The 108102-nt window shown below is 62.5% G+C and carries 128 protein-coding genes, 1 tRNA gene and 3 pseudogenes (1 of these 132 cut by a window edge); 45 read left to right on the top strand and 87 right to left on the bottom strand.

The annotated features are described in order from the left end of the window. Positions 1-468, bottom strand: partial view of a septal ring lytic transglycosylase RlpA family protein gene (locus NTH_RS19765; protein ID WP_338531617.1) — the beginning only. Its footprint begins 690 nt before the window's first position; only the first 468 of its 1158 coding nucleotides appear in the window; the start codon lies at positions 466-468; its stop codon lies off the left edge, out of view. Positions 469-1049: 581 nt separating this feature from the next. Between NTH_RS19765 and NTH_RS19770 the strand changes: the two genes are divergently transcribed. Further along, entirely contained in the window at positions 1050-1871 is an 822-nt protein-coding gene (locus NTH_RS19770) for a three-Cys-motif partner protein TcmP (RefSeq protein ID WP_338531618.1), read from the top strand. On the opposite strand, the gene NTH_RS19775 is transcribed toward NTH_RS19770, so the two are convergent. After that, complete coding sequence (locus NTH_RS19775) at positions 1868-2611, bottom strand: DUF5131 family protein (protein WP_338531619.1); 744 nt, start codon at positions 2609-2611, stop codon at positions 1868-1870. The genes NTH_RS19770 and NTH_RS19775 overlap by 4 nt on opposite strands. A 26-nt stretch (positions 2612-2637) precedes the next feature. Next, complete coding sequence (locus NTH_RS19780) at positions 2638-2934, bottom strand: hypothetical protein (RefSeq protein ID WP_338531620.1); 297 nt, start codon at positions 2932-2934, stop codon at positions 2638-2640. 416 nt (positions 2935-3350) lie between these two features. Between NTH_RS19780 and NTH_RS19785 the strand changes: the two genes are divergently transcribed. The 4 genes from NTH_RS19785 to NTH_RS19800 all read left to right on the top strand — a co-directional run bounded on the left by NTH_RS19785 (position 3351) and on the right by NTH_RS19800 (position 5086). Then, positions 3351-3551 carry a helix-turn-helix domain-containing protein gene (locus NTH_RS19785; protein WP_338531621.1) on the top strand — a complete coding sequence of 67 codons (201 nt, stop codon included), beginning with the start codon at positions 3351-3353 and terminating at the stop codon, positions 3549-3551. A 229-nt stretch (positions 3552-3780) separates the two neighbouring features. Beyond that, complete coding sequence (locus NTH_RS19790; RefSeq protein ID WP_338531622.1) at positions 3781-3954, top strand: hypothetical protein; 174 nt, start codon at positions 3781-3783, stop codon at positions 3952-3954. A gap of 96 nt (positions 3955-4050) precedes the next feature. After that, positions 4051-4560, top strand: a complete 510-nt coding sequence (locus NTH_RS19795; protein ID WP_338531623.1) for a hypothetical protein — start codon at positions 4051-4053, stop codon at positions 4558-4560. Between the two features lie 34 nt (positions 4561-4594). Beyond that, entirely contained in the window at positions 4595-5086 is a 492-nt protein-coding gene (locus NTH_RS19800) for a hypothetical protein (protein ID WP_338531624.1), read from the top strand. Between the two features lie 54 nt (positions 5087-5140). Here the strand turns inward: NTH_RS19800 and NTH_RS19805 are convergent, their stop codons facing one another. Further along, complete coding sequence (locus tag NTH_RS19805; RefSeq protein ID WP_338531625.1) at positions 5141-5338, bottom strand: hypothetical protein; 198 nt, start codon at positions 5336-5338, stop codon at positions 5141-5143. Further along, positions 5335-6060 carry a hypothetical protein gene (locus NTH_RS19810; protein ID WP_338531626.1) on the bottom strand — a complete coding sequence of 242 codons (726 nt, stop codon included), beginning with the start codon at positions 6058-6060 and terminating at the stop codon, positions 5335-5337. The genes NTH_RS19805 and NTH_RS19810 overlap by 4 nt, the downstream gene beginning before the upstream one ends. Positions 6061-6242: 182 nt before the next feature. Here NTH_RS19810 and NTH_RS19815 point away from each other — a divergent pair, with 182 nt between their 5' ends. The 5 genes from NTH_RS19815 (at position 6243) to NTH_RS19835 (ending at position 8224) form a co-directional block, all read left to right on the top strand. After that, the gene (locus NTH_RS19815; RefSeq protein ID WP_338531627.1) at positions 6243-6476 is read left to right on the top strand and encodes a hypothetical protein; all 234 of its coding nucleotides are present in this window, start codon (positions 6243-6245) and stop codon (positions 6474-6476) included. Further along, positions 6473-6760 carry a hypothetical protein gene (locus NTH_RS19820; protein ID WP_338531628.1) on the top strand — a complete coding sequence of 96 codons (288 nt, stop codon included), beginning with the start codon at positions 6473-6475 and terminating at the stop codon, positions 6758-6760. Before NTH_RS19815 ends, NTH_RS19820 begins: the two co-directional genes overlap by 4 nt. An 83-nt stretch (positions 6761-6843) precedes the next feature. Then, the gene (locus NTH_RS19825) at positions 6844-7221 is read left to right on the top strand and encodes a helix-turn-helix domain-containing protein (RefSeq protein WP_338531629.1); all 378 of its coding nucleotides are present in this window, start codon (positions 6844-6846) and stop codon (positions 7219-7221) included. Between the two features lie 35 nt (positions 7222-7256). Beyond that, positions 7257-7991 (top strand): SOS response-associated peptidase, encoded by a 735-nt coding sequence (locus tag NTH_RS19830; RefSeq protein WP_338531630.1) that lies wholly within the window; start codon positions 7257-7259, stop codon positions 7989-7991. Further along, complete coding sequence (locus NTH_RS19835) at positions 7988-8224, top strand: hypothetical protein (protein WP_338531631.1); 237 nt, start codon at positions 7988-7990, stop codon at positions 8222-8224. The genes NTH_RS19830 and NTH_RS19835 overlap by 4 nt, the downstream gene beginning before the upstream one ends. A 72-nt stretch (positions 8225-8296) precedes the next feature. On the opposite strand, the gene NTH_RS19840 is transcribed toward NTH_RS19835, so the two are convergent. From NTH_RS19840 to NTH_RS19865, 5 genes are all read right to left on the bottom strand, one after another. Continuing rightward, positions 8297-8659, bottom strand: coding sequence for a hypothetical protein (locus tag NTH_RS19840; RefSeq protein ID WP_338531632.1), 363 nt, complete (start codon positions 8657-8659; stop codon positions 8297-8299). A 200-nt stretch (positions 8660-8859) separates the two neighbouring features. Continuing rightward, positions 8860-9108: a hypothetical protein gene (locus NTH_RS19850; RefSeq protein ID WP_338531634.1), complete on the bottom strand. Its 249-nt coding sequence runs from the start codon at positions 9106-9108 to the stop codon at positions 8860-8862. Next, positions 9108-9266, bottom strand: a complete 159-nt coding sequence (locus NTH_RS19855) for a hypothetical protein (protein WP_338531635.1) — start codon at positions 9264-9266, stop codon at positions 9108-9110. The genes NTH_RS19850 and NTH_RS19855 overlap by 1 nt, the downstream gene beginning before the upstream one ends. Continuing rightward, positions 9263-9451 (bottom strand): hypothetical protein, encoded by a 189-nt coding sequence (locus NTH_RS19860; protein WP_338531636.1) that lies wholly within the window; start codon positions 9449-9451, stop codon positions 9263-9265. Before NTH_RS19860 ends, NTH_RS19855 begins: the two co-directional genes overlap by 4 nt. After that, positions 9448-10533 (bottom strand): N-acetylmuramidase domain-containing protein, encoded by a 1086-nt coding sequence (locus NTH_RS19865; protein ID WP_338531637.1) that lies wholly within the window; start codon positions 10531-10533, stop codon positions 9448-9450. The genes NTH_RS19860 and NTH_RS19865 overlap by 4 nt, the downstream gene beginning before the upstream one ends. Before the next feature lie 276 nt (positions 10534-10809). Here NTH_RS19865 and NTH_RS19870 point away from each other — a divergent pair, with 276 nt between their 5' ends. Both NTH_RS19870 and NTH_RS19875 read left to right on the top strand, forming a co-directional pair. Further along, complete coding sequence (locus tag NTH_RS19870) at positions 10810-11049, top strand: hypothetical protein (protein ID WP_338531638.1); 240 nt, start codon at positions 10810-10812, stop codon at positions 11047-11049. Positions 11050-11131: 82 nt separating this feature from the next. Beyond that, positions 11132-11323 carry a hypothetical protein gene (locus NTH_RS19875; protein WP_338531639.1) on the top strand — a complete coding sequence of 64 codons (192 nt, stop codon included), beginning with the start codon at positions 11132-11134 and terminating at the stop codon, positions 11321-11323. A 26-nt stretch (positions 11324-11349) separates the two neighbouring features. Here the strand turns inward: NTH_RS19875 and NTH_RS19880 are convergent. From NTH_RS19880 to NTH_RS19985, 22 genes and pseudogenes are all read right to left on the bottom strand, one after another. Then, a pseudogene (locus NTH_RS19880) lies at positions 11350-11613 on the bottom strand (hypothetical protein); the annotation flags it as partial. A gap of 216 nt (positions 11614-11829) precedes the next feature. Next, positions 11830-13059, bottom strand: coding sequence for a hypothetical protein (locus tag NTH_RS19885; RefSeq protein WP_338531640.1), 1230 nt, complete (start codon positions 13057-13059; stop codon positions 11830-11832). Next, positions 13059-13625: a hypothetical protein gene (locus NTH_RS19890; protein ID WP_338531641.1), complete on the bottom strand. Its 567-nt coding sequence runs from the start codon at positions 13623-13625 to the stop codon at positions 13059-13061. The genes NTH_RS19885 and NTH_RS19890 overlap by 1 nt, the downstream gene beginning before the upstream one ends. Before the next feature lie 15 nt (positions 13626-13640). Then, on the bottom strand, positions 13641-14189 hold the full coding sequence (locus NTH_RS19895; protein ID WP_338531642.1) for a hypothetical protein: 549 nt from the start codon (positions 14187-14189) through the stop codon (positions 13641-13643). A 1-nt stretch (position 14190) separates the two neighbouring features. Continuing rightward, complete coding sequence (locus NTH_RS19900; RefSeq protein WP_338531643.1) at positions 14191-14634, bottom strand: hypothetical protein; 444 nt, start codon at positions 14632-14634, stop codon at positions 14191-14193. An 18-nt stretch (positions 14635-14652) separates the two neighbouring features. Further along, positions 14653-15474, bottom strand: a complete 822-nt coding sequence (locus NTH_RS19905) for a hypothetical protein (RefSeq protein ID WP_338531644.1) — start codon at positions 15472-15474, stop codon at positions 14653-14655. A gap of 11 nt (positions 15475-15485) precedes the next feature. Then, a complete protein-coding gene (locus tag NTH_RS19910) occupies positions 15486-17033 on the bottom strand; it encodes a hypothetical protein (protein ID WP_338531645.1) in 1548 nt (515 codons plus the stop codon). Next, positions 17033-19570 (bottom strand): hypothetical protein, encoded by a 2538-nt coding sequence (locus tag NTH_RS19915; RefSeq protein WP_338531646.1) that lies wholly within the window; start codon positions 19568-19570, stop codon positions 17033-17035. The genes NTH_RS19910 and NTH_RS19915 overlap by 1 nt, the downstream gene beginning before the upstream one ends. Before the next feature lie 3 nt (positions 19571-19573). Continuing rightward, positions 19574-19981, bottom strand: a complete 408-nt coding sequence (locus NTH_RS19920; RefSeq protein WP_338531647.1) for a DUF6950 family protein — start codon at positions 19979-19981, stop codon at positions 19574-19576. Next, a complete protein-coding gene (locus NTH_RS19925; protein ID WP_338531648.1) occupies positions 19978-20550 on the bottom strand; it encodes a DUF2163 domain-containing protein in 573 nt (190 codons plus the stop codon). The genes NTH_RS19920 and NTH_RS19925 overlap by 4 nt, the downstream gene beginning before the upstream one ends. Next, complete coding sequence (locus NTH_RS19930; protein WP_338531649.1) at positions 20547-21194, bottom strand: hypothetical protein; 648 nt, start codon at positions 21192-21194, stop codon at positions 20547-20549. The genes NTH_RS19925 and NTH_RS19930 overlap by 4 nt, the downstream gene beginning before the upstream one ends. Continuing rightward, a complete protein-coding gene (locus NTH_RS19935) occupies positions 21194-22609 on the bottom strand; it encodes a hypothetical protein (RefSeq protein ID WP_338531650.1) in 1416 nt (471 codons plus the stop codon). Before NTH_RS19935 ends, NTH_RS19930 begins: the two co-directional genes overlap by 1 nt. Positions 22610-23612: 1003 nt before the next feature. Then, positions 23613-23873 carry a hypothetical protein gene (locus tag NTH_RS19940; RefSeq protein WP_338531651.1) on the bottom strand — a complete coding sequence of 87 codons (261 nt, stop codon included), beginning with the start codon at positions 23871-23873 and terminating at the stop codon, positions 23613-23615. Between the two features lie 50 nt (positions 23874-23923). After that, positions 23924-24298, bottom strand: a complete 375-nt coding sequence (locus NTH_RS19945; RefSeq protein ID WP_338531652.1) for a hypothetical protein — start codon at positions 24296-24298, stop codon at positions 23924-23926. 9 nt (positions 24299-24307) lie between these two features. Next, positions 24308-25018: a phage tail tube protein gene (locus tag NTH_RS19950; RefSeq protein ID WP_338531653.1), complete on the bottom strand. Its 711-nt coding sequence runs from the start codon at positions 25016-25018 to the stop codon at positions 24308-24310. 11 nt (positions 25019-25029) lie between these two features. Beyond that, the gene (gp17, locus tag NTH_RS19955; RefSeq protein ID WP_338531654.1) at positions 25030-25425 is read right to left on the bottom strand and encodes a tail completion protein gp17; all 396 of its coding nucleotides are present in this window, start codon (positions 25423-25425) and stop codon (positions 25030-25032) included. A 3-nt stretch (positions 25426-25428) separates the two neighbouring features. Next, positions 25429-25881, bottom strand: a complete 453-nt coding sequence (locus NTH_RS19960) for an HK97-gp10 family putative phage morphogenesis protein (protein WP_338531655.1) — start codon at positions 25879-25881, stop codon at positions 25429-25431. Beyond that, complete coding sequence (locus tag NTH_RS19965; RefSeq protein ID WP_338531656.1) at positions 25881-26219, bottom strand: phage head closure protein; 339 nt, start codon at positions 26217-26219, stop codon at positions 25881-25883. The genes NTH_RS19960 and NTH_RS19965 overlap by 1 nt, the downstream gene beginning before the upstream one ends. Beyond that, the gene (locus NTH_RS19970) at positions 26219-26803 is read right to left on the bottom strand and encodes a head-tail connector protein (protein ID WP_338531657.1); all 585 of its coding nucleotides are present in this window, start codon (positions 26801-26803) and stop codon (positions 26219-26221) included. Before NTH_RS19970 ends, NTH_RS19965 begins: the two co-directional genes overlap by 1 nt. A gap of 5 nt (positions 26804-26808) precedes the next feature. After that, positions 26809-26994, bottom strand: a complete 186-nt coding sequence (locus tag NTH_RS19975; protein WP_338531658.1) for a hypothetical protein — start codon at positions 26992-26994, stop codon at positions 26809-26811. Positions 26995-27059: 65 nt separating this feature from the next. Then, positions 27060-28334, bottom strand: a complete 1275-nt coding sequence (locus NTH_RS19980; RefSeq protein WP_338531659.1) for a phage major capsid protein — start codon at positions 28332-28334, stop codon at positions 27060-27062. Between the two features lie 46 nt (positions 28335-28380). After that, positions 28381-28854 carry an HK97 family phage prohead protease gene (locus tag NTH_RS19985; protein WP_338531971.1) on the bottom strand — a complete coding sequence of 158 codons (474 nt, stop codon included), beginning with the start codon at positions 28852-28854 and terminating at the stop codon, positions 28381-28383. On the opposite strand from NTH_RS19985, the gene NTH_RS19990 reads away from it, so the two are divergent. After that, positions 28768-28947 (top strand): hypothetical protein, encoded by a 180-nt coding sequence (locus NTH_RS19990; protein WP_338531660.1) that lies wholly within the window; start codon positions 28768-28770, stop codon positions 28945-28947. The genes NTH_RS19985 and NTH_RS19990 overlap by 87 nt on opposite strands. Positions 28948-29030: 83 nt before the next feature. On the opposite strand, the gene istB is transcribed toward NTH_RS19990, so the two are convergent. The 5 genes from istB to NTH_RS20015 form a co-directional block, all read right to left on the bottom strand. Continuing rightward, a complete protein-coding gene (gene istB / locus NTH_RS19995; RefSeq protein ID WP_422392347.1) occupies positions 29031-29768 on the bottom strand; it encodes an IS21-like element helper ATPase IstB in 738 nt (245 codons plus the stop codon). Further along, positions 29765-31264, bottom strand: coding sequence for an IS21 family transposase (istA, locus tag NTH_RS20000; RefSeq protein ID WP_338528863.1), 1500 nt, complete (start codon positions 31262-31264; stop codon positions 29765-29767). Before istA ends, istB begins: the two co-directional genes overlap by 4 nt. A 178-nt stretch (positions 31265-31442) precedes the next feature. After that, positions 31443-32588, bottom strand: a complete 1146-nt coding sequence (locus NTH_RS20005) for a phage portal protein (RefSeq protein ID WP_338531661.1) — start codon at positions 32586-32588, stop codon at positions 31443-31445. 128 nt (positions 32589-32716) lie between these two features. Further along, on the bottom strand, positions 32717-34534 hold the full coding sequence (locus NTH_RS20010; RefSeq protein WP_338531662.1) for a terminase large subunit: 1818 nt from the start codon (positions 34532-34534) through the stop codon (positions 32717-32719). Beyond that, complete coding sequence (locus tag NTH_RS20015; protein ID WP_338531663.1) at positions 34506-34940, bottom strand: P27 family phage terminase small subunit; 435 nt, start codon at positions 34938-34940, stop codon at positions 34506-34508. Before NTH_RS20015 ends, NTH_RS20010 begins: the two co-directional genes overlap by 29 nt. A gap of 207 nt (positions 34941-35147) precedes the next feature. Between NTH_RS20015 and NTH_RS20020 the strand changes: the two genes are divergently transcribed. Both NTH_RS20020 and NTH_RS20025 read left to right on the top strand, forming a co-directional pair. Beyond that, positions 35148-35462, top strand: coding sequence for a hypothetical protein (locus NTH_RS20020; RefSeq protein ID WP_338531664.1), 315 nt, complete (start codon positions 35148-35150; stop codon positions 35460-35462). Between the two features lie 9 nt (positions 35463-35471). Next, positions 35472-36149, top strand: a complete 678-nt coding sequence (locus NTH_RS20025; protein ID WP_338531665.1) for a hypothetical protein — start codon at positions 35472-35474, stop codon at positions 36147-36149. Between the two features lie 61 nt (positions 36150-36210). On the opposite strand, the gene NTH_RS20030 is transcribed toward NTH_RS20025, so the two are convergent. Continuing rightward, positions 36211-36603 carry an HNH endonuclease gene (locus NTH_RS20030; protein ID WP_338531666.1) on the bottom strand — a complete coding sequence of 131 codons (393 nt, stop codon included), beginning with the start codon at positions 36601-36603 and terminating at the stop codon, positions 36211-36213. 46 nt (positions 36604-36649) lie between these two features. Here NTH_RS20030 and NTH_RS20035 point away from each other — a divergent pair, with 46 nt between their 5' ends. Further along, positions 36650-36895, top strand: coding sequence for a hypothetical protein (locus tag NTH_RS20035; protein ID WP_338531667.1), 246 nt, complete (start codon positions 36650-36652; stop codon positions 36893-36895). A gap of 74 nt (positions 36896-36969) precedes the next feature. Next, complete coding sequence (locus tag NTH_RS20040) at positions 36970-37146, top strand: hypothetical protein (protein WP_338531668.1); 177 nt, start codon at positions 36970-36972, stop codon at positions 37144-37146. A 41-nt stretch (positions 37147-37187) separates the two neighbouring features. On the opposite strand, the gene NTH_RS20045 is transcribed toward NTH_RS20040, so the two are convergent. The 12 genes from NTH_RS20045 to NTH_RS20100 form a co-directional block, all read right to left on the bottom strand. Then, on the bottom strand, positions 37188-37835 hold the full coding sequence (locus tag NTH_RS20045) for a DUF6362 family protein (RefSeq protein WP_338531669.1): 648 nt from the start codon (positions 37833-37835) through the stop codon (positions 37188-37190). After that, positions 37807-38232 (bottom strand): hypothetical protein, encoded by a 426-nt coding sequence (locus NTH_RS20050; protein WP_338531670.1) that lies wholly within the window; start codon positions 38230-38232, stop codon positions 37807-37809. The genes NTH_RS20045 and NTH_RS20050 overlap by 29 nt, the downstream gene beginning before the upstream one ends. Beyond that, positions 38229-38546, bottom strand: coding sequence for a hypothetical protein (locus NTH_RS20055; protein WP_338531671.1), 318 nt, complete (start codon positions 38544-38546; stop codon positions 38229-38231). The genes NTH_RS20050 and NTH_RS20055 overlap by 4 nt, the downstream gene beginning before the upstream one ends. Continuing rightward, positions 38536-38880 (bottom strand): hypothetical protein, encoded by a 345-nt coding sequence (locus NTH_RS20060; protein WP_338531672.1) that lies wholly within the window; start codon positions 38878-38880, stop codon positions 38536-38538. Before NTH_RS20060 ends, NTH_RS20055 begins: the two co-directional genes overlap by 11 nt. Continuing rightward, a complete protein-coding gene (locus NTH_RS20065) occupies positions 38870-39313 on the bottom strand; it encodes a hypothetical protein (RefSeq protein ID WP_338531673.1) in 444 nt (147 codons plus the stop codon). Before NTH_RS20065 ends, NTH_RS20060 begins: the two co-directional genes overlap by 11 nt. After that, on the bottom strand, positions 39310-40257 hold the full coding sequence (locus NTH_RS20070) for a DUF7146 domain-containing protein (RefSeq protein WP_338531674.1): 948 nt from the start codon (positions 40255-40257) through the stop codon (positions 39310-39312). Before NTH_RS20070 ends, NTH_RS20065 begins: the two co-directional genes overlap by 4 nt. After that, positions 40254-40832, bottom strand: a complete 579-nt coding sequence (locus tag NTH_RS20075) for a hypothetical protein (RefSeq protein WP_338531675.1) — start codon at positions 40830-40832, stop codon at positions 40254-40256. Before NTH_RS20075 ends, NTH_RS20070 begins: the two co-directional genes overlap by 4 nt. 11 nt (positions 40833-40843) lie before the next feature. Next, on the bottom strand, positions 40844-41248 hold the full coding sequence (locus NTH_RS20080; RefSeq protein ID WP_338531676.1) for a single-stranded DNA-binding protein: 405 nt from the start codon (positions 41246-41248) through the stop codon (positions 40844-40846). Between the two features lie 190 nt (positions 41249-41438). Further along, complete coding sequence (locus NTH_RS20085) at positions 41439-41663, bottom strand: hypothetical protein (protein ID WP_338531677.1); 225 nt, start codon at positions 41661-41663, stop codon at positions 41439-41441. After that, positions 41656-41874, bottom strand: coding sequence for a hypothetical protein (locus tag NTH_RS20090; RefSeq protein WP_338531678.1), 219 nt, complete (start codon positions 41872-41874; stop codon positions 41656-41658). The genes NTH_RS20085 and NTH_RS20090 overlap by 8 nt, the downstream gene beginning before the upstream one ends. Then, a complete protein-coding gene (locus NTH_RS20095) occupies positions 41871-42314 on the bottom strand; it encodes a hypothetical protein (protein WP_338531679.1) in 444 nt (147 codons plus the stop codon). Before NTH_RS20095 ends, NTH_RS20090 begins: the two co-directional genes overlap by 4 nt. Positions 42315-42400: 86 nt before the next feature. Then, a complete protein-coding gene (locus tag NTH_RS20100) occupies positions 42401-42607 on the bottom strand; it encodes a DNA-binding protein (protein ID WP_338531680.1) in 207 nt (68 codons plus the stop codon). A gap of 120 nt (positions 42608-42727) precedes the next feature. Between NTH_RS20100 and NTH_RS20105 the strand changes: the two genes are divergently transcribed. The 3 genes from NTH_RS20105 (at position 42728) to NTH_RS20115 (ending at position 44506) form a co-directional block, all read left to right on the top strand. Beyond that, positions 42728-43186 (top strand): hypothetical protein, encoded by a 459-nt coding sequence (locus NTH_RS20105; RefSeq protein ID WP_338531681.1) that lies wholly within the window; start codon positions 42728-42730, stop codon positions 43184-43186. Continuing rightward, the gene (locus NTH_RS20110; protein WP_338531682.1) at positions 43183-44337 is read left to right on the top strand and encodes a site-specific integrase; all 1155 of its coding nucleotides are present in this window, start codon (positions 43183-43185) and stop codon (positions 44335-44337) included. Before NTH_RS20105 ends, NTH_RS20110 begins: the two co-directional genes overlap by 4 nt. Before the next feature lie 79 nt (positions 44338-44416). Further along, a tRNA-Ser gene (locus tag NTH_RS20115) sits at positions 44417-44506 on the top strand. 165 nt (positions 44507-44671) lie between these two features. On the opposite strand, the gene NTH_RS20120 is transcribed toward NTH_RS20115, so the two are convergent. The 7 genes from NTH_RS20120 to NTH_RS20150 form a co-directional block, all read right to left on the bottom strand. After that, a complete protein-coding gene (locus NTH_RS20120) occupies positions 44672-45415 on the bottom strand; it encodes a class I SAM-dependent methyltransferase (protein WP_338531683.1) in 744 nt (247 codons plus the stop codon). Beyond that, the gene (ftsH, locus tag NTH_RS20125; RefSeq protein WP_338531972.1) at positions 45336-47192 is read right to left on the bottom strand and encodes an ATP-dependent zinc metalloprotease FtsH; all 1857 of its coding nucleotides are present in this window, start codon (positions 47190-47192) and stop codon (positions 45336-45338) included. Before ftsH ends, NTH_RS20120 begins: the two co-directional genes overlap by 80 nt. A gap of 159 nt (positions 47193-47351) precedes the next feature. Next, the gene (locus NTH_RS20130) at positions 47352-47717 is read right to left on the bottom strand and encodes an SPW repeat protein (protein WP_338531684.1); all 366 of its coding nucleotides are present in this window, start codon (positions 47715-47717) and stop codon (positions 47352-47354) included. A gap of 33 nt (positions 47718-47750) precedes the next feature. After that, positions 47751-48071 carry a DNA-directed RNA polymerase subunit omega gene (locus tag NTH_RS20135; RefSeq protein WP_338531685.1) on the bottom strand — a complete coding sequence of 107 codons (321 nt, stop codon included), beginning with the start codon at positions 48069-48071 and terminating at the stop codon, positions 47751-47753. 9 nt (positions 48072-48080) lie between these two features. Next, positions 48081-48842 (bottom strand): ETC complex I subunit, encoded by a 762-nt coding sequence (locus NTH_RS20140; RefSeq protein ID WP_338531686.1) that lies wholly within the window; start codon positions 48840-48842, stop codon positions 48081-48083. Between the two features lie 75 nt (positions 48843-48917). Further along, positions 48918-49427: an Hsp20/alpha crystallin family protein gene (locus tag NTH_RS20145; protein WP_338531687.1), complete on the bottom strand. Its 510-nt coding sequence runs from the start codon at positions 49425-49427 to the stop codon at positions 48918-48920. A gap of 97 nt (positions 49428-49524) precedes the next feature. Next, on the bottom strand, positions 49525-50001 hold the full coding sequence (locus tag NTH_RS20150; protein ID WP_338531688.1) for an Hsp20 family protein: 477 nt from the start codon (positions 49999-50001) through the stop codon (positions 49525-49527). Positions 50002-50364: 363 nt separating this feature from the next. Between NTH_RS20150 and NTH_RS20155 the strand changes: the two genes are divergently transcribed. Continuing rightward, the gene (locus tag NTH_RS20155; protein WP_338531689.1) at positions 50365-50670 is read left to right on the top strand and encodes a hypothetical protein; all 306 of its coding nucleotides are present in this window, start codon (positions 50365-50367) and stop codon (positions 50668-50670) included. 42 nt (positions 50671-50712) lie between these two features. On the opposite strand, the gene NTH_RS20160 is transcribed toward NTH_RS20155, so the two are convergent. Continuing rightward, the gene (locus NTH_RS20160; protein WP_338531690.1) at positions 50713-51594 is read right to left on the bottom strand and encodes an EamA family transporter; all 882 of its coding nucleotides are present in this window, start codon (positions 51592-51594) and stop codon (positions 50713-50715) included. Positions 51595-51702: 108 nt separating this feature from the next. On the opposite strand from NTH_RS20160, the gene NTH_RS20165 reads away from it, so the two are divergent. The 3 genes from NTH_RS20165 to NTH_RS20175 all read left to right on the top strand — a co-directional run bounded on the left by NTH_RS20165 (position 51703) and on the right by NTH_RS20175 (position 53069). After that, positions 51703-52185 (top strand): Lrp/AsnC family transcriptional regulator, encoded by a 483-nt coding sequence (locus NTH_RS20165; protein WP_338531691.1) that lies wholly within the window; start codon positions 51703-51705, stop codon positions 52183-52185. Between the two features lie 49 nt (positions 52186-52234). Then, the gene (locus NTH_RS20170) at positions 52235-52501 is read left to right on the top strand and encodes a hypothetical protein (protein WP_338531973.1); all 267 of its coding nucleotides are present in this window, start codon (positions 52235-52237) and stop codon (positions 52499-52501) included. 319 nt (positions 52502-52820) lie between these two features. Further along, entirely contained in the window at positions 52821-53069 is a 249-nt protein-coding gene (locus NTH_RS20175) for a hypothetical protein (protein WP_338531692.1), read from the top strand. 67 nt (positions 53070-53136) lie between these two features. Here the strand turns inward: NTH_RS20175 and NTH_RS20180 are convergent, their stop codons facing one another. Next, on the bottom strand, positions 53137-53454 hold the full coding sequence (locus tag NTH_RS20180; RefSeq protein WP_338531693.1) for a hypothetical protein: 318 nt from the start codon (positions 53452-53454) through the stop codon (positions 53137-53139). A 192-nt stretch (positions 53455-53646) separates the two neighbouring features. Here NTH_RS20180 and speD point away from each other — a divergent pair, with 192 nt between their 5' ends. Beyond that, positions 53647-54123, top strand: a complete 477-nt coding sequence (speD, locus tag NTH_RS20185; RefSeq protein WP_338531694.1) for an adenosylmethionine decarboxylase — start codon at positions 53647-53649, stop codon at positions 54121-54123. After that, a complete protein-coding gene (gene speE, locus NTH_RS20190) occupies positions 54120-54983 on the top strand; it encodes a polyamine aminopropyltransferase (RefSeq protein ID WP_338531695.1) in 864 nt (287 codons plus the stop codon). Before speD ends, speE begins: the two co-directional genes overlap by 4 nt. A gap of 12 nt (positions 54984-54995) precedes the next feature. Here speE and NTH_RS20195 read toward each other — a convergent pair whose 3' ends face one another. The 7 genes from NTH_RS20195 to pcsA all read right to left on the bottom strand — a co-directional run bounded on the left by NTH_RS20195 (position 54996) and on the right by pcsA (position 62358). Continuing rightward, positions 54996-55646: a glutathione S-transferase family protein gene (locus NTH_RS20195; RefSeq protein ID WP_338531696.1), complete on the bottom strand. Its 651-nt coding sequence runs from the start codon at positions 55644-55646 to the stop codon at positions 54996-54998. A gap of 143 nt (positions 55647-55789) precedes the next feature. Continuing rightward, positions 55790-56866 (bottom strand): BMP family ABC transporter substrate-binding protein, encoded by a 1077-nt coding sequence (locus NTH_RS20200; RefSeq protein WP_338531697.1) that lies wholly within the window; start codon positions 56864-56866, stop codon positions 55790-55792. Between the two features lie 42 nt (positions 56867-56908). Further along, positions 56909-57823 carry an ABC transporter permease gene (locus NTH_RS20205; protein ID WP_338531698.1) on the bottom strand — a complete coding sequence of 305 codons (915 nt, stop codon included), beginning with the start codon at positions 57821-57823 and terminating at the stop codon, positions 56909-56911. After that, a complete protein-coding gene (locus NTH_RS20210; RefSeq protein WP_338531699.1) occupies positions 57816-58931 on the bottom strand; it encodes an ABC transporter permease in 1116 nt (371 codons plus the stop codon). The genes NTH_RS20205 and NTH_RS20210 overlap by 8 nt, the downstream gene beginning before the upstream one ends. Beyond that, positions 58931-60514 carry an ABC transporter ATP-binding protein gene (locus tag NTH_RS20215; protein ID WP_338531700.1) on the bottom strand — a complete coding sequence of 528 codons (1584 nt, stop codon included), beginning with the start codon at positions 60512-60514 and terminating at the stop codon, positions 58931-58933. The genes NTH_RS20210 and NTH_RS20215 overlap by 1 nt, the downstream gene beginning before the upstream one ends. Positions 60515-60664: 150 nt before the next feature. Further along, positions 60665-61633: a quinone oxidoreductase family protein gene (locus NTH_RS20220; RefSeq protein ID WP_338531701.1), complete on the bottom strand. Its 969-nt coding sequence runs from the start codon at positions 61631-61633 to the stop codon at positions 60665-60667. Between the two features lie 2 nt (positions 61634-61635). Then, positions 61636-62358 (bottom strand): phosphatidylcholine synthase, encoded by a 723-nt coding sequence (gene pcsA, locus NTH_RS20225; RefSeq protein WP_338531702.1) that lies wholly within the window; start codon positions 62356-62358, stop codon positions 61636-61638. Positions 62359-62602: 244 nt separating this feature from the next. On the opposite strand from pcsA, the gene NTH_RS20230 reads away from it, so the two are divergent. Continuing rightward, positions 62603-63811, top strand: coding sequence for a UbiH/UbiF family hydroxylase (locus NTH_RS20230; RefSeq protein ID WP_338531703.1), 1209 nt, complete (start codon positions 62603-62605; stop codon positions 63809-63811). Between the two features lie 33 nt (positions 63812-63844). Here NTH_RS20230 and NTH_RS20235 read toward each other — a convergent pair whose 3' ends face one another. Continuing rightward, positions 63845-64807 carry an AEC family transporter gene (locus tag NTH_RS20235; protein WP_338531704.1) on the bottom strand — a complete coding sequence of 321 codons (963 nt, stop codon included), beginning with the start codon at positions 64805-64807 and terminating at the stop codon, positions 63845-63847. Positions 64808-64954: 147 nt separating this feature from the next. Here NTH_RS20235 and hspQ point away from each other — a divergent pair, with 147 nt between their 5' ends. Then, entirely contained in the window at positions 64955-65287 is a 333-nt protein-coding gene (hspQ, locus tag NTH_RS20240) for a heat shock protein HspQ (protein WP_338531705.1), read from the top strand. Between the two features lie 180 nt (positions 65288-65467). Here the strand turns inward: hspQ and NTH_RS20245 are convergent, their stop codons facing one another. Continuing rightward, complete coding sequence (locus tag NTH_RS20245) at positions 65468-66094, bottom strand: invasion associated locus B family protein (protein WP_338531706.1); 627 nt, start codon at positions 66092-66094, stop codon at positions 65468-65470. Positions 66095-66451: 357 nt separating this feature from the next. Between NTH_RS20245 and NTH_RS20250 the strand changes: the two genes are divergently transcribed. Together NTH_RS20250 and NTH_RS20255 are read left to right on the top strand one after the other, a co-directional pair. Continuing rightward, positions 66452-68194, top strand: a complete 1743-nt coding sequence (locus tag NTH_RS20250; protein ID WP_422392450.1) for an extracellular solute-binding protein — start codon at positions 66452-66454, stop codon at positions 68192-68194. A 7-nt stretch (positions 68195-68201) separates the two neighbouring features. Then, on the top strand, positions 68202-68891 hold the full coding sequence (locus NTH_RS20255) for a DsbA family oxidoreductase (protein ID WP_422392451.1): 690 nt from the start codon (positions 68202-68204) through the stop codon (positions 68889-68891). Between the two features lie 13 nt (positions 68892-68904). On the opposite strand, the gene mfd is transcribed toward NTH_RS20255, so the two are convergent. Next, positions 68905-72411 (bottom strand): transcription-repair coupling factor, encoded by a 3507-nt coding sequence (gene mfd, locus NTH_RS20260; protein ID WP_338531709.1) that lies wholly within the window; start codon positions 72409-72411, stop codon positions 68905-68907. Beyond that, positions 72408-72704 (bottom strand): succinate dehydrogenase assembly factor 2, encoded by a 297-nt coding sequence (locus NTH_RS20265; RefSeq protein WP_338531710.1) that lies wholly within the window; start codon positions 72702-72704, stop codon positions 72408-72410. The genes mfd and NTH_RS20265 overlap by 4 nt, the downstream gene beginning before the upstream one ends. 115 nt (positions 72705-72819) lie before the next feature. On the opposite strand from NTH_RS20265, the gene recG reads away from it, so the two are divergent. After that, positions 72820-74928: an ATP-dependent DNA helicase RecG gene (gene recG, locus NTH_RS20270; RefSeq protein ID WP_338531711.1), complete on the top strand. Its 2109-nt coding sequence runs from the start codon at positions 72820-72822 to the stop codon at positions 74926-74928. Here the strand turns inward: recG and NTH_RS20275 are convergent. The 5 genes and pseudogenes from NTH_RS20275 to NTH_RS20295 all read right to left on the bottom strand — a co-directional run bounded on the left by NTH_RS20275 (position 74880) and on the right by NTH_RS20295 (position 82931). Further along, positions 74880-75595, bottom strand: a pseudogene (locus NTH_RS20275) (DUF502 domain-containing protein). The gene recG and the pseudogene NTH_RS20275 sit on opposite strands and share 49 nt — an antisense overlap. Positions 75596-75716: 121 nt before the next feature. Then, a complete protein-coding gene (gene glmS, locus NTH_RS20280) occupies positions 75717-77540 on the bottom strand; it encodes a glutamine--fructose-6-phosphate transaminase (isomerizing) (protein ID WP_338531713.1) in 1824 nt (607 codons plus the stop codon). A 148-nt stretch (positions 77541-77688) separates the two neighbouring features. Next, positions 77689-78820, bottom strand: a protein-coding gene (gene prfB / locus NTH_RS20285; protein WP_338531714.1) for a peptide chain release factor 2 whose coding sequence is annotated in 2 segments (ribosomal slippage) — positions 77689-78750 and positions 78752-78820 — 1131 coding nt in all. Because the reading frame shifts where the segments join, the coding sequence is not laid out codon by codon here. Between the two features lie 128 nt (positions 78821-78948). Then, positions 78949-81405: a penicillin-binding protein 1A gene (locus NTH_RS20290; protein ID WP_338531715.1), complete on the bottom strand. Its 2457-nt coding sequence runs from the start codon at positions 81403-81405 to the stop codon at positions 78949-78951. Between the two features lie 266 nt (positions 81406-81671). Beyond that, the gene (locus NTH_RS20295; protein ID WP_338531716.1) at positions 81672-82931 is read right to left on the bottom strand and encodes an N-acetylmuramoyl-L-alanine amidase; all 1260 of its coding nucleotides are present in this window, start codon (positions 82929-82931) and stop codon (positions 81672-81674) included. Positions 82932-83539: 608 nt separating this feature from the next. On the opposite strand from NTH_RS20295, the gene NTH_RS20300 reads away from it, so the two are divergent. From NTH_RS20300 to aat, 6 genes are all read left to right on the top strand, one after another. Further along, positions 83540-86194, top strand: a complete 2655-nt coding sequence (locus NTH_RS20300) for an Rne/Rng family ribonuclease (RefSeq protein ID WP_338531717.1) — start codon at positions 83540-83542, stop codon at positions 86192-86194. A gap of 198 nt (positions 86195-86392) precedes the next feature. Beyond that, a complete protein-coding gene (locus NTH_RS20305; RefSeq protein WP_338531718.1) occupies positions 86393-87742 on the top strand; it encodes a M48 family metalloprotease in 1350 nt (449 codons plus the stop codon). Between the two features lie 76 nt (positions 87743-87818). Then, complete coding sequence (locus tag NTH_RS20310) at positions 87819-88556, top strand: DsbA family protein (protein WP_338531719.1); 738 nt, start codon at positions 87819-87821, stop codon at positions 88554-88556. Between the two features lie 366 nt (positions 88557-88922). Further along, positions 88923-89390, top strand: coding sequence for an acetyl-CoA carboxylase biotin carboxyl carrier protein (accB, locus tag NTH_RS20315; protein ID WP_338531720.1), 468 nt, complete (start codon positions 88923-88925; stop codon positions 89388-89390). A gap of 19 nt (positions 89391-89409) precedes the next feature. Further along, a complete protein-coding gene (gene accC / locus NTH_RS20320; RefSeq protein ID WP_338531721.1) occupies positions 89410-90753 on the top strand; it encodes an acetyl-CoA carboxylase biotin carboxylase subunit in 1344 nt (447 codons plus the stop codon). A 15-nt stretch (positions 90754-90768) separates the two neighbouring features. After that, positions 90769-91386, top strand: coding sequence for a leucyl/phenylalanyl-tRNA--protein transferase (aat, locus tag NTH_RS20325; RefSeq protein WP_338531722.1), 618 nt, complete (start codon positions 90769-90771; stop codon positions 91384-91386). Positions 91387-91522: 136 nt separating this feature from the next. Here the strand turns inward: aat and NTH_RS20330 are convergent, their stop codons facing one another. Together NTH_RS20330 and NTH_RS20335 are read right to left on the bottom strand one after the other, a co-directional pair. Further along, positions 91523-91966 carry a DUF2155 domain-containing protein gene (locus NTH_RS20330; RefSeq protein ID WP_338531723.1) on the bottom strand — a complete coding sequence of 148 codons (444 nt, stop codon included), beginning with the start codon at positions 91964-91966 and terminating at the stop codon, positions 91523-91525. A 92-nt stretch (positions 91967-92058) separates the two neighbouring features. Further along, positions 92059-92451, bottom strand: a complete 393-nt coding sequence (locus NTH_RS20335; protein WP_338531724.1) for an NADH:ubiquinone oxidoreductase subunit NDUFA12 — start codon at positions 92449-92451, stop codon at positions 92059-92061. A gap of 572 nt (positions 92452-93023) precedes the next feature. On the opposite strand from NTH_RS20335, the gene cqsA reads away from it, so the two are divergent. Beyond that, on the top strand, positions 93024-94187 hold the full coding sequence (gene cqsA, locus NTH_RS20340; RefSeq protein ID WP_338531725.1) for an alpha-hydroxyketone-type quorum-sensing autoinducer synthase: 1164 nt from the start codon (positions 93024-93026) through the stop codon (positions 94185-94187). A gap of 223 nt (positions 94188-94410) precedes the next feature. Here cqsA and gatB read toward each other — a convergent pair whose 3' ends face one another. Beyond that, the gene (gene gatB, locus NTH_RS20345; RefSeq protein WP_338531726.1) at positions 94411-95913 is read right to left on the bottom strand and encodes an Asp-tRNA(Asn)/Glu-tRNA(Gln) amidotransferase subunit GatB; all 1503 of its coding nucleotides are present in this window, start codon (positions 95911-95913) and stop codon (positions 94411-94413) included. Positions 95914-96184: 271 nt separating this feature from the next. On the opposite strand from gatB, the gene NTH_RS20350 reads away from it, so the two are divergent. Next, complete coding sequence (locus NTH_RS20350) at positions 96185-96442, top strand: YjhX family toxin (protein ID WP_338531727.1); 258 nt, start codon at positions 96185-96187, stop codon at positions 96440-96442. A gap of 41 nt (positions 96443-96483) precedes the next feature. On the opposite strand, the gene NTH_RS20355 is transcribed toward NTH_RS20350, so the two are convergent. Continuing rightward, the gene (locus NTH_RS20355; protein WP_338531728.1) at positions 96484-96915 is read right to left on the bottom strand and encodes a CBS domain-containing protein; all 432 of its coding nucleotides are present in this window, start codon (positions 96913-96915) and stop codon (positions 96484-96486) included. An 89-nt stretch (positions 96916-97004) separates the two neighbouring features. Then, positions 97005-97745, bottom strand: coding sequence for a rhomboid family intramembrane serine protease (locus tag NTH_RS20360; protein ID WP_338531729.1), 741 nt, complete (start codon positions 97743-97745; stop codon positions 97005-97007). Positions 97746-98189: 444 nt separating this feature from the next. On the opposite strand from NTH_RS20360, the pseudogene NTH_RS20365 reads away from it, so the two are divergent. The 4 genes and pseudogenes from NTH_RS20365 to NTH_RS20380 all read left to right on the top strand — a co-directional run bounded on the left by NTH_RS20365 (position 98190) and on the right by NTH_RS20380 (position 101466). Continuing rightward, positions 98190-98815, top strand: a pseudogene (locus tag NTH_RS20365) (PAS domain-containing protein). Between the two features lie 138 nt (positions 98816-98953). Next, on the top strand, positions 98954-99562 hold the full coding sequence (locus NTH_RS20370; RefSeq protein ID WP_338531730.1) for a PilZ domain-containing protein: 609 nt from the start codon (positions 98954-98956) through the stop codon (positions 99560-99562). A 223-nt stretch (positions 99563-99785) separates the two neighbouring features. Continuing rightward, a complete protein-coding gene (locus tag NTH_RS20375; protein ID WP_338531731.1) occupies positions 99786-100631 on the top strand; it encodes a hypothetical protein in 846 nt (281 codons plus the stop codon). A 223-nt stretch (positions 100632-100854) separates the two neighbouring features. Further along, a complete protein-coding gene (locus tag NTH_RS20380; protein ID WP_338531732.1) occupies positions 100855-101466 on the top strand; it encodes a transglutaminase-like cysteine peptidase in 612 nt (203 codons plus the stop codon). 192 nt (positions 101467-101658) lie between these two features. On the opposite strand, the gene NTH_RS20385 is transcribed toward NTH_RS20380, so the two are convergent. After that, positions 101659-102180 (bottom strand): gamma carbonic anhydrase family protein, encoded by a 522-nt coding sequence (locus tag NTH_RS20385; protein ID WP_338531733.1) that lies wholly within the window; start codon positions 102178-102180, stop codon positions 101659-101661. 120 nt (positions 102181-102300) lie between these two features. On the opposite strand from NTH_RS20385, the gene NTH_RS20390 reads away from it, so the two are divergent. After that, a complete protein-coding gene (locus NTH_RS20390; RefSeq protein ID WP_338531734.1) occupies positions 102301-103035 on the top strand; it encodes a hypothetical protein in 735 nt (244 codons plus the stop codon). A 97-nt stretch (positions 103036-103132) separates the two neighbouring features. Here the strand turns inward: NTH_RS20390 and NTH_RS20395 are convergent, their stop codons facing one another. The 6 genes from NTH_RS20395 to NTH_RS20420 all read right to left on the bottom strand — a co-directional run bounded on the left by NTH_RS20395 (position 103133) and on the right by NTH_RS20420 (position 107308). Further along, on the bottom strand, positions 103133-103342 hold the full coding sequence (locus tag NTH_RS20395; protein ID WP_338531735.1) for a DUF3126 family protein: 210 nt from the start codon (positions 103340-103342) through the stop codon (positions 103133-103135). 125 nt (positions 103343-103467) lie between these two features. After that, positions 103468-104286: a serine O-acetyltransferase gene (cysE, locus tag NTH_RS20400; protein ID WP_338531736.1), complete on the bottom strand. Its 819-nt coding sequence runs from the start codon at positions 104284-104286 to the stop codon at positions 103468-103470. A 262-nt stretch (positions 104287-104548) separates the two neighbouring features. Further along, positions 104549-105418 carry an alpha/beta fold hydrolase gene (locus tag NTH_RS20405; RefSeq protein ID WP_338531737.1) on the bottom strand — a complete coding sequence of 290 codons (870 nt, stop codon included), beginning with the start codon at positions 105416-105418 and terminating at the stop codon, positions 104549-104551. After that, entirely contained in the window at positions 105415-106170 is a 756-nt protein-coding gene (locus NTH_RS20410) for an alpha/beta fold hydrolase (RefSeq protein WP_338531738.1), read from the bottom strand. The genes NTH_RS20405 and NTH_RS20410 overlap by 4 nt, the downstream gene beginning before the upstream one ends. An 11-nt stretch (positions 106171-106181) precedes the next feature. After that, the gene (locus NTH_RS20415; RefSeq protein WP_338531739.1) at positions 106182-106652 is read right to left on the bottom strand and encodes a DUF192 domain-containing protein; all 471 of its coding nucleotides are present in this window, start codon (positions 106650-106652) and stop codon (positions 106182-106184) included. A 59-nt stretch (positions 106653-106711) separates the two neighbouring features. Beyond that, on the bottom strand, positions 106712-107308 hold the full coding sequence (locus NTH_RS20420) for a cold-shock protein (RefSeq protein ID WP_338531740.1): 597 nt from the start codon (positions 107306-107308) through the stop codon (positions 106712-106714). 225 nt (positions 107309-107533) lie between these two features. Here NTH_RS20420 and NTH_RS20425 point away from each other — a divergent pair, with 225 nt between their 5' ends. Further along, on the top strand, positions 107534-107974 hold the full coding sequence (locus tag NTH_RS20425; RefSeq protein WP_338531741.1) for a VOC family protein: 441 nt from the start codon (positions 107534-107536) through the stop codon (positions 107972-107974). Positions 107975-108102: the final 128 nt, after the last annotated feature.

Here is a 108102-nt window from a genome sequence, read left to right on the forward strand (position 1 = left end):
GTGGAACGGGCCGCGATCGTTGACCCGCACGATCAGCGAGCTGTCATTGTCGAGATTGGTGACCCGCACATAGCTGGGCAGCGGCATGGTCGGATGCGCGGCCGTCAGATTGGTCATGTCGTAGATTTCGCCATTGGCGGTGAGCCGGCCGTGAAAGGCATCGCCATACCAGGAGGCGGCGCCCACTTTCACGTAATCGGGGTCTTCCTTGGGATAATACCATTTGCCGCGGATCTGATAGGGCTTGCCCACCTGGTAGCGGCCCCCGCCGCGCGGCAGGTTCGAAGCCGCCGCGGTTACCCGCGGACTGGCCTTCACGCCATATTTGGATTCTGCGAAATATTCCTTGCTGGCGCCCTTCCCTACCTTCGACTTGGGCTCCGGGCTGGCGCAGCCGGAAACGACCAGGGGAACAGCGAGAATGAGAGGCAGGGCAAGCCCGAAGCCGACACCGTTCAACCGCTTCATTGTCCCCATCTTATGCAGTTCCCCCAGGAATTCTTTTTGAAACAGAGACCCGGGAACCGCAACCGGTTCCCGGAAAGCACGTGCATGATTCAAACACTTGCAGGACCGGCCCGCGATCACAAAGACGCATCCTGCCGCACAGGCGGCGCCATTCCCGAAAACCAGCCGGACAACGCGGCGCCTGCCCCTCGACCACGCTCACCAATGTGCATGAAAACATTAGCACGAGATGAATCCTATGTCGGACAAGTGAGGCGAAAATGTGCAGACGCGCGCCTTTCGCCACAATTCCCGTTTCCCAACCCGCCAAGCTTGAAAAACCCGCGCCGCGCGCATAGAGGAAAGCGCAGGAGGGATGGCCGAGCGGTTTAAGGCACCGGTCTTGAAATTCGCTTACGGCTGTCCCTACCCTTCCCCAATCTTCCTGTCATGTCCTGGTTTTTCAACGTTTTGCATGAAAATCTTCCCGTTCTGTCACATCTGGTTTTCTTTTGTGCTACCGAATTGGGTAGCAAAATGGTAGCAGGCCGTTCTGGTGATGTTCACGCGACCTGGATGCGACATAGGAAGGGGCGCACAGCATGGGAAATCTGGTGGCGGGCGATGACGGCCTGCCGGCCGAAGAGGTCGGGAAGTGGGCAAAGGATAAGATATCGTCGCTTTGCCGTTATGTCTCAATTTCGCGCGGCGTGCGGGCCAAGTGGATCGGGGCCAATAAAGCCGGCGCCACTTACATTGATCTGTTCTGCGGGCCTGGCAGGGCAAAGATTAGGCGCACAGGCGAGTTCATCGAAGGCGGCTGTGTCGCCGCGTGGAATGAGAGTGTGCGGGCGAAGACGCCGTTCAGTTCCGTCTTTATCGCTGATGCAGATCTCCAACGGCTTGGATACGCTGCGGAACGGTTGCATCGGCTCAACGCTCCCGTCGAGACCTTTCATGGAGATGCCGTCAGCACTGCAAAGGCAATCCGTGCGAAGTTGCATCCATATGGACTGCACTTTGCCTTTATCGATCCGTACAATCTCGGCGCATTCGATTTCTCTGTTGTCGAGACACTGTCGAAGCGTAAGCGCATAGACATGCTGGTCCACATCAGCAAGATGGACCTGCAGCGCAACACATGGCTGAACGTTCAGGCCCAGGCATCGGCTTTCGACCGCTTCGTTCCTGGCTGGCGATCTGAAGTCGATCTTAATCAGCCGTTCACAGCCATCCGCCGCGCCGTTTTCGATCTCTGGAAAACAAAGGTTGAGGACCTCGGGATGGCAGCATCAACCGATATGCAGTTGATCACTGGAAGTCGAGGACAGCACCTTTACTGGCTGACTCTGGCCGCGCGGCATGAACTCGCCCTCGCATTCTGGAAGGCTGCGACCGATAGCGGCCAAGGCCAGCTGTTCTAGATCGCCGCCGGCATCTCGTCATAAGTGCGGCCGTTGAGCAGCCGACCCGCTGCCTTCTTGTTCTTCCCTCCCCACTGCTTGAAGAAGAAAGACGTTCCTGTACGCCGGCATGTCCGTTCGATCTCGTCAACCCACGACGGGTCCATGTACCGTGCCTGTGGACCGCTTTCGCCTCCGACGATCGCCCAGTGAATGTCAGTGAGATCTGCCCCCGCGACAGATCCGATCAGCGGCTCGAACGATATAAACCGAATGATTGCGGGTACATTTCGCAGTTCGTCGATGCGATGCAGAACTCGGCTATCCTCAACGCTCGTGCCAAGCCAGACATTCGGCAGCTTCGGAAGGTCAGGTACGATCTCTACCATGCGGTCGGGCCGCTTTGTCAGTATCTGATAAGTATGGCGCGGCGTGGCTTCCATCACCTTCCATACATCAGCGATGAAGTCGGGTGGCACGTCGGCGTGGAATAGATCGGACATAGAGTTGACGAATACCCGCCTCGGCTTCGACCATGTCGCCGGCGTCGATAGAGACTTCCGATCAAGAAAGATCTTCCCGGTCCACTTGGCGCGGCCGCCGCTTTTGCGTGTGAGGCCCTGGTATTTCTCGGTCCCCATCGCTTCGAGCCGCGCAGCCATCCGCATCGCATAGCAATTGGTGCAGCCGGCGGTCAGAACCGTGCAGCCAGCCACCGGATTCCATGTCGCATCTGTCCATTCAATCGATGTATCTGCCATAGGAAGATTCTCCTTCACATTCATGGTTAATATGTGGTGGTGAACATCAGGTAAAGCTGATCCAGAGCCTGGCGCGCTTGCGAGGCGCGGACTTTTGTCGGCTCCTGCTTCGCCTCGATGCATTCGTCGAGAGTGCGGCGGGTTATGCCCGGATCGGCAATCTCTGCGTCCCGGATCAAGCGCGCTTCATGGACATCTTTGTGGGTCAGGCCAATGTCGGCGACGGTAGTAAAACCTTCTGCCTTGGAAGGTTTACCCTGCCCTGCCACGTCCCCCTCTCCTGCGCCGCCTTGTCCGGCATCGCCGCATTTGTCGTTCTCCATGGATTTGCCCGCAATCCACAGGGTGTCTACGTTGCACAGCGCATCGGGAGCGGCGAACGTGCTCCGATGAAGCAAGACCGAGCCATCGACAATATCGCGGATGACGATCCCATGACGCTGGATGAAGCTTGCCAGTTGGTCTTCCGGGGCGCGATAAAGCCTGCAACGCTTCGAGCCGAGGCTGCGAGGGGAAATCTAGTGATCGAGCGCATCGGCCGCCGGGATTTCGTCACTCGATCCGGCTTGAGGGAGATGAGGGAAAGGTGCCGGGTCCGGCAGGGGCAGCCCTCGTCGGCGTCAACAAGAACGCCGGGCTATGGGTCTCCCGACCCAGATCGGGCAAAGGCGGCACTGGCTGCCGCTTTGAGGGTTGCTCAGGAATTGAAGAAGCGTACGGGGCCTGGATCGAAAAGAAGATGAACCAGGTATTCACGCCGAGAACGCTTGCCGAGCGCTGGCAATGTTCTGAGCGTCACGTCCGAAACATGATCGACCGCGGCGAACTGTCAGCCTTTCGCCTAGGCAAGCTGCTGCGCATTCGCGGGGAGACTGTCGAGGCGTTCGAAACTGTCGGCGTGAAGGCGACCGACGAACGGCCGGCGCCGCGGCACAGATGACTAGGCGCGCCGCCCGCATAACTCATGATGAGGTACGCCGTCTGATAAAGGCTGTGCTGTCCGCAGGGCTCCCGATTGAGCGGGTTTGTTTCGACGGCGAACGTGTCGAGGTATTCACGAGCGAGGCTAAGTCGATATGCCATGAGAACGACCGGGCCGAGTTTGAGACCCTCCAGGAATATCTCTGCTGGAGAGATCGAAATATCGGGTTGATCCGAGAGCCAAAGGCGTGACCCGCCGCCTTGCAGTTTCCCAGCATCAGATCACTGCGATCTGCAAAGGTGCGGCGAAAGCTGGTTTCGTTGCCGAGATTGAAGTGACCGGCGTGAAGGTGTTGTTGAGACCCGCGACCGAAGATGAGTTGCGAAAGTCTGATGTGGCGGAAGACGATATCCGCCTCTAGACCAGTTCAGTGTTGGGCACCAGGTCGTACTCCTGAAAGCCATCGGTTGCGCTCACCATTCCCTTGCGCCACGATGCGTATGGGTAGGAGGGCAACATGCAGATGAAAGTCAATCTTGGGCAAGCATTGATGGCAATGGGTGTTGCCATACTCACGCATCCGGCCGTGGCTGCAGACGCAGGTTGGGGCGTCCAGTTCCATTACGACGCCTTTGAAGATCAGATCTACCCGATGGGTGCCATGGGAGAGCTTAAAGAGCAGACAAGCATTGATCGCGCCAATCTGTTTCTTGCATGCAAGGACGGAACCGTCGGTGTGATTTTCCAACCGACGCGCTTCAGTTTCGATTCAGGGGGTGTGACGGCTCGGTTTCGAGCTGCTGAGGGCGTGCAAGAATTTCGCTTCGATGCCGTCGAATTTCCTGCGTTCGGAAAACATCGCGCCATTCATGGGCCAGATGCACAGAAGTTCCTGGAGATCTTTGCCACATCAAATGCGCCAGTCGCTTTCCAGACCGATGACATCCAGGGCAATTTCCCAGTAGCCGGATTCGCCGAAGTGCGGGCAATAATGCAGGAACACTGTAACCGGCTGCAGTCCAATTGAAGCGACGGGCCTATCGGGGATGGGCGGCGAATAAGTGGATTGGGATCCCGGTGGGTTAGGGAGGGGAACTGTGAGCATCATCAAAGCATTATTTCGAACCGTTGTCGGGATCACTTTCGGCATAGCGAGCATGCTGGCCCTCACGCCGGCCTTTGCGGCGTTTCTGGACCGCGAAACGAACACGCCCTCGCCACTCATCTGGCTGGTCGTGCTGCTGAGCGCGGTATTGGGTTTCTTCGCTCCGACGATCAGGCGGGCGTTCGGGCGCGGCTTCCTCTTGCTGGGTCTGTGCGTCCTTGCCCTGCCCATCTCGATGATGATGTTGTCCGGCCGCGTATCGAGCGACATGATGGCCGGAGCGCAGGAAGGAACCGAAGTCGGAACGGCCATCGGCTCAGGAATAGCCAGCCTCGCCATGACCGGCGTATCAGCCTTTATCGGCTTCTTCCTCGGATCGATCCTCGTCATCGTCGGACTTGTGTTGGCGCTGGGCGGAAGACGCGAAGTGATCCTTCGCGAGAGATGATCTGGCGCCAGCCTGTCCTGGCCGGCGCCATTTCGTCAGTGTCACGTGCCGACCTTATGCCTTCGCCTTTCGGCGGGCGCATTCCGCAACGACATAGAAGGGTGGGACATCTGAGGCCCAGGTCAGTTCGGCTTCCTGGTCGTGCTGCTTTTCAATTGGATCGGGCTCGAAATCGGAATCGTCATCGACATCGTCGAGCAGATCGATCAGGCGTTCGATGGCGTCTTCTAGTTGTCGGCGACTGGTCTTCATTCTTCACTCCACTCGACATGGATCTTACCGCCGAGTTCGAGGATGCCTCTGACGATCAGGTCATAGCGGATCGCCCTGCGCCGGCCTCTCCAACTCTTCTGTGTGAAGTAAGATTTGCCTCGGGTGTACTGGTCGAGGTCCACCATGTTGATGTTTTGTCGGCGGCACTCTGCGCGCAGTTCATCGAGCAACGGAATACCCGTCGGCTTGTAGGGTGATCTGGGTCGCTGAACCCCAATTCGACGAGCCATGGTGGCGAGCGACCGCTCAGGTCGCGTGGGAAACGCGGCAGCGAGTTCCGCACGCGGTGCCGTCTTGTACATCCTGCGAAGTTTCGACTGTTCTGCAGCAGTCCAGGCAGGGAGTTTCCGTTGGATGCCCAACTCTCTGCAGCGACTGCGAATAGAGTTGTAGGAGCGCCCCGGAAGGGACTTTTGGAGAGCGGCGTAGTCGGGATATAGTGAGCGGCACAGCTCGTCTTCTGCCTGCGTCCAGAGCAGATAGCCCTGGCAGGTGGTTCCTCTCCGTCGAATACGCGCACGCATTCGTTGTGCCGTTACCGCGTATTTGGTGGCGTCAGTCAGGTACATCTGCGTCCCTTTCATAGGCTGATGCCCGCCCGCGACCCGAAGGATCAGCGCGCCAACGGCTCGCCGCAAATCCGGTCGCCCGACTTCACCGATAACCTCACTTTTCCGGTGGATGTTTTGTGGAATGATCACGGCTCGATCTGAGGAGTCGGGCAAAACATCGGGAATTTTCGAAGGAAAGGCAAAACGTGATCGGATTGGTCAGCGATGCTGTCTTGACCGGCATTCAGGCCACCCAACCAGAACGAAAAAAGAACAAACGCTAGACTCCGCGATTTGGATCTGGATAGGATAAGCTTCCTATGGAGGCTTCAATGACTGTCCGCGCAGACCATCCCCTGAACACCGCACATGACATCGCCGATCCCTACGAGCCTGCGGCCGACGAGATCATCGAGGCCTGCGGCGGCGATGCACGCGAGGCGGTCAAGGCGCTGTTGGGCGCTAACGAATACCTGGAAGGCCGTGTGCGGGTCCTGGAGGCTTCCGTGAGTTGGGGCTACGTGCGCGCCAGCGTCCAAGCATCGCAGCGGAAGCGCCAGTCGTGAGGCGCAAGGGTGAGCTGTCGCCGGCAAGAGTCGACCGGGAGTATCCGCACCAGGTTGCCATAGAGACATCGGCGCTGCGTGGTGCAGATGGCTATCTGCACGCCGCGTTTCCTTCGCTCGCACCAAGAACCCGCTTCGTCATAGATGAACGAGATCGAGAGTACACCATATTGTGCTTTGCCGATCCGGCCGAAGCTGAAACATTCAGACAGCGGGCTCGTGGCTACATGTTCGATCGGCGGGACATGCAGAACCGCCACGTCTGGCGGCGCCCCAAGGAATAGGGTGTCGAGATTCTGCCGCCACATGCTAACGCGATCGAAAGAATCGCCACCACAATCTGGAAGACAGCGGCGGAGAGAAGCAGATGCGACAGGCGGATGTCAGTCATCGTGCCGTTGGATTGCGATTGAAGCAACGGCGCATGATGCAGGATATAACCCAGAAGGAGCTCGCCCGTGCCGCGGGCATAAGCTACCAGCAGATCCAGAAATACGAGAGGGGGGAAAACGGCATCAGCGCCAGCAGGCTTTCCCTGTTTGCGGAGGTGCTGGGCGTAGCGCCTTCATACTTCCTTGGCGGAGCGGAAATTGTCGGGCTGACGCATTCTGAAAGCCGGCAACCGGACCTTTTGCTAATGCGTGAACTCATCGAGTTGAACAAGCTCTTTCCGCTGATTCCGGATGAGGCGATGCGTCGGGCACTAATTCAGGTGATCGAATTGGCAGCACGCGCCGAGACATGATGGCAGTCATCCGCGTTTCGGATTAATCTGCAACCATGTGCAATCTTTATAACCTCAGCTCGGCCCAGAGAGAGATCATCGCGTTCACGCGCGCCCTGCGCGACCTGTCCGGCAACCTGGAGCCATCGATACAGGTCTATCCGGATCAGCTGGCGCCGATCGTGCGCAATGCGCCGGGCGGCGAGCGCGAGCTGGTCCGCGTCCGGTGGGGCCTGCCATCGTCCAGCCAGGCCATATTCAACGCAGCGAAGAAGCGGGCCGACAAGTTCCGGGCGAAGGGCAAGGAAGTCGACTTCGACGAGCTGCTCAAGATGGAGCCTGATCGCGGCACGACGAATGTCCGCAACACGGACAGCAGGCATTGGAAGCGGTGGTTCGGCATGGAAAACCGATGCGTCGTTCCCTTCACCAGCTTCGCCGAGCCCGATCCGGCGAACGCAAATGGCGGTCCGATTCCCAATGCCTGGTTCGCGCTGGGCGAGGATCGGCCCCTCGCCTTCTTTGCCGGCCTGTGGGTGCCCGAATGGACGGGCGTCCGCAAGGTCAAGGAAGGCAGGATCACGACCGACCTTTACGGCTTTCTCACCTGCGAGCCCAACGGCATCGTTGCACCGATCCATCCGAAGGCGATGCCGGTGATCCTCGCCACGGAAGAGGAAGTCGACACATGGCTTGCCGCTCCATGGGAAGAAGCGAAGGCGCTCCAGCGGCCGTTGCCGGATGACAAGCTGACCCTGGTGACAGCGCCACCGGTCCCGCAGGGCGGATGATCGTTCCTCCCCGCCGTTCCGACGACTACCCCGATCGCGACAGCGATTGCCAAAGCGCGCTCGAGGCGGAGTTCCAGAGCATCATGAGCCGCGCCACCGCCGCAGGATGGGCCGAAGGCGAGGTCGAGTTCGCACTGCTCTGCCTCGCGATTTCGGAAATCCGCCGGCGCCAGTGCAACGAGGAGACGGACGAGGCCATCAGGCGGGCCCTCCGAAACGTCGAAGGGCATTGAAACGAAAAAGCCCCGCCGACCAATCAGCGCCAGCGGGGCTCGTCAATTTTCTCAACCAGATTTGAGGCGAGATCAGTTCGGCGGCGCCCTGGAACTTGATTGCGCCTGCTCGATCCGTTGCACGATCTCCCGCGTCACCCGGATATCCGACGCCAGTGAATTGATCGCCGCTTCCACGGTGCGCATCGCGTCGGCCGCCTCGCTTGCCCGGCGCTCGACATTGGTGATCCTCAATTCGTGATTGTCGAGCTGGCGAGCGACCGCTTCGATAGCCGTCAGGCGCCTGTCCAGCCGATCGATATCGGCCGCGTTGGCGATCTGGCCCGAATTCACCCTCTCCCATGTCGCCCCCCATGCGGCGATGCCGGCGGCGAATCCCAGGAGAATGACGACCGTATTCAGGTTCCACGTCCACTGCCATTGTGGCGTCCGCATCGGCTTTTCCTCGCTCTGTCCCGCCAAATTCCCCGCTCCTGTCTCAGTTCCGGCTTTCGCTGCCATGCCTGGCGCATTCCGATGGCGTCCATATCGATGCGCCGCAGACACCGGCCACAGTCTCGTCGATCTTTCTCTGGTCGTCCGGAGTCTCGCCCTGCGCTCCTATGAGCGACGTGCCGACAACCTTGCGCAGGCCGTCAGTCGTCACAGGTGCCGGTTTCGAAGCTGTACAGCCCGCCACCATCAACGCAGCGACGATAGCGAGCGCGCCAGTCCTCTGCCGCTTTCCCAGCATCTTCGTTCTCCTGATTGAGTTTTGCCATGAATGCCGCCTGCTCGGCCGTGCGGCCGGCCTGATAGGCGCTGTGATGCGACCACGCCAGCCCACCCAACACGGCCAGCACCGCGCCAATGCGCAGCCATGCGCCAATGCCGAGCCCGAGCATCAGAAGAAACTCCCGACCAGATCCGCCACCAGGCGGACGATGGCGCCGGCGTCGTCGATCGTGAGGCCTCCGACGATCACACCCGCTGCAGTGACGGCGGCGATCGCCACGCCCCACACGCTCTTGCGCCGCCACAGCGGCACGGTTTCATTGCTCATGGCCAGCTCCCGAAGATCAGAGATCCTATTGCGAGGATGAAAAACAGCGGCGCGCCGATGAAACTGATGATGATCAGGACGCCGAGTGGCGATGCCGCCGGAATCGGTGGCGGTGCCAGATCGAACACAGCCACGAAGGCGAGGAGGCACAGCAGTGCCATGCCGAAGAGTTCAAGCGCCATCATGCCGGAACATCCCCCTCATCGGTTTGGCGGCTCTTCCACCAGCCGTAGAGGCCGTAGATGGCGAGCCCGGTGCCGATCAGTCCCGAGGCCGTCAGCAGGCCGTTCGCGACCATCTGCGCCGTTTCGAACTCGAGGCCGAACAGGTTGTAGGCAAGCTCGGCCACCTGGTCGCGCACGGCCACGACAACGGCCACCGGGCCGAAGCCCTTTGCGGCGTCCCGCACCTCGGGAACCTCGGTCGCCGGCAGATCGCCCGGCCGCTCCTCCGGCGTCACCTTCAGGGCTTCGAGCGCGCGCATCGTCTGCGGCCCGGCCACACCATCGACCTGAAGCCCGTTCGCGCGCTGGAACGCCCTCACGGCCTGCTTGGTGGCCGTCCCGTAGTCACCGTCGATCTTGACCGCGTGCCCGGCGCGCACGAGAAGGGCCTGGAGCTCGCGCACGCGGGCGCCCTTGGACCCCATGCGCAGCATGCCGGAGGCGGCCGAGACCGGCGAGCGGCCAGAGATCCGCGCGTAAGCCTTCGCCATCTTCTTGTGATAGCCGTAGCGGGCGAACTGCGGTCCGTTGTAGCCGCGGGCAAAGGCGGTGAAATCCTTGCGCTGCAATTCGTCGAGAAGGCCGAACTTGACGATGTATTTCACCATCAGCTCGATCTGCCCGAGGGCAGAGCGCCGGGCTTCCTCCACCAGATCGGCAACGCTGGCATAGCCGAGCCGCTGCCAGTGAGCGCCCATCACCTGCCCGACGCCATAGGAGGCGCTTTCGAATGCCGCTTGCGCATCGATCCTGGCGGCACGCTTCAGCATATCCCAGCGGGCGGCCTGGCTCCGCGGGTTCTTCACCCGCCCCGCCTTCGGATGCGCCAGCCCAAGCCGCCGCGCCTCGGCGCGCTTGGCGCCCGTCAGACGCCGGTCGAAGTAGTGCCCCTCGAAGCGGATCAATGGCTCAAGCCGGTTGCCCACCTGGGCGAAAACCTTGCCGGCGCTCTCGACCTCGATCACGGCCAGAAGCGCGGCCGCGTCGACCTTCATGCGCGCGGCAATGCGCTCGACCGCGCGAACGGTCGCTTCATCGAACATGGGGATGTCCTTTCGGTTTAGACTGGAAGTGGCGCGGAAACTCTTTCGCGCGGCGTCAGCGCGGGAGGCTCGCCCGGGAACCATGCCGGATCGCACGGCGTTTCAAGAGAGATGGGCTAGGATAGTACTGCGTTCCCTTCCTAGCATCAGACCATCGCGGCCGGCCCGGATCCATCCCCCTGGGTCGGCCAATTTGTTGCCTGTCAATCGCCAGATCTGGCCATAGACACCGACCGCCGCCGCCGGCGATCTTCCCAATCATAAGGAGCATACGCCATGGCGGTTGAGATCAAAGTCCTCGCTGAAGACGAGACCGGAGCATGGGTGACTGTGTCGGACGCGGAGGTGCCGTACAGTTTCATTGCATTCGCACGGCCAGGGCAAATTCCTGATCGGTCGGATGAGGTGGACATAGAGGTCTTTCTTGCTACACCGCCGCTCAATCGGCTGCACCTGCGGGCGCAGAGTGTCGTTCTTGAGAGGCTTGGGATTGCTGCGAAGGAAAACGGCCGCTGAACAGCACTGATTGGATTGCAAATCTCTACAGACGGCCGATAGTAGACGTCAGTGCTCTTTCACGTCGTCAGATGAGAACATCATGCTTGAAGATCTCTCCGAAACGGAATTGGCCTCCTGGCTGGAGGGCTATGCCCGCGACATTGCCGATCTAGGCGGCGACAAGGAAGCGGCCGCACGGTTGAAGCAGGCAGCAAGGCTGGTCCGTGAAACCTCACCGGCCGACACCAAACCGTTTCCGTATGTCGTCATAGCAGGCGGCAGAACGGGCTAGCCGATTTACCCAGACACCAGACAGAGCTACGATTCAGGCCACGCAAACGCCGGCAGCTCCGCAACGAAGTCCCCGATCGTCGGCACGCTCCGCTCTCCGGCCTGCACCTTGGCAAGCTCGGCCGTGGCATAGGTCCACACGGCCGACCTCCACGCAAATAGCGCATCGGCCTCGGCATCAAAGACAGGGTTCGGATCGCCGCGATAGCCGATAGCGGTGTGGATGTTGTCGTACTGCCGCTCGCGGGCTTTGGCGTCGAGGTGCGTCTGGATGGCGGCAGAGAAATCCGCGGCGGTCGGCGTGCGCGGCTGATAGGCCCCCGCCGCATCGTCGCCATTCTCTGATCGCCACGCCAACACGCCGCCGTTACCTACGTCGCTACCCCATCGGGAGAAGGCTTCGCTGTCATCACGATAGATGATCTTGACCGGGGCAGAGGGGTCGTATCCTACTGCCGGTCTTGGGGACAGGTGCTGTACCGAGCGGATATTGTGGTTATCCATCGTCTACATCCTCGCGTTTGCGGTCCAGGTGAAGTAGACCCAGTTATTGGCGGCACTAAAGAGGGCATCACTCTCGAAGCCGTTTCTTGTACCATTTGTCATTATGGAGCCCGCAGACGGGGTCTGATTGTCTCCGCTCCCGCTAGTTGTCACTCGGTTGGCAGTTCCGGAGGCGTCCCTGTAGGACATACTCGGCGAAGCTCGCATTGGGACAGGAAAGTATACGGTGTTGCCGACATAGCTTGAGTCGACGCCGCCACCAACCTGGATCCTGAGTCCTCTCTCAACCCAGTAGCGCATGCAGTCGCGGAGCACATTGGCTGGATCGGGCACTTCGAACTGCCCATAGTCGCCTGTCCCGTCGGGGTCGCGGCGTAGGCCGACATCGAAGACTTCGAAGACATTCGCGGTAGACGAGGCACCATTGGTCTGATTACCGGTCGCGAGCATCAAACCCGACTGCCAGCCGGCAACTCCCCGATAGGTAGCTCCTGCCGCTATTGTAAAGCGCAGATCCCAGCTCTTGACATCGCCAGTCGGCCACACACCCGAGGTGTCTCCGGTAAAGGAAATCTCCTTTACGACATCAGTTCCTGCCTCAGCTGCCGAGATCACGACTTCGGCTACATACGACCGATCCAGTGCCGCATTAAGGAGTGCCACACACCAGGTACCCTGGGGAAAGTTCATCCCGACACGGATGACACCCGGTCTGGCATTCGCCGTGCCGAACAAGAAGTCCGCAACCCTCGCCCCCTCGATTGGCTGGAATATCGTCAGGTGGTCGCCTGCGTCCAGGGCAGCGTCGGCCGTTGTGATTGTGGCCCGCAGGCGATCCTTGGAACCTGCCGGAGTGGTGCTCTGGACTCGCTGGATAGAGAATGCAGCAGTGGCAAAGTTGGCCCCCAGAACCCACTGATCCGCAACATAGTAGGGCGCTGAAGTCCCCGCCGTATTTTCGTTCTCCTGACTGACCTGCATGCAGGGATTGACGATGCGGTTGCGGCGAACATCGAGAAGGGAGGCGGCGTAGGAGACGACGTCGCTTTCGAAGGCGATCTTGCTCCAGGCCGACCAGATCGACGGGCTTCCGGTTCGCACTCTCTGCCAGAGGTTGCCCCCGGCCTCGGCAGGATATGCGATCTGCCACCGATCTTCCGTATCCGCGTACTGACCGACCCATGCATGATAGTCCATGTCGTCTCCGGGACCGTTGGCGTCCATCCCGTTCATCAGGCGATTCTGGATGCGCCCTGGCAGGATGTTGGTAGAGTCGTTCCAGTTGGCGACACCGTCCGGGGCCGCCTGCTGCGCCCCCGGATGGTAGCTCCGGCAATGTCCAGCTTTGTGTCCAGCGCGCTCTGCTGCGCTGTCGAGACCGGCTTGTCGGAATCTGCCGTATTGTCGGCATTCCCCAGCCCTACCTGAGCCTTCGTCACGCCGTGAGGATTGTTCGTGGCGTTCATGTGGTCGGTGATCAGGTTGATGAACTCGGCGGGCTCGATGACCCGCACCCTGCCGGCTCCTGCCAGGTTGATCTTCGACGTACCCATGACGCCGCCGATCTTGGACGAGTAGACCGCGTCGCGGGAGAGGCTTGTACCGCCGCCGCTGATCGTACCTATGCCAATCTCGATGTCGGTGCCCTCCTCGATGGCGTAGTAGACGTTGTCGCCATCGGCAGCTCCTACATCGCTGAAGGAGTAGAGATTGCTCGAGATTGCCGCACCGAGATTGACCGCGGCGGTTCCCGTCGATGCCGTCAGGACATAGACGCGATTGAAGAATTTAAGAGCCATTGTGGGCCTCTATGATTAGGAGAGAGCTGCTTGGATGCGTGGGTGACGGGCGCGAGCCGAGGCACCGTGTCGGGCGGGAACGATTTCCAAGATCTGGAGCGGAGGGACCGAGATACCGACTGCCGGCTCGATGCGTGCCCGCACCACGAAGCGCGGTCTCTCGATGACGTCTATCTCAACCAGCCCGGTTATGTGCGCCTGGGCGACGGCTCCCTGCGTGAAGACCGTCTTCTCCGTATAGATCCTCGCAGCGACGTACGGCGCAAGATCCAGCGCGCTCGCAAGAGCGATTTCCCTTGCGTCTACTGCGAGGATCACTCCCACTCGTCCGGAAACAGAAGCATCTATGGCAAGATTGACTGCGCCAAAGTTTATCCAGACGCCGATAGCGGGCTCCAAGACCGAGCCAACTGCCATCGCAGCCTCGACCGGAACTCGCTGACCGGCCACGGCAGCAGCGGGGCTCGCAAGAGATATCGCGGGCGCAGCCAAGACTGCCAGTGCGATCCGCTGCGCCTGCCCCTGTGCGACGGAGGCAACGCCAAGGGAGTCGAAGCCGAGCATGCTACGGCGCCGTGTAGGTGCCGGTCAGGAACGGTGACAGAGGAATGAGGAAATCGACCCCGTCTGCCGCTGTCAAGGCGCCGCCAAAGTCCGTGTAGATGAGAGGGGCCTTGTTGGCATCCAGATCGTCGAAGATCACGAGCGCGTAGGCTGGTCCGATATCTCCGGCTGTAGCCCTCACGCGCACCTCGTCCGCGTTGAGGGCTCCGTCGTCGGAGCCAACCGTTGCGGCGACGACGTTCGCCAAGGGTTCTCCGCCCGCCGTCCATCCGCTACCGGATACTTCCTTAGCGTTGCCGACGCCGGCAACCTGCTCGAGCGTCGTATTGGTCGGATCGAAGGCTGCCGTGCTGTCCAGCAGCATGACCTTCAGGTTCGGGAGATTCACCAACTGCCCCATGAAGAGGCGCGTGGTGTGATTGAAAAGCGTGGTTGTGAACGCCATGAGGTGGGGCTCCTAGAGTTAGCTGCGGGTGCCGGTAAGAACGCCATAGACGCCCGAGAGCGTGTCGTCGGGCGGATCAGGGGCGATGATGGTCAGGATGTCTCCTGGCTGGGCGGTGAAGCCGAGCGTGGCCAGCGTGCCGGTCATGGCGGCTGCGGCGAACGTGATCGTCCCCACCTGGACCCCATTCAGATCGACCGACCATACGGCACTGGCGGTTGCCGCCACCTTCGCGAATACAAAGGACCCTCCGAAGTTCGCGGGGTAAACCACCTCGGTCGAGTAAACCGCGCGAAAGACTTCCTCTCCGCCTGCGGGCTTGCCTGGATCCTCGAACAGCAGGTCAAATTTGTCGCCCACACCCGTCGGCCCTGCCGGACCTCTGCCGTAAAGATTAGGCCCCGCCCAGTCTCCGGGGGTGTCGGAGGCCTTGATCCAAAGCTCGAACGGGTCGGCGGAGATGTCGAGAAAGATGAATTCCTTGGGCTCCGCGTCGTATGCCGCACGTTCGGCCAGCGTTCCGGCCGCATCGAAGTTGATGAACGAGAGCGCCTGAAGACGGATGGTAATATCGGCAAGCCGGTCGTTGGCCTCTGTCGCCTTGGCCGAGTAGGCGGACTGGCGATCGACGGCATATGTCAGACCACTGCCGGTCGCTCCCGGCCAGACGTACGCGAGCTCCAGTTCCGTGTCGGATGTGACCGAGGCAATCGGTATGGCAATGCCGGCTAGAGAAAACAGCCCGCCATTGATCAGGAACAGATCCCATGCGGTGCCGCTGCCGGTCACGGTCTTGGAGCCCGACGTCACGGAGACCGTGCCGGTTGAATAGATGGTCATGGATGTTGACCCTATAGAGAGGTGGGAATGGCGAAGACGTAGTAGCGGTAGCCGTAGACCCGCATGAAGTCGTCGTGGGTCGCCTCGACATCGCCATCGCCGCTGTTTCTAGCGCCGTCGGCATTGCCGCGAGACATCCAGAACTTGACCGAGGTATCCGTCACCAGAGCACATGAGCTGCGGCTGGAAGGATAGCCCTCGGCCCACGTGACCGGCTCGGTGCGGAGCATCTCGAAGATCGGAGAGCTGATGTTGCTGCCGTCGCCGCGCATGACGTAGTACTTCAGGAACGGCCTGTAGCTGCCGTCGTTCGGGAAGTTGACGGTCAGCGAGTGCGTCCCAATCCGGGGCTCGGAGCCATCGGCCGCGAACTGTGAGTGATCGACGAAGCCCTCCGCCACGATCGGCAGATAGGCGAAGCGGGTGTCGAGCAGGATGTCCCTGCTGCTCGGGGCCGTGTCGGACGAGCCGGGCCGCTTGATCTGGATGTTGCCATCCGCAAGTCTCCTGAAGACCTGGCTGCCTCCCCCGGTCTGGGGCAGCCCGTCGTCGTGGCAGATCATGTAGCGAACCGTTATGCCGACAGGGCCGTTGTTGAAGACGCGAACCCTGTCGCCATAGATGGTGTAGTCCATCTTCAGGCGATAGTCGTCGATATACCCCGCCACTGTCGTCGCGGCCTGCGGCACGAACGCCGAACCCCCGGTCTCCCAGCACATCCAGTCCATGAAAGAATTCTCGTTCAGGGCGACCGGAGAGATCAGGTCGACCGACGAGCTGGCGGGGATATTGACGTCTCCGGCACGGACGATCTTCATCGGCACCTTGGTGCTGTCGATGATGATGCCTTCGCCGGGTCCGTCCGCGCTTGCCCCGGCCTTCGCTATCCGCACGAGCGAAGGTATGAGAATGGTGTTGCGAGACCCTGGTGCTCCGACGGGCGAAGCCGGTATCGGCGTGCTGTCGGCCGGTAGGTTCAAGATGGTGCAGAGCACTGGCTGCTGACCACTCTCATACACATCGTCGATGTAGCTGAAGTCTCCGCCGATCTTCCCGCCGATGCACGCCGGGAATTCACCTGCGGTGAACCGCCCGCTGACACGCTTCACAGCCCACATGCGGGTGGGGCCGAGGCTGACATTCTTGCCGATAACATACACGCCAGCGCTGCTTTGCACGTAACGAACCTGAGGGCCCGTGATCTGCGACCCGAGCGCCTTCTTCTCCCGATACTCGTAGACAATGGACTGGTCTCCAAGGCCGAGAATACGGCTTGGAAAGATCGCCTGGTACTGGAGCGTGGTGAACATCCCGATGTGCTTGTGGCAGTCGGCCCAGCCTGTCCCCGCGGGAAAGAAGTTGTCGGTATCCGGCGCAATGCTGCCCTCGAACCGGGCGCTCTGGAAGTAGTCGACATAGCCGACCTTGCCCGTTTCGCTGTTGAACAGGAACTTGCCGTAATCGTAGTTCGATGTGATCAGCGGGTCGTCGCCGTCGTTCCGCATCACCTTGACGACGCCGCCAACTCCGGGCTTATGACCTACGAACAGCCGCGTCATCAGTTGAATATCTCCAGCGAGGCGTTGGAGCCACTGCCCTTGAGCACCAGCTTGCCATTGCTCGACTGAAGGACGTCGAAGGTCAGCGATCCGAGGACGACGTTCTGCACCTTCAGAACGCTGCCAGCATAGACGAATGGAGATCCATTGACTGTCCCATCCGTGATGATGAATTGATCCGCTTCAAACACCCAGCGAGCGCTGTCCGGAAGCACATCCAGATAGGCACCGCCTGTACGGAACGCTCCGCCTGCGGTCGCCTTCCCCTGCAGAGAGAAGCGGGCGGAGACGCCACCAGGCGCGGCCACGGCTTCCCATTTCATCAAGCCCTGCGCCGTACCGGCATCGGCGATCGCCTGCACCGCCGTGATGTCTTGCGCCAGGGCGCTGTCAGCGTCGGCGCGCGCGTTCGATTCCTGAACAATCGCGGCAGAGTTCTGGTCCACCGACGCGCTGACTGCCGTGATGTCCTGGGCAAGGGCCTCGTCTGCCGCAACTCGAAGGACGCTCTCCTTGCGGATCGACGCCTCGGCATTGCCAATCTTGCGCTCGAAGCGCTTGCGGTCGACGATGTCTTCGACGTTGGCCGTGGCGCCGTTCGCAGCCAGGTACTCCACACGCTCGAAGATCTCTTCCGCCTCGGTCCACCTGTCCTTGAAAAAGTTGCGCATATCCTCCTGGAGGCTGGCGAGATAGACGGCGATATCGGTATAGGGCTGATCCGGCGTTGTGATGGTCGCCGGGTCCGACCACGCCACAACCCTCTGCGGGCTGGTCACCAGTCTGGTGCGAACCGAATACTCCGTCGCCGAGACGACGCCCTCGACCAGAACCGCGGACGACACGTCGTCGGAGACCCGCAGAGAGCCCTTCGATGCGGGCTGATCGGTCGGCCACCACTCAAGGTCCACGCCAACGACCGTGACATCGTCGATCGCATCCCACTGAGCGCGGATCGCCGGCATGAGCTTGTCGGCCGTGCCGGCGAGCACCGCAGCCAGTTGTAAGTTAACGACCTCTTGCAGATAGACTGGCTTGCCGGGCGGATACGGGACGATCGGCACCGGGTTCTGCACGCCGTCGTATATACCGGCATTCCGCTCCTGCAGCGAGAGAACCGCAACGCGCGGCTTGTCGCTATCGAGGGACTTCAGAACCCGGCTGACGACGATATAGGTCTTCGTGCCGTACCGGGCGCTGTTCCATGTGATCCAGTCGCCGGCCTTAAGCACCTGCCAGCGGGGGCGAAGGGTTATGTCCGCCGTCGCCTCCAGGCGGTTTTCGGCGGCATAGATTGAGGCGAGCTGTTTGGCCTGCCGCGGGCTCCGCACCGTCGGAAAGTCCATCGGAACATCACGGGTGCGGCGATCCACCACGATCGCATCGTCCAACACAATCGACTCGTAGCCGACCATGGACCAGAGCTGCTCAGGATCGGGATGGGTGCCCTGTATCGAGTTCACCAGTTCGGACATGGATCGGTATTTCTGCCAGCGCACCGGCTCGCCGACCACGAGATCATCATCTGTGATCGTCGCCACCACCGGCTGAGCCGCGCCCACCATCGGCCAGGAACCGTCCACGGCATCGATCACGACGCCGCCGCAGGACTTCATCAACGCTTCGATGTTGTCGCCATGCGTTGCGGTGCAGTCCATCATGATGGAGCAGCGATAGCGGGCTTCGCCTTCCACCGTCTCGTCGCAGACATTGGCGGCCGAGGTGAACTTGTCGAGCGGCAGATCGCTCGCATCCATCTCCATGCCGCAGAACAGATCGCCGTTCACCGACAGCCCGCGCCGGTAGTTGTAATCCATGACGATCGGGTTTTCGGTGAACTCGTGGGTGGAGACGTCATTCCACCGATGCGAGCCCGAGCCGCCTACCGTCGAGTCCTTCCGCCAGTCATAGAGGGGCGCACCCTTGACCTCGAAGAACATGTCCGGGCGGCCGAGCTGATTGTCCCGCACGAACTCGGCCGTGACGATGACATAGGCATTGCCGATACCCTTGCAATCGACGGTCCAGCGGTCGGCCGGTTTAGCGTTGGCAACAAGCGCCGCATCGGCTGCGACCTGCTTTCCATCATACCATTTGATCCAGACAACGCCGGCATAGTCGCCGGACGTCACCGGCCAGCCCTTTGCCGGGTCCGGGTTGTTGCGGTCGAATGTGACCCATTCGCCATTGATCGCGACCCGGTTCAGATCTGAGCAGAAATAGTCAGAGACCTGGTAGACGTCCTGAAGCCATTTATTGTCGCTGCCATAGGCGTTGACGTGGCACTCATGGCCGGCGATGCCGACAAGCCCCATCGCCACCTGGCGCGGGACGTCCGCTCCGTATTGGGTCTGGATCTGAACGCCGGTCGGCTCCGGCCTTTCCTGCTTTCGCCGCCGAAAATAGGCCGAAGCCAGGTTAAAGCCGATGCCGAGCGCCAGCTTGCCGAGGAACGTGCCGGCGGCGCCGACGATGAACGAGCCTACGGAGCCGATCGCACCGGCGATCGCGCCAATTGCTGCACCGATGAATGGCATGGATCAGTCCCCGACGCGGAACGCCGTTTTGATTTCGGTGATGGGCAGGATCAGCACGGACCCCTCGCCTCGAGTCACGAACCCGATATTGGTGACGACGCCCCCGGAGATCGCGCCATCACGCTCAATGACGCCCAGGTCGCCACGGCGGGCGGACAGGCGGCCAATCTCAGGTAGCCGGGCGCGGAATGCATCCTCGACCGTTTCAAAGCCGCGCTTGCGTAGCTGCCTGGCGGCGCCGGCCTCCGTCTTGTAGCGGATGCCCCTGTAGAGCTTTTCGCCCGTGATCGCCTCGAAGGCATCAGCCGGGATAATCCAGCAGTCCGAGACGCCGAACTGCGATGGCAGGTCGATGTGACGCTCGACGACCTCGTTGAGGCGCTTTTCCCAATCGGGCACGCGAACGATCATCGGTTCCGTCCCCATAGGATCTCTTCGCGCCCCGTCGTCGCGGCATTGATGTAGAAGTCATCGCCGGGCGACCGCCTTGCCTGATCCGCCATGGTGCGCTTGCGGCCATTCGTTCGGGTGTAGTCGAGCGCCCGCGTCTCACAGTCGGCGATGAGCTTGTAGCCTTCGCCCGAATCCTCCTCATGCCGGAGCTGGTCGACATAGCCGCGCCGCAGCGGTTCGACATGCAGAAGCTCGCCGGTATCGGGATGGAAGTGCGCGTCGTAGATCGTAACCGGCCGATCGCGGTAATCCTCCATCTCAATCGTCTTGAGCACATCGGGCGTGAGACCGTCGTCGGGCGATTCCGCGAGCTCGACCGTGAACTGCTGGGCGGAGGTGCCCATCGATCCGTCGAGGTCGGAAACCTTGATGACGCCGCCCGGCTGGTAGGTGAGCCCGCCCCATGCCAGCGGCGTCTGGGCTTTGATGAACCCATAGGTGCCGGTGCCGAAGGCGGACTTGATCAGGCCGCGGACATCGACCCGACCCTCGTCGAGAAGATCGAGAACAGAGCTGGGAAACGTCATGCCATCACCCGCTGCACTGCCTTGAAGGAGACCGGCGTCGGCACGAGCACGTTGCTCTCCGACCAGCTCCTCGGATCCATGATGAACTTGCACACCGGAAGCCAGAGCCGAGCCGTGGCGGCCGTGGTGAAGATCGACGTGTGCAGGAACGGGGCAACCGCCAGCGTGACGGCGCCGAAACCGTCCGCCGCGACGTCCTCCAGCACTTCGTAGTAGCCATAGTGGCCACTCTGCTCCAACCCGACCCGATCGCCAACCTTGGCCTGATATCCGGCTGGAAGACCCGACAGGCCGAGCAGGCCGGATGCCCCGACACTGGCAACCCCGGCCGTGCCGTTCCAGCCGTCCGAGATATCGCCTGGCGCCGTCGCATCGGGATAGGCAGCCGGCGGATTGCGAGATGTGTCGTAGGCGAGGAATTCGCGGAGCCCGCGAAAGCTCTTCTTCCACGCCGACCAGATGCGCTTTCTATCGGGCTCGAGGACGTTGGTCTCCATGGCCAGCTCCCATACGTCGTCGGCCACCTTCGACATGTTGATTTTTGCGCCCTTGTGAGAGGCCGCCGAAGTCACGCTGTCGGTAAGCGTGAACGTCAACTCGACCGTCTGGTAATCGGGAACATCGCGAGGGAAAACGGGAGCCATCAGTCGATTATCCCTCGCCGGCGACCTTCTTTGATGTTGCTGGCGGTGCGCTGTACGCTGCCCTTGTCGTACTGGCGCAGTATTGAGTCCGCCCGGCGGTCGGAAATCCGCTCCACCGCGGCCTGCCAGTTGCCATCCCGGTCCACCCACACGCGCACATCGGCCACACCGCCGGGACGGCCGCCGCTGTTGAGCGTCTGGCCGGGCTTCGTGATATCGACACGCTCGTTCGGCGATTTGCGGAACTGCACCAGCTGGCTGTCGATGCCCCCTGCCCCACCCGGCAAGATTGTCCCACCGTTCGCAAAGCTTGGAATGCCGGCCATGTCGGCGAACATGCCGCCCAAGCCGCCGCCACCGCCGCCAAAGCTGAACAGGGAGCGAAAGGCGCTGTTGAGCAGCATGCTGCCGAGCTGGCTCAGGACATCCGCAAGCACGTCCTTCAGCTTCTTCGAACCGTCGATCAGCCCCTGAAACGCGCTGGTGATCGTGCCGGCGATGGACTGCCCGACCTTCTCAAGTGAAAACATGTTCTTCTCGGCATCTTTCGTAGCCTTGTCGAAGGCATCTTGAGCCTGAAGAACCGCTCGGTTGTAGGTATCCTGTTTTATAGCACCGGCCGCGAGCAGTTCGCTCAGCCGTGCAATTTGCGCCTGGTATTGCTCAAGTGGTGTGCGTGTCTGTTCAATTATTCGGGCGGCCTCGCGCGCCATCGGGTCGAGCGCCTTCTTGGCGCCGCCGCTGGCGCCGTCCCCGAAATTGACGACGAAAGTTTCGCCAGCACGCTTGCCGGCATCGCCGAAGGCCTGATCAAAAGCGGTCTGATCGCCACGCAGGAGGGCGGCTTCCTGGCTGAATATCCCCTCGATATCCTTGCGGATGTTCGCGGCCATTTCGGCGGATGCATCCTGCCCGGCCTTGAAGGCTTCCCATGCCCCGCTGAAGTTGCCACTCCTAACGCGGTCGAGGGCTTCCATGATGCCGGCGAATTCCACCCGCAGGCGTGCGGCGACGATGGTAACGCTGGCGAGTTCCTGCGCCAGCCATTCGAAAATGCCGCCGACGTTCTCTACCATTCCCCTGATGTTGCCTTCTTCCTTGACGAAATCGACGAAGCGGTTGGTCAAGGCCTCCAGCGCCGGCAGGAGCTTCTCCGCCATGATGAGATAGAGGCCGTCTTTCGCCTTTCCGAGGCGGGCCAGGTTGTCGTTGAACGCCTCCGCTGCCTTGCCGGTACGTTCATTGAGGACGATTCCGAGCTGGTCCGCTTCAGCCATCATGGAGCGGATGCCATCAGCGCCCTGGTTAAGCATCGGGATAAGACTAGCGCCGGCGCGGCCGAACAGTGCCACAGCCAGAGCCGTCTTTTCCGCACTGTCCTCCATCTGAACGAACTTGCCGGCGACCTCGGTCATGATCTGGCTCGAGGTCTTCAGGGAACCGTCGGAGTTCTGAACGGATATGCCGATGGCGTCGAAAGCCCGCTTTGCCTCCTGTCCCGCGCCGGCGGCTATGTCGAACATGTTCTTCGACAGCCGCCGGATGGCGGTGGACAGGCCCTCGACGCCAACCCCGGAAAGATCGGCTGCATGCTTCAGTCGCGACAGTTCGTCAACGGGAACGCCGATGCTCTGGGCGAGCTTCGCCATATCGTCGGCTTCGTCAATGGTCCTTTTCAGGCCAACGGCGATGGCTCCGGCCATCGCAGTGGCAGAGGCGGCTGTGGCAGCGAAGGCCTTCGCTGCCGTGCGCGCAAACCTGTCGACGCGGGATTGGGCGTTCTTCAGGCCATTCTGGAACTGAGCGCTGTCGATCCCGAGGTTCACCCGGAGTGCTCCGATAACCGCATTTGCCATGCGATAGTCCTTTCCTTAGAATTTGCGCATTAGCGGGAGATCGAGGGGCGTTCTAGTGAAGCAGATATTCGCAATCGGAGCGGCTTTGATGACGATAGGATGTCAATCACACGCTCCGGATGAAACCAGAGAGCTACTGTCACGCGGCAAATCCATACAGGAGGAAGTGCGTGCAAACACGACGGCACATGGCTGGACCGTCAGATGCACCAACGATCAATTCAAGGATGAACGGCGATGCTACGCCGGAAAATTTGGCTCCGGCCCCGCTGGAAGCGGTATCCCCTTTCAGGTCTCTTTCACAAATGGACGAGGACCGCACATTCTTGCGGGGTTCGACAATTTTCCGGGACGTCATGCGACAATACGTGTCGACTCCGGCCAGGTCCTGTCAGTGAAATCGCCATCTCGCGTAGTCGAGTCCCTCAAATCGGGGAGCATTGCCTATGTCGAGTACCATGTTTGGCCACGCGGTGCTGAACGGATGACGGTCGATCTCACTGGCTTTGCCACAGCATATGAAGAACTCCGATCGATCCTGTAGAAAGCTCCGTTGGGTGCTCTATCGTTTAGACGTTGACCGCACCCAAGCCTGAGCCGCGGCGAAATCGGATTCCCAGGCGTTCTTTCGTCCGGAGGCCGCTTTCGGTTCGGCCGTCAGGTCTTTCAGTTTCCAGAACTCGCGGGATTTTGCGGGTGCGTAGGCCGTCATGAACGCCGTGTGCCAGACCATCTCCGTCCGCTGGTTGCGTTCACGTTTGCGGCGGATCACGACGCCCTTGAGGATGGTGTCGATCTCGCGCAGGGTCAGGGACCAGAACAACGCCGGGTCCTGCTCTGCATCCACCCATGACTGAAGCAGCGAGGGCCAGCTTAGGCCTTGGCCTTCGCCGCTTTCGGAGGGCGCGCCTTGGCCGCGTCATCCTCCTTGACGTCGGGCATGGACGCGGTGACGACCTTGCCGAGCAGCGCGCCGGCTTCAACCAGGCCGAGATCGCTCATGATGCTGCCCGCTTCCTCCAAGGTGATCTCGGGCTTTTGCCCGATCAGCGCCGCACGGAACAGCTTCCGGATGAAATGCATGCGGAGCTTGCCGGCCGCGAGCGTCTGATAGAACTCGTTGAGGATCTCGTCCGTGGTCTTGTCGAACTCGTCCTCAAGCATGCACCACTCATTGGTGGCAATGCGCAGAGTGTATTCGGTGCCGTCGATCTTCGCCGACACCTCCCCTTTATGACGGTTTGCCATGTATCAGCCTCAAGCCGCGATGACGGCAGCGGTCTCTATCGAGTTCGCGTCCGTGCTGAAACTGTCATTGGAACCGGTGACGGTGACGCGGATGTCGTCACCGACATCATCGGCGACGGGCACATAGGCCATGCCGGTGGCGCCCACGATATCGGCAAAGATGCCGTCGCCGGCATTGTCCTTCTGCCACTGGATGGCGAAGTCCTTGGCGCCGGCCCAGATGCCGGGATCGAGCGTAAGCGGGACGCCGACCTGGGCGGTGCCGGTGATCGACGGCGCTTCGATCGCCCGCGGAGCGGTCGCCGCCGTCTGGATCGGCTCGCCCGATACCTTAATCGTGACGGTCGCCGTCTGCTTGTCATCGGTCGGGGTCGTCTTCTCGTAGCCCTTGCGGGTACCGCGGAACAGCACCTGGACGCCGTTCGGAAACGTGATGCGGTTCCACTTGCGCTTTCCCTTGGCGGCGATCATCGCCAGGTCGGAGGCAGAGCCAGGCACATAGTTCATCTCGAACGATGCCTCGCCCGGATCGGTCAGGCCATCGATGAACTCACGGGTCTTGTTCGGCGACTGCATGTGCGTCGCGTCGATATCGTCCGTCGTGTCGGACGGCGGCGTCAGGTTGAAGACTTCGGCGATGTAGGTGAAGTCGGTCGGGGTCGCGATATCGGCGAACTCGAAGACCGAGCCATAGCCAATGGAGGCTTCAGTGTCGGGCATGGGAAGTGCTCCTATTCAGAATGATGGATGAATACGTCGATGCTGGTGCGAAACAGATGCGTGACCTCGCCGGCATCGGCGGCGGGCAGATCGCGTTCGGAATCGATGAAGATGCCTTGGATGAAAGTGCCGGCTACGGTGCCGCGAAAGCCTGAGAGGATGGCGATAACTGCGCGGGCGGTGTGTTTCGATGACGTGTATGTCTCGCCGTAGCAGTCGATCTGCACGCGGCTTTGGACGTAACCGGAAGCACCCTGCAGATGGTAGTCGTGCAGCCCGGTGATGCGCTTCAGAACGGCGTAAGGGCGTTCAACCTCACTGCCGTCAGGATTCTTCTGAGGTTTGCGGCCCCAATATCTCCGCCCCCCGGCGACGGATACCAGGAGAGAAACAAGCGCTTCTTCCATGACTTACCCCTTGGCCTTCGCCGCCTTGCGGGCCAGGCGCTTCGCCGCCTTCTCGATCTCGGCCCACATCTCGTTCTTGATGATGTCGAGAGCGCCTGACTTGTTGGCATCCCAGGCGGGGCGCATGTACGGCTGCGCCTGACCATCTTCCCAGCCGAACTCCTGCGGCACGGCCGCCGGATCGTTCGGCCCCATGAAGAGCTCGACGGCGGCCTTGTCATTCTTGAACATCTTGCGGTGAAGCTTGGCCTGACGGCGGGTCAGCTTCGTCCCGATGTTGATCGACCCCTCAAGGTGCCCTTCCTCCTTGGGAGCTTTGGCTCGGGCGTCGTCGCGCATCGGCTCCAGTGCTTTCCGGCCGGTACGGCGGAGGACGTTCTTGCCCGTCGCCTTCGGCAGCTCGGCAAGCGCCTTTTCCAGTTCCCGCAGGCCATCGACTTTGACGGTGGTTTTCATCAGTCGTTGTCCTTCACGGCGGTGATCTCGATGAACCGGCGCCGGCCCTCCTTCGTCTCCTTCACGCCATGGATGTTGTACGTGCTGCCCTCGTGCACGAGCCTATCGACAGGCGTCACGGTGCGGCTGGCAGTGGAGGACCTGATCACAAAGCGCGAGCGGAGCGACGACCCGACCTGACCGGCTGCGAACTTCTCTCCGTCCGAAACATCCTCGCGCCGAGCCCATATGTTGGGCAGGAAGTCGCTCCAGGTCTCGACGGGCTCGTTGAACTCGTTCGGGACGGAGGTGAACCGCCGGATTGTGATCTTGCGGTCGAGCTTGCCGGCGCCGGGCATCAGGCCGCAACCGTCCCGCGGCGGTACTCATCAGTGATGGCCTTGAAGCCGAGCGGGATCTCCGAGATCGAACCCTCCGCAATCGCTTCCCGGAACTCGTAGCGGTGCCCGACCAGCAGGCATACGGCATCGATCAGATCGGGCGGGACATCGGCGGCGTCCGTTTCGCCAAGAACATACTCGACCTTCACCGCACCGATGACATGCCGCGTCGAGGGCCATGCCTTCCTGTAGGCGGGCTCGATCCTGACCGGTTCGCTGTCAAAGTCGGCACGGTAATCGGCGGGGTCGACCGTCTGGCTGGCGCCGTCCACGTCGACATAGCTGATGGACGTGATGCTTTTGATCGGCGCGCCAGGCAGAAGGATGCAGTACGGAAAGCAGTCCATCGATTTGCGCCAGGTCTGCTCCATCAGCGCATAGCCGATGCCGCTCGGGCCATCGATCCGATTGACAGCGCCCTTCAGCATGGAGGCAAGCAGCACGTCGTCATCATCGTGGTCGATCCGCAGCCGCGCCTTCAGGTCAGCGACCGTGATCGGGCTGCCGTTCGGCTTGCCGGTGACGGAAACACCATGCCACATAGCAGTCACTTTCCACGGCGACGGGATTTGACCGCCTTCTCAGGCTCGACGCCGTCGTCGCGGACCGGCACTGCCTTCGGTGGCGAAGACTCGAAAAGCCGCTTGGCCTCCGCGTCCGACACATCGACGACGTCGCCGACCTTCTGGACGAACCCGGCTCCGGCGCGGGAGATCAGGAGTTTCACTTTCATCGTAGCTCTCCTTCGGTTTTGAGAGCGGGCGACCGAAGCCGCCCGCCTTGCAAAGCCGAAGCCGATTACGCGGCTGCCATGGCCATGTGCTTGACGGCCGCCGTATTCAGCAGATCGCCATCGAAACGCTTGAAGCCGATCATGCCGATCTGGAAGTTCTCGGCGTAGCGCTCGCGAAGCGTCATGACGGTGAAGCCACGGACCTTGCGCACGATGTAGCGGCTGTGATCGCCGAAGATGATCGGCTTGGCGGAAAGACCGGGAGAGGCCATCGCCTGATTGACCGAATATGGCTTCGCCAGGAGCCGATCCGGTTCGCCGGTGCGCACGTCGCCCATCTGCCACAGGTAATTGCCCTGCCCGTCCTTCAGCTTGCGGATGGCGGCAAGCGTGGTGTCGTTGAACTGCCAGCGACACTTCGGAGAGCCGCGATAGGCCGGGTCGACTGAGTGGAAGAGATCGATGATTTCGTCCGAATCCAGCGCCGTGCCCGAGGCGGCGGTCTTGCCAAGCGAGGACGCCGTGACGATGCCGTGCGGCTGGTTGGTGCCAGTGCCCGTGGTGAGGACGGTATTGGCACGGCGGCCAAGGCGTTCGCCGAACAGATCGTTCAGAAGCGCCTCCATATCGAAGGCGGAGTCCTGAAGCAGCTCGAACGGGATGCGGACGATCTTGGTATCGTACACATAGGCGTCGAACGACTTCTCGCCGAACACGACGTCACCGGAGCCGTCATCGGTCGCTGCGGCGTTCTCGGCTTTGGCTTCGCCCGTCTGAGAGGTATCGTCCACCGTCGGCCACGGCAGATGGTTGCCGGTCGAGGTGTTCAGTTCACGGACGATGGTCGCATCCCACATCGGGCCCCAGGCGGCCATGGCCTTGTCGATCTCGCCGGAGAAGCCTTCAGGCACGGTATAGCCGCCGGCGGATTCGGTCGCGGTGGACTGGGCGCGGACTTCTTCCGGCACATCCGTGCGACCGCTCAGCAGAACGCTCCGCTCCTCGCTGGTCAGTGATGCGGCACCGAAGCGAACCGCCTTCCCGAACACCTCGTCATATTCAGGCGGAGTGTCGCCACCGCCGCCACGGGCCTCGCCGTCATCACCACGAGGCCGGCGCGGGTCGCCGGCATTGGCGCGTTCCTCAGCTTCCTCCAGCTTGGACATGCGCTCGATCTTCGCGCCGAGCTTGTCGTAGTCGGCCATCATGGCATCGAATTCGCGCTCGATTTCGCTCGCACGTTCAGCCGGCGTGTCGTCTTTGATTTCATCGAATTTCGCGCGAGCGTTGGTGGCAATACGTGCCTGCTGCTCGCGCAGCTCTTTGAGCTGTACGGACATGATATTCTCCTGGATTGTTGAGGTGAATGGGCCGCAGCAGGCGCTGTCAGCCGTTCTCCCGCTCCCTAAGAGCGAGGTTCATCTTCATGCGGATACGCTTCTGCGCAGCATGAAAGTTCTGGGCCTTGCGCGCCTGATCGAGGCTGCGCAGGCCGATCTCGGTGCCCTCGTATGCGGGCGTGGTGACGATAGAGACATCAAACAGGGACGCCTTCTTGATCGTCCTGAGGGGCAGGTCTTGCGTATCGTCCCACTCCTGTACCTCGGCGCGAAAGGCGAATGACATCTTGTCCAGGTCGCCGCGCCGCATCTTGCCGATGATCGACTTCACGTCCGGGTCCTCGGCGTCGAGCATCGTTTCCATCCGCAGGCCTTTGTCATCCTCCGAAAGCTTCAGCGTCTTCGAACGCGTGCGCGCCAGCGGCAGGCCCTCATGGTTGATCAGGAACACAACGTCGTCACGGCCGATGGCCTCCCGAAAAGCGCCCGGCTTGATGACTTCCCGGAACAGGCCAGCAATGTCCGCCTCTTCATTGAAGACAGCGGCATATCCCGACTGTCAATGATCGCGGAAACGGGACCCCGTTTTTTCGTCCAAAAGGGACCCCTTTGACGGGCACGATGTGAGCGCTCGACCGGGTGGAGCTGGTCGAGTTTGCGCAGCCCGGTCGAGTGCGCCTGATTGGCCTTTCGGCTTTAGCTTTGAGAGCGGTTCTTGAAGCGCCAGCTGTCGTTGCCGGTCTCGATGATGTCGCAGTGATGGGTGAGCCGATCGAGCAGTGCCGTGGTCATCTTGGCGTCGCCGAAGACAGTCGGCCATTCGCCAAAGGTGAGATTGGTGGTGACGATCACCGATGTCTGCTCATAGAGCCGGCTGATGAGGTGGAACAGGAGCTGCCCGCCGGCCTGAGCGAAAGGCAGATAGCCAAGTTCATCGAGAATGACGAAGTCCAGGCGACACAGCCGATCGTTGAGCCGCCCCTGGCGCCCGGCCCGGGCCTCGGCCTCGAGCTGGTTGACGAGGTCGACGACGTTGAAGAAGCGGCCGCGCGCGCCGTCACGGATGCAGGCGCGGGCGATGGCGACGGCGAGATGGGTCTTGCCGGTTCCGGTGCCGCCGACGAGGACGGCGTTGCGCTGATGGGCGAGGAAGTTGCCGCCGGCCAGATCACGCACCAGCGTCTCGTTGATCGGTGTGCCGTCGAAGACGAAGTCCTCGATCTCCTTGGCCAGCGGCAGCTTGGCGATCGTCATCTGGTATTTGATCGAGCGCGCCTTCTTCTCGGATATCTCTGCATTGAGCAGGTCGGCGATGATGCGCTGCGGCTCGTGTTGGCGCTTCACGGCGGTTCGAATGATCTCGTCATAGGCCGCCTTCATGCCGAAGAGCTTCAGCGATCCCATGGTGGCGAGAATGTCGGTGCGGTCCATCATACGGCTCTCCTCAATTGATCGTATCGGCTGCAATCTGCCGTGGGTTCATGGTGAAGCTTGAGGCCGGCCGGCGTGGCCATAGTCGGTGGCCGCGCCGTCTCGCGTCGACGCGCCAGGATGTTGAGGATGACATCGGCCGAGCAGGCACCCTCACGCAACGCTTCTGCGCAGGCGGCTTCCACCGCCGGCATGCCGTCGCTCAGCACGGCCGACAGAATGCTCACCATCTGCCGGTCTCCGTCGTCAGAACGGGCAAGCTTGCGGCGTATCCGCTCCAGGCTGCTGGGCAGCATCCAGTCCTTGAAGGGCGCGCCGTTGCGCAGCGCGCCCGGCTTGCGGGCCAGAACCGGCACATAGTGCCAAGGGTCGTAGACGGTCTTGCCGCGGCCAAAGGCGCGGCGATGCTCGCCGACGATCACCCCATCCTGGCGGATCACGATCCGGTCGGCATAGGCCTGGATCTCCACCGGCCGGCCGAGCGCGCTGGCCATGACGGAGTATTTGTTGTTGTCGAAGCGCACCAGGCAGGTCTTCGACACCGAGGCCGGCACGGCGTGGAATCCATCGAAGTGGCCGGCATAGGGCACCAGGCTTGCCCGTTCAGCCTCGAAGGCTTCCCAGACCGTCTGCTCGGGCCGCTCGGAATGGCGATGCGCCTTGGCAAAGACGACGCACTGGTCGAGCAGCCAGGCGTTCAACTCCTCATAGTTCCTGAAGCGCAACCGCGGTGTGAAGAAGCGCCGGCGCACCAGCCCGACCTGGTTCTCAACCTGGCCCTTCTCCCAGCCCGAGGCCGGCGTGCAGGCGACCGGCTCGACAAGATAGTGGCTGCACATCTGCAGGAAGCGGCGGTTGAACTGGCGGTCCTTGCCGACGAAGACGGTCTCCACCGCCGTCTTCATGTTATCGTAGATGCCGCGCGTGCAGGTGCCCCGGAAGAAGGCAAACGCCCGGTCATGGGCATCGAACACCATCTCCTGCGTCTCGCGCGGATAGGCCCGCACGAACAGCATCCGACTGTGGCACAGCCGCACATGCGCAACCTTCACCGTGGTCGTCGCACCGCCCAGCACCACGATCTCGTGGCTCCAGTCGAACTGGTAGGCCTCGCCCGGTGCAAAGCTCAGCGGCACATAGGCGGCGACGGAGGTGCTGCCGCGCTTCTCTTTCCAGGCCTGCGCATGCCGCCAGACCGAACTGTAGCTGCCCTCATAGCCGAGGCCCCGAAGCTCTTCAAAAACCCGCATCAGGGTCAGCTGCTCACGCGATGGCTTCGCCGCATTGGCCGACAACAGCCGCTCCAGCTCATCCCGCCAGGCACCCATGCTTGGCATCGGCTGATGTTTGCGCTCGTAGCGAAACTCCGTCGCCTCCGAGCGCACTACCTTGCGCACCACTTTGCGCGAGACATTCAACTCGCGGCAAATCGCCTTGATGGGCTTCCCATGGACAAAATAGGCACGGCGTATCTTCGCGATCGTTTCCACAACCAACATCCAAAAACAAATGCCTCCGATGACAATCGGAGGCAGTCTGATGCCCCTGTGTCTCAGGGGTCCCTTTTGGATAAAAATTACCCCTCAAACGGGGTCCCTATTCCATGAAAAATCACATCCCGACACCCGAATCCCATCGTCGTCGGCGCGGATTTCGGCGGGGATGCCGCCACGGATTTCACGCTGCATCGTCGTTCCCTTCGTTGTCATTCAAAGGCGGCCCGCCATTGTCGCCGATACCGCGAGCCGGCTGACTGCCGAGAGGTGCGGTCGCACCCTGGATTAGAAGCTTGTCGCCTTCCGGATCATCGGGCAGATTCTCGCGACGGCGTGCCTCGTTGGGCTTGAGAATTGCGTTTTGGATGCCCTTCGCGTAACCTTCCATGCGTGCCTTGAAGTCGCCGCGAAGAAGACCGTCCACATTCATTTCGACGTATTGGCGGTTGTTCACACGGCCGAAGAGTTTCAGGTTCACTTCCTGCTCGAACTGCTGAATCCACCGCCGCATCGTGTGCTTCACGAAATGGAGGTCCTGCTGCTCTGTGTTCGAAAAGGTCCCGTGCGTGAGGTCTTGCAGGAAGGTCGGCGGCAGCGAGTAGATGCGGGCGATCTGCTCAATGATGAATCGCTGCAGTTCGACGAGCTGAGACTTCTCCGGATCGGCGCCGAGTTGCTTTATCGTGTGCCCGGCCGGCAGTGAGAGGGCCAGCCGGTTTTCCTTCGCCGCCTTCTGCACGGCGGCGGCCAGGTCTTCGGCCGAACGCTGGAGCGCACCCGCCGACTGGAACGGGCCCTCGATCGCGAACGGCGGGACACCACCGTTCTGGAAGAACTTCGATCCGTACTTCGTCACCGCCTGGGCAAGGCCGATGACATCCTTGTTGGTCAGGATCGGCGAGCGGTGACCGAGCATGTCCCGCTTCAGCATGAACGGAATGTCGATGACTTCGGAGGCCTCGTAGGTGACCTTCCTGCTGGAGCCGTCCTTGTACTCGTAGAGCTTCCGGCCCTCAAAGCGCTTGACCGTCACGCCGCATGGATCCAGCGGCCATATGTTCAAGGGCTTGCCGCCGGCGTTGCGCTCGATGAACGAGACGCCACGGCCTTCGGTGAACACCTGGCCGAACATGTACATGCGCCAGTCGAACGACGACATGCCGGGATTGACGGCATCGTGCAGGATCGTTGCGAGCCCGCCCGTCACCCGCTCGCGGCCTGCACTGGTGCGCTTGTAGAGGTGCAACGGAAGACCGGCGAGCGTGCCGGGCAGAAAGTTCACCGCAGCCCAGATCGCGGGCACGCCAAGGGCGCTGTCGATCGTCACCGTCTCGCCGGATGCCGACAGGGCGTCGAGGCCAAGAAAGGCGATGATGTTCGGCGACGAGATCGGAACGCGCGGGTCTTCGACCGAAGCCCTTTCCTCTCGTGCGAACAATCGGTCCATGAAGCCCATCAGGCTGCCTCGTATTTGAAATCGGGATCGTCCCAAGGGGACGTCGGTGGGGCCGGGACCAGTTCGGCGTTCGCCGCTCCGACCGCTTCGGCGATGGAAACCATGCCGTCGATGCGGCCCCGGCTGCGCTTCTTGTCAAACGCGCGGTTGTTCATGGCATCGGAGGCGATTGCCGCATTGGCCGCGCACATCGTCGTCACCGGGCTCGCCTCGATCGTGATGGAGCCGGCCAGAATGGCGTCTTCCAACTGCTCGACGGAGCGAGGCATGCACAGCGCCCGCTCCTGAAAAACGATGCGGGTGCCCTGCCCGTGCCTGACCAGCATCAGTCCTTCGCCCGTTGGCTCTTCCGGTCCCTCGAACTTCCAGGCATCGAAACCGATGCGGCCGCACGCGTCGATGAAGTCGCCGATCTTGGCCGGGTCGAAGGCGAGAAACCGAACATCATGCTTTCCGCAGAGAGCCTGCACCTTGGCCGCGACGAACTCGTAGTCGATGGTGGCGCCGGGAACGGCCTCGATCAGGCCCTTTTCCGCCCATTGGTCATAGGGCGCGTTGTCATCGCGCGCCCGGTCGTGGATGCCGGCCTTCGTCGTGAAGTACCAGGTCTTGACGAACAGCTTGCCATTCTTGCGCCAGCATGCGGTGAGCGCGGTGAGATCGTTTTTCTTCGACAGGTCCAGCCCGAGCCAGCAAGGAGAGCCGGCCAGCTCCGCCTCGTCGACCTCGCCCTGAACCGCATTCCAGGCATCTTCCGAGATCCAGAAGCCGTCTGTCCCAACAGGTATCCCGAAATACAGCCGCTTCGTCGCCAGCGCTTCCGACAGCATCAGCTTGGCCGTCGTGACCCGTTTCCTGATGTTGTCGATCGGGTATGTCACCCCGAGCGCCGGAAGCGCCTTCTGCCAGCAGTCTTCATTGTCGAATACGGTTTCATGGTCGCCCTTGTCGACGCGGGCGATGAAGCCGAACAGGCTGTCGTCTTCGGCCTGGCCGGTGACGATCTTCTGGAAAAGCTCCGAATACTCGGTCCCGACGATCTGGTTGGACGCCGGCGTGTTGGTGCCCAGGATCATCAGCGGATCGCCGCTCATCTTGTCGATCGCGGCCTTCCAGATCTGGAGTGAATAGCTCGTCTTGAACTCATGGATCTCGTCGGCCAGCACCGCATAGGGACGGGGACCGGAAATCGAATCCACGCTCGCCATGCTCTGGAACTTCGAACCGGTCTCCCGGTGTTCGATCTTCCAGGCGTTGTCGCCGACACCGCGGATGATGACGTTTCCCCGCGCCTCCAGGCTGTCACCGTCGTCGCAATCCGGGATGGTTGCCCGGCACATGGCGACCGCATCCTTGAACAGGACGTTCGCCTGGTCCTTGTCGCCGGCAATGGCATAGACTTCGGCGCGGTCCTTGCCGTCGAAGCCCATCATGTCGACGCCCATGCCGGCCATCAGCGGCGACTTAGCCTGCCCCTTTCCAGTCTCCAGCCACGCCATACGGAAGCGGCGGAGCCCGTCACTGCGGCGCCAGCCATGCAGCGAACTGACAACGAAGCCGTGCCACGGCAGGAGCGTGAATGGCTTTCCAGCCGCCGTGCCCTCGGTGACCGTGAGGACAGCAGGGAAGAACCCGCATTTGTATTTCGCCTTGGCAACGTCATACGAGAGGCCGCGCGATGATGCCTCGTCCAGGTCGCGCAGATGGCGCTTGCACGCCTCGCGGACGAATTCCCCGGCGACGATCTTGCCGTCGAGGACGTCGAGCGCATAGAGGGTGGCAAGGTCGTCAGCCGCTGGCCTTGCCGAGATACGCATCCGCCGCCCGTTCCCGCTTCTGCTTTCGCTCTGCCTTCACCGCGGAACCCCGACGACGCGGCGAAATGCCAAGTTCAGATTCCAGCGACGTCGCGTCCGAGCCGGCCTCGCGCATCGCGGTGAAGTACGGGCTCACCCTGGCTATGGCTCGTGAGTTGCCGCGCTTCGGCTTTGTCACCACGCCTTGCTCTGCGACCGCACGATACATCCGGTCGAACATCAGGTAGGCGCACACCAGCCGCTGGATGGAATGGCCATTGGCCGATGCCAGCAGTCCGCGCTCTTTCAACTCGGTGGTGATGATGCGCCAGTGTTCCTTCGCCGCTGCGATCTCCAGCACGTCGGAAAACAGCGACGACCAGTCCGGCTCCGGAACGATGGCGCCGGTTCCTTCGATTAGGTTCATGACACCTCATCCCCTACGGGGATGCCTGCAACTTTTATGTTTGAAATTGGTCTCGGTGAATTTGCAGGGGGGCCGCGGGTCTCCGAGCAGAGGGCTGTGGACTTTGACCCTCCCCCTCCTTCCATAGGACAAAGGCCGCACCGCCAGTATTGTTTGACAACCTCACCCTCTCCGGTACGCTACCTATGGGTGAAGGGAGAGGGCGGCATGTCTGTGTATGCAATTTCGTTCAGGATCGCGGATCGTACGACAGGATACGGCAGCTACGACGAACGCTACACGTCCGTGGTCGAGGCTACGCAAGCGCTAACACAGGGTCGCTACTGGGAAGAAACAACATCATTCCTGGTGCTCGAGTCTAGTCACGACAGTTCGGCATCTCTTGCGACCTCCATCGAAGATCTTGCTCTTTTCGACCCTGCCGTTGATCTTCTGCTGGTGATCAATCTGAGCCGCAAAGGCTTCGCCGTCCGCGGCAAGAACGATGATCCCGACGTTGAAGAGATTATGGCTAAGCGGTGATGGTACCTGATGGCTAGCATTCCCGGTCATTGCCATCACTGCGGCTGCATCTTCGATGGGCGGGGCGGAATCCATATTGAGAACAGCTCCAATATCACCGTCTCTGGCAGCCGAATGACATGCCCAAACTGTGGCAAAATGGCCAATCTGGTCGATGGAACGTTCAACGAACGCGCTGGCAGATTGGAACTTGTTTCCGGGCCACCGATAACGCGGGACATTCTCAGCCACCTACAGCATTTGGTGGCTGCTGCCGAAGCTGGCGAGATCACCAAGGAGGAACTAGCAACGCGCGCAGCGGAGCTGCATGAGGGCGTTGGGAGCGCGATCGCATATTTGGTTTCGCGCTACCCAAAAACACTGCTGTTTGTGGTCTCGCTCGTCATGATGCTCAAGGCATGCAATCCTCAGGTTAAGCTGGACCTCAATGAATTGGTTGATCAGGTCGTTCAGAAGACCCGGCAAACCGAAGGGCTACATCCAGCACTGGATGCCGAAGGTCAAGATGTTAAGCAGCATAAGACCTCCAGCGACTCCAAACCCGCCGAGAATGGCCCCGCCAACAAGCAGGACAGAATTTCCCATAACAAGCCTCCTTCTGCGCGACGGCGTGTTGTAAACAGGGGCAGGCGAATGGAACTGAAGCGGCGCCGGCTGCAATTTCCGCGTTGGCCGCGAGGACGGTAGTCATCTCTCGCCTGACCAGCCTCGGGTGTTCCTGGCGCTTCCACCGCCTCTCCTGGTTCGATCAAGAGCTCTCTGTGATGTTCCACGGATGAGCCGGATCCACCGGCCTGCCCGTCTCGTCACTACCGACGAGATAGCCGCGCTCTTCCTCACGCTGGATGCGACCGTCGTGGCAGGTCTTGCAGACGCTCTCGGTGTTGGCCAGGTCGAAGAATAGCCGTTCGTCTCCCTTGTGCGGGATCTTGTGGTTGACCGTGGCGGCGCGGGGGTGGTTCGGCTTGCCCGTTACCAGCGTGCAGCCGCAGCGTTGGCAGGTGTATCGGTCCCGAACGAGCGCTTGTAGCCTTATGCCGTGCTGTCCGCGCCAGCGCTTGCCACGGTAGAGGTGGCGATGCGGCCGGGCTTCAGGTGAGTGGCGCTGCTTGCGATCTGCGTTGAACACTGTGCTTGCCATTCATGAAGGCATCCTGGATCATTATTCAACCGCTAGGGGGTCCAGAATGGTAACCTTTCTCTTTCTCGTCGTGACACTGATTGTCATTCTCGCCACCGGCATCAGCGTGCTCATGGTGCCCGCTTCGGTGATCTTCCTGAGCTGGCGTACGGTGCTTTGGGTTCGAAATCCTGACGAGAGAGAGTGGTTGAGCTACTCGATCAAGGCTGGATGTATCGCACTCGCCTCATCGATTGCGGTGCTGATCCTGTCGGTTCTGTTTATGGATTTCGCGTGGTGGGGTGCACCGTAGGGCGTAGCCGCGCTGCTTGTCGGTGCGCGCCATGTGTGTTTTCCTCACTCGCACCAACAGAAGGGGAAGCAGTTATGGGCAATGCACTGGAGCGGATTCAGCGAGCTCAGGAGATCATGACCAAAATTGGCCCCCACATGCCTGTGGAGGACCAGCTTCGGGAGATTAAGAAGATTCTTGCGTTCGTACTCACCGAGTTGACTGACCATGCATTGGCTGCACGAAAGCAAGACGGGGCGGCCGAGAAGTGAACTTCAAAGACTGGCGCAAGCATGCTCGCGTCGCGGGCTAGTCACCCGGCTCGGCGCTGCGTCTGCGCATCGTCCAACGGCTCGAGCATTTCCGGAATGTGACGGGGTTTCGCCCCTTCCGCCATCCAATGCGCGGGAGTGGCAATCGTATTTCTGTCGATACCGGAATTCGGTATCATTGGCACCACCCTTGACCAGTTAGGCTCCTGTAACGATTGAGCATTTTTAAGGATGGCGGCAGCAATGTCGCTGATTTGCTGGTCTATCCGGCGATCCGCCGTACTACGGGAACGCCCCGTTTTCTTGCAGAATGCGCGGAACGATCCAGCGATCCGCGGCGCGGCCAGGCACATGGCCCACCGGCCTAGGACGATGCGGCGTTCATCGTCGTGCACATGTTCCAGCATCCAGCCATAGCTGACCTCCTCGGCTCGCGAGACTGCCGCGCTCGATGGCCGATAGCGTACCCGGTTTCCGTTCACGCCGTACCCTACCGAATGCCCGCCGACGGTCTCGTCCTGGATCTGAGGCCAGAAGGACCGCACAGCAGCCGGCCTGACGCGGCCGACGTCCATGTTGGCGACGGTATCCGCTGCCTCGATGATCCTGGCCTTCACAATGATGCTGGCGTCGGCAATCGCTGCTGCCTCGATCGATAGTTCAAACTGCAAGACGTTGCTCCGGCTCATCGAGGATGCTCTCCAGTTCCTTGTAGATCAGGGTGCGCAGCGTGGCGCGGACGGGCCAGGGGCGCCTCGCTACGGCATCTCCGCGAAGCACTCCGAGTTGAATGCGATCGAACGCGTCGAGGACCTCCCCTGCCCTATCCATGGCCCAATCCGGTCGCTGGGTGAGGATGTCTGATATCGCGCCTATCGTTTCGCTCCAGAGCTCGTCGCGGTTGTTCTTGGTCTGCCGGATGCAGCGCAGGACGAAGATGAGGTGGCCATCACCGTGCTGGTTGCGGATTTCGTGCATCGTGCCGCGGGCGTGGCTTTGGGCTGCAGCTCGCCGGCGGTAGACCGGCACGAGCTTGATACCGAGCCCGTCAAGCAGCGCGTCGAGTTTGCCCTTGTTGGCCGTCATGCGGCAGCGTTCCATTTGGCCAGATCGTCGGGCACGCCAGCCTCTTTCGCATCGAAGCCGAGTTCCCTGTCCAGTTGCCCCTGACAGATCGAACCCACCGCGAGCAGCGGATGTGAAAACATGGCGATGTAGCGATCGTCGATCGTCACGGCGCACTGCAGAATACCCGCAGGATAGCCGGGCTTTAGGTGGATCGTGCCGTGGCGCGTCCAACATGAGAACGCAACCGGCGGCGCGTCATCCTTGTCTCGATTGAACCACGTGTTGAGGCGCCTTCTAATCAAGCTATTCGGATCCCAAGGATCATTGCCCATCGCGCCCTCCTTTCGCCCCGAGCCACCTGACCTCGGTCCTGTCTGCCTCGTATTCGCGGATCAGTTGGCGAGCGAGTTCCACATCGCTGGTAGATTGCACCTGGATGCGACGTTTGCCGGAGATATTGTTGAAGACGTATCTCCAGTCGGAATTTCCAGGAGCATCCGATGGTATTCGCTCGGCATGGACCTCGATGTGCGGCTTTTCAGGCTTGTCGATGCGCCTGGCGTGGGGCTTCCGCTTTTCCACGGTAGGCGTTCCGACGCGACCTCCGAATAAGGCGCTGAACATGCGCTGCCTGAGTTCCTCGTCGCTGATTTCGCTATCGCTCATCGGAGTCTCCCGTAACCGTGCCCGATAATATTCCTGCCGCACCAGCATACTCCGCCGGATCGATGTGACGGACTGCGGAGGCGGGCCCAAACGTTCCCAGCTTCGCGTCCCGGTGCTTCCTTCTGCCGTGAGGATCGAACGTTGCCGCTGCACCACTGCGAAGCCAGCGCGGAGCCTTCGCCGCTACGCGCTTCATCTTCCGCAGTTTCTTGCGCTTCTTCTTGCTCGACCTGTCCGGCGTTGGACCCTTGGAAAGAGCCTTACCGGTGATGAAGTCTGCTCGCTTCCCGCCCGAGCCGACCGGCTCTCCGTCGAGACGATCGGCGGCACGCCATGCCTCGACATTGGTTTCAAAGGGGCCCGCTGCAGGCTGCTCGCTCTCGCTCGTGGCGAAAACACCCCACAATCCGCCGTCAACTTGCTTAACGATCATGCCGTACCTCGCTTCATGAGAACGTCATTCCAGTCGTCTCCAGGCGTGGGCGGTATCTCGACCCGGACGGCCATGCGCTTGAGCGCCAGCCGGTTTGCCAGATCGTACGCCGCTGACTGGCCGGTGAAATTCGTGTCGTTGTCCCCGAAGATGACGATCTCCGTCGCGCCGTCGGGTGGCGACCATTTCCTGAGGCCGTTGGCGTTCAAGGCCGACCAGCAAGGAATGCCAAACAGTGCCGTGGCCGACAGGGCGGTCTCAACGCCCTCGGCTATGCCAAGTACTTCGCCATGATCCGCCAGCCGGACCGCAGCGCCTTCCGGCATCGTGCCGAGAAGCTTCCGCGGTGACGGGACATCGGCTTTTCGGCCGTCGGACGTGAGGTATGTTCGATGGAGACCTGCGACGTTCCCGTCCGCGCCCCTGACAACGGCAAGCATGGCGGAGAAGCGGCCGTAGAATTCGCCGGCCTCGTCGAGATAAAGAACCCGGTCGCCGTGGCGCAGCCAAGTTACATCCGCGACTTCCGTGATCCCGCGGCCGGAGAGATATCGCCCGCAGGTATTGCCCGCCGCTGGCGGTACCGCCGCCTTCCAGATGGCCAGCCCAGCGGCAAGCATCTTCTTGAGGTCGGGCGCGTTCGGACGGCTTGCGTCCGGACTGACGTACACCTTCCCTAGCACGCCCTTGATCGCATCGAAGGCTTGGCCTCGGGTCCAACCATTCACCTTCTCGATCAGATGCACGCCGTAGCCGGCCCCGCACTGATTGCAGATCCACGAGCCGGAGCCAGTGGGCTTTCGGTCATCGAACCGGAAGCGATCCTTGCCGCCACAAATCGGGCACGGGCACTTGCTGCCGGTCAGCGCGGTCTCTGGAATGCCCAGAGCGGGCAGGATGGCCCTCCACATGCCCTGGCAGCGGGAGATGAGGTCCTCGCTCATTCCTGCCCTCCCCATGCGCTGGAGTCGACCTCGTGGACCACGCCGTCAGCATCCACATACTCTCGTAGACGCTTACCTTGAGAGGTTCCTTCCCTGTGGTTGGACTGTTGGAGTCTCTGCTCTCTGCTCTCTGTTCTCTGTTCTCTGCTCTCTGGTTCACTGAACGGTTCAGGCAACGGTTCCTTGAACCCTTTCGTGGATGCCCTAGCGCGTTGAACTACAAGGCTTCTCAGTTCGCACTCGGGCAAGAATTCGAGTGATTTCACCCACGACCTGACGGCGTTCGGATTGGCCGGGGGGTTGTATTTGAGGAAGTTTGGAAGGGCGATCAGCCTACCGTTCGGGTCGTGTTCCGCCATCCCTTTCGACAACAGTTCCCGGAACCCTTCCTTGAACGGTTCCGGGTCCATTCCGATTTCGGAGGCGAGCCCTTCGGGCGTACCCCGCATTGCTCCCAGCGCGGTCATCATGGGATGCGTCAGCAACATGAAGAACGCCAGTTTGCCATCGGAGCTGAGGGAATTGAATTTCCCGTCGTTCCAGATACGCACGTCGATCTTGCGATAGTGGCTCATACAGTGCGACCTCAGAACGGAATTTCGTCATCGAGTTCCCGCTCGGAGCGGGGCTGCGACTGGTGGGAAGATGTTCGATCATCCGCATCGCGCTTACGGCCGCCGGCTGGACGAACTGTACGACTGGAAACCAGGGCGTCGGCAACGATCTGCAGTTGCTCCCTTTTCTCACCGGCCGGCGTGGTCCACGAGTTCCGCTGGACGCGGCCGGACACGCTGATTAGATCGCCCTTGCTGTGGCGGAGAAAATCCTCAGCCACTCGTCCGAAGGCGACGATGCCGATCCACAAGGGCGGAGCGTCATTTTCGTCGATGCTGACGGCAATGGAGCCGACAACCATCGCTTTTCCAGAGCGGGTCTCGATCGACCGAGGGTCTTGGCCTACGCGGCCATAGGCACAGGCTTGCATTGTCATTGCCAAGCCCTCCACGTGGCCGCGATCCAAAGACCGCATACGGCGGTGCCGCAGATCGACCCGAGCAATAGGCGCTCGACAGGGTGAAGGCGGCTTTCCGCTTTGGCCTCGGCAAGGACGGCGCTTCCGATAGACAGGAGCGCGTTGCCAGACTTGAGCAGCAACAGAGCTGCGGTGAGGCGAAGGAGCTTCATATGCGCCTCCCGCCGATCTTGAACGGCCGCATCATCTGTGCAGCCGTCGTGCGGGCATCGGCCTCGGCGGCTTCGCGATCAGAGAATAATCGAAGCTTGGTGCGCAAGGCGTGTACCGGAGCCGGGGTCACAAGCTCCACCGCCCAATGCCGACCAGACTTTCGGACGGTGTAGTAGCTGTTGGCAGCGGTCGGCAGGCGTGTGATTTTGGAATCAGCCATTGGGCTTGCCTCCCACCGTGCGCCGCGGCTCCCGCTGGATCGCGCTGCAAATATGGACAAGGCGATGATGCAGGCTGCTGACGTGCTCCGCGATCGGGAGCACGCATTCTTCGCCGTGATGAGGATTGGTGAGTGCGCACCAAACAACCTGTAGTTCGTCGCGGATCTGGTGCAGATCATCGACGTGATTGGGAGGTGTGAGATTGCTCATGCCGCCGCCCTCCGTTGGCGCAGTGCTTGGAACTCCACGCTGGCCTGCGTTGCCGAGAGCGTTGCCGCTCTCGCCGCGAAATCGGGGAGAACGTCACACAGGTCTGCTTCGTACTGCAGCATGGTCCATGCGCGCTTCTCTGCTTCACGCGGATCTTGCGGTTGAGCGTCCTTGGCAGTTTCAAAGATGGTCTGTTGGAGGTTACTCAGCAGATTCAGCAGGCTTTCCAATTGTTCGCCGGCGCCGTTGAGGGTGTTCTTGTCATCCTTGTCGAACCATGGCTGACACATGAGACCGGACACGACGCCGGAGGTACATTGGATGGCACTATGCAGAGCAAAAAGTTCGCTCATGCTGAGCTTGGCGAGCGTGGACTTTTCGATGTTGAACGTGATCCTTGTCTCATCGTGATGCAGCGTGGTATCTGTGTGCGCGTTCATTGGCGTTCCTTTCGGGGGAGTTGCGGTGGACCGTGGCCCGGCAGGATGGCACTCCTGGCCGGGCCGTTTCGTTTGGAGGGTGGCGCTCATGCTGCCCTACCGAACTTCGTCTCCAGACCTAGGCGCTGCGCGATGGCGGAGACGATCGCCATCTTCTTTCCACCGATCTCGACCGTCGGAATGTCGCCGCGCCTAGCGGCCTCATAGGAGGCGTTGCGCCCCAGCCCGTAAAACACCGCCCCGGCTTCAGGCACCGGGACAGTCGCCCGGCTCAATGCTTCGTCAAGGGTCATGATCGCCTTCCGTTCTATATGCGCATACTGCGCATTAACTACATGGCACGATCTGGGATTGTTGGCAAGGCGATATGCGCATATGGTGCATGCTAATTCACCAGAAGGATTCTGGCGCCAGTGGCCGACAAGAACGAACAGAAGAAGACAGAACGGCTTCACATGCTGATATCGCCGGCGGAGATTGATGCGATCGACGACTGGCGCTTCCGGAATAAGATTGGCACCCGCGCGGAAGCGGTGCGGCGTTTGTGTCAAATCAGCTTGGAAGCCGAGACCGCAGCCAACCGGTCATCCGAATTGGCGACATCGATACTTCGCTCTTTCAACCGCTCGATGAAGAAGCTTGATGAGAATACGGGCGAGCCGCCGGAGGAAGTGCTCGACATCTTTGAATCGTGGATGGATGAGCTTCTTCCGATGGTACTGGAGCTAGCCGCTTCGAGTGAAACAGTCGCAGAGATATTCGACGCTCTTAGGAGCGGAGATAGCCTTACGGAAGCTCTCAAGAGGGTTAACGACAAGAAGGCCGACCTGGAGAAAGCTCGGCGTCATATCGAAAGGTTTGGCGGTAGATGAAAGGCCATATCCGCGAGCGCAGCCCTGGCAAGTGGGCAATCATCCTCGATCTGTACGATGATGCAGGGAAGCGCCGCCGCAAGTGGCACAGCTTCGCCGGTACCAAGCGCCAGGCGCAGGAAGAATGTTCCCGGCTCATCACGGCCCTGAAGTCCGGCAACTATATTGAACCAACCAGGCAGTCGGTGACGGAATTCCTCGACGAGTGGCTGAAATTCATGAAGCCGTCCGTGTCCCTGAAAACCCATGAGCGTTATGCGGAAATACTGCAGAAGGGAGTTGCGCCGCTCCTGGGCGACGTGACGCTGGCGAAGCTGAAAACCGATCGGATCGACGGGGCGTTATCGAAAGCGCTCACAGAGGGCCGTAGGGACGGCAAGGGAGGCCTTTCGCCCAGAACGGTCCACCACATGCGCCGGGTGCTCATCAAGGCTCTGGATCAGGCTGTGACGTGGGAAAGGCTGGTAAAGAACCCTGCGACCGCGACAACGCCGCCTAAGGTCGAGCGCAAGAAGATGCTGGCCTATGATACTGCACAGACCGCCGAGCTTCTGGAAGCTATCCGCCAAACGCGCATGTACATCCCTACCCTGCTTGCCGTCATGTGCGGTTTGCGCCGTGGTGAGATTCTCGCCCTGCGCTGGAGGCACGTCGAGCTTGGCGACAATCGGCGCCAGTTGTCAGTGGTCGAGAGCGCCGAGCAGACGAAGGATGGCGTCCGATATAAGGAACCAAAGTCGGGCCGCGCCCGCACAGTATCACTGTCCTCGACCGTCATCTCCGAGTTGAAGGCGCATCGCGCCCGGCAGGCGGAGGAACAGCTTCGACTTGGCATCCGCCTCGATGATGATGGCTTTGTGGTCGCGCAGTACGACGGGAGACCAATCCAACCCCGCTCGCTCACGCACGAATGGGTGCGGATCATCGGAAAGACTTCCCTGCCCCGCATCCGCTTCCACGATTTGCGCCATACCCATGCCTCGCAGATGCTGGCGGCTGGCGTTCACCCGAAGGTGGCTAGCGAGCGTCTCGGCCACTCTACTATCGGGATCACGCTCGATCTATATTCCCATGTCATGCCGGGAATGCAGGCAGATGCCGCGGAACAGGTTGACGCTGCGATCAGGAGCGCGGTAAAGCCGAGGCCGTAAATTGCGTTCGGTAGCAAAATGGTAGCAATGGCGAAATTCCGCACCGCCGTAAACCAGAAACGCTAACGAAATCAATGCTGGAGGGATGGCCGAGCGGTTTAAGGCACCGGTCTTGAAAACCGGCGTGGGTGCAAGCCCACCGTGGGTTCGAATCCCACTCCCTCCGCCAAGCACCGCCCGATTGCCCTTTATGGCGCGATATTGCCGCCGGTCTCCGCCTGCCAATCGGCATAGCGAACGGCCGGTGCGACGCTACAGCCCGATATATATCGAGGATCAGCGACGGCTGCTATCGGCCCCTAAGCAGCCCTTTCCGTGAGGACGCACGTCTCCCTCATCCGCTACGCAAGTTGATTTCCCTCACAGATTTGCCGCCATCGATGAAGAGCCGGCCGTTTGGCTTCAAGGCAGACTTGATGCGCATCAGCGCCTGTCGGCCGGCTTCTGGATGCCGCCCATCGAGCACCCCGACCCGCATAGCAAATGCCATGTCAAAGAGATCATCGCTTGCGCTCAACTCAAAATCTTCGATTGCGGCATGCCTGAAATTGAGATGACCCGACGCTATCTCGCTCGCCGATCCTGCTCGCGCCAGCCTGATCGCCTTTTCCGAACGGTCGATTGCCAGAATGAACCCGTTCCCAATGCGCCGAGCTACCTCACGAGCAGCCACGCCGGGACCGCATCCGATCTCCAGTACACGGAGACCGTCCTTTAGTGGAAGAGCCGCAACAAACCCAGCAATCCGTAGTGAAACGCCAGTAGCCATGATATGAGCAAGTGTACGGAAATCACGACCCATTGCCAGCGTGAGGTAACTTCCGCAATTCACTCCCATTGTCGCCGTTCGCTCGTGCCTCAGTTTTAAAAGGGGGCTACGGCGTAGACGTGGTTCACCGCTTCGTCGTCTTCGGCCGCCAGCTACGAACGGCCACAATATGATGCTGGGTTGGCTCATGCTCAGCCTCTGAAGGGCCGCGTCGAGCCGGTTGGCGGGGCTAGACTGCGGCCGGCTCGTTTTCGTCCTCACCAACAGAGCGCCTCGTCTCGTCGACCAACTCCCGTATTTCCCTCTCATCGAGGGTCTCCTTTTCCAGCAGACGGCGGGCGGTTCGCTCCAGCGCGTCGCGGCGTTCCGTCAGCAGAGCGACGGTTCGGCCGAAGGTCTCGTCGACGATACGGCGCACCTCTTCATCCACCGCGGCGGCCGTCTCGTCGGAATAGCAGCGCTCCTGCGGGCCGTAGTAGGGCTGGTCGGTGGCCAGGAACGAGCGCCGGTCCTTCTCCAGCGCGATATGGCCGACCTTCTCGGACATGCCGTAGCGGGTGACGATGGCGCGGGCGATGTCGGTCACCTTGACGAGATCGTCGGCGGCACCGGTGGAAAGGTGGCCGAAGACGATCTTCTCCGCCGCGCGGCCGCCCAGAAGCACCGCCATCTTGTTCTGCAGTTCCTCGAGCGTCATCAGGAAACGGTCCTCGGTCGGCCGCTGGATGGTGTAGCCGAGCGCGCCGATGCCGCGCGGGATGATCGAGACCTTGTGGACGGGGTCGGCGCCCGGCAGCGCCATCGCCACCAGCGCGTGGCCCATCTCGTGATAGGCGACGACCTCCCGCTCCTTCGGATTGAGCAGCCGGTTGCGCTTTTCGAGGCCGGCGACGATGCGCTCGACCGCGTTGTTGAAATCCTCCATCGTCACGGCTTCCGCCCTGCGGCGGGTGGCGAGCAATGTGGCTTCGTTGACGAGGTTGGCAAGGTCCGCTCCGGTGAAGCCGGGGGTCAGCGCCGCGATCTTCTCCGGTTCGACGTCCGGCGCGAGCCTGGCCTTTTTCAGATGCACTTCAAGGATCTGGATGCGGCCCCGCTTGTCCGGCCGGTCGACCAGCACCTGACGGTCGAAGCGGCCGGCGCGCAGCAGCGCCGGGTCGAGGATTTCGGGACGGTTTGTCGCGGCCAGCAGAACCAGCCCCGTCGAGGAATCGAAGCCGTCGAGTTCGACGAGCAACTGGTTGAGCGTCTGCTCCTTCTCGTCGTGCCCGCCGGCCATCGGGCCGATGCCACGGGCGCGGCCGAGCGCGTCGAGCTCGTCGATGAAGATGATGGCCGGGGCCTTGGCGCGGGCCTGCTCGAACAGGTCGCGCACGCGCGCAGCGCCGACGCCGACGAACATTTCGACGAACTCCGAACCGGAAATGGAGAAGAAGGGCACGCCGGCCTCGCCGGCCACGGCCTTGGCGAGCAGGGTCTTGCCGGTGCCGGGCGGGCCGACGAGCAGAACGCCCTTCGGCATGCGTCCTCCCAGGCGGCCATAGCCCCGCGGGTCCTTCAGGAAATCGACGATCTCCTTGAGCTCGTCCTTGGCTTCGTCGACGCCGGCCACATCCGCGAAGGTGACGCCGGTGTCCGATTGGACGTAGATCCTGGCCTTGGACTTGCCGATCTGCATCAGTCCGCCGCCGAAGCCGCCGCCCATGCGATTGAGAATGAACATCCAGATGCCGACAAACAGCACCACCGGCACGACCCAGGACAGCAGATCGCGCAGGAAGGTGCTTTCGATCTGGCCGGTGACCACCACGCCGCGTTCTCGAAGCCGCTGGGCCAGCTCGGGCTCGACGCGGGTGGTGACGAACATCGGCCGCCCGTCGACGGGCTGCGTGAACGTTCCCTGGATGAAGCGGTCCGACACCGCGACTTCCGCTATCCTGCCCTCGTCGAGATAGGCCTCGAACTGGCTGTATGGAATCTGCGCCACCTGGGTGGCGGTCGTGAAAAGATACTGGAACGCCATCAGGATGAAGAAGGCGGCTATCCAATACCAGATGTTGAACTGCGTTTTCCTGTCCATCTCCATCATGTCCCCTCCCCGACCCGATCCGCCGATGAGGCGCGTTCGGCATTGGTTGCCACGGTTGGGACGAAGGTCGGCGAACTGCGCTGGCTCCGAAGCTCAGGCGCAAAAGGCCTGGGCGCTGCGAAGCTGGCCCGGCACGGGGCCGGGCCGGCTATAGCGTCACGCCGTCGAAAACGACCGGCCGCTGTCGAGCCACAGGCTGATCGCCGCCAGAACGGCGACGACGAGGCCGGCAATCACATGGACCCACATCGCGCTCGCGATGGCCGAGAAGCCGATGACCCAGGGCGCGATAACGGCCCAAAGGCCGAGCACGACATTGGCCCATTCTTCAAGCTGATGGAACGCCAAAAGCGCGGCAAGCGCGATCAGAGTCACGGCAGCGCCGACGATCCAGGCATTCCATGCGGCATGGGTTTCGGCCGTATAGCCCAGATACCAGGGCGACAGCAGAAGACCGAGACCGGCGACGATATTGGCGATATCGAAAGCCGTCCGGTTATCGGAAGACAGAGACTTCAACATCGTTCATTCCTCCTTGTCGGGTCGGTTGCGTCATCAGTGAGCCGTCTCCCGCGGACGGGAGGCGGGTGCGGCGGCGGCGCTTCCAGAACCGCCGTCGCGAAGCCTGGAATCCGGATCGGGAGGAGGAATGGAACGCCATCCGCCCGCTCCGGGAAGAAACGGTGCAAGTTCGTCCTGTGTGAACGCGCCCGCTGCGATCTCACGCAGCGCAAGATCGCTCACGCCGCCGTCGTCGATATCGAGCCTCGGCTCGGCGCCCTGGCTGAGAGCGCGGCTGCGCGCGGCGGCGGCAAGCGTCAGCGCGAACGGGTTCGGCAGAACCCTTGCGCAATCGAAGATGACATGCGGATCCATCGCTGCACCTCACGCCGCCTTTGCTGCGCCCGAACCGTTCCGGTCGGCCGCGACCTCTCGTTCGAGCGCGAGCAGCGCCTGTTCCACCTCGTCGAGGCGCGACGGCCGGTTGTTTTCAGGCATGCCCTCGTTGGTGGCCTGGTCGATCAGGTACTCCGTCCACGCCCAGTTCATCAGGATCGAGCGCTTGGCCTCCAGCGTCAGCGACGGATCACGGACCACGCCCATGGGTGTTGCCCAGCGTTCCGGACCGGACGGGTCGTTGCGGTTCGCCGCGCCGTCGAGTGCGCGCCCGTAGCTTTCCTGAAGGGCGGCAAGCCCGAGCCGGCCGAGCGTGGCGTCGGAGAAGATTTGCGCTGCCCTTCTGCCGGATGCGGGCCTCTCACCGGCCCGCCGGCTGCGGCCATTGCCCGTCTGCCCGGCCGGTGCCTGAACGACATAGGTCAGGCCCTGCCGCTCGGCGTAGCCGATGGCCGATTCCAGTGTCGGAAAGCCGAGCTCGACCTGGACCAGCGTGTCGCCGCTGCCCGTATAGCCCATAAGGGGCTCGATGAAGGGCGCGGTGCGCCGCTCGAAGGTGAGACGCCAGCCCTTCGTGCGGGCCTTGCCGGAGGTCGTCACCGAGCGGGATGGCTTGTAGATGCGCGCGACAGCGTCGTCCGGGAAGATCGAACTTCCCATCGAAAGAGGGCTGCGCCGATTGTCGTTCGAGGGCCAGTTCGGCCGAACCCGCGTTTTCGTCGTTTCCTCTACCTGCCGTACAATCTCCATCGTTCATCCCTCCCTGTCTGGCGAAGGATGCCGCCGGCGGCGGCCGAACGGCCCGCCGCCGGCGCCTGCCATGCGTCAGCTCTTGATGGCGATGCGCTTGACCTTCGACTGCGCTTTCTCGCTCTTGGGCAAAGTCACGGTGAGAACGCCGTTCTTGAAGTGCGCATCGACCTTGTCTTCCTCAACCTCATAGCCGAGGGGGATGCGCCGCTCGAAGCGGCCATAGAAGCGCTCGGAGAACTGGCGGTTCCCGTCCTCCGTTTCGGAGCGCTTCTCGCCCTTCAACGTCAGCACACCGTCGTTGAGCAGGACCTCTACATCCTTCTCCTCGAGCCCGGGCACCTCGGCCGTCACCTTGATCTCCTTCTCGCCGTCGGAGATTTCGACGCTCGGCCAGCCGCCGCCGAAAGCGGAGACGCCGCCGAAGGACGGCAGGCTGGAACCGAAGTCGCGAAAGACGTCGTCGAACAGCCGGTTGACCTCGCGATGCAGAGACAGGAACGGATCACGCTCGCCATCGCGGAAGACGCTCGGAAGCTGGTTGCCGTTGTTTCGGCTCCACGGAATCAAATCACGGACATTCATTGTTTCACTCCTTTCCGTTCGTTGGATCGACAAAGCTTTCCATCGGCGCCGGACGCACCGTCCGGCACCTTGTGCGAAGCACAATGAGGGAAACGCCTTAGGCGGCCTGCTTCGCGGTCTCGCTCTGCCTCGACTCGACCTTGGGCAACGCCTCGCCGGCCTCGATCTCGATGCGGCGCGGCTTCATCTCTTCAGGAACCTCTCGCCTGAGATCGATCGTCAGCAGACCGTTGACGAGGCTCGCGCCCACGACCTTCACATGGTCGGCCAGTTCAAACCGACGCTGGAAGGCCCGTCCGGCGATGCCGCGATGCAGATACTGACCGTTGTCCTCGCCAGCCTTCTGACCGGACACGATGAGCATGTTCTGCTCTTGGGTGATGGTCAGCTCGTCCTGGCTGAAGCCGGCCACCGCCATGGTGATGCGGTAGTCGTCCTCGCCAAGCTTAGCGATGTCGTAGGGAGGCCAGTTGTCGATGGTCTCGACGCGGCTCGCGGCTTCGAGCGCGTTCAGCATTCGGTCGAAGCCGATGCTCGACCGGAATAGGGGAGTGAAATCGATGGTGGTTCTCATAGCCACATCCTCCTTTGAGCAACATGGGTACAAGTCCTTCCGTCGGGCGAATGCTCCGGCATCCGCCCGACATGCCGGCCCCGAAATGGGCATCCGGCAAGCAACGATTTAGTTCGGTCTTTTGGTTGTTCAAGAGGCCGCTGCCTGGCGGATGCCCATTTTGATCCGGACGGTCCGGCCACGGGCGCTCAAGCGTCGGCAGCGTTGACGGCGGCGCATTGGGATGTCATCTCTGCCCCGCCCCTGCTCGGCTTCCGGGGTGGCTGCGAAGGCGCCTATTGCCGCCTTCGATCCGCGTGCTATGACAGTCGCGCAACTTCTTCTCGCTTCTCCAGGACAACGCTCATGAAACTGCCTTGCAGGATGGCGCTCGCCGCAGCCACCTTCTCCGTTCTTGCCGCTCCCGCGTCTGCCGAAGACCTCGTGTTCATGCTTACGAACGAAACCGGCGCAAACCTGATTGAATTCTATGCCTCGCCCTCGAACGTTGACAGTTGGGAAGAAGACATCCTCGGCGTCGACGTTCTCGGCAGCGGCGAAAGCGCTCGCGTTACGATCGCAGACGGCCGCGAGCAATGCGAATACGACCTCCTGATGAAGTTCGATGACAATGATGTTCTCGAGGACACAACCGACCTCTGCGACACCGGAAGCTATACCATCGAATAGTCGAAAACGCTGCCAGGCTGGCACGATTGTGCCAAAGCGCAGCTACAGCCGAGCCGGCCTGTGCACCACGATCCCTGCCATCACCAGCGCAATGCCCAGCAGGTCCCGCAACGTCGGTACTTGCGCCAGGACGATCGCGGCGATTACCGTGGCAGTGGCTGGAAGCAGTGCAAGCAGCAGCGCGAACGAGGCGCGCGGCAGGCGCGACATGGCGAGCTGGTCACACACATAGGGAACGACCGACGAGCAAATGCCGACGCCGATCCCCGCGGCCACCAAAGTGAAGGATCTGAAGGCACGCGCCGCCTCAATGAAGCCGATGGGCATCAGGATCGCGAATGCAATCGCCATGGCCGCGCCTAGCCGTTCCACGCCCCCGCTGGCCCCGTCCTCGGCTGCTCTGTGGCCGAGGACGATATAGCAGACGAAGAGCGCGGCGTTCAGCGCCGCCCAGAAGAGGCCGTGCGGGTCGGTCGCCCACTTTACGTCGATAAGAACAAAGACGCCGGCGATGGCCAGGGCCAGGGCGCAAGCGTTTCTGGCCGTCCGTAAACCATAAGCGGCGACGCCAATCGTGCCGACGAACTCCATCGCTGCGACGAGGCTCATCGGCAGCCTGTCGAGCGCAAGATAGAAGGACGTGTTCATCACGGCCAGACACGCCCCCAGCCCGATCAGGAGCAGCCGCCCTCGCCCGTTCGCTTTCCGGATGGTGCGCCAGGGCCTGGTGAGCGGCGCGAAGACGAGCGCCGCGGATGCAACGCGAAACCACGCCACCCCAAGCACGCCGATCGCCGGAAACAGCAGAACCGCAAATGAAGGCCCGAGATAGTGAAAAACCGCGCTGACGCCGAACCACGCTTGGGCCGGTACCGTTTCGGCTGCGCGGCTGAAGCCGGTGGCCCTGACGATGTCTGTCGGCATGCCTCGCTCCCTTCAATATTTTTGCAATATGAAGGGTCGTCGGCGGGGGATATATGGTAGTGTCGCTCCGATTAACGGATTTTTTCTAGTGTTTCGAAGGTTATTGAGGTGAAACGCCTTAACTATGAAAATGGTGCCCTCGACGACGTCGACGCTGCCATACTGGAGATGCTGGTTGCCAATGCGCGGGTCACAACGGCGGAACTGGCCCGAGCCGTCGGCCTTTCTGCCCCGACCGTCGCTGAGCGGGTCAAACGGCTGGAGGAAGCCGACGTCATCACCGGCTATAGCGCGGCCGTCTCCCCAGCCGCGATGGGGCTTCCCATCTCGGTCTATTTCCGCATACGACCCGTTCCCGGAGAGCTGGAGCGGGTGGCCGCGATCCTCCGGGACATTCCGGAGATCACGGAGTGCGACCGGGTGACCGGCGAGGATTGTTTTCTGGCGCGCGCCAGCCTGGCCTCGGTCGCCGACATGGAAAGGGTGATCGACCTGATCATTCCCTATGCGATGACCAACACCTCGATTGTCCAGTCGTCCCCCTTTGCCAGGCGGCTTCCTCCGTTTCCGCGGCGCGGCCGCACGGCCTAAAATGCGCCGCCTTATCCTGTTACTGGTTTGCCCTTTCATCGTTGGAGGCCTGTCCATGCATTTGCGATCGCTGCTCGCTCTCGGGCTTGTCGTGTTCGTTGCCGGTTGCGCGACCGTGACGCCGGAACAACGGCGGGCGATGGACGAACAGGAATGCCTCGGCTTCGGCTTCAAGCCGGGAACGGACGCTTTTGCCGGCTGCCTGCAACGCATCGAGCTTGACCGCAGGGCAGACCGGCGGGCGCAGATGGCCGCGATGGACCGGTGGAACGAGCCCGTGGTGATCTACCGTCCGATCATCGTCGAAGAGCGTTGATGCGTGCGGCGGTGGAAGCGGGCTCCGCAAGGCCGGCGTGACCTCTTGCGGCTGTCGCAAAGGCCGATGCCAGGCTTGGCCATTCCACAACCTTCATCTTCCGTCCACAAGGGCGCGCCAGGCAGCAGGGCTGACCTTGACGCGAATCTTGGTTATGTCTGTCATAGAGAATCGGTGAATGAGGGGACGGGGCACGGATGAGGGAAGCGGCCGCCATGCTTGAACGACGGACTTCCTCGACCGGCGTGCATCCTGATGCCGCCGGCCGCGTTATAGTTGCCTGCGGTGCCATGAGGCTGCCTGCGCGAAAGGACCAGCAATGAACGAGAAATACGACGCTTATGCTGCGGCCATCATCGTAACCTTCGGCGCGATGATCATCGGCGGCCTGATGGCCGCCGGGATTGCATTCAACGTGCGTGACGCCTTCCTGTTCGCCCTCGGCGCCGCGACCGCGGCATGGCTGGCCGGATACGCGATGTTCTTCGACCGGGCCCGCACCTTTCTTGTCCTCACCGGCCTTTCGGTGCTCTCGTCACTGGCCGCTTTCATTCTGCTGGTCAAGTAGACCCTGCGGCACCTGGGGCGGACGGGTCTCGTGCCGACGGACCAGCCGCCGGCACAAGGCTTTTCGATCAGGACTTCGGGCGGACCGGCGGCTTCTTGTTGCCGTTGATATAGTCGCGCCACTTCTTGGTGCTGTCGCCCGGTTTCGGCGCCTGGCCGGCGCTGGCGCCCTGGCCGCCCGGCGCAGCCAGGCTTGCAGCGCCAAGCTGCATCTGCCCGGCCTTCGACCCGTGCAGGATCTTGCCTTTCGGGCAGCGCTCGGAATCGGCGACCATCGTGCCGTCGGGACACTTGCGCATGGTCACGGCACCTGCGGATGTGGGGGCGAATGCAGCCAGCGAGACGGCGGCGGCGAGCGTTGCGAGTATCAGTCGGTTGTACGTCATTTTGCAGATCCTCTTTGTTGTTTCCCGCCTTTCCGGCGGCCTTGCAAAGCTGTGTCGCGCCGATTGGGCGTTGGGTTCACGAAAATCTGGGGACATGCGAAATAAAGGGCGGGTTGCGTCGTCGGCCCTCATGCCTATATTCGGTTCGCTCCTGAATGTTTCAGGTGACATCTGCTGGTTGGAGGGGACGCCATGGTGCACGACGCCCTTTTCCAATTGGGGATGGATTCAGTTGAACTGAACCCCGCCCAAACGGAAGAACGCGACAAGACGCACGCCGCCGAGGCCTGCGCCGACAAGGATCACTTCATCGAGAAGGACGGCGTCTTGTGCGCCGGCTCGCATCTGATCGTCGATCTGTTCGACGCGGAACGTCTCGACGATCTGCCCTATATCGAGAAGACGTTGATCGACTGCGTGGAAAAGGCCGGCGCGACGCTGCTGCATATCCATTTGCACCCGTTCGAGCCCAATGGCGGCGTGAGCGGCGTTGCCGTGCTGGCGGAAAGCCACATCTCGATCCATTCCTGGCCGGAACGCGCCTATGCCGCGCTCGACATATTCATGTGCGGGGACGCCCGGCCCGAGCGCTGTATCGACGTGCTCCAGGAGGCGTTCAGGCCGGGACGGATCGACGTCAAGGAACTGCTCAGGGGCAAGGAAGCGTGAGTGGCGAAAAGCCGACCGTTTCGGAAACGCTGCATGAAGGCGTGCGGCTGAGCTTCACCGCCGACGAGGTGCTGCACGACGAGGCGACGGGCCATCACCGCCTGGTGCTGATCCGCAATCGTCTCTTCGGCAAGGTGCTGGTGCTCGACGGCGCGGTCCAGGTGACCAGCGCGGACGAGTTCATGTATCACGAGATGATGGCGCATGTTCCGCTCGCCGCGCATCCGGACCCGCGCGACGTGCTCATCATCGGCGGCGGCGACTGCGGTCTCGCCGAGGAAGCGCTCAAACATTCCCGCGTCGCTTCGCTGACGCAGATCGAGATCGACCGGTCGGTGGTGGAGTTCTCGCGCCGGCATTTTGCGGAATTCAATGCGCCCGTCTTCGATGATTCGCGCTTTACGGTCGAGATCGCCGATGGCGCGGCGTTTGCCGCCGGCACGTCGCGGAAGTTCGATGTCGTCCTCGTGGATTCGACCGACCCGACCGGCCCGGGCGCGGCGCTCTTCACGCGCAGCTTTTACGGCGATCTGCGCCGTATCCTGAAGCCCGGTGGTATCGCCGTCACCCAGAACGGGGTCCCCTTCCTGCAGCGCCGCGAATTCGTTGCCGGCTTCGGCAGCCTCGCCTCGGTGTTTCCCGTCGCCACCTGCTTCCTCGTCAGCGTGCCCACCTATTTCGGCGGCCATATGACGCTGGGCTGGGCCGCCCAAGAGGACGATCTCCTGAAGGTGGAGAAGGATCGACTGCAGGCAAGGATGGCGGGCATCGAAACGCGCTACTACACACCCGCCCACCATTTGGCCGCTTTCGCCCTGCCCCGCTTCATCGAGGATGTGGTGGCCGAAGCCCGGGCATGACGCCCTGTGCCGTCAAGCGCCTTTGACCTCGGCCATCATCCGCTGAAGAGCGGGTATCTCGGCCGCCATCGCCGCGTCTTTCTCCTGCACGCGATGATAAGCGGGCCGGTCGGTCGTCCGCTCCAGATAATCGCGGAATATTTTCCTGTCCGGCAGGCCCTTCAGAATATTCATCGTGTAGCCGATGCCTGCGGCGAGCAGGATGTCGGCCGCGGTGAAACGGTCTCCGGCGGCAAAGGGCTGTTCCGAAAGCCGGCGTTCCAGATAGGCGATGAGGTCGTCATAAAGGCCGAACGGATAGTCATTGCTCACATATTCGAGCCCGTGAACCTTGGCGCAGATCGCCGGATCGAATACCGCGTCGTGATGCACCAGCGCCGTCAGATATGGTCCGCGGGCCGGGTCGCCGATCATCGGGGCAAGGCCTGCCTCGGGGAAGGTGTCGGCAAGATAAATGGCAATGGCCGCCCGCTCGGTGACCACGACCCCATCATGATCGATGGCCGGCACCTTCTTATTGGGCTGGATCGCCCGGTAGTCCTCCGGAACGCCGCCTTCGGCGCGGATATCAACCAGCTCCATCCGATAGTCCACTCCCAACTCCTCCATCAGCCAGAAAACCGCCGATGAGCGCGACCAGGGCGCATGGTAGAAAGTCAGCATTGCCGTCTCCATCTCGTTGAATGGCTCCTTGTACCAGAAGGCTACTGACAACTGTCTGTCAGGACAAAGGTCGGCATGCCGCCGCGGACAGCAAAAAGGGCGACCCGAGGGCCGCCCTTCTTCAATCGTGGATGCGCCTTCGGTCAGTTCGGCAACTGATCGTCCACGCCCTCGACATAGAAGTTCATGCCGAGCAGCGTGGCGTCGTCGGCAACCTCGCCTTCGGCCAGCCAATCGGAACCGTCCTGCTTCTTGATCGGACCGGTGAAGGGGTGGAACTCGCCGGAACGGATCTTCTCTTCCGTCTCCTTGGCCAGGGCTGCCACGTCGTCCGGCATGTTCGTGTAGGGCGCCATGACGACATGGCCTTCCTTGAGGCCGGCCCAAACGTCCACCTGCTCCCAGGTGCCCTCATGGACGGCCTTCACCCGCTCGATATAGTACGGACCCCAATCGTCGACGATCGAGGTGAGCTGGGTTTCGGGGCCGAACTCGATCATGTCCGAGGCTTGGCCGAAAGCCTTGATGCCGCGCTCCGCCGCCACCTGCATCGGCGCCGTGGAATCGGTGTGCTGGGTGATGATGTCGACGCCCTGGTCGATCAGCGCCTTGGCGGCGTCGGCTTCCTTGCCCGGGTCGAACCAGGTATTGGCCCAGACCACCTTCACCTTGAACTCGGGGTTGATGGACTGCGCGCCGAGCACGAATGCATTGATGCCCATCACGACTTCGGGGATCGGGAAGGAGGCGATGTAGCCCGCCACGCCGGCTTCCGACATCTTGGCCGCGATGACGCCCTGGATGTAGCGGCCCTCGTAGAAGCGCGAATTATAGGTCGAGACGTTGGGGTGCTCGCGCTTATAGCCGGTGGCGTGTTCGAACTTCACGTCCGGGAACCTGCCCGCGACCTTGTTGGTCGGGTCCATATAGCCGAAGGAGGTGGTGAAGATGATGTCGCAGCCCGACCGCGCGAAGCGCTCGATGGCCCGTTCGGCATCCGCGCCTTCCGGCACGCTCTCCAGATAGGCTGTCTCGACCGCGTCGCCCATCGCCTCCTCGACGTCCAGCAGGCCCTGGTGATGCTGATAAGACCAGCCGAAATCGCCGATCGGCCCGACATAGATGAAGCAGGCCTTGGTCTTGTCCTGCGCCAGCGCCTGGCCGTTGGCGGCAAACGCCATCACGGCGGCTGCGGCAATTGCCTTGAGTGTGTGTTTCATTCCGGGTTCCTCTGTTGTTGCCTGGGGACGCCATCCCGTCTGTTATCTGTCCGGCACAAATGGGCGTCCCAGCGATGCCGGGGTATTCATCATTGTCAGCCGGCGGTTTCGCGAGATTATGACGAGAACCGCGATCGTTGCCAGATAGGGAAGCGAAGAAAGTAGCTGCGAAGGGATCGCCAGCGCCTGGGCCTGGGCATGGAGCTGCCCGATCGTGACGCCGCCGAACAGATAGGCCCCGGCAACGACCCGCCAGGGGCGCCAGGATGCGAACACCACCAGCGCCAGCGCGATCCAGCCGCGCCCGGCGGTCATGTTCTCCACCCATTGCGGCGTATAGACGAGCGACAGATAGGCACCCGCCAGCCCTGCGCACGCGCCGCCGAACATGACGGCCAGATACCGGATACGCACCACCTTGATGCCTTGGGCATGGGCGGAGACATGATTGTCGCCGACCGCCCGCAGCATCAGGCCGGCGCGCGTGGAGAACAGGAAATAAGCCACGGCCGCTGTCAGCATGATCGAAATGTAGAACAGCGGATCCTGACCGAAGAGCAGCCGTCCCACCAGCGGGAGATCGCCCAGCACGGGAATGTCGAGGGTGCCGAGCTTGACGCCGGGCCGTCCGACGAAACTCTCGCCGATCATGCCGGAAAGGCCGAGGCCGAACAGCGTGAGGGCCAGTCCGGTCGCGACCTGGTTGGTCACCAGCGTCAGCGTCAGGAACCCGAAAAGCAGCGAGACCAGCGCGCCGACGATGATCGCGGCGAAGACGCCGAGCCAGGGAGAGCCGGTCGTGAGCGCGACGGCGAACCCCGTGATCGCTCCCATGATCATCATGCCCTCCACGCCCAGATTGAGGACGCCCGACCGCTCCACCACCAGTTCGCCGATCGCCGCTATCAGCAGTGGCGTGGCGGCGGTGGCTACGGTGATCAGTATGGACTCAAGCATGTTTCTCGACCCTTTCGCCGGCCGGCGCGGCGGCGGGGGCCGGCGCCGGCTTCACAAGGCGGATGCGGTAATGGATGAGCGTGTCGCAGGCCAGGACGAAGAACAGCAGCATGCCCTGGAAGGCGCGCGCCACCTTATCGGTAACGCCGATGGATATCTGCGCGGCCTCGCCCCCGAGATAGGAAAGCGCCAGAACCAGGCCCGCCGCGACGATGCCCAGCGGGTTGAGACGCCCCAGGAACGCGACGATGATGGCCGTGAACCCGTAGCCGGGCGATATGGACGGCCGCAATTGCCCGATCGCGCCGGAGACCTCGCTGATGCCGGCAAGGCCGGCCAGCCCACCCGAGATCAGGAAGGCGAAGATGATCATGCGTGTCCGCGAGAAGCCGGCAAAGCGCCCTGCCCGCGGGCTTTGCCCGATGACCTTGACCTCGAAGCCTTTCAGCGTCCGCGCCAGCATGAACCACAGCAGGATGGCCGCGATGATGGCGAAGGCGAAGCCCCAGTGGGCCCGGCCGGAGGCGGGCAACATCTCGGGCAGGATCGCGTAGGCATGGAAGTTGCGTGTTTCCGGAAAGTTGAAGCCTTCGGGATTGCGCCACGGTCCGCGCACCAGCCAGTCGAGGAAGAGCTGCGCCACATAGACCAGCATCAGGCTGGTCAATATCTCGTTCGTGCCGAAACGCGCTTTCAAGACGGCCGGAACGGCGCCATAGGCCGCCCCGCCGGCGATGCCCATGAGCAGCATGAGCGGCAGCACGATCCATGACTGGAAGGCGGGGAACAGGATCGGCAGGATCGAGCCCGCGATCGCTCCGACGATGAACTGGCCCTCGGCCCCGATATTCCAGTTGTTGGACAGATAGCAGATGGAGAGCCCGACGCCGATGAGGATCAGCGGCGCGGCCTTCACCGCCAGCTCGTGCAGAGACCACACTTCAAGCAGCGGATCGATGAAGAAGAAGTAGAGCGCCGAGAACGGGTTCTTGCCAAGCGCCAGGAACATGATCGCGCCCGCGATCAGCGTAAGGCCCAGCGCCAGGAAGGGCGACAGCGCGGAGAAGAGCGGCGATTGCTGCGGCCGCTTGACGAGTTCCAGCCGCATCAGGCCATCTCCTCCGTCCGCGCCTGCGGGTCGCCCGCATGAGCGCCGCCCATCAGCAGCCCGACCTTCTCATAGGTGGCCTCGGCTATCGGCAGCGGCGCCGACAATCTGCCCTTGTGCATGACGGCGATGGCGTCGCAGATTTCGAAGAGTTCATCGAGGTCCTGGCTGATGACGAGCACCGCCGCTCCTTCCCTGGTAAGATCGATCAGCGCCTGACGGATGCGCGCGGCGGCCCCCGCGTCCACGCCCCAGGTCGGCTGGTCGACCACCATCACGCCCGGCCGGCGGTCGAGTTCGCGGCCGATGACGAATTTCTGCAGATTGCCGCCCGAAAGCGCGGTGGCCTCCGGATCCTCGGTGCTTTTACGGACGTCCATCGCATCGACGATGCGCTTGGCGGCCCTGGCTATCGCGCCGTACCGGATGATGCCCAGCGGCGCGAGGAAAGCGGCCGCGTCGGTGCTGTAGCGCGACAGGAGGAGGTTCTGCGACAATGGCAGCAGCGGCGCGGCCGCATGGCCGAGCCGCTCTTCCGGCACGAAGCCCGCGCCCAGAAGCCGCCGGCCGGTGATATCGAGGCGCCCGGCCGCCCGGCCGCGGATACGGACGACATCGGCGTCGTCCTGAAGCACTTCGCCGGAAACCGCCTCGAAGAATTCGCCCTGGCCATTGCCGGCGACGCCCGCAATGCCGAGGATTTCGCCGGCACGAACCGAAAGGGTTATGTCGGAGAGTTCCACGGCGAAGGGATGTGCGGCGCGGCTGCTGAGCCGGCGCACTTCCAGAAGCGCGTTGCCCTTATCGCCTCCCCTTGCCCCGCGCTCGACGCCCTTGACCTCGTCGCCCACCATCATGCGCGCCAGGGATGAGGCGGTTTCCTGCCGTGGATCGCACTGGGCGACGACGCGGCCGTGCCTCAGGACAGTGGCCCGGTCGCACATCCGCTTCACTTCCTCAAGCCGGTGCGAGATGTAGAGGATCGACCGCCCCTCCGAACGCAGCGTTTCCAGCGTTTCGAACAGCTTGTCCGCCTCCTGAGGCGTGAGAACCGAGGTGGGCTCGTCCAGGATGATGAGTTCCGGGTTCTGCAGCAGGCAGCGCACGATCTCGATGCGCTGCCGCTCACCCACCGACAGGTCGCCGACATGGGCATAGGGGTCGAGCGGCAGCCCATAGGCTTCCGACACCTTGCGCGCCCGCTCGGCGACCGTGTTGATCTGCGCTCCGTCCTCCAGCGACAGCATGATGTTCTCAGCCGCCGTCAATGCATCGAAGAGCGAAAAATGCTGGAAAACCATACCGATGCCCAGCCGGCGCGCTTCGCCGGGGCTCGATATGGCGACAGGATTGCCTTTCCAGAGTATGGTGCCTGCCGCCGGCTCCAACGCGCCGAAGAGCATTTTCACGAAGGTCGATTTGCCGGCGCCATTCTCGCCCAGAAGTGCGTGAATCTCGCCTCGGCCGATCGTCAGATCGACCGCATCGCACGCCTTCAACGATCCGAAGACCTTCGTCAGGCCGCGAACATCCAGCAGAAGGCCGGAATCGTCCGTCAGTGTTGTCCGCACAACACCTCCCATTTGCGAGTGCGCGGCTTTTCCGCCGCCTTGTCGTCAGTTCCCATAGCCATCGTAGGCGCGCTGGATTGCTATGCAATAGACTCTGTTCGCTTGAAAGTGCTTCAACATTTTCAGCGGCCGCCCGCCGGCCCACCGGCGCAGAGATCGGCTTTACGGAATGAGCACGCTCGCTCCCGTTGTCCTGCGGCCTTCGAGATCCGTATGGGCAGCAGCGGCGTCTGCCAGCTTATAGGTCTGGTTGACCACCACCTCGACCGCCCCCGTTGCGACGACGTCGAACAACTCCCGCGCCGCCGTTTCAAGTTCGCCGCGGTCGGCGATGTAGGTGAAAATCGTGGGGCGGGTGGCGAACAGCGAGCCCTTCTGCGATAATATGTTGATGCTGAAAGGCGGGATCGGGCCGGAAGACTGCCCGAAGCTCACGAACAGGCCGAGCGGACGGATGCAGTCCAGCGAGGCCGGAAACGTGTCCTTGCCCACCGAATCATAGACAACGTCGCACATCTTGCCCTTGGTGTATTCGCGCACCTCCGCGACGAAATCCGCGCTCTTGTAGTCGATGACGTGATCGTAGCCGTGCTTCAGGGCGAGCTCGACCTTGTCTGGCCCGCCCGCCGTGCCGATGACCGTCGCGCCGAGATGCTTGGCCCATTGCCCCAAGAGAAGACCGACCCCACCTGCCGCCGCGTGGTACAGGATGGTGTCGCCCTTCTTGACCGGAAAGGTGCGGCGCAAGAGGTACCAGGCGGTCATGCCCTTGAGCATGATGGCCGCCGCCTGCTCGAACGACACGCTGTCGGGCATCCGCACCAGCCGGTCCGCCGGCAGCACGCGCCGTTCGGCATAGGCGCCACTGCTGACGCAATAGGCTACGCGGTCGCCGGGCGCAAAACCGCTGCCTTCGCCCGCCTCCAGCACGATGCCGCTGGCCTCGCCGCCGGGCGTGAAGGGGCGCTCGGCCGGGTAGAGCCCCGTGCGGAAATAGACGTCGATGAAATTCAGCCCGATCGCCTTGTGCTCGACCAGAACTTCACCCTTTCCGGGTTTAGGTACGGTCACGTCCTCGAGCCGCATGACCTCCGGCCCGCCCGTCTCGTGCACTCGGATCGCTTTCGGCAACGTCAAGTCTCCTTTTTTCCAAGGCCGGGAATCCACTGCATGATCCCGCCGATAACATAGAGATAGGCGCCGGTGACGCCGATGCCCACGGCGACGATGGGGTCCACCTGCATGTCCTGCAACAGCGCCACGCCGCCGAAGGCGCACCAGGCCAGAAAGACCGACAGGTTCAACGGCCTCAGCCGCACGACCCGCACCGGGTGCAGGAAGTGTATCGGCACGAAGGTGAGCAGCGCCGAGACGACAACGACGGCAAACGAGGCATATTCGCCCGGCCCGATGACGAAGAGCGTGAACACCACCATGTTCCAGACGACGGGGAATCCCTTGAAGAAGTTCTCTTTTGTCTTGATGCCCGTGTCCGCGTAGTAGATCGCGCTCGATACCACGATGATGGCCGCCGACAGGAACGACAGGCCTTCCCCCATGAACCCGCTCTGATAGAGCGCGAAGGCAGGGATCAGCACATAGGTCACGTAGTCGATGATGTTGTCCAACATGTCGCCGGACCAGGTGGGCAGCACGTCCTTGACCTCCAGCTTGCGCGCGATCGGCCCGTCAATGCCGTCGACGAGCAGTGCCAGCCCGAGCCACCAGAACATTGCCGTCCAGCGCTCCTCGCTGGCCGCGACAAGCGACAGGAAAGCGAGGAAGGAGCCGGAAGCAGTCAGCAGATGGACCGAGAATGCCTTGGCCTGCGGCGCGGTGACCTTCTTTGCCTTCATACGCGAAATCCGCCCGTTCCCGTTCGGCCGAAAAGGCCCGACGCCAAGTTTCCGCCCCCCATACCCTGCGGGTAGTTAGCATGCGGCAACGCCATGGCGCAGCATCCATTCTTCAAAGGGTGTGGAAAAATCGGCAGCTCTGTCTCCGCTCTGCCTCCAGGTTCCGGCGGGACAGGGTGTCCGATTGTCCTCAACCGCGACGGTGCTATATCAGCCGGTGAGCTTCAGCAGGATGAGGAAGACGATGCGGCGCGGGCAAGACAAATCGATCATCGTGGCCGGAACGGGCCCCGTCGGCCTGACCGCCGCCCTCGCCCTGGCGCAGACCGGACGCCAGGTCGTGCTGGTGGGCCCCCGCCCCCGCGCCGAGGACCGCCGCACCTCGGCTCTCATGCGCCCGGCCCTGGAATATCTTGAAAGGCTCGGCGTGCTGCAGGCGCTGGAAGAGGTTTCGGCGCCGTTGGCCGTCATGCGCGTGGTCGACGCCACCAGCCGCCTGGTGCGCAGCGGCACGGTGACCTTCCGCGCATCGGAGATCGATGCGCCTTATTTTGGGTTGAACATACCCAACGTTCACCTGAACGAAGCCCTGGCGGAAAAGGTGAAAAACCATGGCCTGGTGGAATGGCATGAAACCACCGTCGAGCGCTGGCACGCCGGTGCCGACCACATCGATGCCCGGCTGGCCGACGGATCGGATATCCTGGCGCCGCTCGCCGTCGCCGCCGACGGCCGCAATTCGCCGGCCCGCCAGGCCGTCGGCATGACGGCCCGTACGAAAAAGCTGCCCCAGTCGGCGCTGGTGCTCAATTTCGGCCATGCCCGCCATCACGCCGATACCTCGACCGAGTTTCACGCGGAGAACGGGCCCTGCACGCAAGTGCCGTTGCCTGGCGGTTTTCGCTCGAGCCTCGTCTGGGTGACCAGCCCCGCCGAGGCCGAAGCGCTGTCGGCGCTCGACGATGCATCCCTGTCGGCGAAGCTGGAAGAGCGCCTGCAATCGGTGCTGGGAAAGGTTTCCGTCGAGCCCGGCCGCCAACTGTACCCCCTCACCGCCATGACGCCGGCGCGGTTTGCGGCCCATCGGGTGATGCTCGTGGGCGAGGCCGCTCACGTGTTTCCGCCGATCACCGCCCAAGGGCTCAATCTCGGCATGCGGGACATCGCCGATCTGGTGGAGGTGGTGAGCGCACACGGATCCGACCCCGGCTCCACGATGGCGCTGGCGCTGTACGAAGCGCGCCGCCGGCCGGACATCGTGGCGCGCAGCGCGGCGGTCAACATGCTCAATGCATCGCTCTTGTCGTCGCTGCTGCCGGCCCAGCTTGCCCGCAGCGGCACGCTGGGCGCCCTGCGCAGTTTCGCCCCGCTGCGCGGCTTCTTCATGCGCGAGGGCATGAGCCCGGGCAGCGGCTTCCGCGCCCTTCTGCCGGGCGCGCTCCGCCGGCCGTGAAGCGATGGCCGTTCCTCCGGCGGCGAAAGCGCCTCACGGAAACAGATCCGGCGGCACATAGCCGTTGACGATAGCATAGAGCAGCGCGGTGACCGTGACGACCGAGAGCGCCGTGGTCACAAGCACGCTGGCCGATGCGCGCTGCACCCACACATCGTATTGCTGGGCGAGCACGAAGACATTGGTGGCCGTCGGCAAGGCTGCCATGAGCACGGCCGTATAGACCCAGACATCCGGAAAATCGCCGACGAGGCTCAGCACCACGAAGCAGAGCGCCGGGTGAAAGCACAGCTTCAGCAGGGCGATCAGCCCCAGTTCGCGCGGCATCCGCCGCATGGGGCGCAGCGCCAGCGTCACGCCCATGGCAAAGAGCGCGCACGGCGCGGCCGCCCCCGACAAATACTCCAGCAGCTTGCCCACCGCCTCCGGCGGCTCGAACCGCAGGAAGGCAGCCAGAACGCCCGCCGCCGTCGCCAGGATGAAGGGATGAAGGATGATCTTCCGCGCGACCTCCAAGGCGAGGCGGCCGGCATCGCCCCTGCGGCCTCCGGCGATCGCCATCATCATCGGCGCGACCGCGAAATGAGCGACGTTCTCGAAGGAGAATATCAGCGCCACCGGCACCGCCGCCTCGGGGCCGAACGCCAGCAACACCAGGCCCGGCCCCATATAGCCGATATTTCCGTAGGACGCGGCCAGGCTCTTGATCGTGCTCTCGGCGACCTTGCCGCGCGAGACCGCCATCGAAACGGCAAACATGAGGCAGAAGACGAGGTATGTGGAAAAGACGACGCCGGCTATATACCGCCACTCCGTCAACCGCTCCACCGGCGTCCGTGCAACGAGCTGGAAAAACAGCGCAGGCAACGCCACATAGATGACGAACGTATTCATCCAGCCCAGCGCTTCGGCCGGCTGCCGCGTAATTCTGGCTGCGACGAACCCGATAAAGATCAGGCCGAAGAACGGCAGCACCAGGCCGACGACATCGCCCAATTCCGCTTCCCCTTCTGCTGGTGCTATCGCGCCGTGCCGCGGAAAGGCCCTGCGCGGGCCATATCGCCTCTAGATGCGGGTTCGAAGCCGGCTTTCGGGATTGAATTGGCAGTGAAGCTGCGCCACATAGGTAATGAGGTTCCAAACATGCAGAACATAAAGACCGCAAAATTTTCGATAGGCCAAGTGGTCCGCCACCGGATGTTCCCCTTCCGCGGCGTTATTTTCGACGTCGACCCGGAATTCGACAACACCGAGGAATGGTACGAAGCCATTCCGGCCGAGGTCCGGCCGCGCAAGGACCAGCCCTTCTATCATCTGCTCGCGGAAAACGAGGAGACGGAATACGTCGCCTATGTTTCCGAGCAGAACCTGCTGGAGGACGATTCGGGCGTGCCGGTCCGCCATCCTCAACTGTTCGAGCTGTTCGTCGAGACCTCCGACGGACGCTACGAGCCGCGCATCCGCCACAATCATTAGAGCGCCGTGCGTCCTTTCGGACGCACAAAGGACGCTCCAACAGTTTGAATCTACGCATCGTGCTTTCCGAAGATCGATTCCGATTCTCGGGCCGATGCTGTAGAGGCGCCGTGCGCCAATGGGCGCACGAAATGAAACAGGGCCCGCTTGGGGCCCCGTTTCGATGCCGGTGCGCGGATGCTACTCCGCCTGCTTGGCCTTTTCCTGGGCCTGCTTGAGCTTCTCGGCGAACTCCTGGTTGTTCTTCGAGACAAACTCCTCAAGCTTCTTCTGACGATCGTCCAGCGCCGTGGGCTGAAGCGGCTCGCCGTCATAGGCCTGGGTAAAGCCCTGCAACGTGACCTTGATCGGGTTTGGCTGGTTCTGGAAATTGACCGATGTCAGCGTCAGTTCCGAGCCGCGCTTGAGCGAGCTCACGATCTGATCGGTCAACTGGGCTTCCGCCACGCAGCGATCGGGAATGCAGATCGCATAGTCGATCTTCTGGGTGTTGCCGCCGTCGATCTGGAACCCGACGCCGGGCGGGATCAGGCGCGCGGTCGGAACGGCGATCTGCAGCACCCGGCGATTGACCTTGCCTTTGACCTCGATCAGGTTCACCGCGGTCAGCAACTGGCCGCTGTCCGTCCGCAACAGATACTGAACGTTGCAGACGTCTACGTCTTCCTGCTTGGTGCAGGCCTTGAACCAGCCGTCAGGCGCGTCTTCCTGGGCGTTCGCCGAGCCGGCATAGCCGATCATCGCCACGCCGAGCGCGCCGCAGAGAAGGGTTGCCGTGCGGAACGCTTTCGCTTTGAGGCTCATCATTATTTCCCGTTCCTCTTGAAACTTGTGGCAGCAGGCTGCCTCTTCCATCCGCTTCCTGTTGGCGGAATGCGGCGACAGCAAGGCTTGTGCGCGTGTTACAACGCCTGTGCGCTGGAATCCAGTGCCCAAATCGGCAAATATGTTGCCGGAGATAACGCACCGAAGCCGGCAAGGCTTGCCGGCCTGCCTACCCTGTGAAACCATAATTGGGCCTTGATCGGAGGGCCCATCAGCGCCAGCCTGACGACGAATCGCCTGAGACGTGAAGGGATCACCATGCTTCGCCCATTGCTACTGTCGGCCGTACTGCTCGCATCACCTCTGCTGGCGGCCTCCCCCGCTTCGGCCCAGACGCCGATGCATGGCGTGGCCATGAACGGCGAGCCGGAGCTGCCCGCCGGCTTCGCGAGCTTCCCCTACGCCAATCCCGATGCGCCCAAGGGCGGCGACATCACCTATTGCGTGGTGGGCACGTTCGACAATCTCAACCCGTTCATCCTGAAAAGCATGCGCACCACGGCGCGCGGCGTGATCGATACGATCTTCGGGAATCTCGTCTTCGAGCCGCTGATGCGGCGCAATGCGGCGGAACCCTTCTCGCTCTACGGCCTGCTGGCCGAGAATATTGAGATGGACGAGGACCGGACCTATGCCGAGTTCACGCTCGACGCCGATGCCAGATGGTCGGATGGCAAGCCCGTCACACCCGAAGACGTCATCTTCACCTACGAGACCTTCGCCGAAAAGGGCCGCCCCCCCTATTCCGGCCGCATGGCCAAGATCGAAAGCATCGAGAAGACCGGCGACCGCAAGGTGAAGTTCACCTTCAACGAAAATGCCGACCGCGAATTTCCGCTGATCGTCGCGCTGACCCCGATCATCCCCGCTCACGCTTTCGACCGCGAAACCTTCGACCGCACGACCCTCGATCCGGTGACCGGCAGCGGCGCCTATACGATCGACAAGGTCGAGCCCGGACAGCGTATCGTCTTCAAGCGCAATCCCGACTACTGGGGCGCCGACGTGCCCTCCATGCGCGGGTTCCACAATTACGACAGCATCACGATCGAATATTTCCTCAACGCCAATGCCCAGTTCGAAGCGTTCAAGAAGGGCATCTGCTCGGTCTATACGGATCTGGATCCGGTCAAGCTCGAACGGGATTTCGACTTCCCGGCGGTCAAGAGCGGCGACATAGTGGCGGAGTCGTTCGAAATGAGCATTCCGCCGGTCGTGAGCGGTTTTGTCTTCAACACACGCCGCGAGAAATTCGCGGACCCTCGGGTCAGGCGCGCCTTGTCGATGCTCTACGATTTCGGTTGGGTAAACGCCAATGTCTACAACGGCGAATACCAGCGTACGCTCAGCTACTGGCAGGGCTCTGAACTGTCGGCGCTCGGCACGCCGGCCAACGAGATGGAGAAGGAGCTGCTTGCGCCATATCCCGACAAGGTCACAGCCGATGTCATGGACGGGACCTATGGCAAGGATCTCATCGATGGGCGTGAGATAGGCCGCGACCAATTGCGTGAAGCTGTGGGCATGCTGCGGGAGGCGGGCTACGAAATCGATGCCGGTGTGCTCAAGGACCCCGATGGCAATCCGGTCAGTTTCGAAATCCTCATTGCCTCGCCCGAACAGGAGCGGCAGGCCGCCGTTTTCCAGCGGACGTTGAAGCGGATTGGCATCGATGTCTCGCTTCGCCTGCTCGACGATTCCCAGATTCAAACGCGTAAGCAGACTTATGATTTCGACGTGATGATCGGAGCCGTCGGCTTCTCCGGCTCGCTTTCCCCCGGCATCGAGCAGCTCGGCCGCTGGGGCTCGGAAGCGGCCAAGGCCGAAGGCTCCTTCAACCTTGCCGGCGTCGCCGATCCGGCCGTGGACGCCATGATCGACGCCATGCTCAACGCCCGCGACAAGGAGACATACGTCGCCGCCGTGCGCGCGCTCGACCGGCTGCTCATCTCGGGCGCCTACATGGTGCCCATGCAGCACAACACGAAAAAGTGGATTGCCTACTGGAATTATCTCGACCATCCCGAACAGCCCTCGCTGAACGGCTACGAGCTCGACACCTGGTGGCGGAAGGCGGAGTAGCGCAATGTTGAAGCAGGAGGCTCCCATCAGCATCGACGTCGTCTCCGATGTCGTCTGTCCCTGGTGCTACGTCGGCAAGCGCAACCTGGAGCGTGCCCTGGCCGGCATCGACGGTGCGGAGGTCACGGTGCGTTGGCGGCCCTTCCAGCTCGACCCCACCATTCCGCCCGGAGGCAAGTCGCGGCGCGACTATCTGGTCGAAAAATTCGGCAGCATGGAGCGCTCGGATGCCCTCCACGAGCGGCTGCGGGAGATGGGCCGGGAAGCGGGTGTTTCGTTCGACTTCGCCGCCATCAAGGTCTCGCCCAACACGCTGGACGCGCACCGGGTGATCCGTTGGGCGGCGGCCGATGCCGGAGCAAGGACGCAGGACGCCCTCGTCGACCGGCTGTTCCGGCTCTACTTCGAGGAAGGCCGGAACATCGGCGACCATCAGGTGCTGATCGAGGCGGCGGGCGCTGCCGGCATGGACCCGAAGCTCGTGGAAACGCTGCTAGCCACCCCCGCCGACCGGCCGGAAGTCGAAGAAGAGATCGCCACCGCTCAGAAGATGGGCGTTACCGGCGTTCCCTGCTTCCTGCTGGAAGGCCGTTATGCGCTCATGGGCGCCCAGCCGCCGGATGCACTGGCCGACGCCATCGTCAAGGTCTCCCAGGCCAAGGCACAGGGCGCGCTGGACGAAGCGCCCTCCTGGTAGTTCCGGAAGGTTTTCACGCCGCTTCCTTGTCGGCAAGCTTGGCCAGCTGCGTCATGATGACGGCGGCGCCGGACAGACGCTTTTCCGCGGTGGGCAGGTCGCGGATGAAGACGACGCTCTGGTCGGGCCGTATTTTTGCTGCCGGGCCCTGCGCGGCAATGTAGCCGACGAGGCCGGCCGGGTCGGGAAACTGCTTCTCGCGGAAATGCAGGACGACCCCCTTCGGCCCGGCGTCGAGCTTTTCCACATTGGCGCGCCGGCACAGCGCCTTGATGTAGACGATCTTGAGGAGGTGCTGCACCTCGTCTGGCAGCGGTCCGAAACGGTCGATGAGCTCGGCCCCGAAGGCGTCGATCTCGCCGGGCGTTTCGAGGTCTCCCAGACGGCGGTAAAGCCCCAGCCGCAACTGCAGGTCGGGCACATAGTGCTCGGGGATCATGACCGCCGTGCCGACGGTGATCTGCGGCGACCAGCCCGTATCCACCACCTCGCCCGATCCCCTGAGCTCGGCCACGGCCTCTTCCAGCATCTGCTGATACAGTTCGTAGCCGACTTCCTTGACGTGGCCCGATTGGGCGTCGCCGAGCAGGTTTCCCGCGCCGCGGATGTCGAGGTCGTGGCTGGCGAGCTGGAAGCCGGCGCCCAGCGTGTCGAGGGATTGCAGCACCTTCAGCCGCCGCTCCGCCGTTGCCGTCAGCGTGCGGTTGGCCGGCAGGGTGAAGAGCGCATAGGCGCGCACCTTCGACCGCCCCACGCGTCCGCGTATCTGGTAAAGCTGGGCCAGGCCGAACATGTCGGCGCGGTGCACGATCAGCGTGTTGGCGGTGGGAATGTCGAGGCCCGATTCCACGATCGTCGTCGACAAAAGCACGTCGTACTGGCCGTCATAGAACGCATTCATGATGTCGTCGAGCTCGCCCGGCGGCAGTTGCCCATGGGCCGTCGCGACCTTGAGTTCCGGCACCTGCTCGGCCAGGAAGTCCTGCACTTCGCCAAGGTCGGAGATGCGTGGAACGACGTAGAAGCTCTGGCCGCCGCGGTAGCGCTCCCGCAGAAGCGTCTCGCGAATGACGAGCGGGTCGAAGGGCGAGATGAATGTGCGCACCGCCATCCGATCCACCGGCGGCGTGGCGATCAGCGACAATTCGCGCACGCCGGTCAGCGCCAGCTGCAGCGTGCGGGGAATGGGCGTGGCCGACAGCGTGAGCACATGCACATCCGATTTCAGCTCTTTCAGCCGTTCCTTGTGCTTGACGCCGAAATGCTGCTCCTCGTCGATGATGAGAAGGCCGAGATTCTTGAAGCTGACTGAGCTGCCCAGCAGCGCATGGGTGCCGATGACGATGTCCACCGTGCCGTCGGCAACGCCCTTCTTGGTTTCGTTGAGCTCCTTGGCGCCGACCAGCCGCGAGGCCTGGCGCACATTGAGCGGCAAGCCGGCGAAGCGCTCGCGGAAAGTCTTGAAGTGCTGGCGCGCCAGCAGGGTCGTCGGCACCACCACAGCGACCTGCAAGCCATCCATGGCCGCGACAAAGGCCGCCCGCAACGCGACCTCGGTCTTGCCGAAGCCGACATCGCCGCAGATCAGCCGGTCCATCGGCCGGCCCGACGACAGATCCTCCAGCACCGCATCGATGGCGTTCTGCTGGTCGTCCGTCTCGTCATAGGGAAAGCGCGCCGCGAATTCGCCGTAGAGGCCGTCCGGCGGCGACAGCTTGGCGCCCGGCCGCATGGCGCGCTCGGCGGCAAGCTTGATGAGCTGCCCGGCCATCTCCAGCAGGCGCTTCTTGAGTTTTGCCTTGCGCGATTGCCAGGCCACGCCGCCCAGCTTGTCCAGAACGGCCTCGGCCGCATCCGACCCGTAGCGCGACAGGAGTTCGATATTCTCGACCGGCAGGAACAGCCGGTCGTCGCCCGCATAGCGCAACTCCAGGCACTCATGAGGCGCCCCCGCAGCCTCGATGGTCTTCAGTCCGATGAAACGGCCAATGCCATGATCGGAATGGACGACGATGTCGCCGGCCGACAGCGCGTTGACTTCGGCAATGAAATCAGAGGCTTTCTTGCGTTTCCTGGAGCGCCGGACGAGGCGGTCGCCCAATATGTCCTGCTCGCCGATGACGGCAAGTTGCGCGGTCTCGAAACCCGTTTCCAGCGGCAGGATTCCAAGCCCTGCCTTGCCTCGGTCGAGGCGCGCCAGATCGTCGAGCGATGCAACCTGCTCGACATTGCCAAGCTGATGTTCGGCGAGGATCTGGCCCAGCCGGTCGGCTGAACCTTCGCTCCAGCCGGCGATGAGTACCTTCTTGCCCGCGGCCCTCAGCGCACCGATATGCCGCACCACATGGTCGAACACATTGGCGTTCGGGTCCGCGCGCTCGCCGGCGAAGCTGCGTCCAGCTTCCGCCCCCGCATGGCGCACGGTGGCACCGCTGCCGTCGGGCGCGGCGAACGGCGTCATGCGGATGACGGTTTTGTGGCGTTCGGCGGCGTCCACTTCCTCTCTGTCGAGATAGAGCGTTTCGGGCGGCACCGGCTTGTAGGGAACGGCGTTCTGCACGCCGTCGCCGGCCATCTGACGCCTGCGTGCCTCGTAATGGTCGACGATCAGCGCGTGGCGCTCCCCGACCGCCTCTTCGGCCAGATGATCGAAGACGAAAGGCGCGTCGGGAAGATAGTCGAAAACCGTTTCCAGCCGCTCGAAGAACAGCGGCAGCCAGTGCTCCATCCCGGCGAACCGGCGCCCTTCGCTGATGGCGGCATAGAGCGCATCCTCGCGCGAGGGCGCGCCGAACATCTCGATATAGTTGCGCCTGAACCGGCTGATCGCCTCCGGCGTCAGCATCACCTCGCTCATCGCCTGCAGGGAGAATTCCGTGCGCTGGCCGATGGTGCGCTGGGTGGCGACATCGAAGGCGCGAATGGATTCGAGCGTGTCGCCGAAGAAATCGAGGCGCAGCGCCTCGTCCGAGCCCGGCGCATGCAGATCCAGAATGCCGCCGCGCACGGCGTACTGGCCGACATCGCGCACGGTGGGCACCCGCTCGAAGCCCGCCCGCTCCAAAGTCGCCGCCAGCCCTTCCATCTTGACCTGGTTGCCCGGCCTTGCCTGAAAACCCTGCGTCCTGATCTGCTCGGCTGGCGGCATCCGCTGCAGGAGCGCATTGGCGCTCAACAGAATTATGGCGCGGTGCGGCTCGTCCTTGAGGGCAGCCATCGCCGACAGGGCGGCCAGCCGCCTCGCCGAGGCATCGGCTCCCGGCGAAACCCGGTCATAGGGAAGGCAGTCCCAGGCCGGCAGTTCGAGAACGGGGATGTCCGGCGCGACGAACCGCAGCGCCTCGCCAATCGACGGCAGGCGCTGACCGTCGCGGACCACGAAGACGAGCGGCCTGTCGGCGGCGGTTTCCTTCGATATCTGCGCAAGCGCAAACGGCTCGTAGCCGTCCGCCACGCCGTCGAGAACGGTGAGGCCGGGAGCGTTGGCCTTCAGGCCTATCGTATTGACAAGCTTTGTCATTCCCGGACGAGCTTCCCGTCACGTGCCATGGCAACCACCTTGCGGAAGGTATCCGTATCATGTTCGGCAGGCACCGGCTTCTCGCCCGTGACCCACGGCATCAGCTCGGTATCGGAAACGCCGAGAAGGGCTTCGAACGCTTCGAAATCGGCATCGCCCATCGTGCCGATATTGAGGTCGGCGAAGCCGCCCAGCACCAGGTCCATCTCGCGCGTGCCTCGGCGCCACGCCCGTACGAGGGCGCGACGGCGGCGGGGATCGAGATCGGCGCTCGTGCGCGTGGTTCCGGTCATGTCAGGGCCTTTCGCGGTGCGAAGCGCATATAGCGTGTGACAAGGAGGATGTCAGCCTTGCGCCGCGATTTCTGGTACATAAGCTGTGGCCGACTTCCGGTTAAAGGCCTCAGCGATGCGCCCTTCCCTGCTTGATCCCCTGTTTGCACCGGCGACCACGCTCGGCGGCATCGGCGAGAAGGTTGCGGCGTTGCTCGGAAACGTCGCCCCGGCGGACACGACGTCGCGGCCTCTGCGGGTCGGCGACCTCCTGTTCATCCTGCCCCACGGCCTCATCGACAGGACAAACCGGCCGGGCATCGCCCTTGCGCCGGAAGGCGCCACCGTCACCTTGTCCGTGACCGTCGACCGTCACCAGCCGCCCCCGCGCGGCAAATCGAACCTGCCCTACCGCGTATTCGCCTTCGACGATACCGGCGAGATCGCGCTGACATTCTTCCACGCCAAGGGACCGTGGCTGGAGCGGCAGATGCCCGTTGGCGCGCGGATACTGGTTTCCGGCCGTATGGAGTGGTTCAATGGACGTCCCTCCATGGTCCACCCGGACCACATCGTGCCCGCCGACGAGGCCGACAACCTGCCGCTGGTGGAGCCGGTCTACCCGCTGACGGCGGGACTCTCCGGCAAGGTCTTGCGCCGGTCCATAGGTCAGGCGCTGGAGCGCCTGCCGGAGCTGCCGGAATGGCTCGATGCCAGCGTTCAGTCAAAGCTTTCGCTCCCCAGCTTCGGCGATGCGCTGAGGACGCTCCATGCGCCCGCTTCCATCGACGACATCTCGCCGGAGAACGCGCCGTGGCGTCGTCTGGCCTATGACGAACTCCTGGCCGGACAGCTTTCGCTGGCCCTGGTGCGCCTGCGCACCAAGCGCCTGGCCGGACGGCCGCTTGCCGGCGACGGCCGCCTGGTTGCCGCCCTTCTCAAGGCCCTGCCCTATTCCCTCACCTCCTCGCAGGAGGCGGCGGTCGCCGAGATCCAGCTCGATCTGGCCAGGCCGGAGCGCATGCTGCGCCTGCTGCAGGGCGATGTCGGCGCGGGCAAGACCGTGGTGGCCCTTTTGGCCATGGCCAATGCGACGGAGGCCGGCGGACAGTCGGCCCTGATGGCGCCGACGGAGATCCTGGCTCGCCAGCATCACGCCACCATAAGCGGCCTGGCCGAAAAGGTGGGGATGCGCACGGTGCTTCTGACAGGGCGGGAGAAAGGCCGGGAGCGGCAGGCGGCGCTCGACCTGATTGCGCGCGGTGAGGCCGACATTGTCGTCGGCACGCACGCGCTTTTCCAGGAGAGTGTGGCATTCCACAATCTGGTGCTCGCCGTCATCGACGAGCAACACCGCTTCGGCGTTCATCAGCGCCTTGCCATGACGGCCAAGGGCGACGCGCCGGACATGCTGGTCATGACGGCAACGCCGATCCCCCGCACGCTGGTGCTGACGGCCTTCGGCGACATGGACGTCTCGCGCCTGACCGAGAAGCCGGCCGGCCGGCGCCCCATCAAGACGGTGACGATGCCGGTCGAGCGCACCGCCGAGCTGATCGCGCGCCTGCAGGATGCCATCGAAGGCGGGCAGAAGGTCTACTGGATCTGTCCGCTGGTGGAGGAATCGGAGGCCGTGGAGCTCATGTCGGCCGAGGATCGGGCGGCGTCGCTGAAGCGGGTCTTCGGCGAAAAGGTGGGCCTCGTTCACGGCCGCATGGCGAGCCGCGACAAGGACGCGGCGATGCAGGCGTTCAAGATAGGCCAAACCCGCATTCTCGTCGGCACGACCGTCGTCGAGGTCGGCGTCGACGTGCCCGACGCCACCATCATCGTCATCGAACACGCCGAACGCTTCGGCTTGGCCCAGCTTCATCAATTGCGCGGGCGCGTCGGGCGCAGCGATCTCCCCTCGTCCTGCGTGCTGCTCTACAAGGGCCCCATCGGAGAGACGGCCAGGCGACGGCTGCAGATCCTGCGCGACACGGAAGATGGATTTCTCATCGCCGAGGAGGATCTGCGCCTGCGCGGAGAAGGAGACCTTCTCGGCACGCGCCAGTCGGGCTCGCCGGGCTTCCAGATCGCCAGGCTCGAGTTCCACGCAGACCTTTTGCCTACTGCCCGGGACGATGCAAGGCTGACGCTTTCCCGCGATCCGGAACTCCTGTCCGACCGGGGCGAGGCGCTGAGGATGCTGCTTTACCTGTTCGGCAGAGACGAGGCGATCCGGCTGCTGCGGGCCGGTTGACGAAGCTTCACGCTTCCTTTCGCAAGGCGCGTTCGGCCAGCATCCGGGTCTTCTCGTGATATTCGGGGCTGACGAGGCCGGCCGAGATGACCAGCTTCGCCCCGTCCTCGACGCTCATCTCGAGCTCGACGACCTCGCTTCTTGGAACGTAGAGGAGATAGCCGGAGGTGGGGTTGGGGGTAGTCGGCAAGAACACCGCCACGGTGGGGCCGACATCATTGCCAAGGCTGGCCTGCACTTCCCCGCGCGCGTCGGTGGCGACGAAGACGAGCGCCCACAGCCCCTTGCGCGGATACTGAATGAGCGCGACCTTCTTGAACGTATCCGTCCGCTCCGACAGCACGGTCTCCAATATCTGCTTGAGCCCACGATAGACGCTGCGCACCAGCGGCATCCGGCCGAGGAAATACTCGCCATAGGAGACGATGGTCCGCCCGATGATGTTGGCGGTCATGAAGCCGACCAGCGTGATCAGGATAAGCGCCACGATGAGGCCGAAACCCGGTACGGCGAACGGCAGATAGGTATCGGGATTGTAGCGCATCGGAATGAGCGGCTTGACCCACGAATCGACCCAGCCGACGAAAGACCAGGCCAGATAGGCGGTAATGGCAAGCGGCGCCGTGACGACGAATCCCGTCAGGAAGTAATTGCGCAGGCGGGTCATCACCGGGCACGGCCTCGAGTGTTTTCATGGGAGGGCACAAACTGCGGGCAGACTATCCGCCCGCCCGCCCGTCGTCCAGTGCTTCCGGAGACCGCGCCCGCAGTGCCGGTGGCCGCCGATGTTATTCCACCGTCACCGACTTCGCCAGGTTGCGGGGCTGATCGACATCCGTGCCCATCACGACCGCCGTATGGTAGGCCAGCATCTGCACCGGGATCGCGTATATGATGGGCGCGATGAACTCGGGCACCGTGGGCATGATGATCGTCTGGATTCCGTCGAGCGAGGCGCGCGCCGCCCCCTCCGAATCCGTGATGAGAATGATCCGGCCGCCGCGCGCCGCGACCTCCTGCATGTTGGACACCGTCTTGTCGAAGATGCGGTCGTGGGGCGCGATCACGATGACCGGCATCTGCTTGTCGATAAGCGCGATGGGCCCGTGCTTTAACTCGCCCGCCGCATAGCCCTCGGCATGGATGTAGGAAATCTCCTTGAGCTTCAGCGCACCTTCCATCGCCAGCGGATAGTTCGTGTCGCGTCCCAGATAGAGAACGTGGTGCACCTGGGCCAGTTCGCGCGCGATCTCTTCGATGCGCTCTTCCACCTTGAGCGCGAGCGAGGCGAAACGCGGCGCCTCCGAAAGCGCCCGTACCAGGCGCGCGCTCTCCTCCGCGGAAACTGTTTTGCGCTCAATCGCGGCGCGCACGGCAAGCGCGGCGAAGATGGAAAGCTGGCATGTGAAGGCCTTGGTCGAGGCTACTCCGATTTCCGGGCCCGCCAGCGTCGGAAAGATGCCGTCGCTTTCCCGCGCGATGGTCGAATCGCGGACATTGACGATGGAGCCGATCGGGACGCCGGCGCTCTTGCAATAGCGGAGCGAGGCGAGCGTGTCGGCCGTCTCGCCGGATTGCGAGACGAAAAGCGCAGCGCTCATCGGCGACAACGGCATCTCTCGGTAGCGGAATTCCGAGGCGATATCGATGTCGACCGGCAGCCTTGCATAGCGCTCGAACCAGTATTTTCCGATCAGGCCCGCCAGATAGGCCGTGCCGCAGGCCGAAACGGACAGGCGGTCGATTGCGGCGAAGTCGAACGGCATCTCGAGTTCCCTGATGCCGCCCTGGGCGAAGTCAAGATAATGGGCCAGCGTGTGGGAGATCACCTCCGGCTGCTCGTGGATTTCCTTTTCCATGAAATGCCGGTGATTGCCCTTGTCGACAAGCAGGCTGGTGCCGATGCTCTGCTGGCGCTTGCGTTCGACGCGCGCACCCGTCATGTCGAATATCTCGGCGCCCGAACGGCGCACCACTACCCAGTCGCCATCCTCCAGATAGGTGATGGCGTCGGTGAAGGGAGCAAGCGCGATGGCGTCGGAGCCCACGAACATTTCGCCCTCCCCGTGGCCCACCGCCAGTGGCGGGCCGCTGCGCGCGCCAACGATCAGGTCTTCGTCGCCGGAGAACATGATCGCCAGCGCGAAAGCGCCTTGGAGGCGCTTCAGCGCCGCGAAGGCCGCTTCCTCGGGTTTGGCGCCATGCTTCATCTCACGCGCGATCAGATGGGCAACCACCTCGGTATCGGTTTGCGAAGCAAACGCGTAGCCATCCGCTTTCAACTCATCGCGGAGCTCAGAGAAATTCTCGATGATGCCGTTGTGAACGATGGCGACATTGTCGGAAAAATGGGGGTGGGCGTTGGTCTCGTTGGGAACGCCATGGGTGGCCCAGCGGGTGTGGCCGATGCCGATGAGCCCATCGAGCGGCTCTCTGTCGAGCCGCCTTTCAAGATTGACGAGCTTGCCCTCGGCGCGCCTTCGCCCCAGGACGCCGTCGGCGATCGTCGCCACCCCGGCCGAATCGTAGCCACGGTACTCCAGCCGTTTCAGCGCGTCCACGATAAGCGGTGCGACCGGCGAATGTCCCACAATGCCGACAATTCCACACATAGGCTGCAACCCCCTTTGGAGCCTGCCGACGCCTGTGCGTCGAGCACCCCGAGTCCCCCCGATTTTCCTCTACTGCTCTAGTACCGGCAGCGCACCAACCAAATACAAATATGGTTTCAGCCTTGTCACTGCCCCTGTCGACGCAGCCTCAGTCGATATCCGCAATGGCCTCGCCGGCGCCTCCGCTGACGCGTTGCGACAGGGAAGCCCGCATGAACGGATCCAGATTGCCGTCCAGCACATCCTGCGGGTTCGTGCTTTCAGTGCCGGTGCGCAGGTCCTTCACGAGCTGGTATGGCTGCAGCACGTAAGAGCGGATCTGGTGGCCCCAGCCGATCTCCGTCTTGGAGGCTTCCGTGGCGCTGGCCGCCTCCTCGCGCTTCTTGAGCTCCTCCTCGTAGAGGCGGGCGCGAAGCATGTCCCAGGCGGTGGCCCGGTTCTTGTGCTGCGAGCGCTCCTTCTGGCACTGCACGACGATGCCGCTCGGCAAATGGGTGATGCGCACGGCCGAATCCGTCGTGTTGATGTGCTGGCCACCCGCGCCGGATGCCCGATAGGTGTCGATCCGGACTTCGGATTCGGGAATGTCTATCTCGATGGTCTCGTCGATGACGGGATAGACCCAGACGCTGGCGAAGGAGGTATGGCGCCGGGCGTTGCTGTCGAAAGGCGAGATGCGGACCAGCCGGTGGACGCCCGATTCGGTCTTGAGCCAGCCATAGGCGTTGTGCCCCTTGATCAGGATCGTCGCCGATTTGATGCCGGCTTCCTCGCCGTCATGCACTTCCAGCACTTCCACTTTCATGCCCCGCCGTTCTCCCCACCGGATATACATGCGCAGGAGCATCGACGCCCAATCCTGGCTCTCGGTGCCGCCGGCGCCTGCATGGACTTCGAGATAGGTGTCGTTGGCGTCGGCCTCCCCGGACAGCAGGGTGTCGATCTGCCGGGCCGCGATCTCGTCCTTCAGCGAGCGGATCGCCGCCTCGGCCTCTTCGACGATGGCGTCGTCGCCCTCATCCTCGCCCATCGCGATGAGCTCGACATTGTCTTCGAGCGTCTGGGACAGGCTGTTGATCGCGTTGATGTTGTCCTCGAGCGACTGGCGCTCCCGCATCAGCTTCTGCGCTTCCTGAGGGTCGTCCCACAGCGCGCTGTCCTCGGCGCGCATGTTGAGATATTCCAGTCGCTTTATGGCCTCGTCCCAGTCAAAGATACCTCCTCAGCAGGTCGATCGCCTGCTTGATTTCACTGACGAGGTTTGCCGTTTCGGCGCGCATGGGGACTGCCTTGTTTTCTGGAGTGATATTGTTGCACGAGTCGGCGCGGAACTTATGGCCGCTCGCTATTCCTGTAAAGCCGCGCGCGGAGACGACACCGGCGAGACAGCCCGCCGGCGCCGCGTGCTTCAGAACAGGCCGCCGGCCCCGGTGCTGATGGCGCGGTCCGCGCTCGGCGATATCGCCTTGCTGCGCTCGCTGGTCTGGAAGGAATCCGAGCCGATCACCCAATAGGTATCCGCAGGGCCCGTGCCGGGCTTGAACGCTTCCATGATCACGCCGGGCGCGCCCTCGTTTGCGCGCATGCCCGATTTGCGGTCGATCGCAATCAGCTTCATGCCCTCGGGCACGCGGAAATCAGCGGGCGGCGTGTCCTTGAGGGCGGCAGCCATGAATTCCTTGAAGATCGGCGCGGCAAGCCCACCGCCGGTCGAACCACGACCCATGGGGCGCGGCTGGTCGTATCCCATGAAGACGCCGACCACGAGGTCCGGCGTATAGCCGATGAACCATGCATCCTTCTCGTCATTGGTCGTGCCGGTCTTGCCGGCAATCGGCCTGCCGAGCTCGGAAACGGTCACCGCTGTCCCGCGCGTGACGACGCCTTCCATCATGGATGTGATCTGGTAGGCGGTCATCGGGTCGAGCACCTGCTCGCGCTGGTCGATCAGTTCGGGCTCGGGCTGACCGTTCCACTCTTCCGCGTTGCAGTTCCGGCACTCCCGCTCTTCGTGCTTGTAAACGGTCTTGCCGTAGCGGTCCTGAATACGGTCGATCAGCGACGGCTGGATCTGCTTGCCGCCATTGGCCATCACCGCATAGGCCGATACCATGCGCATGACCGTCGTCTCGCCCGACCCGAGCGCCATGGCCAGGACGGGAAGCATTTTGTCGTAGATGCCGAAGCGCTCGGCATACTCGGCGACCAGATTCATGCCCATGTCGTCGGCCAGGCGGACGGTCATCAGGTTGCGCGAACGCTCGATGCCGGCGCGCAATGTGGAAGGACCGGCAAAGCCGCCGCCATAGTTCTTGGGCTCCCAGACTTCATTGCCCACCTGTTTGCTGAACGGGGCATCGAGAACGACGGAGGCAGGCGTATAGCCGTTGTCGAGCGCGGCCGCATAGACGATCGGCTTGAAGGAGGAACCGGGCTGGCGATAGGCCTGCGTCGCCCGGTTGAACTCCGAATCGGCATAGGAGAAGCCGCCGACCATGGCCAAGACGCGGCCCGTATGCGGGTCCATGGCTACCAGCGCGCCTTCGATCTCAGGCACCTGGCGCAGCTTCCAGGCCGAGCCGTTTTCCTCCAGGCGCTCGACATAGACCACGTCGCCCACCTTGAGCACGTCCGCCAACGACGAGGCCTTCAGCAGCTTGCCGTCGACCACATGGCGCAGCGCCCACTCCATATCCTTCTTGGCGATCGTTCCTGTCTCACGCTCGTCGGAAAGCTTTCCGGAAACCTCGCTTCCAGGCTTCAGCCCGATCTTCACTTCATCTTCGGAAGTTTCCAGAACCATCGCGAGCTTCCATTCAGGAACGTCGCTCAGACCCGGCACCTCGCCCAGCGGCGGGCCCCAGTCGCCGTTGACGTCAATATGGGTCACGGGGCCGCGAAAGCCGCGCAGCGTGTCGTAGCGCATCAGGCCGTTGTGCAGCGCCTTGCGGGCATAAAGCTGGAGTTCGGGATCGAGGGTCGTGCGGACCGAAAGCCCACCCTCGTAGAGGGCGTCCTCGCCGTAGCGGGAAATGATTTCCCGCCGCACTTCCTCGGTGAAATACTCGGCGGCGAAAAGATAACTTCCGCGCTGGCGCGGGTTCACGTTGAGATCGGTCGCCTTGGCCTTTTCCGCCTCTTCAGCCGACACGTAGCCATTGGCTGCCATCTGGTCGAGGACCCAGTTGCGCCGCTCGATCGCCCGCTCGGTGTTGCGGAACGGATGATAGTTCGACGGGCCTTTGGGCAAGGCTGCCAGATAGGCCGCTTCGGCGATCGTCAGTTCGTTGACCGACTTGTCGTAATAGGTCAGCGCCGCGCCCGCTATGCCATAAGATCCCAGACCGAAGAAAATCTCGTTGAGGTAGAGCTCCAAGATCCGGTCCTTCGAATAGGCCTGCTCGATCCTGAATGCGAGAATCATCTCCCGGATCTTGCGCTGCACGGTCTGGTCGGACGACAGGAGGAAGTTCTTCGCCACCTGCTGGGTGATCGTGGAGGCGCCCACGGGACGCCGCCCGCTGCCAAGGTTCTGGATATTGGTGATGACCGCGCGGGCAAGCCCGGTCACGTCGATGCCGGGATGGTTGTAGAAATTCTTGTCCTCGGCAGACAGGAAGGCCGCCTTGACGCGGTCCGGCACGGCCTGGATGGGCAGGAACAGCCGGCGCTCCCGCGCGAACTCGGACATCAGCGCGCCGTCCGACGAATGAACCCTCGTGGTTACCGGCGGCTCGTACCGCGCCAGCACCTCATAGTCGGGCAGATCCTTCGTGAGGTCGCTGACATAGATCGCCACGCCCGCAGCCGCGCCCAGCGCGAGAACGATGCCGATCCCGAAAAAGTATCCAAATAGCCTTACCATACCCGCTCCAAGAACCGCCGCCGCCGGTTTGAATAGCAATCTCTATGAAGATAGCACCATCGTCGCCGCAAAGAAAAACATTGCCGAGCTCGAAGCTCTCTCACCTTGTGCCGCCGCCTTGTGCGCAAAATGGGGCAGCCTTTTCAGAAAATCGACGGCTGAGAACTCCGATCTCGACCGTTGCCGGAATGCAACGCCCGGATGCCGCGGCAGGACCCCGACGCCGCATCCACAGGGGCGCGCCCACCCCTTCCACTGCAAAGGCCTCAGCCGCCCGCCCCTGTCTTTGCCGCCGCGAATGCCTCAATCGCGCGAACGATATTGTCCGCAGCCCGCCCGCGCCATTCGGCGTCCCGCATCAGCGCTTCGTCCATGGGGTTTGAAAGATAGCCCAACTCGAGCAGGATCGACGGAACGTCCGGCGCCCTCAGAACCCTGAATCCTGCGGAACGCAACGGGTTTTTTACGACATCCACCGCATTTGTCAGTTCGCCCAGCAGGGTGCGTGCGAAGCGTATGGAGAATGCGTGGGTCTCGCGACGAATCAGGTCGACGAGAATATCCGCCACCTCGTCGCTCTCCGCCTCCACCGTCATTCCGGCGAGCTGATCCGACAGGTTCTCGCGCGCCGCCGTGGCTGCGGCTTCGGCGTCGGAAGCGCGTTCGGACAGCGTGTAGATGGTCGCGCCCCGGAAGTTTCGCACGCTGATGGCATCGGCATGGATGGATATGAGGAGATCGGCATTGTTCTGCCGCGCGATGCGGACGCGCTCGTCCAATCTGAGGAAAATATCGCGGTCTCGCGTCAAGACGACGTCGTACGCGCCCGTTTCGTCCAACTTTTTCTTCAGTTCCAGTGCAAAAGCGAGCGTGATCTGCTTTTCCGACGTCCCGTTGACGCCTCTTGTGCCGCCGTCGATGCCACCGTGGCCAGGGTCGATCACCAGAGTGAACTTCCCGCCTTCATTGGCTTCGAGCGGCCGCACCGGAGGCGATTCCGGGAGTTTGTCCTCGGGTGCCTCGCCGATACGCGCCCTCATGGCCGCCTCGAACGCCTCTTCCGAGCCGGCGACGAGATCGACGATCAGACGGTAGCCGGGCGAGGTTTCGTTTTCGAGAACGGACAGATCCTCCACCACCACTGGCCCCACCGTCGTCAGGATCATGCGCGAGCTGTCCTCGTCCATGTCGCCATAGCGAACCTTGGCGATCAGCCCGCGCGCCTTGACATCCTCCGTTCCGATTGCGAACTCGGCCACCGGGAGATCGATGACGATGCGATGCGGCGACCGCAGCAGGAACCACTTCGGCTCTATCTCGCGGTCCACCTCGAAGACGATGCGGGTGCGTGTCTCGTCCCCGGCCATCCTGAACTCGGAGACGCCGAGGACCTTGCCGCCTTCCTGAGCTGATGCCGATTCGTCCAGGGAAAATGAAAGCGCTACGACGCAAAACAGGCCGAATACGCGCAGAAGCGGCCATCCGGCGGCGTTTTGGCTGAAGAACCCTGATCTGAAAAACCGCATGCGCGTCGACTGCCTCGATCCCCTGAGCGACAACTAAGCTCGGGCTTTTGCCAACATTTGGGCCGGTAGACAAATAACAAGCGCAAGGCAAGCAATCCGGCGCGTCCTGCCTCCATGCAAATCAGGGTTGCCATGATGATTGGCAAATCATAAAAGCGGCATTGGACCATCGCAATGCCCGCTGCCGGTATTCCCTCCGTGCGGCCGATATGCGGGCGCAAGGGCGGACAGGACAACGCCGACGCGAGGCGGGCGAAACCGGTGGTTCAGAGAGATTTCTTCAAGGTGTTTGCGGCGACGCCGAGACCCTTAGCGTGAGGAAAGCGGCCGGGATTTATCCTGCGCCGGCTCAATGGTGAGCAAAATAGCGGGTCCGGTTGGCCGGACCCTGGTTGAAACGGTAATGCCAGGCGGTGCGATGGGTTTGAGCGCAGTCAGGAAAATGCCCCCGGTCTGCCGCAGTTTTGATGCGGCCGAGGGGTCTCCTGTTGCGCCGACACGCCTGCCGGCAGGACTCACATTATCCGGCACGAATGTCCCAATGCGGGCGGCGGAGCGCGTAAATGCGCTTGCCGGTCCCCCGGGACCTGCCGGGGAGATACATCTTTATGCCCAACAAAATGCTGATCGACGCCTCCCATCCGGAGGAAACACGCGTCGTAGTCGTTCGCGGTAGCCGTATCGAAGAATTCGATTTCGAATCACAGGATAAGAAGCAGCTACGGGGAAACATCTATCTGGCGCGCGTGACCCGCGTAGAGCCCTCACTGCAGGCGGCTTTCGTGGAATATGGCGGCAACCGCCACGGCTTCCTGGCCTTCAGCGAGATCCATCCTGATTACTACCAGATCCCTGTCGCAGACCGTCAGGCGCTGTTGAAGGCCGAGGCCGAAGAAGCCAGGGCGGCCGACGACGAAGCCGACGAAAAGGAAACCCAGAATGCCGGGCGCGGCAAGAAGCGCCGCCGTGCGAGCCGGAGCGACAAGAAGCCGTCGGCCGAAGCATCCGGCGAGACCTCGCCCGACGGCGCCCAGGCGCTCGAGGCGCATGGCGACGTGGTTTCCGAGGACGTCGACGCTTCGGTCAACAACGGCCCGGACAACGGCGACGACGAGGTCGACACGGTCGGAGCGGAGGATGCGCTGGACGAAGCGCAGAACCGCCGGCGTTCGAGCCGCCGCAACTACAAGATCCAGGAAGTCATCAAGCGCCGCCAGATTCTTCTGGTGCAGGTCGTCAAGGAAGAGCGCGGCAACAAAGGCGCCGCGCTGACCACCTACCTGTCGCTTGCCGGACGCTATTCGGTCCTGATGCCGAACACGGCTCGCGGCGGCGGCATATCGCGCAAGATCACCAGCCTGCAGGACCGCAAGCGGCTCAAGGACGTGGTGAAGGACCTTTCGGTGCCGGAGGGCATGGGCGTCATCCTGCGCACCGCCGGCGCCAACCGCACCAAGGCCGAGGTAAAGCGCGACTACGAATATCTGATGCGCATGTGGGAGCGGGTTCGCAGCCTGACGTTGCAATCGACCGCCCCTGCCCTCGTCTATGAGGAAGGCAGCCTCATCAAGCGATCCGTGCGCGATCTCTACAACAAGGATATCGACGAAATCCTGGTCGCGGGTGACGAAGGCTATCGCGAAGCCAAGGATTTCATGCGCATGCTCATGCCGAGCCATGCCAAGGTGGTCCAGCCCTATCGCGACAGCGTCCCGATCTTCGCCCGCAACGGGATAGAGGGCCAGCTCGACAAGATGCTGCAGCCGCAGGTGACGTTGAGGTCGGGCGGCTACATCATCATCAACCAGACGGAAGCGCTCGTCGCCATCGACGTGAACTCCGGCCGCTCCACCAAGGAGCACTCTATCGAAGATACGGCTCTCCAGACCAATCTGGAGGCGGCCGAAGAAGTGGCGCGGCAGTTGCGGCTGCGCGATCTTGCCGGGCTGATCGTCATCGACTTCATCGACATGGAGGAGAACCGGAACAACCGCGCGGTCGAAAAGCGCCTCAAGGACTGCCTGAAGAACGACCGCGCCCGCATCCAGGTCGGCCGCATCTCGCATTTCGGCCTTCTGGAAATGTCGCGTCAGCGCATCCGCGCCAGCGTTCTGGAAAGCACGATGAAGCCCTGCCCCCATTGCGGCGGCACCGGCCATGTGCGCTCCGAATCCTCGGTCGCGCTGCTCGTCGTCCGTTCCATCGAGGAATATCTTCTCAAGGATGCCCGCAACGATATCCGCGTGCGCACGCCCTCTTCGACGGCGCTCTATCTGCTCAACCACAAGCGCGCCAATCTGGTCGATCTCGAAAATCGCTTCGGCGTAACGATCACCGTTGAGACCGACGACGAGCTCGGCGGCCAGCATTACGCGATCGTCAAGGGCCCGCCCTCCACACGCGATGTCACCATCGACGTTCCCGCCATCGAAGCGGAGATGTTCGAGCCGGAACCGGAAATCGAACCGGAGCCCATGGAGGAAGAAGTCGCCGCCAACGGCCAGGACGGCCCGGAGAGCGTCGGCGAGGACGGCCAGGGACAAGGGCGCAAGCGTCGGCGCAAGCGCCGGCGTCGTGGCGGCCGCGACCGCAACAACCAGGAAGGCGCCGCAGCCGACGGCAACGGCGCGGACCATCAGCCCCAGGATGGCGACGAGGACCAGGAGCGCGAGGCGGCCGCGGCCGAGCCTGCCGATGAAGAGGGTGCCGGCGCAGAGCGCAAGAAGCGTCACCGGGGCAAGCGCGGCGGCCGGAGAAACCGTCGCGACGAACAGGCCCAACCAGAGGTCGTTTCGGACGAGGCACAGCCCGCCGGCAACGTGGCCCCCGGCCTGTCCGACCAGACCGCGCCGCTGACGGCAGATGAAACGGCCCCGGCCGTGGAACATGCTGCCGCCGAACAGGCAGAGCAGGCGCCTCCGCCCGCCGAAGAGGCAATGGCCGAGGACGTGCCTGCCGCGGAGGCTGAGAAGCCGGCGAAGAAGCCGAGGAAGCGGGCATCCCGCGCCAAGGCCGCGCCGGCGCAGGAAGCTTCCGAAGCGATGCCCGCCGAAGCGCCTGCCGGGGCCGAAAGCGGCGAATCCGAACCGGCTCCGGTGGACAACGCCGAACCCGCTCCGGCGGAAAAGAAAAAGCGCGCCCCACGGCGCAAGGCCGCCGCAGCCGAGGAGAAGCAGCAGGAGCCCGTCGTTTCGTCCACCGACGAGGCGGCGGAGGAATCGCCCCGCAAAGCTGGCTGGTGGCAGCGCAAGAGCTTCTTCTGAAAGGCCCTGCGGCGGCGATGAATACGAACGGCCGGGGCTGATGCCCCGGCTGTTTTGTTTTGCTATGGTGGGGACGTAAAAGTGCAGTGCCGGTTCGCGGCCCTCTCGAAGCGAGGGTGGTGAAAAAGCGGGCGGGCGCCTTTTCCTCGCCACGAAGCGGACCTACCACCGCCGAAACAAGGACAGCTACGTCAACCGATGCGCATTCTGGCCTTCCTGCTCGCAATCCTCCACGCGTTGACCGCCATGCCGGCGGCCTACGCCCAGAAAAACGTGCCGATCGTCCGCGATGCGGAGATCGAAGCGCTCGTCGAGGAATATGCCCAGCCGATCCTAAAGGCGGCGGGCCTCAGCCGCTCCGGCATCGAGATCGTCCTCGTCAACGACCCAAACTTCAACGCCTTCGTTGCCGGCCGCCGCATCTTCATCCATGCAGGCGCGCTGCTTACGGCGGAAACGCCGAACGAAGTCATCGGCGTGATCGCGCACGAAGCCGGCCATATCGCGGGAGGTCATCAGGAGCGGCTGCGCCAGCAGCTGGCGCGTGCCAAGACGATGGCCGTGGTTGCCCTCTTGGCCGGCATCGGCGCGAGCGTGGCCGGCGCGACGACGAATTCGGGCCAACTTGCCGGCGCCGGCGTCGGCATCGCAGCCGGCGGCTCCGAGGCCGCCCGGCGCAGCGTGCTTGGCTATCAGCGCACCGAAGAGGCAACCGCCGACCGCTCGGCAATCGAATATCTGGAGCGGACCGGGCAGTCGCCGCGCGGCATGCTGAAGACCTTCGAGCGGATGTCGCGGGATCTTGCTTTGGCGGGCATCAACGTCGATCCCTACCAGCTCAGCCACCCCGTGCCGCGCGAACGCATCGCAAACCTGCAAAGCCTCGTCGCTGCCAGCCGCTTTGCCGACCGCAAGGACCCGCCCGCGCTGCAATTGCGGCACGACCTGATGCGGGCGAAGCTTGCCGCCTATACTGCGGGCCCCAACGCGGCCGCCCGCCTTTTCCGCGACCCTGGCGGCCTGCCCCGCGCCTATGCCGACGCCATCACCGCCTATCTCTACGGCAATCCGCGCGATGCGCTGGCGCGCGTCGACCGGCTTATCGCCGCTCAGCCGCGCAACGCCTATTTCCACGAACTGCGTGCCGAGATACTGGTCAAGGCGAACAATCCGCAGGAGGCCGCCAATGCCTATGCCAAGGCCATCAGCCTTGCGCCCGGCTCGCCCGGCCTCCTCCAGGTCGGCTACGGCCAGGCGCTGCTGTCGACCGGCGCGCCGGACCTCATCCGGAAGGCCGCGTCGGAGCTGAAGGCCGGCCTGACGCGGGAGCCCGAATATGTGAACGGCTACCGGTTTCTGGCGCAAGCCTACGGCCAGCTCGGCGACATAGGCGCAGCGGAGCTGGCCACCGCGGAAGGACATTTCCATTCCGGCCAATACCGCGACGCCAAGATATTCGCCGCCCGGGCGCAGACGAAAATGAAGCAGGGCTCGCCCGGTTGGCTTCGGGCCCAGGACATCATCGACTACCGTCCGCCGGACAAGTGATGAGGGTCGTGAACCTTCGCCGCGCCCGCGACACAGAGTATTACGTTCAACGCATTACGACGAAACGGAAAAGATCATGAGAAGTTTGCTTATTGCCGCCGGCGCATCGTCGCTCCTGGCTCTTTCTGCGGCGCAGGCGTTCAGCCAGGACGGTGCGGTCACCCGCGACGAGGTCGGGCAGATCGTGCGGGATTACCTTCTTGAGAACCCAGAGATCCTGATCGAGATGCAGACGATCCTGGAAGCCCGGCAGAAGCAGGAACAGCAGGCCGCCCAGGAAGAAATCATCGCCCAGTCATCGACGACCCTGTTCGACAGCGGCTATGACGGCATTGTCGGCAATCCCGACGGCGATGTGACCGTGGTCGAATTCTTCGACTACAATTGCGGCTACTGCAAGCGCGCCTTGGCGGACATGGAAGCGCTTGTCGAGGAGAACCCGAACCTGCGCTTCGTCCTGAAGGAGTTTCCGATCCTCGGCCCCGATTCCCAGAAGGCGCATATCGTCTCGATGGCGTTCCGGAAGCTGATGCCGGAGAAATACGGCGAATTCCACGCCCAGCTTCTGGGCAGCACCGGACGCGCCGACGAGGCAAGCGCCATCCAGATTGCCGTGGGTCTCGGAGCCGACGAGGCAGCGCTGCGCGAAGCGATGAAGGACGACGCCATCCTTGCAGCCATCAGCGAGACCTACGAACTGGCCAACAAGCTGCAGATCACCGGAACGCCCTCCTATGTCGTCGGTAAGGAACTCGTGTTCGGCGCGCAGGGCAAGGATGCGTTGAGCGAGAAGATCAAGACGGCAACCCAATAGAAGGGCGTCCTGTGGACAGGAAGAGAAGTTCCTTGCGCTCTTTCCGGCAGTGACTAAGCCATTTATACAGATCCGGCGGCAGTTCTGCCGCCGGCGGGAAAGCTCGATGGCAAGGAAAGACGTCATTGCGGATGAGCCTGTAGCGGGGCTGGGGCCGTGTGCCGCGAAAGCAGTGGGACTCCCGCCGGCTTTTGAGGCCCACATTCCCGCTGCCGGGCCCTTCTCCCGTGCTTTTAGCCATTTCCAAACTGGCTTTCGCCCCGCATTGCGTGATATGCGCGCGGCAGGACCGTCGATGCGCAGGCGCATTCTCCGCAGCCGGTCGGGCCAGAGAGCATCGCCAGGTATGACGAAAGAGATCGTGAAATGAAGAAGAACGGTGTAGATCAGCAACTGATCCGTGACCTTGCGGGCATCCTTGACGAAACCCGGCTTACGGAGATCGAGGTCGAGGACGGCGGCATGCGCATTCGCGTATCGCGGCAGTCTCCCGGTATCCAGGCCTCCCTTCCTGCCGCGCCAGCCGCCGCCCCGGCGCCGGCCTCGGCCGGTCCAGCCGGCTCAGCCGAAAAGGAGCAGAGCCCGGCCGCTGCCGACAGCAAAAACGCGGTACCCTCGCCCATGGTCGGCACCGCCTACCGCTCGTCCACACCCGGCGCGGCCCCTTTCGTCGAAATCGGCCAGACGGTCAAGGAAGGCCAGACATTGCTGATCATTGAGGCAATGAAAACGATGAACCAGATACCCTCGCCCCGTTCGGGAACCGTTACCGCAATCCTGTTCGAGGATGCGCAACCGGTCGAATATGGCGAGCCGCTCGTCGTCATCGAATAGAGCGGAGCAGCCCGGCACCATGTTTCAGAAAATCCTCATCGCCAATCGCGGCGAAATCGCCCTCAGGGTGCTGCGCGCGGCCAAGGAACTCGGCATCCAGACCGTGGCGGTGCATTCCACCGCCGACGCGGACGCGATGCATGTGCGGCTGGCCGACGAGAGCGTTTGCATCGGCCCCCCTGCATCCCGCGACAGCTATCTCAACATCCACCAGATTCTGGCGGCCTGCGAGATCACCGGCGCCGACGCGGTTCATCCCGGCTATGGCTTCCTTTCGGAGAATGCCAAGTTCGCGGAAATCCTGGCCGCCCACAACCTCACCTTCATCGGGCCAACCGCCGACCACATCCGCGTGATGGGCGACAAGATCGAAGCCAAGCGTACCGTCAAGAAGCTCGGCATACCGGTCGTGCCAGGTTCGGAAGGCGCCGTTACCGACGACCGCGAAGCCAAGCGCATTGCCGCCGACATCGGCTATCCGGTCCTGGTCAAGGCCTCGGCCGGCGGCGGAGGACGCGGCATGAAGGTCGCGCGCACCGAGGACGATCTTTCCGAGGCGCTCTCGACAGCGCGGAACGAGGCCGGTTCGGCCTTTGGCGACGACGCCGTCTATATCGAAAAATACCTTGAAAAGCCGCGCCATATCGAAGTCCAGGTCATGGGCGACGGCATGGGAAAGGCCATTCATCTGGGCGAGCGCGACTGCTCCCTGCAGCGCCGGCACCAGAAAGTGTGGGAAGAGGCCAATTCGCCCGCCCTCAATGTCGAGCAGCGCACGAGGATCGGCGAGACCGTGTCGAAGGCCATGGCGGATCTCGGCTATTCCGGCGCCGGCACGATCGAGTTTCTCTATGAGAACGGCGAGTTCTATTTCATCGAGATGAACACCCGCCTGCAGGTGGAGCACCCGGTGACCGAGGCCATCACCGGCATCGATCTCGTGCATGAGCAGATACGTGTGGCCTCCGGTGGCGGCCTGTCTGTCACGCAGGAAGAGGTGCGTTTCCACGGCCACGCCATCGAGTGCCGCATCAATGCGGAAGATCCGCGCACCTTCGTGCCCTCGCCCGGCACGATTACGCACTTCCATACGCCGGGTGGTCTCGGCGTCCGCGTCGATTCGGGCGTCTATTCCGGTTACCGCATCCCCCCCTATTACGACAGCCTGATCGGCAAGCTGATCGTGCATGGGCGCAATCGCGTTGAATGCATGATGCGGTTGCGCAGGGCTCTTGACGAATTCGTGGTCGATGGCATCAATTCCACCTTGCCGCTCTTTCGGGATCTTGTCGGCAACGTCGATGTGGCGAACGGCGACTATGACATTCACTGGTTGGAGAACTATCTGGCGAAGTCCACCTGAGGGGAGACCGGGGCGATGACCCGCCCCTTTGCCCCCGGCTACCGGATTCCGCCAGACCTGCTGTTGCGGGCTTATGCGACCGGCGTTTTCCCGATGGCCGAACATGCCGACGACCCGGAGGTCTTCTGGGTTCGTCCCGAAGTTCGCGGCGTCATTCCGCTCGATCGTTTCCATGTGCCGCGAAGCCTCAAGAAGCTGATGCGCACGGCACCTTTCGACATCCGCTTCGATCACGATTTCGAAGCCGTCATCGAGGCCTGTGCCGAGCCGGGCCCCGACCGCCAGGACACGTGGATCAACCGGCCCATCCGCGAAGCCTATACGGCGCTTTTCGAGGCCGGCCATTGCCACACGGTCGAGGCGTGGCGGGATGAAGAACTGGTCGGCGGCCTCTACGGCGTCACGCTCGGCCGCGCCTTCTTCGGCGAAAGCATGTTCTCGCGGGAGCCCAACGCATCCAAGATATGCCTGGTGCATCTGGTGGAACGGCTGAAAGAACGGTCCTTCCTGTTGCTCGATACGCAGTTCACGACGCCGCACCTCAAGCGTTTCGGGGCCGTCGACGTTCCGCGCCGGCGTTACGAAACGCTCCTTGCGCAGGCGCTCGGCGATAGCGCCACATTCAGCGATTGAGCCAAGCCCCGGACCTTTGTCGATAGATCAAGTTCGCCGTTTCACAGAAGCGGCAAGCCGATCTGCCTGTTTTGATTTTACCGCAATTCCGGACGGAAAACCGGCTTCCACTTTTCCTGGAATTGCTTTAGCGGCGTCAGGATTCCTGCGGCGGCGGCGGGACGTCGGATTCCTGCTTGCAGCCTTTCAGCCAGACGTCGTAAACGGCATGCTCGACGGCATTGAGCCCGGGGCTCTCGGCGAACATCCAGCCCGTAAAGATGCGCCGGATCTTGCGGTCGAGGGTGATTTCGTCCACCTCCACGAACGCGTCCGTCTTCGGCTCGGCGCCTTCCGGCGAGCTGTAGCAGACACGCGGCGTCACCTGCAGCGCGCCGAACTGCACCGTCTCATCCAGATAGACGTCGAAGGTGATGATCCGGCCGGTGATCTTGTCGATCCCGGCGAACTCGGCCACGGGATTGGCTATGCGTTGGGCCGCAGCCGCGGCGGGCACCGCCAACAGGCCGAGAGCTGCCGCCAAAACGAGTTTTCCTGTAGGCACGGTCACCACACGCAAGATCTGTTCAGTTCCATCCATACCAGGCTATGGCGCCGATTGCCCCACCGCCGACCTGCCCTGTGCTACTGCGCAAATGTGGCAGGAATTCCCCCCTCGCCCGCGATTCAGGCTCAAGGCGTCCAGGCGTCGTAGTCGCCGGTGACCCGGGGCCTGTCTTCCTTGGTCAGGATGGAGCCGTCGGGACGATAGGCGGCCGGCGTGCCTGTCAGATTTGGCAGGTGCGGCTTCTGCCACTCGCGCGGCATGTAATTTTCCTCGACCGGGGCGGTGTCCACCTTTTGATGCAGCCAGCCGTGCCAGCCCGGTGGCACCATCGATGCTTCCGCAAGCCCGTTGTAAATCACCCAGCGCCGTGTACGGCCCTCCGAATCGGTCCCGCCCTGATAGTAGATGTTGCCGAACTCGTCCTCGCCGACGCGCTCGCCCTTGCGCCATGTATGAAAGCGCGTGCCGAGCGTCTGGCCATTCCACCAGGTAAAGAACTGAAGCAGGAACTTCTTCATCGCTTCCTCAAGCCTCTGGGTCGTGGGGCGGCATTTGAGCTGCCTGCGGGCGCCAGCCCGCCATGTGTGCCTTATGGCGCCCATGGCCAGCGAAGGCAAGGCCTTCCATGGCCGCTGATCGGTGACGGGTTACACGGCGCGCTCGAAAATGAGCGCCGGCAAATGGTCGCCCTGTCCACCGCAATCGCCGGTGCGGCCCACCTGGCCGAAACCGCGCGAGACATGGAAGCCGATGCCTGCACATTGGCCTCCTCCACTTCCAGCCGCCTGACACAATAACCGTTCGCGGTCGCCATCAGGGATGGGCCTGGCGACGCCGTGATGCAGGTCATGGATGAGGATGAGCTCATCAAATCCTGCATGCGGGCCAAAGGATTCCGGCGATAGGAACCTCGGTCAATCAAGTCTGCATATTGTTGGTGATTGAAATATTATCGACATATATTATGGTTATACGAGTAGTTCATGAAGCATTGAAGTCGATTCAGTAATATATAATTTTGTTAAAATTCTTTTATAGATTGCATTCCTTGTTGAGAAATGTGGTCGCAATCTGGCTATGGAGAACGGTTATGGAATACATTGCCAATTTTCCCCGAGAACATTTGCGTGAACGCGAAGATGCATTTCATATCAAGCGCTTCGAACAAATATGGGGTGGAGATCATCTGCTCCGGGGACGTGAACCCAGGGATGGCGATATCCACCTCATGAGCAATGATTATCTGTGCATCCAGGACGAACCGGCGCTGAGAAAGGCACAGGCGCACGCATTGCTCAACGGCAAGACCGATCTCCTCATGTCCAGCATTTTCACGCTGGAAGGCAGTTCGATGCAGCAACTCGAGGCGGCGTTTGCTTCGTATATGCAGAGCGAAGAGGCGATCATCTGCCAATCCGGGTTCGCTGCCAATGTCGGACTTCTCCAGTGCATCGCCAGTCCATCGATACCGGTTTATCTGGATTTGAATGCCCATGCCTCCTTGTGGGAAGGCGCCAAGGTGGCCGGTGCTCGGGGAATCGCTTTTCGCCACAACGATCCCGCGCATGCTGAACGGCAGATAAAACGAAATGGACCCGGCGTTCTCGTGGTCGATGCGGTCTACAGCACGGACGGCAGCCTGTGTCCGCTTGCTGAGATCACGGATCTTGCGGAGCGCACGGGATGTATTCTCGTGGTCGACGAATCGCACTCCCTCGGCACGCATGGACCGGCCGGTGCGGGTCTGACCGTGGGGCTCGACCTCGCCTACCGGGTTCACTTTCGAACAGCTTCTCTGGCCAAGACCTTTGCCGGCCGAGCGGGGCTCATCGCCTGTCCGGCGAGGTTCAAGGAGTATTTTCGCATGGAATCCAACCCGGCGATCTTCAGTTCCGGCCTGCTCGAACATGAGTATGTCTGGTTTCTCGAGGCGCTGTCGTTGATCCGCGGTGCCGACGACCGCCGACGGCGATTACACACCATCTCGAAGAGTGTGCGGCGGAGTCTAGACGAGATGGGTTATGACGTCGGCGGCGGGACCGAGCAGATTGTCGCAATCGAGAGTGGAGACGAACGGGAGACGCGCCGGATGCGCGACGCTCTCCAGCAAGCGGGCGTATTCGGGGCAGTCTTTTGCCCGCCGGCAACGTCGCGCAACCATTGCCTGGTGCGATTATCCCTTCATTCGGGACTTAGCGAAGCGGATCTGGACGCGCTGATAGAGCGCTGCTCCGCTGCCAGGTCGGCCATGTAAACGCTTGCAGCAGAACCAGCTATTTAGATACGCGACGTTCCTGCAAAGCCGAAACCAGTGCCAACCAGCACGCCCCATGGACAAGCCCGTCCCAGGGACAACCCAGACGGCGGTCATGGCCATAGATGCCGTCATAGGTGTCATGCCAGGTTCGTGAAAGCAGCTCACGGAGGCGTCGATGTCGCCGCGGCCGGCCGTTCGAATGAAAACCGGCCGAACAGATTCAGTCGTCGATCCCGAGCTTTTCCTTCACGAGCGCGTTGACCGCTTGCGGATTGGCTTTGCCGCCGGTCGCCTTCATTACCTGTCCGACGAACCAGCCCGAGAGCGACGGCTTGGCCTTGACCTGCTCGACCTTGTCGGGATTGGCGGCGATAACCTCGTCCACCGCCTTTTCGATGGCGCCGGTGTCTGTTACCTGCTTCATTCCGCGTTCTTCGACCAGCACACGCGGATCTCCGCCCTCGTTGAAGACGATTTCGAACAGGTCCTTTGCGATTTTCCCCGAAATGGTCCCGTCCTTGATCAGGTCGATGACTGCGCCAAGCTGATCCGGCGAAACAGGCGTGTTTTCAATATCTTTTCCGGCCTTGTTCAAGGCCCCCAAAAGGTCGTTGATGACCCAGTTCGCGGCAGCCTTGCCATCGCGCCCCTCGGCCACCTTCTCGAAATAATCGGCAATGGCCTTTTCCGAGACGAGCACGGACGCATCGTATTCGGACAGGCCCAGCTTCTCGATGAAGCGCGCCTTCTTCTCGTCCGGCAGTTCTGGAAGGTGCTCCGCAAGCGCGTCCACATAGGCCTGGTCGAACTCGAGCGGCACCAGGTCCGGATCGGGGAAGTAGCGATAGTCGTGCGCTTCCTCCTTGGAGCGCATCGAGCGCGTCTCGCCCTTGGCGGGGTCGAACAGCCGCGTCTCCTGATCGATCGAGCCGCCGTCCTCGAGGATCGCGATCTGGCGCCGCGCCTCCGATTCGATCGCCTGGCCGACGAAACGGATCGAATTGACGTTCTTGATCTCACAGCGCGTGCCGAAAGGCTCTCCAGGCCGGCGCACCGACACATTCACGTCGGCGCGCATGGAGCCTTCGTCCATGTTGCCGTCGCACGTGCCGAGATAGCGAAGGATCGTGCGCAGCTTGGTGAGAAACGCCTTGGCTTCGTCGGAAGAGCGCATGTCGGGCTTGGACACGATCTCCATCAGCGCGACGCCCGAGCGGTTGAGGTCGACATAGGACATGGTCGGATGCTGGTCGTGCATCGATTTGCCGGCATCCTGTTCCAGATGCAGCCGCTCGATGCCGACCTTGATCTCCTCGAAGCTGCCGTCCTTGGCCGGCCCGACGGCGACGATGACGACGCCCTCGCCGACGATCGGCTGCTTGTACTGCGAAATCTGATAGCCCTGGGGAAGATCCGGATAGAAGTAGTTCTTGCGGTCGAAAATGGAGCGGTGGTTGATCTGCGCCTTGAGGCCGAGACCGGTGCGGATCGCCTGCTTGACGCATTCCTCATTGATCACCGGCAACATGCCCGGCATGGCGGCATCCACCAGCGAGACATTGGAGTTGGGCTCGGCGCCGAACGCGGTCGAAGCGCCCGAGAAAAGCTTGGCCTGCGAGGAGATCTGCGCGTGGATCTCCATGCCGATAATCACTTCCCACTCGCCGGTCGCGCCGGAAATCAGCCGTTTTGGATCGGGCAAACGCGTGTCGATAATGGTCATGATGTGCTCGGTCGATTTCGGATAATACTGGCAACTCGCTAGACCAATCGGCCTTGTGAGGCAAGCCGAAGGGCCTTTATTCCGGGCACGCCTTGTTGTAATGGACGTTCCGTCCAACGGAGCTTTTATGTCTAGCTATCTGGAGACCTGCTGAAACGCCCTGAACCCGACGCGGGACAGGGCGTGAAAACCGGAGCATCCGTGCTGCCCATGGCAGCGCGGCGTTTCTTATTGGCGAACAGCGTTCGCCGCAGGTTTTCCAGGTATGACAATGGACATATCGCGCGCCGAACAGCGCATTCTTCACGTCCTCGCCCGGGGCGGGCACATCGCTTTCGAGAAGGACGATAACGGCAGACTGGAGCAGCTTCGCTGCATGACGAGAGAAGGCTGGGGCTTTCCCGGCCTCGATCTCAGGCTGTTCAGGAAACTGAAACGCAAAAGAGCCGTCTCATCCCGCAATGGCGGCCCCTATCGGATCACGCGGCGGGGGTTGGAACTGGTGCGTTCCCAGCCGGACAACAGGTGATGCGGCATGCGGCGGGAGGCTTCGGCCTCCCGCCCTTCGTGTCAGGCGGTGCCGATGTAGCTGCGGATATCGGCGGCTTCGCGCTCGACCTCCTCGATACGCCGTTTCACCACGTCGCCGATGGAAACGATGCCGTCGAGGCGTCCGTCCTTCTCCACCGGAAGGTGGCGGAAGCGGCCTTTGGTCATGATCTGCATGACCTCGTCGACGGTGCTTTCCTCGTGGCAGATCTTCACGCGCGCCGTCATGACCGACGAGACCGGCTTGCCTAGCGCCGCGGCGCCTTCCTTCCCGACCGCCCGCACGATGTCGCGCTCCGAGAGGATGCCGCCGATGCGGTCGTCGCCGCTGAGCACCACGACTGCGCCGATCCCCCGCTCTGCAAGCAATGCCGACGCCTCGGCCAAGGTCTTGCCGGCCGCGATCGTGACGACGTCGCGGCCCTTTTCGTCCAGGATGGCTTTCACGGTCATGGCGATCTCCTCATCGCATTGGCAACCGGCATTCGCGGCCGGCGATCAAGGCGATGTTGCGACGGGATGCCGCAGTTTGCAAGGCCGGATCAGGAGCTCCGTGACCCGGAATCCTGCTTGCCGGGCATGAAGGCCTTTACGAAGAAGAAGCCGACGAGAAAGCCGCCGATATGCGCCTCCCAGGCGATCGATGGCGCCCCCGGTCCCGCGCCGATGCCAAGACCCACCACCAGATTGACCACCATCCACACGGCCAGAAAGGTCATCGCCATGCGCGAGCGCAGCACCGCGCCCAGGGGAAGAACGGGCCCCGCGAAACCCGCGTATCCAGCCCGCCTGTCGATGCGGAATGCAAAGCGGGCCGCCGCCCCCATCATGCCGGAAATGGCGCCCGAAGCACCGACAAGCGGCACGGCGTCGTAGGGATGAAGGATGAAATGGAGCCCAACCGCGCCGAGAACCGTCGCGATCCAGAACAGGATGAAGCGCCCTGTGCCGATTCGGTTCGCCAGCGGCGAGCCGAACGCGGCGAGCCAGATCATGTTGACCGCCAGATGCGCCCATCCGCCGTGCAGAAATGCGTAGGTCAACGGGCTGGTCAGCCACGGAAGGTCGACCGCGAAGCCGTCCGTATAGCGCAACGGAATGAAAGCGAAGTTGAGGAGCACGTAACGCTCGAAAGCCGGCCCGGCGACATACAGCCTCACGAGGTGCACGGCGACACATATGCCGATGAACGCGACGATCACCCGCGGCAGGTTGAACACCGGCTCACGGCGGCGCGGGGCCCGATGCCCGTCTTCGTCCTCTCGTTCAGGCTGCTCGGTCATCTCTCTTGCGCATCCCTGCTGTAGCATTCGCGGCCAGGTGGAGCCGCCCGGCGTCCGCATGAATGCGGGCACGAAGAAATCGAGCGCCTGTTGCCATCCTGAACCGGTGGCGCTCTCGCTCTTCCCCGCAGGCGGGTAACAGACAACCGCGCAAAAAAGAAGCCGCCCAGTTGTCCCCTGAGCGGCTTCCCGGTCGAGCCCCCCTGCCGCCCCCTCAGTTCTTTGCTGGAGATTTCGGCGTTTGCTCGTGTTTGTGATGCGCTTTTTGCCACTCCTTTGGCGGCGCTTCAACGTCAACCATTTCTTAACCTTAACAAACCCTTCCCGTGCACAACCTTTCTGAGGGCTGGCACGGCACCTGCATCGTCCTGCATGAAGACGGGCGAAGCGCTGCTTCTGTCCGTTCATGGGACAGAAACGCTACTTCAGGATGGGACTGACGGCATGAAACAGGACGGAACCATAGAACTGTTCCAATATTGGAACAGGCTTCGCGGACGCCGCCCCGCCCCCAGCGCACGGAGATAGAGCCGGCCGACATCAAGACACGGCTGGCCGACACCTTCATTCTCGAGCGCGACGCGCGCGGCGAGCCCGTCTTCCGGCTGGCCGGCACCAGGCTGTGCGCGATGCACGGCAAGGAACTCAAGGGCCACTCCTTCACATCGCTGTGGAGCGACCGTGACCATGACCTTATCGGCCGGTTGTCCCGCCATGTTTTCGACGACGCGTCGGTGGTCGTTGCCTCGTTCCAGGGCACCAGCCATAATCAGCGCACGCTCACGCTGGAAATGATCATCCTGCCGCTCGAAGGCGGAAACGAAAGCCCCAGGGCGCTGGGCGCCATCAGCCCAAGCGAAAAGCCCTTCTGGCTCGGCGCCGATCCGATCGTGGAATTAAGGCTCGAATCCTTCCGCCTGCTCGATCCCGACCGGGAGCCTCTCTTTCTGGCCAACCGTCCCGCCATTCCTTCACCGTCCCTGTCGCCGGACGACAGCTCGCTCGCAAGCGGCCCGGGCACGGGCCGGCGTATCCGACATCTCGTCGTCTTCAAGGGCGGCAGGGGCTGAGACGCCGCGGGTATCGGCCGCGGCGAGGCATGGGATCAGCTTGCTGCGGATTACCCGATGTTAACGATTAAGGCGATATATTCGCGCTGATATGTCGGCGCACGTAGTCTACGATGCCGCGCCGCGAAGGTGGTCCAGATGGCATTTGCAACAACCGCAGCGAAGTCCACGCAGTCGGAGCGGCGCGGGTTTCAGCGTGTGGCAATCTCGATCTTCGGCCGCTACATGCTTCAGGACCGCTCCGAATATTCCTGCCGTGTGGTCGATATGTCGCCGGGCAACGTGGCCCTGCAGGCCGAGATGGTCGGCCGGCCGGGCGAGCGCGTCATTGCCTATCTCGACCATATCGGCCGCATCGAGGGCATCATCACGCGCAAGCTGAACGACGGCTTCGCCATGACCATCGTCGCTTCCGAGCGCAAGCGCGACAAGCTGGCGGCGCAGCTCACCTGGCTTGCGAATCGGCACGAGCTGGACCTGCCCGAGGACCGCCGCCATGAGCGCATCACGCCGCGCAATCCATTCACCCATATCCGCCTCGCAGACGGTCAGGACCACCCCTGCCGCATCGTCGACCTCTCGCAGTCGGGCGCGGCCGTCGAGATGGAATACAAGCCCGCCATCGGCACGCAGGCCTTTCTCGGCGCCATTCGCGGGCAAATCGTTCGCCACTTCGAAGACGGCGTGGCGATAGAATTCGCCGTGGTTCAGGAACAGTCGACCCTCGATTCCGAATTCTCCGGGTAGAACGTCTTTCACATCCGTGACACATGCCGCCTGCAGACTGCGTCACGGGCTGGTTTAGTGCGCTCGCAGCTACGGCATCAGCCCGGAAAACGATAGCGGTCGTTTTCCAAAGCCGTCTGACATTTCGCACCGCAACGCATACAATTTCTAGTTGATATTGAATACGTCAGAATTTATCTAAGGTAGAAAAAGCGGGGGCAGTTCAGCAACGAACGGAGCCATGATGATCGAACTCGACATCGACTCGATTTGCCGGCGCATAGCTGTCCAGTCGCCCTATTTCGGCTTCAGGTCCCTTCGCCAGAACAAGCATGGAGCGATCGAAGGCGAGTTTACGCCCGAACAGCCTTTGGGGCATGAGCGCGGCCCTGTTGCAACTGCGGAAGTCGGGCGCCATCTGGCGATCCTGGGATCCTGCGCGGCCGCCTGCTCGCATTCGGACCGCATCTATTATTTGGCGACCGAAGCGCACTACACGCAGTTTCGGCAACCGAACGCAGTCAGGTTCGGACAACCCATGTGGGCCACGGCGGAAGTGCTCGAACACGACCGGCGCGGTTTGCTGGCACAGGCGGTACTGTCCGACAATGCCCCTTTCGTCCATCTGCGGGTTCGCTATCTGGCTTTGGCGGAAGCTGTCTTCGAGCGGTTATTCCACAGTCATCGATTGGAGACGGACGAGCACGTGGGGCCATCACCCTATGCAAGCTTGCTCCCGCTGGCTTTTGATGAGCCGAATGATCGGTCGCTGACCGCGCGCGGCACTCTGCGCCCGGAATGTTGCGCCGGACATTTCCCGGACTACCCATCATGGCCGGTAGCGATCATAGGCTACAACGCCGTGCGCGTGATGGAGCGGCTTCTGCATCACATTGCCGGCAACGAGGCCGAATACACGATCATCTCAGCCAGTATCGCTTCATACAAGCTGGTCTCGGCAGCCTCCCCGCTCCTCTTCCGGGCCACCTGCACTTCCGCCTCCAAAGGGCTTTCGCATTATGCATTTTCATGTCTCGTATTGTGCGGCGAGGAGAAGGTCGCCCGCTTCACGACGGAAATGCGCCTCTAAGACATGGAAGAAGTTCCATGAGGCCGGTGGTCGCAAGGCAATTTTCGCCGCTCCGGATCGCCGTAGTCCCCGAGCCGGAACTGCCTGCATGGTTACCAAATGACTTAGCGGACAGATACGATTTTATACTTGTTTTCCAAAAACTTGTACTTAGTTTTACTGCGTGTTTTTGCGCTGAATAAATCGGGCCGTGGCATTGTCTCCTCAAACGGGGAGACACAAAATGCTTTTCAGGAAACAGCTTCCGCTTTTGGCGGCCGCGGCCATGATACTCGGCCTGATGGGGGCTTCGGAGGCCGCCTCGGATTTCATGACGACGGGCAGCGTCACCAGTCAGCCAGTGGGCCACTACGAGCTCTGCGCGAGGAGTCCGGACGAGTGCCGCCAGGTGACGCAACGCACCGCGCCGGTCGAGCTGACGCGGGATCTGTGGGACCGGATCATCGACATCAACAACAGGGTCAACCTGACGGTGATCCCGCGCACCGACATGGAGCTGTGGGGCGTCGAGGAATTCTGGTCCTATCCGGACGCCTTCGGCGATTGCGAGGATTATGTTCTCGAAAAGCGCCGGCTTCTGATGGAGGCTGGCGTGCCAGCGGGCAACCTGCTCATCACCGTCGTGCGCCAGCCCAATGGCGACGGCCATGCGGTTCTGACGATCAACACCAGCATGGGCGATTATGTGCTCGACAATATCGAGCCCCGCGTCCTTGCCTGGTCGCAAACGCAATACGAGTTCCTGAAGCGCCAGTCGGCCAGCAATTCGGGCAAGTGGGTGTCCGTCAACGATGGCCGTTCGGTTGCCGTGGGTGCGGTCTCGTCGAACCGCTGAGGATTTCGAATACCCGGTCGAGTCCCCACCTCCCCGTCCCCAACGACCGGGTTACGGAGCCGGCCCCGTCCCCGGGCCGGCTCCACCTTTTCCTGCGTTGGATCAGCGTCCACAGAAACGCCGAATTGATCCGGCCATTCGGCTCCAAGCGACCCCGGAAGGAAAACCGGCTTCCACTTTGCCTGGAATTGCCTAAAGCCGTCGCAGCCCCTTCCGAAAGCGCCTGGCATTCTCGACATAGTGCAGGGCCGATGCCCGAAGCGCCTCGACCGCCGCGTCGTCCAGTTCGCGAACCGCCTTTGCGGGGGACCCCATGATGAGCGAACGCTCGGGAAAGCTCTTGCCCTCCGTCACCAGCGCGCCGGCTCCCACCAGGCAATTGGAGGCGATGCGCGCGCCGTTGAGCACGATCGCTCCCATGCCGATCAGCACATTGTCGCCCAGGATGCAGCCGTGCAGCATGGCACGATGCCCGATGGTGCAGCCTTCGCCGATGGTCAGCGGAAAGCCCATGTCGGTGTGCATCACCGTGTGCTCCTGCACATTGGTTCCAGCGCCGATGATGATGGGCTCGTTGTCGCCGCGCAGCACGCTGCCGAACCATATGCCGACATGCCGCCCAATCCTCACATCGCCGATCACCGTGGCATCGGGAGCCACCCACGCGGTGTCGGGCAGCTCCGGGCTTCTGTCGTCAAGCTGATAGATCGGCATCGATGTCTCCCATGCGTTAAAGCGGCCGTGTCGGCGGTGTCTCGCGCCGACCGGTCCTTTACCTGCCATTTACCATAAATGGCCAAGCTGCAGGCGGGGTCGGGCAAGCGGGAGGCACTATTGAACACCGTCGCCATATCGGAAGGCAATGTCGAGACACGCGCTCGGCGTATTCCGCTTCTGGGACGCGCCTTCTATGGCTTTGCCGCGATGGCGTTTGCGGCGCTTTGCATCAAGCTTGCAGCCATCTGGTTTGGCGGGATGATCTCGGCCGGCGGCCATACCGATTCGACCATCGAGCGCGAGATCGTCATCGGCAACGATGTCCTGCGGGTTCCGGAGAATCTGATCCGCTTCGGCCAAGCAAGGCGCGACGGCATCCAGCAGCGGCTCGATCTTTATCTTCGTTGGCCGGAACTGGAAGGCTATTCGCGAGAGGCGCGCGACGATTTCAACCATGCGGGCGGAGCGAAAAGGATCCTGTTCCTGTCCTTCGAGCCGAAGGTGCTTTCCCGCGACATGAGCGCCCGGCTGGAGCCGATCTACAGCCACGTGATCGAGCCCGGCGCGCGCGACGGACCGGCCGGCCTTCTTCTCTACCGCTTCTCGGAAAAGTCCGGCTACGTGAACGAAGAACTGGCGGTCGGCTATGGGCAAGTCGCTGCGCCGTTCGTTGCCCGGTGCCTGAACGGCGGGATGGCCAGCCAGTCGCTCGCGGCCTGCGAGCGCGATGTTCATCTGGGCGACGACCTGACCCTCACCTACAGGTTTCCGCTGGAACTCCTGCCGCACTGGCGTGCCCTGGACGCCGCCATCCTCCGTAAAGCGCGGACGCTCCTGCGGACCGACGGATAGATGTGAGCGCAGTGCGCCCGCTCTAACACTTTGGATCTCTCGCATCGTGCTTTCCGCAAACCGAATGCGATCTTCGGGCCGATGCCGTGGGCGGCGCCTACTCTAGGTCGATATCGAGAATGGCCATGGAGAAATTGTAGGAAAGCTCGCCTTCCTCTTCATCCTTGAAGATAATTCCGAGGAATTCGTCGCCCAGATAAAGCTCGCACGAATCCTCCTTGCGCGGGCGCGCCTTCACCATCAGCGACGGGTTGTTGAACGTGCGCTTGAAATAGGCGTCGAGCTTTCTGATCTCTTCGGGCTTCAACAAACTTCTCCGGGGGCTGTTCCGTTTCGGCAAGGCCGTGTGATGCGCTTCTGGCATGGCCACGGCGCACCTGTAAACCCTCAAGCCGCCGGAAGACTGCCATAGTCACAGGCCGGCGGGCCGATCTATTCCCCCTGGAGCAGCTGGTCCATGGCCCGCGACGGCTCCGAGCATCCCGCCTCCCCGACGATGCGGGCGGGAACGCCGGCCACCGTCTTGTTGGGCGGCACCGATGTCAGGAGCACTGAACCGGCGGCCACCTTGGTGCAGTGGCCGACCTCTATGTTGCCGAGAATCTTGGCCCCGGCGCCGATCAGCACACCGTGGCGTATCTTGGGATGCCGGTCGCCCGTCTCCTTGCCGGTGCCGCCGAGCGTGACGCCGTGCAGCATCGACACATTGTCTTCGATCACCGCGGTCTGCCCGACCACGAGGCCGGTGGCATGGTCGATGAATATCCCCTTGCCCATGCGCGCGGCCGGGTTGATATCGGTCTGGAAGACGGCCGACGAGCGACTTTGCAGGTAAAGCGCGAAATCCTTGCGTCCGCGCTTCCACAGCCAATGGGCCAGGCGATGCGTCTGGATCGCATGGAACCCTTTGAAATAAAGGATGGGCATCAGATATCGATCGCAGGCAGGGTCGCGGTCGAAATAGGCCTGGATGTCCACCCGCACACTGGTGCTCCAGTCCGGCTCCTCGCCCCACATCGTCTCGAAGGTCTGGCGCACCAGTTCCGCGCCGACATCCGGGTGATCGAGACGCTCCGAAACGCGATGAATGACGGCGTCTTCCAGCGTCCCGTGATTGAGAATGGACGAATACAGGAATGCGGCAAGCAACGGGTCGCTGGCGACGGCTTCCTTGGCCTCGCGCCGGACCTCCGACCAGATCGGATCGACCGGCTGCGGCGCGTTCCTGCTCGTTGCATGTCTGGCCGGCATGATGCACTCCTGTATGGCGGGCCTTTCGGCACTTTAGAGCGCCGTGCGTCCATTCGGACGCAAAGGACGCTTCAACACTTCGGATCTGCGCGCATCGTGCTTGCGGAAAATGATTCCGACTTTCGGGCCGATGCTGTGGACAGAATACGCGACTAGAGGGCAAGAATGAACATCAATTTGCTGAACATTCTTCAAACGGATTTGATCTGCAGATTTGATCAATGCTGAGGGCGCCGTTCCCCTCATCGGGACCGCAGAAAGATCAAGCGGCCATCTTGCCGGTCAGGAAATCCAGCACCGCGCGGGAAAACACGTCGTTGCGGTCTCCGGCGACCATATGCCCTGCCCCGCGGACGTCCACATAGCTGGCCGACGGCGTCCGCTCGACGAATTCGCGGGCATAGTCCTCATGGACGAGTTCGGATTGGACGCCGCGCACCAGAAGCACGGGAAGGCGCAGGTCCGGCAGCGCGTCGATCAGGTCGCGCATCAGCGCATCCGCGCCCTCGTTGACGTTGCGCGGCCCCTTGATGAAGGCCGGATCCCAGTGCCAGCGATAGCGTCCATCGTCGCCGAGCCGCAGGTTCTTGCGCAAGCCATCCAGCGAACGTGGCTTTCGCCGGTGTGGCAGGTAGGCGGCGATGGCCTCGGCGGCTTCCTCCAGCGTTGCGAATCCCTCTTCCATGCGCGCGCCCATGAAGCCTTGAATTCGGGCGACGCCTTCAGGGTCCATGCGCGGCGTGATGTCGACGAGCACGAGTGATTCCAGAAGATCGGGATCCCGCGTCTGGGCGGCGAGCGAAGCAAGACCGCCAAGCGATGCGCCGACGGCCGAGGGGCGCGCCTGGAACATGTCATGCACCTGCCGCGTGATGACGGCCACATCTTCGGCAAAATGGGCAAAGGTGTAATTGCCGCTCGCCACCCACGCGCTTTCGCCGTGCCCGCGCTGGTCCACCGCGATCGCGCGCATGCCATGCTCGGCCACCCGCCGGGCCGTGGCGTCCCAGGCATGCCGCGTCTGCCCGCCGCCATGCAGAAAGATGACCGGGTGCCCGTAGCCATCCCACAGCGTTGCTTCCAGGCGGTTGCCTTCGGCGCCCTCGAGCGGAAAGGATCGCGGCGCGGTCACAAGGGGTTCTCCTGCAGGAAGGCCAGCACCCGTTCCTTGAAGCGCCGGTCCCCGACGGACAGCATATGATCGCGTTCGGGAATGGCAAAGGCTTCTCCGCGCGGCAGCATCGCCGCCAGCACCTCCGGATCGCCGGCAATGTCGTCCTTCGTCCCGACGGCCACCAATGCCGGCCGGTCGATCTCGGCGATCTGGGCCGGGGTCAGGAGCTCTCGCGAGGTGGAGATGCATGCAGCCAGCGCCTGGCGGTCGCTCTTCGTCTGGTCGGCAAAGGCGCGAAACATGCGCGGGCGCTCGTCCTCGATCGTTTCCGGATCGTCGGCCACAAGCGCGTCGGCAATCGCGTCCCAGGCGCCCACACCTTCGACCATGCCCGCCCCAAGCCCGCCGAAGATCAGGCTGCCGGTCCGTTCCGGCCTGGCGCGAGCCAGGAAGGCCGTTATGCGCGCCCCCATGGAATAGCCCATGACATGCGCGCGGCCGATTTCCAGATGATCGAGCAGGGCGGCTGCATCCGACGCCATCTTTGCCGGCACATAGTCGGCGGGCTCGCGGGATTTCGTCGAACGGCCATGGCCGCGATTGTCGAGCGCGACGACGCGGTAGCCGGCATCGCGCAGCGTCTTCACCCAGCCCGGCGAGACCCAGTTGACGAAATGCGTCGACGCGAAACCGTGAATGAGAAGAACGGGGTCGCCCTCACCCTCGTCGATAAAACCCAGTTCGAACCCGTCATGGTTGAAAAACCGCATGCACCCGCCGCTCACCTGCTGCCGGCAACCGCGTCCACGAGGGGATGATACAGGCGGTCGCCGATCTCGATGCCCGCTTTTTGCGCGGTTCCCGCCTTCAGTTCAAGCACAAACTGGGCGCGCACCGGCGGCGCTATATTGGCGGTCGAGAACGGCACGCCCTGCTCTATGGCTCTGATCCGGCCATCCTCGCCGACAAAGAGCAGGTCCAGCGGCATCGGCGTGTTCTGCATCCAGAAGCCACGCCGCTGGCTGCCGTTGAAGACGAAAAGCATTCCGCGATCGTCCTCCATCTCTTCCCGGAACATGAGGCCCCGCGCGCGCTCGTCCGCATCGTCGGCCACTTCGATGTCGAACAGGACCTCGCCTCCGTCCGTCTCTATTCTCAGGGGATCGCTCGACGGGGCCAGCAGCATCGGCTCGGCGCCCAGAACCGGCAGGACGAGAAACAGAAACAGGATGAAGACGGCGGGAATGCGCATGGGATCTGTGCCCTAATGGTCACGATGACGAATGCCGCGAACGCCTCGACGGCGATGCATCAATGCGAGACGGGCGGTGTCCCCATATCCGGGTGAATTTCGGCGGCCATAAGGCCTTTCTCGCCGCGTCCGAACCGCACCAGCACCACCTGGCCGGGACGGAGCTCCGTCACGCCGAACCTTCTCAACGTCTCCATATGCACGAAGATATCCTCCGTGCCCTCGCCCCGCGTGAGAAAGCCGAAACCCTTGGTCCGGTTGAACCACTTCACCAAAGCCCTCTCAAGGCCGCTTTCCGGCGTCACGGTAACGTGGGTGCGCGGGCTCTGGTCTTCAGCCGGATGAACGGCTGTCGAGGTATCCATCGAGACGATCTTGAATGCCTGCAGCCCCTTGTCGCCCTGGCGGGCAAGGCACACCACGCGGGCGCCGGACAGCGCGGTCTGGAAGCCATCCCGCCTGAGGCAGGAAACATGCAGGAGCACATCGCCGGAGCCGGGGCCGTCGGGCTCGACGAAGCCGAAACCCTTGGCGACGTCGAACCACTTGATCGAGCCGGAGATTTCCGTCACTTCCGGCGTTTCATTGTCGTTGCCCGCCCCCCGGGCCTTTTCGCTTCCTGCAAGCCCTCGTGTCGTTGAGGAGTTGTCCTCCATACGATTGCCTTCCCTCAAGTCCGTTGGACTGATTCTATAGTGGCAGGATAGCATTGCTTTCTTGTGGCTTAGCAAGACCTTCGCGGGCATTTTCAACAGCGCACGGAAATACTTCCGGTGCCGCGCATAAAGGCTGGTTTATCCCTAAGTCACGATTTGCCATTGGCGCGAAGCGGGTACCCGCTTTATGTTCGCGCGAGCCCACGAGGAAACAGGAAGACAATCATGCGTTATCTGCACACGATGGTGCGCGTCACAGACATCGACGCTTCGCTGGATTTCTACTGCAACAAGCTCGGCTTGGTGGAGAAACGGCGGGTCGAAAACGACAAGGGAAGATTCACGTTGATCTTCCTTGCCGCGCCCGAGGACGAGAAGACGGCCGAGGCCGCCCGCGCCCCGCTTCTGGAACTGACCTACAATTGGGACCCGGAAGAATATCAGGGCGGGCGCAATTTCGGCCACCTCGCCTATGAGGTGAACGATATCTATGCGACCTGCGAGCGCCTGATGGATGGCGGCGTGACCATCAACCGCCCTCCCCGCGACGGCCATATGGCTTTCGTTCGCTCACCCGACGGCATCTCGATCGAGCTGCTCCAGCGCGGCGAGCCGAAGCCGAAAGCCGAACCCTGGGCATCGATGGAAAATACCGGCACGTGGTAGGCAGGAAGGCAGCAGGATAGTAAGGCAGACGGTGCCGGCTTGGCGCCGCGGCGCAAATGGCTTTTGCCGTCTCGCCATCTTACCCCTACTGCCTTATTCCCTTAATGCCCTACTGGCTTAACCTCGGG

The sequence above is a fragment of the Nitratireductor thuwali genome (assembly GCF_036621415.1).
GTDB classification, from domain to species: Bacteria; Pseudomonadota; Alphaproteobacteria; order Rhizobiales; family Rhizobiaceae; genus Chelativorans; species Chelativorans thuwali.

Excerpts from the sequence above, each read along its gene's own strand:
- NTH_RS19945 (WP_338531652.1), bottom strand. The coding sequence starts at position 24,298 with ATGGCAAACCGTCATAAAGGGGAGGTGTCGGCGAAGATCGACGGCACC.
- ftsH (WP_338531972.1), bottom strand. The coding sequence starts at position 47,192 with ATGGAGATGGACAGGAAAACGCAGTTCAACATCTGGTATTGGATAGCC.
- NTH_RS19850 (WP_338531634.1), bottom strand. The coding sequence starts at position 9,108 with ATGCTCGGGCTCGGCATTGGCGCATGGCTGCGCATTGGCGCGGTGCTG.
- NTH_RS19970 (WP_338531657.1), bottom strand. The coding sequence starts at position 26,803 with ATGTGGCATGGTGTTTCCGTCACCGGCAAGCCGAACGGCAGCCCGATC.
- NTH_RS20310 (WP_338531719.1), top strand. The coding sequence starts at position 87,819 with ATGAGAAGTTTGCTTATTGCCGCCGGCGCATCGTCGCTCCTGGCTCTT.
- gp17 (WP_338531654.1), bottom strand. The coding sequence starts at position 25,425 with ATGGAAGAAGCGCTTGTTTCTCTCCTGGTATCCGTCGCCGGGGGGCGG.
- NTH_RS20015 (WP_338531663.1), bottom strand. The coding sequence starts at position 34,940 with ATGAACCTAATCGAAGGAACCGGCGCCATCGTTCCGGAGCCGGACTGG.
- accC (WP_338531721.1), top strand. The coding sequence starts at position 89,410 with ATGTTTCAGAAAATCCTCATCGCCAATCGCGGCGAAATCGCCCTCAGG.
- NTH_RS20205 (WP_338531698.1), bottom strand. The coding sequence starts at position 57,823 with ATGCTTGAGTCCATACTGATCACCGTAGCCACCGCCGCCACGCCACTG.
- NTH_RS19920 (WP_338531647.1), bottom strand. The coding sequence starts at position 19,981 with ATGATCGTTCGCGTGCCCGATTGGGAAAAGCGCCTCAACGAGGTCGTC.
- NTH_RS20120 (WP_338531683.1), bottom strand. The coding sequence starts at position 45,415 with ATGAGAGGGAAATACGGGAGTTGGTCGACGAGACGAGGCGCTCTGTTG.
- NTH_RS20385 (WP_338531733.1), bottom strand. The coding sequence starts at position 102,180 with ATGCCGATCTATCAGCTTGACGACAGAAGCCCGGAGCTGCCCGACACC.
- aat (WP_338531722.1), top strand. The coding sequence starts at position 90,769 with ATGACCCGCCCCTTTGCCCCCGGCTACCGGATTCCGCCAGACCTGCTG.
- pcsA (WP_338531702.1), bottom strand. The coding sequence starts at position 62,358 with ATGAAGGCAAAGAAGGTCACCGCGCCGCAGGCCAAGGCATTCTCGGTC.
- istA (WP_338528863.1), bottom strand. The coding sequence starts at position 31,264 with ATGTTGGTTGTGGAAACGATCGCGAAGATACGCCGTGCCTATTTTGTC.
- NTH_RS20070 (WP_338531674.1), bottom strand. The coding sequence starts at position 40,257 with ATGAGCGAGGACCTCATCTCCCGCTGCCAGGGCATGTGGAGGGCCATC.
- NTH_RS19785 (WP_338531621.1), top strand. The coding sequence starts at position 3,351 with ATGAACCAGGTATTCACGCCGAGAACGCTTGCCGAGCGCTGGCAATGT.
- NTH_RS20135 (WP_338531685.1), bottom strand. The coding sequence starts at position 48,071 with ATGGATCCGCATGTCATCTTCGATTGCGCAAGGGTTCTGCCGAACCCG.
- NTH_RS19860 (WP_338531636.1), bottom strand. The coding sequence starts at position 9,451 with ATGATGGCGCTTGAACTCTTCGGCATGGCACTGCTGTGCCTCCTCGCC.
- NTH_RS20335 (WP_338531724.1), bottom strand. The coding sequence starts at position 92,451 with ATGAAGAAGTTCCTGCTTCAGTTCTTTACCTGGTGGAATGGCCAGACG.
- NTH_RS20200 (WP_338531697.1), bottom strand. The coding sequence starts at position 56,866 with ATGAAACACACACTCAAGGCAATTGCCGCAGCCGCCGTGATGGCGTTT.
- NTH_RS19930 (WP_338531649.1), bottom strand. The coding sequence starts at position 21,194 with ATGGCTCCCGTTTTCCCTCGCGATGTTCCCGATTACCAGACGGTCGAG.
- NTH_RS20040 (WP_338531668.1), top strand. The coding sequence starts at position 36,970 with ATGGGCAATGCACTGGAGCGGATTCAGCGAGCTCAGGAGATCATGACC.
- NTH_RS20250 (WP_422392450.1), top strand. The coding sequence starts at position 66,452 with ATGCATGGCGTGGCCATGAACGGCGAGCCGGAGCTGCCCGCCGGCTTC.
- NTH_RS20245 (WP_338531706.1), bottom strand. The coding sequence starts at position 66,094 with ATGATGAGCCTCAAAGCGAAAGCGTTCCGCACGGCAACCCTTCTCTGC.
- NTH_RS19990 (WP_338531660.1), top strand. The coding sequence starts at position 28,768 with ATGGTTGATCAGGAACACAACGTCGTCACGGCCGATGGCCTCCCGAAA.
- NTH_RS19950 (WP_338531653.1), bottom strand. The coding sequence starts at position 25,018 with ATGCCCGACACTGAAGCCTCCATTGGCTATGGCTCGGTCTTCGAGTTC.
- NTH_RS20350 (WP_338531727.1), top strand. The coding sequence starts at position 96,185 with ATGGACATATCGCGCGCCGAACAGCGCATTCTTCACGTCCTCGCCCGG.
- NTH_RS19775 (WP_338531619.1), bottom strand. The coding sequence starts at position 2,611 with ATGGCAGATACATCGATTGAATGGACAGATGCGACATGGAATCCGGTG.
- NTH_RS20130 (WP_338531684.1), bottom strand. The coding sequence starts at position 47,717 with ATGTTGAAGTCTCTGTCTTCCGATAACCGGACGGCTTTCGATATCGCC.
- NTH_RS20145 (WP_338531687.1), bottom strand. The coding sequence starts at position 49,427 with ATGAATGTCCGTGATTTGATTCCGTGGAGCCGAAACAACGGCAACCAG.
- NTH_RS19885 (WP_338531640.1), bottom strand. The coding sequence starts at position 13,059 with ATGAACGGGATGGACGCCAACGGTCCCGGAGACGACATGGACTATCAT.
- NTH_RS19865 (WP_338531637.1), bottom strand. The coding sequence starts at position 10,533 with ATGTTCGATGAAGCGACCGTTCGCGCGGTCGAGCGCATTGCCGCGCGC.
- NTH_RS19795 (WP_338531623.1), top strand. The coding sequence starts at position 4,051 with ATGCAGATGAAAGTCAATCTTGGGCAAGCATTGATGGCAATGGGTGTT.
- NTH_RS20035 (WP_338531667.1), top strand. The coding sequence starts at position 36,650 with ATGGTAACCTTTCTCTTTCTCGTCGTGACACTGATTGTCATTCTCGCC.
- NTH_RS19975 (WP_338531658.1), bottom strand. The coding sequence starts at position 26,994 with ATGAAAGTGAAACTCCTGATCTCCCGCGCCGGAGCCGGGTTCGTCCAG.
- NTH_RS20380 (WP_338531732.1), top strand. The coding sequence starts at position 100,855 with ATGCTTTTCAGGAAACAGCTTCCGCTTTTGGCGGCCGCGGCCATGATA.
- NTH_RS20085 (WP_338531677.1), bottom strand. The coding sequence starts at position 41,663 with ATGGCTGATTCCAAAATCACACGCCTGCCGACCGCTGCCAACAGCTAC.
- NTH_RS19770 (WP_338531618.1), top strand. The coding sequence starts at position 1,050 with ATGGGAAATCTGGTGGCGGGCGATGACGGCCTGCCGGCCGAAGAGGTC.
- NTH_RS20290 (WP_338531715.1), bottom strand. The coding sequence starts at position 81,405 with ATGGTAAGGCTATTTGGATACTTTTTCGGGATCGGCATCGTTCTCGCG.
- NTH_RS20020 (WP_338531664.1), top strand. The coding sequence starts at position 35,148 with ATGTCTGTGTATGCAATTTCGTTCAGGATCGCGGATCGTACGACAGGA.
- NTH_RS20140 (WP_338531686.1), bottom strand. The coding sequence starts at position 48,842 with ATGGAGATTGTACGGCAGGTAGAGGAAACGACGAAAACGCGGGTTCGG.
- NTH_RS20300 (WP_338531717.1), top strand. The coding sequence starts at position 83,540 with ATGCCCAACAAAATGCTGATCGACGCCTCCCATCCGGAGGAAACACGC.
- NTH_RS20415 (WP_338531739.1), bottom strand. The coding sequence starts at position 106,652 with ATGCGCATTCCCGCCGTCTTCATCCTGTTTCTGTTTCTCGTCCTGCCG.
- NTH_RS19830 (WP_338531630.1), top strand. The coding sequence starts at position 7,257 with ATGTGCAATCTTTATAACCTCAGCTCGGCCCAGAGAGAGATCATCGCG.
- NTH_RS20230 (WP_338531703.1), top strand. The coding sequence starts at position 62,603 with ATGCGGCGCGGGCAAGACAAATCGATCATCGTGGCCGGAACGGGCCCC.
- NTH_RS20065 (WP_338531673.1), bottom strand. The coding sequence starts at position 39,313 with ATGATCGTTAAGCAAGTTGACGGCGGATTGTGGGGTGTTTTCGCCACG.
- mfd (WP_338531709.1), bottom strand. The coding sequence starts at position 72,411 with ATGACAAAGCTTGTCAATACGATAGGCCTGAAGGCCAACGCTCCCGGC.
- hspQ (WP_338531705.1), top strand. The coding sequence starts at position 64,955 with ATGCAGAACATAAAGACCGCAAAATTTTCGATAGGCCAAGTGGTCCGC.
- NTH_RS19965 (WP_338531656.1), bottom strand. The coding sequence starts at position 26,219 with ATGCCCGGCGCCGGCAAGCTCGACCGCAAGATCACAATCCGGCGGTTC.
- NTH_RS20175 (WP_338531692.1), top strand. The coding sequence starts at position 52,821 with ATGAACGAGAAATACGACGCTTATGCTGCGGCCATCATCGTAACCTTC.
- NTH_RS20100 (WP_338531680.1), bottom strand. The coding sequence starts at position 42,607 with ATGACCCTTGACGAAGCATTGAGCCGGGCGACTGTCCCGGTGCCTGAA.
- glmS (WP_338531713.1), bottom strand. The coding sequence starts at position 77,540 with ATGTGTGGAATTGTCGGCATTGTGGGACATTCGCCGGTCGCACCGCTT.
- NTH_RS19900 (WP_338531643.1), bottom strand. The coding sequence starts at position 14,634 with ATGGCGTTCACAACCACGCTTTTCAATCACACCACGCGCCTCTTCATG.
- recG (WP_338531711.1), top strand. The coding sequence starts at position 72,820 with ATGCGCCCTTCCCTGCTTGATCCCCTGTTTGCACCGGCGACCACGCTC.
- NTH_RS20150 (WP_338531688.1), bottom strand. The coding sequence starts at position 50,001 with ATGAGAACCACCATCGATTTCACTCCCCTATTCCGGTCGAGCATCGGC.
- NTH_RS20375 (WP_338531731.1), top strand. The coding sequence starts at position 99,786 with ATGATCGAACTCGACATCGACTCGATTTGCCGGCGCATAGCTGTCCAG.
- NTH_RS19910 (WP_338531645.1), bottom strand. The coding sequence starts at position 17,033 with ATGACGCGGCTGTTCGTAGGTCATAAGCCCGGAGTTGGCGGCGTCGTC.
- NTH_RS20160 (WP_338531690.1), bottom strand. The coding sequence starts at position 51,594 with ATGCCGACAGACATCGTCAGGGCCACCGGCTTCAGCCGCGCAGCCGAA.
- accB (WP_338531720.1), top strand. The coding sequence starts at position 88,923 with ATGAAGAAGAACGGTGTAGATCAGCAACTGATCCGTGACCTTGCGGGC.
- NTH_RS20425 (WP_338531741.1), top strand. The coding sequence starts at position 107,534 with ATGCGTTATCTGCACACGATGGTGCGCGTCACAGACATCGACGCTTCG.
- cysE (WP_338531736.1), bottom strand. The coding sequence starts at position 104,286 with ATGCCGGCCAGACATGCAACGAGCAGGAACGCGCCGCAGCCGGTCGAT.
- NTH_RS20060 (WP_338531672.1), bottom strand. The coding sequence starts at position 38,880 with ATGAGCGATAGCGAAATCAGCGACGAGGAACTCAGGCAGCGCATGTTC.
- NTH_RS20010 (WP_338531662.1), bottom strand. The coding sequence starts at position 34,534 with ATGCGTATCTCGGCAAGGCCAGCGGCTGACGACCTTGCCACCCTCTAT.
- NTH_RS20295 (WP_338531716.1), bottom strand. The coding sequence starts at position 82,931 with ATGCGGTTTTTCAGATCAGGGTTCTTCAGCCAAAACGCCGCCGGATGG.
- NTH_RS19960 (WP_338531655.1), bottom strand. The coding sequence starts at position 25,881 with ATGAAAACCACCGTCAAAGTCGATGGCCTGCGGGAACTGGAAAAGGCG.
- NTH_RS20045 (WP_338531669.1), bottom strand. The coding sequence starts at position 37,835 with ATGAGCCGGAGCAACGTCTTGCAGTTTGAACTATCGATCGAGGCAGCA.
- NTH_RS20305 (WP_338531718.1), top strand. The coding sequence starts at position 86,393 with ATGCGCATTCTGGCCTTCCTGCTCGCAATCCTCCACGCGTTGACCGCC.
- NTH_RS19805 (WP_338531625.1), bottom strand. The coding sequence starts at position 5,338 with ATGAAGACCAGTCGCCGACAACTAGAAGACGCCATCGAACGCCTGATC.
- speD (WP_338531694.1), top strand. The coding sequence starts at position 53,647 with ATGGTGCACGACGCCCTTTTCCAATTGGGGATGGATTCAGTTGAACTG.
- NTH_RS19890 (WP_338531641.1), bottom strand. The coding sequence starts at position 13,625 with ATGGCTCTTAAATTCTTCAATCGCGTCTATGTCCTGACGGCATCGACG.
- NTH_RS19870 (WP_338531638.1), top strand. The coding sequence starts at position 10,810 with ATGGCGGTTGAGATCAAAGTCCTCGCTGAAGACGAGACCGGAGCATGG.
- NTH_RS19980 (WP_338531659.1), bottom strand. The coding sequence starts at position 28,334 with ATGTCCGTACAGCTCAAAGAGCTGCGCGAGCAGCAGGCACGTATTGCC.
- NTH_RS19935 (WP_338531650.1), bottom strand. The coding sequence starts at position 22,609 with ATGACCGAGGTCGCCGGCAAGTTCGTTCAGATGGAGGACAGTGCGGAA.
- NTH_RS19815 (WP_338531627.1), top strand. The coding sequence starts at position 6,243 with ATGACTGTCCGCGCAGACCATCCCCTGAACACCGCACATGACATCGCC.
- NTH_RS19915 (WP_338531646.1), bottom strand. The coding sequence starts at position 19,570 with ATGCCATTCATCGGTGCAGCAATTGGCGCGATCGCCGGTGCGATCGGC.
- NTH_RS20360 (WP_338531729.1), bottom strand. The coding sequence starts at position 97,745 with ATGACCGAGCAGCCTGAACGAGAGGACGAAGACGGGCATCGGGCCCCG.
- NTH_RS20355 (WP_338531728.1), bottom strand. The coding sequence starts at position 96,915 with ATGACCGTGAAAGCCATCCTGGACGAAAAGGGCCGCGACGTCGTCACG.
- NTH_RS20330 (WP_338531723.1), bottom strand. The coding sequence starts at position 91,966 with ATGGATGGAACTGAACAGATCTTGCGTGTGGTGACCGTGCCTACAGGA.
- NTH_RS20180 (WP_338531693.1), bottom strand. The coding sequence starts at position 53,454 with ATGACGTACAACCGACTGATACTCGCAACGCTCGCCGCCGCCGTCTCG.
- NTH_RS19780 (WP_338531620.1), bottom strand. The coding sequence starts at position 2,934 with ATGGAGAACGACAAATGCGGCGATGCCGGACAAGGCGGCGCAGGAGAG.
- NTH_RS20025 (WP_338531665.1), top strand. The coding sequence starts at position 35,472 with ATGGCTAGCATTCCCGGTCATTGCCATCACTGCGGCTGCATCTTCGAT.
- NTH_RS20030 (WP_338531666.1), bottom strand. The coding sequence starts at position 36,603 with ATGGCAAGCACAGTGTTCAACGCAGATCGCAAGCAGCGCCACTCACCT.
- NTH_RS19825 (WP_338531629.1), top strand. The coding sequence starts at position 6,844 with ATGCGACAGGCGGATGTCAGTCATCGTGCCGTTGGATTGCGATTGAAG.
- NTH_RS20210 (WP_338531699.1), bottom strand. The coding sequence starts at position 58,931 with ATGCGGCTGGAACTCGTCAAGCGGCCGCAGCAATCGCCGCTCTTCTCC.
- NTH_RS19905 (WP_338531644.1), bottom strand. The coding sequence starts at position 15,474 with ATGACCATCTATTCAACCGGCACGGTCTCCGTGACGTCGGGCTCCAAG.
- NTH_RS20410 (WP_338531738.1), bottom strand. The coding sequence starts at position 106,170 with ATGCGGTTTTTCAACCATGACGGGTTCGAACTGGGTTTTATCGACGAG.
- NTH_RS19875 (WP_338531639.1), top strand. The coding sequence starts at position 11,132 with ATGCTTGAAGATCTCTCCGAAACGGAATTGGCCTCCTGGCTGGAGGGC.
- NTH_RS20080 (WP_338531676.1), bottom strand. The coding sequence starts at position 41,248 with ATGACAATGCAAGCCTGTGCCTATGGCCGCGTAGGCCAAGACCCTCGG.
- NTH_RS20265 (WP_338531710.1), bottom strand. The coding sequence starts at position 72,704 with ATGACCGGAACCACGCGCACGAGCGCCGATCTCGATCCCCGCCGCCGT.
- NTH_RS20155 (WP_338531689.1), top strand. The coding sequence starts at position 50,365 with ATGGCGCTCGCCGCAGCCACCTTCTCCGTTCTTGCCGCTCCCGCGTCT.
- NTH_RS19855 (WP_338531635.1), bottom strand. The coding sequence starts at position 9,266 with ATGAGCAATGAAACCGTGCCGCTGTGGCGGCGCAAGAGCGTGTGGGGC.
- NTH_RS20110 (WP_338531682.1), top strand. The coding sequence starts at position 43,183 with ATGAAAGGCCATATCCGCGAGCGCAGCCCTGGCAAGTGGGCAATCATC.
- NTH_RS20370 (WP_338531730.1), top strand. The coding sequence starts at position 98,954 with ATGGCATTTGCAACAACCGCAGCGAAGTCCACGCAGTCGGAGCGGCGC.
- NTH_RS20195 (WP_338531696.1), bottom strand. The coding sequence starts at position 55,646 with ATGCTGACTTTCTACCATGCGCCCTGGTCGCGCTCATCGGCGGTTTTC.
- gatB (WP_338531726.1), bottom strand. The coding sequence starts at position 95,913 with ATGACCATTATCGACACGCGTTTGCCCGATCCAAAACGGCTGATTTCC.
- NTH_RS20075 (WP_338531675.1), bottom strand. The coding sequence starts at position 40,832 with ATGAGCCACTATCGCAAGATCGACGTGCGTATCTGGAACGACGGGAAA.
- NTH_RS20215 (WP_338531700.1), bottom strand. The coding sequence starts at position 60,514 with ATGGGAGGTGTTGTGCGGACAACACTGACGGACGATTCCGGCCTTCTG.
- cqsA (WP_338531725.1), top strand. The coding sequence starts at position 93,024 with ATGGAATACATTGCCAATTTTCCCCGAGAACATTTGCGTGAACGCGAA.
- NTH_RS20095 (WP_338531679.1), bottom strand. The coding sequence starts at position 42,314 with ATGAACGCGCACACAGATACCACGCTGCATCACGATGAGACAAGGATC.
- NTH_RS19840 (WP_338531632.1), bottom strand. The coding sequence starts at position 8,659 with ATGCGGACGCCACAATGGCAGTGGACGTGGAACCTGAATACGGTCGTC.
- NTH_RS20050 (WP_338531670.1), bottom strand. The coding sequence starts at position 38,232 with ATGACGGCCAACAAGGGCAAACTCGACGCGCTGCTTGACGGGCTCGGT.
- NTH_RS20090 (WP_338531678.1), bottom strand. The coding sequence starts at position 41,874 with ATGAGCAATCTCACACCTCCCAATCACGTCGATGATCTGCACCAGATC.
- NTH_RS20055 (WP_338531671.1), bottom strand. The coding sequence starts at position 38,546 with ATGGGCAATGATCCTTGGGATCCGAATAGCTTGATTAGAAGGCGCCTC.
- NTH_RS20420 (WP_338531740.1), bottom strand. The coding sequence starts at position 107,308 with ATGGAGGACAACTCCTCAACGACACGAGGGCTTGCAGGAAGCGAAAAG.
- istB (WP_422392347.1), bottom strand. The coding sequence starts at position 29,768 with ATGATGGACCGCACCGACATTCTCGCCACCATGGGATCGCTGAAGCTC.
- NTH_RS19925 (WP_338531648.1), bottom strand. The coding sequence starts at position 20,550 with ATGACGTTTCCCAGCTCTGTTCTCGATCTTCTCGACGAGGGTCGGGTC.
- NTH_RS19895 (WP_338531642.1), bottom strand. The coding sequence starts at position 14,189 with ATGCTCGGCTTCGACTCCCTTGGCGTTGCCTCCGTCGCACAGGGGCAG.
- NTH_RS19835 (WP_338531631.1), top strand. The coding sequence starts at position 7,988 with ATGATCGTTCCTCCCCGCCGTTCCGACGACTACCCCGATCGCGACAGC.